The 112,774-nt window shown below is 71.0% G+C and carries 105 protein-coding genes and 1 riboswitch (1 of these 106 running past the window's edge); of the genes, 30 read left to right on the top strand and 75 right to left on the bottom strand.

Annotation, left to right across the window (positions count from 1 at the left end; translation table 11 throughout):
* Positions 1 to 29: 29 nt before the first annotated feature.
* Positions 30 to 434: an ATP-binding protein gene (locus ACFP2T_RS41450; protein ID WP_377432275.1), complete on the top strand. Its 405-nt coding sequence runs from the start codon at positions 30 to 32 to the stop codon at positions 432 to 434.
* Between the two features lie 147 nt (positions 435 to 581).
* A complete protein-coding gene (locus tag ACFP2T_RS41445; RefSeq protein ID WP_377432273.1) occupies positions 582 to 1,817 on the top strand; it encodes a phosphodiester glycosidase family protein in 1,236 nt (411 codons plus the stop codon).
* A 78-nt stretch (positions 1,818 to 1,895) separates the two neighbouring features.
* On the opposite strand, the gene fusA is transcribed toward ACFP2T_RS41445, so the two are convergent.
* From fusA to ACFP2T_RS41400, 9 genes are all read right to left on the bottom strand, one after another.
* Positions 1,896 to 4,013 carry an elongation factor G gene (gene fusA, locus ACFP2T_RS41440; RefSeq protein ID WP_377432272.1) on the bottom strand — a complete coding sequence of 706 codons (2,118 nt, stop codon included), beginning with the start codon at positions 4,011 to 4,013 and terminating at the stop codon, positions 1,896 to 1,898.
* Between the two features lie 386 nt (positions 4,014 to 4,399).
* Entirely contained in the window at positions 4,400 to 5,242 is an 843-nt protein-coding gene (locus tag ACFP2T_RS41435) for a carbohydrate ABC transporter permease (protein WP_377432270.1), read from the bottom strand.
* On the bottom strand, positions 5,232 to 6,185 hold the full coding sequence (locus tag ACFP2T_RS41430) for a carbohydrate ABC transporter permease (protein ID WP_377432269.1): 954 nt from the start codon (positions 6,183 to 6,185) through the stop codon (positions 5,232 to 5,234). Before ACFP2T_RS41430 ends, ACFP2T_RS41435 begins: the two co-directional genes overlap by 11 nt.
* The gene (locus tag ACFP2T_RS41425; protein ID WP_377432412.1) at positions 6,178 to 6,915 is read right to left on the bottom strand and encodes an extracellular solute-binding protein; all 738 of its coding nucleotides are present in this window, start codon (positions 6,913 to 6,915) and stop codon (positions 6,178 to 6,180) included. Before ACFP2T_RS41425 ends, ACFP2T_RS41430 begins: the two co-directional genes overlap by 8 nt.
* A 20-nt stretch (positions 6,916 to 6,935) precedes the next feature.
* Positions 6,936 to 7,343: a hypothetical protein gene (locus ACFP2T_RS41420; RefSeq protein ID WP_377432267.1), complete on the bottom strand. Its 408-nt coding sequence runs from the start codon at positions 7,341 to 7,343 to the stop codon at positions 6,936 to 6,938.
* A 109-nt stretch (positions 7,344 to 7,452) separates the two neighbouring features.
* Positions 7,453 to 8,154, bottom strand: coding sequence for a response regulator (locus tag ACFP2T_RS41415; RefSeq protein WP_377432265.1), 702 nt, complete (start codon positions 8,152 to 8,154; stop codon positions 7,453 to 7,455).
* The gene (locus tag ACFP2T_RS41410; protein WP_377432264.1) at positions 8,151 to 9,605 is read right to left on the bottom strand and encodes a sensor histidine kinase; all 1,455 of its coding nucleotides are present in this window, start codon (positions 9,603 to 9,605) and stop codon (positions 8,151 to 8,153) included. The genes ACFP2T_RS41415 and ACFP2T_RS41410 overlap by 4 nt, the downstream gene beginning before the upstream one ends.
* Positions 9,606 to 9,789: 184 nt before the next feature.
* A complete protein-coding gene (locus ACFP2T_RS41405; protein WP_377432263.1) occupies positions 9,790 to 10,488 on the bottom strand; it encodes a LuxR C-terminal-related transcriptional regulator in 699 nt (232 codons plus the stop codon).
* Complete coding sequence (locus ACFP2T_RS41400; RefSeq protein WP_377432260.1) at positions 10,485 to 11,729, bottom strand: sensor histidine kinase; 1,245 nt, start codon at positions 11,727 to 11,729, stop codon at positions 10,485 to 10,487. The genes ACFP2T_RS41405 and ACFP2T_RS41400 overlap by 4 nt, the downstream gene beginning before the upstream one ends.
* 144 nt (positions 11,730 to 11,873) lie before the next feature.
* Between ACFP2T_RS41400 and ACFP2T_RS41395 the strand changes: the two genes are divergently transcribed.
* Entirely contained in the window at positions 11,874 to 13,199 is a 1,326-nt protein-coding gene (locus tag ACFP2T_RS41395; RefSeq protein WP_377432258.1) for a S1 family peptidase, read from the top strand.
* A 143-nt stretch (positions 13,200 to 13,342) separates the two neighbouring features.
* Positions 13,343 to 14,044, top strand: coding sequence for a DUF998 domain-containing protein (locus tag ACFP2T_RS41390; protein WP_377432256.1), 702 nt, complete (start codon positions 13,343 to 13,345; stop codon positions 14,042 to 14,044).
* Positions 14,045 to 14,105: 61 nt separating this feature from the next.
* On the opposite strand, the gene ACFP2T_RS41385 is transcribed toward ACFP2T_RS41390, so the two are convergent.
* Positions 14,106 to 14,330, bottom strand: coding sequence for a helix-turn-helix transcriptional regulator (locus ACFP2T_RS41385; RefSeq protein WP_377432254.1), 225 nt, complete (start codon positions 14,328 to 14,330; stop codon positions 14,106 to 14,108).
* Between the two features lie 65 nt (positions 14,331 to 14,395).
* Between ACFP2T_RS41385 and ACFP2T_RS41380 the strand changes: the two genes are divergently transcribed.
* The gene (locus tag ACFP2T_RS41380) at positions 14,396 to 14,812 is read left to right on the top strand and encodes a hypothetical protein (RefSeq protein WP_377432252.1); all 417 of its coding nucleotides are present in this window, start codon (positions 14,396 to 14,398) and stop codon (positions 14,810 to 14,812) included.
* Between the two features lie 112 nt (positions 14,813 to 14,924).
* Here ACFP2T_RS41380 and ACFP2T_RS41375 read toward each other — a convergent pair whose 3' ends face one another.
* From ACFP2T_RS41375 to ACFP2T_RS41335, 9 genes are all read right to left on the bottom strand, one after another.
* The gene (locus ACFP2T_RS41375; RefSeq protein ID WP_377432250.1) at positions 14,925 to 15,914 is read right to left on the bottom strand and encodes a phosphotriesterase family protein; all 990 of its coding nucleotides are present in this window, start codon (positions 15,912 to 15,914) and stop codon (positions 14,925 to 14,927) included.
* Positions 15,911 to 16,879, bottom strand: coding sequence for a shikimate dehydrogenase family protein (locus ACFP2T_RS41370; RefSeq protein ID WP_377432248.1), 969 nt, complete (start codon positions 16,877 to 16,879; stop codon positions 15,911 to 15,913). Before ACFP2T_RS41370 ends, ACFP2T_RS41375 begins: the two co-directional genes overlap by 4 nt.
* Entirely contained in the window at positions 16,876 to 17,832 is a 957-nt protein-coding gene (locus tag ACFP2T_RS41365; RefSeq protein ID WP_377432247.1) for a phosphoglycerate dehydrogenase, read from the bottom strand. Before ACFP2T_RS41365 ends, ACFP2T_RS41370 begins: the two co-directional genes overlap by 4 nt.
* Positions 17,833 to 17,879: 47 nt before the next feature.
* Positions 17,880 to 19,388 (bottom strand): xylulokinase, encoded by a 1,509-nt coding sequence (gene xylB / locus ACFP2T_RS41360; protein WP_377432246.1) that lies wholly within the window; start codon positions 19,386 to 19,388, stop codon positions 17,880 to 17,882.
* A gap of 2 nt (positions 19,389 to 19,390) precedes the next feature.
* Entirely contained in the window at positions 19,391 to 20,473 is a 1,083-nt protein-coding gene (locus tag ACFP2T_RS41355; protein ID WP_377432245.1) for an ABC transporter permease, read from the bottom strand.
* Positions 20,470 to 22,026, bottom strand: coding sequence for a sugar ABC transporter ATP-binding protein (locus ACFP2T_RS41350; protein WP_377432244.1), 1,557 nt, complete (start codon positions 22,024 to 22,026; stop codon positions 20,470 to 20,472). Before ACFP2T_RS41350 ends, ACFP2T_RS41355 begins: the two co-directional genes overlap by 4 nt.
* A 31-nt stretch (positions 22,027 to 22,057) precedes the next feature.
* Positions 22,058 to 23,095 carry an ABC transporter substrate-binding protein gene (locus ACFP2T_RS41345; RefSeq protein ID WP_377432242.1) on the bottom strand — a complete coding sequence of 346 codons (1,038 nt, stop codon included), beginning with the start codon at positions 23,093 to 23,095 and terminating at the stop codon, positions 22,058 to 22,060.
* 32 nt (positions 23,096 to 23,127) lie between these two features.
* Positions 23,128 to 23,739, bottom strand: a complete 612-nt coding sequence (locus ACFP2T_RS41340) for a glucose-6-phosphate isomerase family protein (RefSeq protein ID WP_377432240.1) — start codon at positions 23,737 to 23,739, stop codon at positions 23,128 to 23,130.
* Positions 23,740 to 23,868: 129 nt separating this feature from the next.
* Positions 23,869 to 24,660: a GntR family transcriptional regulator gene (locus ACFP2T_RS41335; protein ID WP_377432239.1), complete on the bottom strand. Its 792-nt coding sequence runs from the start codon at positions 24,658 to 24,660 to the stop codon at positions 23,869 to 23,871.
* Between the two features lie 77 nt (positions 24,661 to 24,737).
* Between ACFP2T_RS41335 and ACFP2T_RS41330 the strand changes: the two genes are divergently transcribed.
* Positions 24,738 to 25,061: a nuclear transport factor 2 family protein gene (locus ACFP2T_RS41330; protein ID WP_377432237.1), complete on the top strand. Its 324-nt coding sequence runs from the start codon at positions 24,738 to 24,740 to the stop codon at positions 25,059 to 25,061.
* 103 nt (positions 25,062 to 25,164) lie between these two features.
* Here ACFP2T_RS41330 and ACFP2T_RS41325 read toward each other — a convergent pair whose 3' ends face one another.
* Positions 25,165 to 27,423, bottom strand: a complete 2,259-nt coding sequence (locus ACFP2T_RS41325; RefSeq protein WP_377432235.1) for a glycoside hydrolase family 127 protein — start codon at positions 27,421 to 27,423, stop codon at positions 25,165 to 25,167.
* Between the two features lie 495 nt (positions 27,424 to 27,918).
* Between ACFP2T_RS41325 and ACFP2T_RS41320 the strand changes: the two genes are divergently transcribed.
* Positions 27,919 to 28,905: a LysR family transcriptional regulator gene (locus ACFP2T_RS41320; protein WP_377432233.1), complete on the top strand. Its 987-nt coding sequence runs from the start codon at positions 27,919 to 27,921 to the stop codon at positions 28,903 to 28,905.
* Positions 28,906 to 28,946: 41 nt separating this feature from the next.
* Here ACFP2T_RS41320 and ACFP2T_RS41315 read toward each other — a convergent pair whose 3' ends face one another.
* The 16 genes from ACFP2T_RS41315 to ACFP2T_RS41240 form a co-directional block, all read right to left on the bottom strand.
* Positions 28,947 to 29,648, bottom strand: coding sequence for a mycothiol-dependent nitroreductase Rv2466c family protein (locus tag ACFP2T_RS41315; RefSeq protein ID WP_377432231.1), 702 nt, complete (start codon positions 29,646 to 29,648; stop codon positions 28,947 to 28,949).
* An 86-nt stretch (positions 29,649 to 29,734) separates the two neighbouring features.
* Positions 29,735 to 31,288 (bottom strand): ABC transporter substrate-binding protein, encoded by a 1,554-nt coding sequence (locus tag ACFP2T_RS41310; protein ID WP_377432229.1) that lies wholly within the window; start codon positions 31,286 to 31,288, stop codon positions 29,735 to 29,737.
* 9 nt (positions 31,289 to 31,297) lie between these two features.
* Complete coding sequence (locus tag ACFP2T_RS41305; RefSeq protein ID WP_377432227.1) at positions 31,298 to 32,242, bottom strand: enoyl-CoA hydratase/isomerase family protein; 945 nt, start codon at positions 32,240 to 32,242, stop codon at positions 31,298 to 31,300.
* Complete coding sequence (locus ACFP2T_RS41300) at positions 32,235 to 33,026, bottom strand: SDR family NAD(P)-dependent oxidoreductase (RefSeq protein ID WP_377432225.1); 792 nt, start codon at positions 33,024 to 33,026, stop codon at positions 32,235 to 32,237. The genes ACFP2T_RS41305 and ACFP2T_RS41300 overlap by 8 nt, the downstream gene beginning before the upstream one ends.
* A gap of 275 nt (positions 33,027 to 33,301) precedes the next feature.
* A complete protein-coding gene (locus ACFP2T_RS41295; protein WP_377432223.1) occupies positions 33,302 to 34,060 on the bottom strand; it encodes an SDR family NAD(P)-dependent oxidoreductase in 759 nt (252 codons plus the stop codon).
* On the bottom strand, positions 34,057 to 35,553 hold the full coding sequence (locus ACFP2T_RS41290) for an NAD-dependent succinate-semialdehyde dehydrogenase (protein WP_377432221.1): 1,497 nt from the start codon (positions 35,551 to 35,553) through the stop codon (positions 34,057 to 34,059). The genes ACFP2T_RS41295 and ACFP2T_RS41290 overlap by 4 nt, the downstream gene beginning before the upstream one ends.
* Positions 35,550 to 37,055: a CoA-binding protein gene (locus tag ACFP2T_RS41285; RefSeq protein ID WP_377432219.1), complete on the bottom strand. Its 1,506-nt coding sequence runs from the start codon at positions 37,053 to 37,055 to the stop codon at positions 35,550 to 35,552. The genes ACFP2T_RS41290 and ACFP2T_RS41285 overlap by 4 nt, the downstream gene beginning before the upstream one ends.
* A gap of 22 nt (positions 37,056 to 37,077) precedes the next feature.
* On the bottom strand, positions 37,078 to 37,965 hold the full coding sequence (locus ACFP2T_RS41280; RefSeq protein WP_377432217.1) for a fumarylacetoacetate hydrolase family protein: 888 nt from the start codon (positions 37,963 to 37,965) through the stop codon (positions 37,078 to 37,080).
* Positions 37,962 to 39,164 (bottom strand): cupin domain-containing protein, encoded by a 1,203-nt coding sequence (locus ACFP2T_RS41275; protein ID WP_377432215.1) that lies wholly within the window; start codon positions 39,162 to 39,164, stop codon positions 37,962 to 37,964. Before ACFP2T_RS41275 ends, ACFP2T_RS41280 begins: the two co-directional genes overlap by 4 nt.
* 66 nt (positions 39,165 to 39,230) lie before the next feature.
* Entirely contained in the window at positions 39,231 to 40,496 is a 1,266-nt protein-coding gene (locus tag ACFP2T_RS41270; protein ID WP_377432213.1) for an FAD-dependent oxidoreductase, read from the bottom strand.
* 374 nt (positions 40,497 to 40,870) lie between these two features.
* Positions 40,871 to 41,542, bottom strand: a complete 672-nt coding sequence (locus ACFP2T_RS41265) for an RraA family protein (RefSeq protein ID WP_377432211.1) — start codon at positions 41,540 to 41,542, stop codon at positions 40,871 to 40,873.
* Positions 41,542 to 42,204 (bottom strand): RraA family protein, encoded by a 663-nt coding sequence (locus tag ACFP2T_RS41260; protein ID WP_377432209.1) that lies wholly within the window; start codon positions 42,202 to 42,204, stop codon positions 41,542 to 41,544. Before ACFP2T_RS41260 ends, ACFP2T_RS41265 begins: the two co-directional genes overlap by 1 nt.
* Before the next feature lie 79 nt (positions 42,205 to 42,283).
* Positions 42,284 to 42,988, bottom strand: coding sequence for an RraA family protein (locus ACFP2T_RS41255; protein ID WP_377432208.1), 705 nt, complete (start codon positions 42,986 to 42,988; stop codon positions 42,284 to 42,286).
* Positions 42,985 to 44,016 (bottom strand): DODA-type extradiol aromatic ring-opening family dioxygenase, encoded by a 1,032-nt coding sequence (locus ACFP2T_RS41250; RefSeq protein ID WP_377432207.1) that lies wholly within the window; start codon positions 44,014 to 44,016, stop codon positions 42,985 to 42,987. Before ACFP2T_RS41250 ends, ACFP2T_RS41255 begins: the two co-directional genes overlap by 4 nt.
* A gap of 31 nt (positions 44,017 to 44,047) precedes the next feature.
* Positions 44,048 to 45,049, bottom strand: coding sequence for an amidohydrolase family protein (locus ACFP2T_RS41245; protein ID WP_377432205.1), 1,002 nt, complete (start codon positions 45,047 to 45,049; stop codon positions 44,048 to 44,050).
* A gap of 196 nt (positions 45,050 to 45,245) precedes the next feature.
* Entirely contained in the window at positions 45,246 to 46,019 is a 774-nt protein-coding gene (locus ACFP2T_RS41240; RefSeq protein WP_192764833.1) for an IclR family transcriptional regulator, read from the bottom strand.
* A gap of 185 nt (positions 46,020 to 46,204) precedes the next feature.
* Between ACFP2T_RS41240 and ACFP2T_RS41235 the strand changes: the two genes are divergently transcribed.
* The 3 genes from ACFP2T_RS41235 to ACFP2T_RS41225 are packed head-to-tail and all read left to right on the top strand — an operon-like array spanning position 46,205 to position 48,863.
* Entirely contained in the window at positions 46,205 to 47,413 is a 1,209-nt protein-coding gene (locus ACFP2T_RS41235) for a cytochrome P450 (protein WP_377432203.1), read from the top strand.
* Positions 47,413 to 47,610 (top strand): ferredoxin, encoded by a 198-nt coding sequence (locus ACFP2T_RS41230; RefSeq protein WP_377432201.1) that lies wholly within the window; start codon positions 47,413 to 47,415, stop codon positions 47,608 to 47,610. The genes ACFP2T_RS41235 and ACFP2T_RS41230 overlap by 1 nt, the downstream gene beginning before the upstream one ends.
* 26 nt (positions 47,611 to 47,636) lie before the next feature.
* Entirely contained in the window at positions 47,637 to 48,863 is a 1,227-nt protein-coding gene (locus tag ACFP2T_RS41225) for an NAD(P)/FAD-dependent oxidoreductase (protein ID WP_377432199.1), read from the top strand.
* 94 nt (positions 48,864 to 48,957) lie between these two features.
* On the opposite strand, the gene ACFP2T_RS41220 is transcribed toward ACFP2T_RS41225, so the two are convergent.
* Complete coding sequence (locus tag ACFP2T_RS41220) at positions 48,958 to 50,265, bottom strand: vWA domain-containing protein (RefSeq protein ID WP_377432197.1); 1,308 nt, start codon at positions 50,263 to 50,265, stop codon at positions 48,958 to 48,960.
* Positions 50,266 to 50,491: 226 nt separating this feature from the next.
* Between ACFP2T_RS41220 and ACFP2T_RS41215 the strand changes: the two genes are divergently transcribed.
* The 6 genes from ACFP2T_RS41215 to ACFP2T_RS41190 are packed head-to-tail and all read left to right on the top strand — an operon-like array spanning position 50,492 to position 56,039.
* Entirely contained in the window at positions 50,492 to 51,784 is a 1,293-nt protein-coding gene (locus tag ACFP2T_RS41215) for an MFS transporter (RefSeq protein ID WP_377432195.1), read from the top strand.
* Between the two features lie 34 nt (positions 51,785 to 51,818).
* Positions 51,819 to 52,781 (top strand): MerR family transcriptional regulator, encoded by a 963-nt coding sequence (locus ACFP2T_RS41210; protein ID WP_377432194.1) that lies wholly within the window; start codon positions 51,819 to 51,821, stop codon positions 52,779 to 52,781.
* Positions 52,778 to 53,467, top strand: coding sequence for an HAD family hydrolase (locus ACFP2T_RS41205; RefSeq protein WP_377432193.1), 690 nt, complete (start codon positions 52,778 to 52,780; stop codon positions 53,465 to 53,467). The genes ACFP2T_RS41210 and ACFP2T_RS41205 overlap by 4 nt, the downstream gene beginning before the upstream one ends.
* Positions 53,468 to 53,477: 10 nt before the next feature.
* Positions 53,478 to 53,969 carry a GNAT family N-acetyltransferase gene (locus ACFP2T_RS41200; RefSeq protein WP_377432192.1) on the top strand — a complete coding sequence of 164 codons (492 nt, stop codon included), beginning with the start codon at positions 53,478 to 53,480 and terminating at the stop codon, positions 53,967 to 53,969.
* Positions 53,970 to 53,990: 21 nt separating this feature from the next.
* A complete protein-coding gene (locus tag ACFP2T_RS41195) occupies positions 53,991 to 55,118 on the top strand; it encodes a hypothetical protein (protein ID WP_377432190.1) in 1,128 nt (375 codons plus the stop codon).
* A 48-nt stretch (positions 55,119 to 55,166) separates the two neighbouring features.
* Positions 55,167 to 56,039, top strand: coding sequence for a tetratricopeptide repeat protein (locus ACFP2T_RS41190; RefSeq protein WP_377432189.1), 873 nt, complete (start codon positions 55,167 to 55,169; stop codon positions 56,037 to 56,039).
* Between the two features lie 21 nt (positions 56,040 to 56,060).
* Here ACFP2T_RS41190 and ACFP2T_RS41185 read toward each other — a convergent pair whose 3' ends face one another.
* Positions 56,061 to 56,897, bottom strand: coding sequence for a hypothetical protein (locus ACFP2T_RS41185; RefSeq protein WP_377432187.1), 837 nt, complete (start codon positions 56,895 to 56,897; stop codon positions 56,061 to 56,063).
* A 73-nt stretch (positions 56,898 to 56,970) separates the two neighbouring features.
* The gene (locus tag ACFP2T_RS41180) at positions 56,971 to 58,251 is read right to left on the bottom strand and encodes a ferredoxin reductase family protein (protein ID WP_377432185.1); all 1,281 of its coding nucleotides are present in this window, start codon (positions 58,249 to 58,251) and stop codon (positions 56,971 to 56,973) included.
* Positions 58,252 to 58,415: 164 nt separating this feature from the next.
* On the opposite strand from ACFP2T_RS41180, the gene ACFP2T_RS41175 reads away from it, so the two are divergent.
* Positions 58,416 to 59,447: a M20/M25/M40 family metallo-hydrolase gene (locus ACFP2T_RS41175; RefSeq protein ID WP_377432183.1), complete on the top strand. Its 1,032-nt coding sequence runs from the start codon at positions 58,416 to 58,418 to the stop codon at positions 59,445 to 59,447.
* 90 nt (positions 59,448 to 59,537) lie between these two features.
* On the opposite strand, the gene ACFP2T_RS41170 is transcribed toward ACFP2T_RS41175, so the two are convergent.
* The gene (locus ACFP2T_RS41170) at positions 59,538 to 60,236 is read right to left on the bottom strand and encodes a TetR/AcrR family transcriptional regulator (protein ID WP_377432182.1); all 699 of its coding nucleotides are present in this window, start codon (positions 60,234 to 60,236) and stop codon (positions 59,538 to 59,540) included.
* Positions 60,237 to 60,328: 92 nt separating this feature from the next.
* On the opposite strand from ACFP2T_RS41170, the gene ACFP2T_RS41165 reads away from it, so the two are divergent.
* On the top strand, positions 60,329 to 60,802 hold the full coding sequence (locus ACFP2T_RS41165) for a nuclear transport factor 2 family protein (protein ID WP_377432180.1): 474 nt from the start codon (positions 60,329 to 60,331) through the stop codon (positions 60,800 to 60,802).
* Positions 60,803 to 60,847: 45 nt separating this feature from the next.
* Here ACFP2T_RS41165 and ACFP2T_RS41160 read toward each other — a convergent pair whose 3' ends face one another.
* The 17 genes from ACFP2T_RS41160 to ACFP2T_RS41080 all read right to left on the bottom strand — a co-directional run bounded on the left by ACFP2T_RS41160 (position 60,848) and on the right by ACFP2T_RS41080 (position 78,027).
* The gene (locus ACFP2T_RS41160; protein WP_377432178.1) at positions 60,848 to 61,612 is read right to left on the bottom strand and encodes a mycothiol-dependent nitroreductase Rv2466c family protein; all 765 of its coding nucleotides are present in this window, start codon (positions 61,610 to 61,612) and stop codon (positions 60,848 to 60,850) included.
* 17 nt (positions 61,613 to 61,629) lie between these two features.
* A complete protein-coding gene (locus ACFP2T_RS41155) occupies positions 61,630 to 62,685 on the bottom strand; it encodes an ABC transporter ATP-binding protein (RefSeq protein ID WP_377432176.1) in 1,056 nt (351 codons plus the stop codon).
* Entirely contained in the window at positions 62,682 to 63,704 is a 1,023-nt protein-coding gene (locus ACFP2T_RS41150; RefSeq protein WP_377432174.1) for an ABC transporter ATP-binding protein, read from the bottom strand. The genes ACFP2T_RS41155 and ACFP2T_RS41150 overlap by 4 nt, the downstream gene beginning before the upstream one ends.
* Positions 63,701 to 64,642, bottom strand: a complete 942-nt coding sequence (locus tag ACFP2T_RS41145) for an ABC transporter permease (RefSeq protein ID WP_377432172.1) — start codon at positions 64,640 to 64,642, stop codon at positions 63,701 to 63,703. The genes ACFP2T_RS41150 and ACFP2T_RS41145 overlap by 4 nt, the downstream gene beginning before the upstream one ends.
* Positions 64,623 to 65,672: an ABC transporter permease gene (locus tag ACFP2T_RS41140; RefSeq protein WP_377432170.1), complete on the bottom strand. Its 1,050-nt coding sequence runs from the start codon at positions 65,670 to 65,672 to the stop codon at positions 64,623 to 64,625. Before ACFP2T_RS41140 ends, ACFP2T_RS41145 begins: the two co-directional genes overlap by 20 nt.
* A 131-nt stretch (positions 65,673 to 65,803) precedes the next feature.
* A complete protein-coding gene (locus tag ACFP2T_RS41135; RefSeq protein WP_377432168.1) occupies positions 65,804 to 66,352 on the bottom strand; it encodes a TIGR03086 family metal-binding protein in 549 nt (182 codons plus the stop codon).
* Positions 66,353 to 66,363: 11 nt separating this feature from the next.
* Positions 66,364 to 67,938 (bottom strand): ABC transporter substrate-binding protein, encoded by a 1,575-nt coding sequence (locus tag ACFP2T_RS41130; protein WP_377432167.1) that lies wholly within the window; start codon positions 67,936 to 67,938, stop codon positions 66,364 to 66,366.
* The gene (locus ACFP2T_RS41125; protein ID WP_377432165.1) at positions 67,935 to 68,690 is read right to left on the bottom strand and encodes a mycothiol-dependent nitroreductase Rv2466c family protein; all 756 of its coding nucleotides are present in this window, start codon (positions 68,688 to 68,690) and stop codon (positions 67,935 to 67,937) included. The genes ACFP2T_RS41130 and ACFP2T_RS41125 overlap by 4 nt, the downstream gene beginning before the upstream one ends.
* Before the next feature lie 6 nt (positions 68,691 to 68,696).
* The gene (locus ACFP2T_RS41120) at positions 68,697 to 69,827 is read right to left on the bottom strand and encodes an oligopeptide/dipeptide ABC transporter ATP-binding protein (protein WP_377432163.1); all 1,131 of its coding nucleotides are present in this window, start codon (positions 69,825 to 69,827) and stop codon (positions 68,697 to 68,699) included.
* Positions 69,824 to 70,903: an ABC transporter ATP-binding protein gene (locus ACFP2T_RS41115; protein WP_377432162.1), complete on the bottom strand. Its 1,080-nt coding sequence runs from the start codon at positions 70,901 to 70,903 to the stop codon at positions 69,824 to 69,826. Before ACFP2T_RS41115 ends, ACFP2T_RS41120 begins: the two co-directional genes overlap by 4 nt.
* Positions 70,903 to 71,850, bottom strand: a complete 948-nt coding sequence (locus ACFP2T_RS41110) for an ABC transporter permease (protein ID WP_377432160.1) — start codon at positions 71,848 to 71,850, stop codon at positions 70,903 to 70,905. Before ACFP2T_RS41110 ends, ACFP2T_RS41115 begins: the two co-directional genes overlap by 1 nt.
* Positions 71,851 to 71,932: 82 nt before the next feature.
* The gene (locus tag ACFP2T_RS41105; protein ID WP_377432159.1) at positions 71,933 to 72,901 is read right to left on the bottom strand and encodes an ABC transporter permease; all 969 of its coding nucleotides are present in this window, start codon (positions 72,899 to 72,901) and stop codon (positions 71,933 to 71,935) included.
* Between the two features lie 406 nt (positions 72,902 to 73,307).
* The gene (locus ACFP2T_RS41100) at positions 73,308 to 73,874 is read right to left on the bottom strand and encodes a hypothetical protein (RefSeq protein WP_377432157.1); all 567 of its coding nucleotides are present in this window, start codon (positions 73,872 to 73,874) and stop codon (positions 73,308 to 73,310) included.
* On the bottom strand, positions 73,864 to 74,298 hold the full coding sequence (locus tag ACFP2T_RS41095) for a MarR family winged helix-turn-helix transcriptional regulator (protein ID WP_377432155.1): 435 nt from the start codon (positions 74,296 to 74,298) through the stop codon (positions 73,864 to 73,866). The genes ACFP2T_RS41100 and ACFP2T_RS41095 overlap by 11 nt, the downstream gene beginning before the upstream one ends.
* Before the next feature lie 117 nt (positions 74,299 to 74,415).
* On the bottom strand, positions 74,416 to 75,330 hold the full coding sequence (locus tag ACFP2T_RS41090) for a cation diffusion facilitator family transporter (protein ID WP_377432154.1): 915 nt from the start codon (positions 75,328 to 75,330) through the stop codon (positions 74,416 to 74,418).
* 167 nt (positions 75,331 to 75,497) lie between these two features.
* Positions 75,498 to 76,514, bottom strand: a complete 1,017-nt coding sequence (locus ACFP2T_RS41085; RefSeq protein ID WP_377432152.1) for a coiled-coil domain-containing protein — start codon at positions 76,512 to 76,514, stop codon at positions 75,498 to 75,500.
* A 3-nt stretch (positions 76,515 to 76,517) separates the two neighbouring features.
* A riboswitch (cyclic di-AMP (ydaO/yuaA leader) is annotated at positions 76,518 to 76,649 on the bottom strand.
* Positions 76,650 to 77,001: 352 nt separating this feature from the next.
* On the bottom strand, positions 77,002 to 78,027 hold the full coding sequence (locus ACFP2T_RS41080; RefSeq protein ID WP_377432150.1) for an SDR family oxidoreductase: 1,026 nt from the start codon (positions 78,025 to 78,027) through the stop codon (positions 77,002 to 77,004).
* Positions 78,028 to 78,243: 216 nt separating this feature from the next.
* On the opposite strand from ACFP2T_RS41080, the gene ACFP2T_RS41075 reads away from it, so the two are divergent.
* Positions 78,244 to 78,978, top strand: a complete 735-nt coding sequence (locus ACFP2T_RS41075) for a polysaccharide deacetylase family protein (protein WP_377432149.1) — start codon at positions 78,244 to 78,246, stop codon at positions 78,976 to 78,978.
* 18 nt (positions 78,979 to 78,996) lie between these two features.
* On the opposite strand, the gene ACFP2T_RS41070 is transcribed toward ACFP2T_RS41075, so the two are convergent.
* Both ACFP2T_RS41070 and ACFP2T_RS41065 read right to left on the bottom strand, forming a co-directional pair.
* Positions 78,997 to 80,148: a glycosyltransferase family 2 protein gene (locus ACFP2T_RS41070; RefSeq protein ID WP_377432148.1), complete on the bottom strand. Its 1,152-nt coding sequence runs from the start codon at positions 80,146 to 80,148 to the stop codon at positions 78,997 to 78,999.
* A 134-nt stretch (positions 80,149 to 80,282) separates the two neighbouring features.
* Positions 80,283 to 80,816, bottom strand: a complete 534-nt coding sequence (locus ACFP2T_RS41065) for a hypothetical protein (protein WP_377432147.1) — start codon at positions 80,814 to 80,816, stop codon at positions 80,283 to 80,285.
* A 104-nt stretch (positions 80,817 to 80,920) separates the two neighbouring features.
* Between ACFP2T_RS41065 and ACFP2T_RS41060 the strand changes: the two genes are divergently transcribed.
* Positions 80,921 to 82,174: a GNAT family N-acetyltransferase gene (locus tag ACFP2T_RS41060; RefSeq protein ID WP_377432145.1), complete on the top strand. Its 1,254-nt coding sequence runs from the start codon at positions 80,921 to 80,923 to the stop codon at positions 82,172 to 82,174.
* Between the two features lie 38 nt (positions 82,175 to 82,212).
* Positions 82,213 to 82,527: a hypothetical protein gene (locus ACFP2T_RS41055; RefSeq protein ID WP_377432144.1), complete on the top strand. Its 315-nt coding sequence runs from the start codon at positions 82,213 to 82,215 to the stop codon at positions 82,525 to 82,527.
* 41 nt (positions 82,528 to 82,568) lie between these two features.
* Here the strand turns inward: ACFP2T_RS41055 and ACFP2T_RS41050 are convergent, their stop codons facing one another.
* The 3 genes from ACFP2T_RS41050 to ACFP2T_RS41040 form a co-directional block, all read right to left on the bottom strand.
* The gene (locus ACFP2T_RS41050; protein ID WP_377432142.1) at positions 82,569 to 83,045 is read right to left on the bottom strand and encodes a ribose-5-phosphate isomerase; all 477 of its coding nucleotides are present in this window, start codon (positions 83,043 to 83,045) and stop codon (positions 82,569 to 82,571) included.
* 132 nt (positions 83,046 to 83,177) lie between these two features.
* On the bottom strand, positions 83,178 to 84,407 hold the full coding sequence (locus ACFP2T_RS41045; protein WP_377432141.1) for a DUF1015 family protein: 1,230 nt from the start codon (positions 84,405 to 84,407) through the stop codon (positions 83,178 to 83,180).
* Between the two features lie 146 nt (positions 84,408 to 84,553).
* Complete coding sequence (locus ACFP2T_RS41040; RefSeq protein ID WP_377432139.1) at positions 84,554 to 85,180, bottom strand: mycothiol-dependent nitroreductase Rv2466c family protein; 627 nt, start codon at positions 85,178 to 85,180, stop codon at positions 84,554 to 84,556.
* 215 nt (positions 85,181 to 85,395) lie between these two features.
* On the opposite strand from ACFP2T_RS41040, the gene pepN reads away from it, so the two are divergent.
* Positions 85,396 to 87,945, top strand: a complete 2,550-nt coding sequence (pepN, locus tag ACFP2T_RS41035; RefSeq protein WP_377432411.1) for an aminopeptidase N — start codon at positions 85,396 to 85,398, stop codon at positions 87,943 to 87,945.
* Positions 87,946 to 88,010: 65 nt separating this feature from the next.
* Here pepN and ACFP2T_RS41030 read toward each other — a convergent pair whose 3' ends face one another.
* From ACFP2T_RS41030 to ACFP2T_RS41010, 5 genes are all read right to left on the bottom strand, one after another.
* Positions 88,011 to 88,436: a DUF5130 family protein gene (locus ACFP2T_RS41030; protein WP_377432137.1), complete on the bottom strand. Its 426-nt coding sequence runs from the start codon at positions 88,434 to 88,436 to the stop codon at positions 88,011 to 88,013.
* A 4-nt stretch (positions 88,437 to 88,440) separates the two neighbouring features.
* On the bottom strand, positions 88,441 to 88,737 hold the full coding sequence (ctaJ, locus tag ACFP2T_RS41025; RefSeq protein WP_465264294.1) for an aa3-type cytochrome oxidase subunit CtaJ: 297 nt from the start codon (positions 88,735 to 88,737) through the stop codon (positions 88,441 to 88,443).
* A gap of 285 nt (positions 88,738 to 89,022) precedes the next feature.
* Positions 89,023 to 92,415, bottom strand: coding sequence for a S8 family peptidase (locus tag ACFP2T_RS41020; protein WP_377432135.1), 3,393 nt, complete (start codon positions 92,413 to 92,415; stop codon positions 89,023 to 89,025).
* Between the two features lie 122 nt (positions 92,416 to 92,537).
* Positions 92,538 to 93,833: a kynureninase gene (gene kynU / locus ACFP2T_RS41015; protein ID WP_377432133.1), complete on the bottom strand. Its 1,296-nt coding sequence runs from the start codon at positions 93,831 to 93,833 to the stop codon at positions 92,538 to 92,540.
* A gap of 72 nt (positions 93,834 to 93,905) precedes the next feature.
* Positions 93,906 to 94,799, bottom strand: a complete 894-nt coding sequence (locus ACFP2T_RS41010; RefSeq protein ID WP_377432409.1) for a tryptophan 2,3-dioxygenase — start codon at positions 94,797 to 94,799, stop codon at positions 93,906 to 93,908.
* A 189-nt stretch (positions 94,800 to 94,988) separates the two neighbouring features.
* Between ACFP2T_RS41010 and ACFP2T_RS41005 the strand changes: the two genes are divergently transcribed.
* From ACFP2T_RS41005 to ACFP2T_RS40995, 3 genes are all read left to right on the top strand, one after another.
* Positions 94,989 to 95,441 (top strand): Lrp/AsnC family transcriptional regulator, encoded by a 453-nt coding sequence (locus tag ACFP2T_RS41005; RefSeq protein ID WP_377432131.1) that lies wholly within the window; start codon positions 94,989 to 94,991, stop codon positions 95,439 to 95,441.
* A 176-nt stretch (positions 95,442 to 95,617) separates the two neighbouring features.
* Positions 95,618 to 96,139, top strand: coding sequence for a hypothetical protein (locus ACFP2T_RS41000; protein ID WP_377432130.1), 522 nt, complete (start codon positions 95,618 to 95,620; stop codon positions 96,137 to 96,139).
* 12 nt (positions 96,140 to 96,151) lie between these two features.
* Positions 96,152 to 96,982 (top strand): class F sortase, encoded by an 831-nt coding sequence (locus tag ACFP2T_RS40995; RefSeq protein WP_377432129.1) that lies wholly within the window; start codon positions 96,152 to 96,154, stop codon positions 96,980 to 96,982.
* Between the two features lie 14 nt (positions 96,983 to 96,996).
* On the opposite strand, the gene ACFP2T_RS40990 is transcribed toward ACFP2T_RS40995, so the two are convergent.
* Complete coding sequence (locus ACFP2T_RS40990; RefSeq protein ID WP_377432127.1) at positions 96,997 to 97,530, bottom strand: HNH endonuclease; 534 nt, start codon at positions 97,528 to 97,530, stop codon at positions 96,997 to 96,999.
* A gap of 382 nt (positions 97,531 to 97,912) precedes the next feature.
* Here ACFP2T_RS40990 and ACFP2T_RS40985 point away from each other — a divergent pair, with 382 nt between their 5' ends.
* The 3 genes from ACFP2T_RS40985 to ACFP2T_RS40975 all read left to right on the top strand — a co-directional run bounded on the left by ACFP2T_RS40985 (position 97,913) and on the right by ACFP2T_RS40975 (position 101,176).
* Positions 97,913 to 98,941, top strand: a complete 1,029-nt coding sequence (locus ACFP2T_RS40985) for a mechanosensitive ion channel family protein (protein ID WP_377432408.1) — start codon at positions 97,913 to 97,915, stop codon at positions 98,939 to 98,941.
* Positions 98,942 to 99,231: 290 nt separating this feature from the next.
* On the top strand, positions 99,232 to 100,641 hold the full coding sequence (locus tag ACFP2T_RS40980) for an MFS transporter (RefSeq protein ID WP_377432406.1): 1,410 nt from the start codon (positions 99,232 to 99,234) through the stop codon (positions 100,639 to 100,641).
* A gap of 103 nt (positions 100,642 to 100,744) precedes the next feature.
* Positions 100,745 to 101,176: a globin gene (locus ACFP2T_RS40975; RefSeq protein ID WP_377432125.1), complete on the top strand. Its 432-nt coding sequence runs from the start codon at positions 100,745 to 100,747 to the stop codon at positions 101,174 to 101,176.
* A gap of 33 nt (positions 101,177 to 101,209) precedes the next feature.
* Here the strand turns inward: ACFP2T_RS40975 and ACFP2T_RS40970 are convergent, their stop codons facing one another.
* The 4 genes from ACFP2T_RS40970 to ettA form a co-directional block, all read right to left on the bottom strand.
* Positions 101,210 to 101,794, bottom strand: coding sequence for a type III secretion system chaperone family protein (locus ACFP2T_RS40970; RefSeq protein WP_192764871.1), 585 nt, complete (start codon positions 101,792 to 101,794; stop codon positions 101,210 to 101,212).
* Between the two features lie 131 nt (positions 101,795 to 101,925).
* Complete coding sequence (locus tag ACFP2T_RS40965) at positions 101,926 to 102,693, bottom strand: DUF8185 domain-containing protein (RefSeq protein ID WP_377432123.1); 768 nt, start codon at positions 102,691 to 102,693, stop codon at positions 101,926 to 101,928.
* A gap of 21 nt (positions 102,694 to 102,714) precedes the next feature.
* Positions 102,715 to 103,212 carry an acyl-CoA thioesterase gene (locus ACFP2T_RS40960; protein ID WP_377432121.1) on the bottom strand — a complete coding sequence of 166 codons (498 nt, stop codon included), beginning with the start codon at positions 103,210 to 103,212 and terminating at the stop codon, positions 102,715 to 102,717.
* Positions 103,205 to 104,881: an energy-dependent translational throttle protein EttA gene (ettA, locus tag ACFP2T_RS40955; RefSeq protein WP_377432120.1), complete on the bottom strand. Its 1,677-nt coding sequence runs from the start codon at positions 104,879 to 104,881 to the stop codon at positions 103,205 to 103,207. Before ettA ends, ACFP2T_RS40960 begins: the two co-directional genes overlap by 8 nt.
* Before the next feature lie 321 nt (positions 104,882 to 105,202).
* Between ettA and ACFP2T_RS40950 the strand changes: the two genes are divergently transcribed.
* Both ACFP2T_RS40950 and otsB read left to right on the top strand, forming a co-directional pair.
* Positions 105,203 to 106,603, top strand: a complete 1,401-nt coding sequence (locus ACFP2T_RS40950) for an alpha,alpha-trehalose-phosphate synthase (UDP-forming) (protein ID WP_196199404.1) — start codon at positions 105,203 to 105,205, stop codon at positions 106,601 to 106,603.
* A gap of 11 nt (positions 106,604 to 106,614) precedes the next feature.
* Positions 106,615 to 109,209, top strand: a complete 2,595-nt coding sequence (otsB, locus tag ACFP2T_RS40945; protein WP_377432404.1) for a trehalose-phosphatase — start codon at positions 106,615 to 106,617, stop codon at positions 109,207 to 109,209.
* Between the two features lie 66 nt (positions 109,210 to 109,275).
* Here otsB and cobA read toward each other — a convergent pair whose 3' ends face one another.
* The 3 genes in view from cobA to cobC are tightly spaced (each overlapping or abutting the next) and all read right to left on the bottom strand, a layout consistent with a single transcriptional unit that may run on beyond the window.
* Positions 109,276 to 110,616, bottom strand: coding sequence for a uroporphyrinogen-III C-methyltransferase (gene cobA, locus ACFP2T_RS40940; RefSeq protein WP_377432119.1), 1,341 nt, complete (start codon positions 110,614 to 110,616; stop codon positions 109,276 to 109,278).
* On the bottom strand, positions 110,613 to 111,758 hold the full coding sequence (locus ACFP2T_RS40935) for a nicotinate-nucleotide--dimethylbenzimidazole phosphoribosyltransferase (RefSeq protein ID WP_377432402.1): 1,146 nt from the start codon (positions 111,756 to 111,758) through the stop codon (positions 110,613 to 110,615). The genes cobA and ACFP2T_RS40935 overlap by 4 nt, the downstream gene beginning before the upstream one ends.
* Positions 111,758 to 112,774 carry the 3' portion of an Rv2231c family pyridoxal phosphate-dependent protein CobC gene (gene cobC, locus ACFP2T_RS40930; protein WP_377432117.1) on the bottom strand. It continues 84 nt past the right edge of the window, so the window shows 1,017 of its 1,101 coding nt (coding positions 85–1,101); its start codon lies beyond the right edge, outside the window — the gene reads right to left on this strand; its stop codon occupies positions 111,758 to 111,760. The genes ACFP2T_RS40935 and cobC overlap by 1 nt, the downstream gene beginning before the upstream one ends.

Raw genomic sequence — 112,774 nt, 5'->3', positions numbered from 1 at the left:
AACGGACGGATACTCAGCATGGCGCTCTGTTGTTCCAGGACGACTTTGACGGCGTGCGGGTCGCCGACGTACGACGATCACTGACCGAGCGCCTCCTCAGGGCCGGGTTCGGCGGACCACGACTCGACGACTTCGTGACCGCGATCAACGAGGCGATGACCAACGCAGTACGGCACGGCGGCGGCTGGGGCGAGGTACGGCTGTGGCGGGCGGAGCACCTGGTGTGCGAGGTCCAGGACCGGGGGCCCGGCCTCGCCGATCCGCTGACCGTTCCGAAGGACCGTCCCCGGCCGTCCGCGAACGGCGGGATGGGACTCTGGTTGGCCCAGGAACTCGCCGACTCGATCGACATCAGGAGCGGATCCGACGGCGTCCGGATACGCCTCACCCTGACCCCCGCGCCCGACACCGACGCCGACGCCGAACTGGCGTGACCTGACCGGAACGGACTCGACCGGGGACGGGTGGAGCGGGGTAACCGGGCGGCCAGCCGATGTTCGTTTGACCTCGATCAGGTCCGCCGGAAGTCTGGCTGGTGTCCCGTTCCGTCCCGCCCGGAGGCGATGGCCTTGCTGTCACAGATGAATCGTTCGAACCGACCCCGTCGGGCCCTGACCTCGTCGGCGCTCGGCCTCGTACTGGCCGTCCTGGCGACAGCGAGTCCGGCGGTAGCGGCGGCTCCCGTTGCTGTCACGCCCGGTGCTGTCACGCCCGGTGCTCTCGCGCCCGGCGTGACGTACCGGGAGTTCACCCGGGACACTGCCGGCGGCACCGTGCCCGGTCATCTCGTCGAGGTCGACCTGCGCAACCCCCTGGTGGCCGTGGACCTGCTGACGGCGGGCGCGGTCGCGGCGCGGGCGCCGATATCCCAGCAGGCGAACGGCCGACGGGCGGTCGCGGCGGTCAACGGTGACTTCTTCAACATCAGCAACACCCAGGCCGGCGTCGAGGTGACCGGGTCCGCCGTCGGGCCGGCGATCGCCGGTCGCGACGACCTGAAGGCCGCCGTACCGAACGGGCAGCGGTTCGGGCCGGGGCTGCCGCCGGGTACGTCCACCTCCGACGTACTCGGGGTCGGGGTGGACCGGCGTGGTCGGCTCGCCCGGGTGGACCTGCGCGGCACCGTCTCCGCCGGCCGGGACAGATTCGCGGTCACCGGGTTCAACCAGTACGCGCTGCCGGTGAACGGGCTCGGGGTGTTCGACCGCGACTGGGGCACGGTGTCCCGTAAGCGCCCCACCTGCGGCACCGACACCGACCGGGCCGCCGCCTGTAGCACCGACACCTACGAGGTGAGCGTGCGACACGGCCGGGTCACCGCTGTCGGCACCGAACCGGGAACCGGCGCCATCGCCCGGGACACGGTGGTGCTGGTCGGCCGGGAGCAGGGTGCCGACACGCTGCGCCAGCTCGAGATCGGCGAGCGGGTACGCGTCGACTACGACCTCGTCCCCGACGCCCGGGTGCCGTTCACGTTCGCGGTCGGCGGGTTCCCGATCCTCCGCGACGGTGCGCCGCTGGCCGGACTGGACGCGAGGACGGCTGCCATCCGTACCGCGGCCGGGGTCAGCGCCGACGGTCGGCGACTGTATCTGGTGGCCGTCGACGGCGCCGGGCCCGGCCTCACCATCCTCGACCTCGCCCTGACGCTGCACGACCTGGGCGCGGCCAGCGCGGTGAACCTCGACGGCGGCGGATCGTCGACCCTGGTCACCCGGACCGTGGCGGATCCCGCCGTCGAGGTGCGCAACCACCCGTCCGGTGGCGCCGAGCGCCCGGTACCGAACGGCATCGGGGTGTTCTCCCGACTCGGCTGACCGACACCGCTGGCCCCGTCCAGGTACGGACGGGGCCAGCGGTCCCCCGTGCCGGCACTCCCCCTGCCGGCGGTGCCGCTACCGGGGCGGTATCCCGCTGGAGACCGCGCTCGGCACCGGGCTGTAGCCGGTGGCTCGGGTACTGAAGGTGCCCCGGCCCTGGGTCCGGCTACGCAACCGGGTCGCGTAGCCGAACAACTCGGCCAGCGGCACGGTCGCGGTGACCACGACGGTGCCGGCCCGGGTGGTCGAGCCCGAGACCCGGCCGCGTCGGGCCGCCAGGTCGCCCAGCACCCCGCCGACGGCGTCGTCGGGCACGGTCACCGTCACCTCGACCACCGGTTCCAGCAGGACCATCTCGCTGGCCCGGAGCGCCTCCCGCAGCGCGAGCCGGCCCGCCGTCCGGAACGCCAGCTCCGAGGAGTCCTTCGGATGCGTGGCACCGTCGGCCAGGTTGACCCGCAGGCCGATGACCGGATGGCCGCCGAGCGGACCCTCGGTGAGCGCGTCCCGGCAACCGGCCTCGACCGCCCGGACGTACTCCTTGGGCACCCGGCCGCCGACGACGGTCGAGCCGAACGCGAAGTCCGGCGCGTCGCCGTCACCGGCCCCGGAGCCGCCGGCCGGGTCCGGGTTGGTGGCCGCCAGCGGTTCCACGTCGAGTACGACGTGCGCGTACTGACCGGCGCCGCCGTCCTGCTTGACGTGCCGGTACAGCAGCCCGGACACCCCGCGTACGACGGTCTCCCGGTAGGCCACCTGCGGTCGGCCGACGTTCACCTCCAGCCCGTGGGCTCGACGGATCTTCTCCACCGCCACCTCCAGGTGCAGTTCCCCCATCCCGGACAGCACCGTCTGGCCGGTCTCGGAGTCGGTCCGGATGGCCAGCGAGGGGTCCTCCTCGACCAGCCGGGCCAACGCCGACGTCAGGCGCTCGCTGTCGGTGCCCCGTCGGGGCTCGACCGCCACCGAGACCACCGGATCCGCCACGCTCGGCGGTTCGAGGACCAGTGGCGCCTCGGGCACGCACAGGGTCGCCCCGGTACGGGCGGCCTTGAGCCCGACCACCGCGACGATGTCGCCGGCCACCGCCCGGTCCACCTCGGTGTGCCGGTCGGCCTGGACCCGCAGGATCCGCCCGATCCGTTCGGTACGACGCGCGCCGGTGTCCAGCACCACGCCTCCCTTCTGGATCGTTCCCGAGTACACCCGCAGGTAGGTCAGCCGCCCGGTCGCGGTGGAGTTCACCTTGAACACCAGCGCGGCGAACGGCGCCGCCGGGTCGGCGGCCCGCTCCTGCGGCACGCCGTCCCGTACGCCCCGCACCGCCGGCACGTCCAGCGGCGAGGGCAGGTAGGCCACCGCCGCGTCGAGCAGCGGCTCGACGCCCCGGTTGCGGTACGCCGATCCGCAGAGCACGACCAGACCGTCACCGGTACGGGTCAGGTCCCGCAGCGCGGCGGCCAGGGTCGTCGCGGACAGCGTCGAGTGGGCACAGAACTCCTCCAGCGCGGTCGGATGCAGTTCGGCCACCGCCTCCTCCAGTACCCGGCGCCGTCGCTCCGCCTCCGCCCGCAGGCCGTCCGGTACCGGCCCCTCCTCGAACGTGTCGCCGTCGGCCCAGACCAGCGACCGCATCCGGAGCAGGTCGACGACGCCGGTGAACCCGTCCTCCCGCCCGATCGGCAGTTGGACCACCAGCGGGGTCACCCGGAGCCGTTCGCGGATCGACCGGACCGCGTCGTCCAGGTCGGCGCCGGCCCGGTCCAGCTTGTTGACGAAGGCGATCCGGGGTACCTGGTGCCGATCGGCCTGTCGCCAGACCGACTCGCTCTGCGGTTCGACGCCCGCCACGCCGTCGAAGACCGCGATCGCGCCGTCGAGCACCCGCAGGGCCCGCTCGACCTCGTCGGCGAAGTCGACGTGGCCCGGGGTGTCGATCAGGTTGATCCGGTGACCGGCCCAGTCGCAGCTGACGGCGGCGGCGAAAATGGTGATGCCACGGTCCCGCTCCTGGGAGTCGAAGTCGGTGACGGTCGTCCCGTCGTGCACCTCGCCACGCTTGTAGGTGGCGCCGGTGACGTACAGGATCCGTTCGGTGGTGGTGGTCTTGCCGGCATCGACGTGGGCGAGGATGCCCAGGTTGCGGATGCGGGTCAGGGCGTCGGTGGGATGACGGTGCAGGTCGGTACGCACGGCCGATGGCCTTCCTGGGTGAACCGGACGAGGACGGCGCGATTGGCGTGACACGGCCGGCCCCGTCGATGACGGCGGCCGGGCAGGGAGGGACCCCACGGATCGTCCGGGCCGATCGGGGTTACGCCTCGGGGCATGCCTCGATCGGCTCGGATCAGGGGTGTGTCACGACATCCGGTGGGGCCGCGCGGGCCGCCGACCGGAGGTTACGAAGACGTCAGAATCACCCGGTGCCGGGACTGGGGAATGGTCACAGCGGTGCGGTACTGCACGGCCGGCTCCCCTCGTTCGTCCTCTCGCGCGCCGCCACTGCGTGGCAAGATCGCGCTCGGTTCGTGCTGAGTGTACTGAAACCCGGGCCCGCGCATAACCCGGTTTTCGACCGGCTACTTCACCGCTCCGGCGGTGAGACCCTGGACCAGGAACCGTTGCAGCATAAGGAATCCGGCCGCCACCGGCACGCTGACCACCAGCGAGGCGGCCATCACCTGGTTCCAGTAGACGCCGGCCTGGGTCGAGTAGAGCTGGAGCCCCACCGGCAGCGTACGGCTCTGCTCGGTGGTCATGATCGAGGCGAACAGCACCTCGCTCCAGGCGGTCACGAAGGCGTAGATGGCGACCGCGACGATGCCGGGCAGGGCGACCGGCACCACCACCCGGAGCAGCGCGCCGACCGGTCCGGCCCCGTCGACCAGCGCGGCCTCGTCCAGCTCCCGGGGGATCGAGTTGAAGTAGCCGACGAGCATCCAGATCGAGAACGGCAGCGAGAAGGTCAGGTAGGTGACGACCAGACCGAACCGGGAGCCGTACAGGGTGATGCCGGTGAGCTGGTCGATGTTGACGTAGATCAGGAACAGCGGCAGCAGGAACAGGATGCCCGGGAACATCTGGGTGGAGAGCACCGTGACCGAGAAGAGTCCGCGCCCGGGGAACCGGAACCGACTGATGGCGTACGCGGCGAAGACGGCGACCAGGACCGAGAAGAGCGCGGCGGCCGACGAGACGATGACGCTGTTCAGGAAGTACCGGCCGAGCGGGATCGTCCGCCAGATGTCGACGAACGGCTGCAACGTCAGCTCGCTCGGGAGCCAGCGGAAGTCGCTCTGCACGTCGCGCAGCGGCTTGGCGGCGGAGGTCGCCATCACGTACAGCGGCAGCAGCACGAGGCCGGCGAAGAAGGTCAGGCCCACCCAGCGGACCCAGCGGAACCAGCGGGGCTCAAACAGCACGACGGCGCCTCCTGGACGTCAGCAGCAGGTACCCGGCGGTGAGCAGGAGCAGGAAGAGCAGCAGCAGGACGGACATCGCGGAGCCGAGCCCGAAGTTCCAGGTCACGAACGAGCTCTGGTAGATGTGCACCGAGATCAGGTCGGCCTGCTCCGGTGTCGCCGCGCCGAAGAGCACGAACGGGGTGGTGAAGTCGTTGAACGTCCAGAGGAACAGCACCAGGACCAGCACCAGGGTGACCGGCCGCAGCATCGGCAGGGTCACCCGGCGGATCTGCTGACCGGGCCCGGCACCGTCGATCGCGGCGGCCTCGTAGAGCTCGGTCGGGATGTTCTGCATCCCCGCCATGATGATCAGGAAGGCGAACGGCCAGTGCCGCCACACCGACACGAGGACGACGGCGACGAAGCTGCGGTCGCCGAGCAGCCAGAACGCCCGGTCGTCGGTCAGGTGCAGGTTGTCCACCAGTAGGTGGTTGAGCATGCCGGTGTCCCGCTGGAGCAGGAAGTTCCAGGCGATCACCGCCGCGTAGGCCGGCAGCGCGTACGGGACGAGGAAGAGGGTACGGAGCAGTCCCCGGTTGCGCATCGGCCGCTGGAGCAGCAGGGCCGCGACGAAGCCGAGCAGCCAGGAGCCGACGACCACCAGCAACGCGTACGCCAGGGTGATCCAGAGCGAGCGGAGCAGCGCGGCGCCGATCGCCGAGTCGACGTCGACCGCCACCTTGTAGTTGCGGAGCCCGGCCCAGGGTGCCGCCGACCAGTTCCGGATGAAAAACTGGGTCAGCTCGCGGAAGCTCATCCAGACCCCGACGGCCATCGGCACCAGGTGGACGAGCAGTTCCAGGAGCAGCGCCGGCAGCAACAGCAGGTACGCCAGGCCGGGCCGGCGCCAACCGGCACCGGCCCGACGACGCGCCCCGGTCGACCCGGGGCGGTCAGCCACCGGTGCCCATCTCCTGCTGGGCCTTGGTGAGCGCCGCCGCGACCTCTGCCTCACCGACCGGTTGCCCGCTGGCGACCTTGGCGAAGAGGTCCCGCATCCCACTGCCCACCGTGGTCTCGAACTTGCTCTCCTCGGGCACCTGTGGCAACGGCCCGGCGGTGTTGGCGAGTACGTCCTGGAAAACCTTGATCACCGGAGTCTGGAACGCCGGATCGGAGTAGGCGTCCTTGACCACCGGCAGTGACCCGAACGCCTTGTTGAGGATCTGCTGCTCCCCGCTGCTGGTCAGGAACTTCACCAACTCCAGGGCGCCGTCCCGGTTCTCGGTGTTCTTGAAGACCGAGATGTTGATCCCGGCCACGTGGCTGTTCACCCGCTTGCCACCCGGCGGTAGCGGGTCGGCGATCGGGATCGGCGCGACGCCGTACTCGTCGGGTTTCATCCCGGCGGCGGCGAGCACGCTGACCGCGTTGCTCTGCCAGAGCAGCATCCCGGCCTTGCCCTTGGCGAAGTCGCCGATCGGCTGGTTCGGCGTGGTGTACTCGGCGTTGCTGGGGTTGGCGATCTTGTGGGTCGCCATGAAGTCGATGTACTGCTTGACCGCCATGACGTGGTGATGCCCGGTGAACTGCGGCTTGCCGGCGCTGTCGAAGAATTCCGCGCCGTGCTGCTGGCCGAAGATGAAGGCGTGGTGCGCGTTCTCGGTGTAGCTCGCCCCCTCGACCGCCAGGCCCCACTGGTCGCCCTTGGTCAGCTTCTTGCCGGCGGCGACGAACTAAGCAACGGCGCCACCCCGCCCATCGCGATCAGGAATCCCAGGATCCCGCACTCGGCAGCGGCTTCCCGGTAGGTGACCCGGGACGGCTCACGGCGACGCAGCCGTCGCAGCGTGCGTACCGACCGCCGCCGCCGGCGACGTTGCCGTTCGGCGAGTTTCCGGGCCCAACGCTCTCGGGCGGCCGGGTCACGGCGGTGCCGAACGCTCCGGATCGGGTAGCCAACCAACACCAGTGCGCCGATGCTGACCGGGATCCCGACCGCCGGGCCGAGCAGCGCGGACGGAACGGCGACGATCACGACGAGGAGGTTCGCGGCGAGCGGAATCGCGAGGAAGAGCAGGACGCCCCTGCCGAATCCGCGCCACCACTTCCGCGTCATGGCCCCGCCCGATGGTCGTGAGCAGCCCCGTCCGCGTCCACCGTAAAGGGCGCTGTCGATCTGCCGTACCGCGTCGAGGCGGTGCCCCGACCCGGTGGTCGTGGACGGCTCAGCCGTCGGACGCGGCGGAACCGTCACTGGCGTCGTGGGCGAGCAGCGCAAGCTGGATCCGGTTGGCCAGGTCGAGCTTGGCCAGGGCACTGGAGACGTGCGCCTTGACCGTACCGACCGACATGAACAACCGATCCGCGATCTCGGCGTTCGACAACCCCTCCGCCACCGCGACCGCCACCGACCGCTCCCGGTCGGAGAGTCGACCGAACCGTTCCCGGGCCTGCCGGTGCCGCTGGTCGGGGCGGCGGTGCGGGGCGACGCCCGCGACATGGTCGATCAGAGTACGGGCGACGGTCGGCGAGAGCACCGGTTCACCGGCGGCGGCCCGGCGTACGGCCTCGACGATCTGCTCGGGTGGAGTGTGCTTGACGAGGAAGCCGGCCGCCCCGTTGCGGAGCGCGTCGAGGATCGTCGCGTCGGCGTCGAAGGTGGTCAGCACGATGACCTGGGGAGAATCTCCGGAGCGTGCCGTGATCGCCCGAGTCGCCGCGATACCGTCCAGCAGCGGCATCCGTACGTCCATCAGCACGACGTCCGGGCGCAGCCGGGTCACCGCGTCGGCGACGTCCGCACCATCCGCCGCCTCACCGACGACCTCGATGTCGGGCGCCCCGCCGAGCATGAGCCGCAGACCGGTACGGACCAGCGCGTCATCGTCCACGAGCAGAACGCGGATCACGCCACCGCCCGAGGTCATGCGGGCCACGGTAGCCGAGTGGTGAGCCGGAACGTTCCGCCGATCACGCCGTGCTCGATTGTGCCGCCGTCGATGGCCAGGCGTTCGGCAAGCCCGGTCAGACCGGCCCCGGCACCCGGCATCTTGTCGACGGTACGTCGCTCCTGCGGCAGCGGATTGCTGACCGTCGCCACGATCCCGGTGGCCGGGGTCGCCTCCACCCGTACCGCCACCTCGGCCTGACCGGCGTGCTTCCGGGCGTTGGTCAGGCCCTCCTGCACGGTGCGGTAGACCGTACGGTGCACCGCCGGACGCAACTGCTCGGCCGCACCGGGTGCGCAGACCATCTCGAACGTCACCCGCTGACCGGCCGCCTGCGCCTCCCTGACGAGGCGGGCGATGTCGGCGAGCCGGGGCTGCGGGGCGGCCCGGTCGGCCGCCGTACCCGAGGTGGAGCTGCCGGCCCGGCCCCGGCTGCCGGCGTCGCTCCGGCCGTCGGCGTCGGCGTCGCGGGGATCGCCGTCGCCGTCGCCGTCGGTGTCGGTGTCGGTGCCGGTGTTGCGGGGATCGCCGTCGGCGTCGTCCGGTGCCGCGTCCGCGTCGGGATCGTCGTCGGCGGTGTCGGCCAGGCGAAGTACGGCGAGGACGTCGCCCAGCTCGACGAGCGCCTGTCGGGCGTTGTCCCGGATGACCTCGATCGCGCCGCCCACCTCCCCCGCGTCCAGCGGAGCGCTGGCACCCGCGTCGGCCTGCTTCGTGCGGTACGCCAACGCGCCGGCATGCACCGAGATCAGCGAAATCCGATGAGCCAGTACGTCGTGCATCTCCCGCGCGATGCGCTCACGCTCCGCTCGGCGGGCACCGGACAGCCGATGCCGGTGCTCACGGCGCTCCCGTTCGACCTCTCGGTGCAGGTTCTCGATGAGCTGTCGGCGGGCCCGCACCGCGATCCCCCAACCGAGCGGCACCAGGTACATCAGACAGATCAGCGTGAGGTACGCCCACCGGGTGACGCCGGGCGGCGGGTAGTCGTACCCGAATGGCAGTGACGGCAGCAGATGGAGCACCGTGACCAGCGTGGCCGGCTGCCAGTTGCGGTGTACCGCCACGGTGAGGACCGCGATCAACGCCGCGCCGAGTCCGCTCGCCGCCAGTCCCAGCACCAGGGCCATCACGACGCCGATGGCGATCGGGTACTGCCGCCGCCACCACAGGGCCAGGCAGGCCAGGCCGCCGACCCAGGGATCGATCGTCTGCATCCAGCCGGGGATCACGTCGACGTAGTGCAACGGGGCGCTCTGCCAGGCCCACGCCCAGAACAGCACCGCCAGGCCGAACAGCACGACATCGACGATCCAGTCCCGGAGCGTACGGCGGTGCCACCCCGTACCGCCGGAAACCGCCGGCCGTCGGGCCGGCATCGCGTCGCCCGCCCAGCGGCGGAACCAGCGGAGGTCCGGGGCCCAACCCATGCGGCGAGCCTACAAATGGTCAGGTTCCCGGCGGCCCGGTCGACCGGCCAATCAGGCTGGCCAGCCGACCAGAACCATGGCCGGGCGGCAGATCAACAGAGGTCCGCACCTGGTACGCCGCCAATCGCATGGAATGTGGTTCCAGCCGAAATGACGTGCGGCCGGGCCCAGCCCGTTGATCGACTCACCTGTCCGTGTCGACGCGCCACCAGTCCCGCACGTCAGCCGCTTCTCCGGACCAGAATTCCAGGAGGTCTCCCGGCGCGAGTCCGAGAGCCCGTTCGATCTCGCTGGGAGTGAGGCTTCGCAGCGAGTCGGACAGCGACCGGGTCAGGTCGAGCCAGTAGCCACGCAGCGTGGACTCGCTCACGAACAGTTGCTTGGCAATCTGGCCGTAGCTCAGTCCGCGGGCACGGCCGTGCAGAAGCTGGCGTTGGCGCTCGCTGAGCAGGGTGATGCAGTTGCGCCGGACCAGAACCTCGAGTATCCCGACGACCGACTGCGGCACGACGGTGCCACCGGAGGCGACCTCGAGGAGGAGTCGCTCGGCCCGGCCGGTCGGCAGCGCCTTGGAGACGATCCCGCTCGCACCCGCCGCGATGCACGCCGCCAGGACGAAGCGGCGTTCCTCCTGGCTGTAGATGCAGACCCGGTAGCCACGGCTTGTCAGAGCCCGGATCGCGGCCACGCCCTGCCGGACGTCAGGCTGCTGTTCGAAGTTCGTCAAGTGCAGGTCGAGCAGGACTGCGTCCACCACCGGGCGGCGGCGCACCAGTTCCTCCACCGTCGCGACCGCAGCGACGACGTCGAGACCCGGCATGAGCAGGCCGATCGACTCGCGGATCAGCGACGCGTCGTCGACGACCGCCACCGTGGGCCTCATGCCGCGTCCGTGGAGGCGTCCCGGTCCGCACGAACGGCTGCCGACCCGGGGCCGGACGAGATCGTCACCGTCGTCCCCTCGTCCACTGCGGACTCGACTTCGACGTCGAGCCCTCGCCGCCGCAGTTCGCCCACGACAACCTCGCGCAGGCCGACCCCGACGGTCACCGACGCCGGGTCGAACCCGACGCCGTCGTCGCGCACGGTCAACGTCCAGCCGCCGTCCGTACCCTGGTCGAGGTGGACCACGACGGCATCTGCCCGGGCGTGCACGCGTACGTTGAGCAGCAGGCTTTCGAGCGCGCGTTCGAGAGCGTCGGCCTGCGCGGCGGGAAGTTTCAGGTCGGCGCCGAGGTCGAGCAGGGCATCGATGTTCAGGTCGGCGAACCGGTCACACACCCGCTCGATCAGCGGAGCGAGCACTACGGTGGGGCCGGAGCCGGCCGCTGTGGCGGCGGCCCCACCCCCGTCCGGCGTCTGGCCACGCAAGTAGGTGCGCATTCGCCGCAGTTCCACCTCAGCCTGGTCGATGAGCCGGGAGCGTGAGGCGTCGGTCCCCGGCTCGGTGAGCAGGCGCATGAGGGCGACGCCGTTGTGCATCATCACCTGAGCACGTCGTTCCTCCTCGCGCCGTGCCAGCTCCGCGGCGCGGGCCCGCGAGGCGTCGGCGTCGTGCGCGATGCGCCGGGTGAATCCGAAGAACATGCGGGCGACCAGGGCGTACACCACATAGCTGATGACGTTGCCGATCGCGGTCGAGGTCATGTTTCCCCCGACCTCTCCGCCGAGGTAAACGGCATAGCAGACGACAACGCCGAGGAGCCCGCCCGCCCAGAGGGTGAGGCTGCGGACACCGCTGGCCGTGTAGAGGACCGACAGTGCGTAGCCCGGCTGGTAGGCGACCCAGGTGCCGAAGCGGTCTCCCGGCGTAAGCACCAGCGGCCCCAGCACGAGCAAGAGGCAGGCCAGCGCGAAGTCCACTGCGGAACCCGCCGCGCCCAGCGGTCGACGGCGCACCAGCGCCACCGCGCTGACCGTGACGGCCGCGCACGCCGCGGCAACCCAGCACGCGAGGTAGGCGATGCCATGCGGTGACGTCGTCACGCCGATGTATACCGCCGGGATCATCTGCGCGACCGTGCCTAAGCGGACGCCCGTGATGAAGTACGAGAACGCCCGCTCGACGCCGGCCTTGGTCGTCGGCAACTCCGCGACGCGCCACAGCCGGATCCGACCGCTCATGGTCCTCCCTCGGATGGCCGACGGTCCGGGCCGACAGAAGTTCGCGGATTCGTTGGGTCACAGCGAACCCGCGAAACGCAACGATCAGGCTACTTCAGCAAACGGAGCTGGATATCACCAGTTTTCTCCGAGAGGACACAATAGATGCGACGAGCACTGACCCTGCTCACCTCGCTGACGATCACCGCCAGCCTGACGCTGGTCGCGGCAGCTCCCGCCCCGGCAGCCCCCACCCCTTCCGACACCGACAACGCAGCGGTTTTCGGTACCGGGGCCGTGCCGGTGCGAGCCGTCCCGACGTCGGCGGGCACGTTCCGGGTGACCGGGACAGGCAAGTCCGCACAGGCTCTGGATGACGCGGCGATGCAGGACCTGACCACGTCTGCCGCGGAGAGCGGACGGGACCTGTCCGCCGTCGTCGCGGCACACCAGGGCATCCACGAGTTCAGTGCCTACACCACGCAGCTGGAGGAGACCAGCCCGGACGTGTTCGTACGGGCCGGTCTGGCTACCGAGGGTGGGGCGGCCAACCCCTGGATCCAGTTCACCGCCAAGCCCAGCGCGGATATCGTTGCCGCACTGGAGCGTCTGCCGGTGAACACCGAGGTGCAGTACGGTGCGCCGGCCAGCTCGACGGAGCTGGCCGACCTGGCGTACGCGCTCACCACGTCCTTGGCGGCGCGCTCCGACGTAATCCAGTCAGCGGGGACCCGCTACGACCCCGAGCGACGCGTGCTGCGTCTCCAGTACGCGCCCGTCGGGGGAATCCAGCGGAGCGCCCTCGACTCGGTCTTCCAGGGGGCGCTGACCTCGGGCACCATCGGGGGGCAGCTTCCCATCGAGGTTGTGTTCGAGCTCGACGCCGACCGGGCGGGGGTCAACGAGCGAACCATCGAAGGTGGAAGGGACCTCAACCTGACCAACGGCGACGCCCACTGTACTGCCGGGTTCACCGTGGTCCGCTACGGTAACCGGGGTGTGCTGACCGCGCGGCACTGCAACAACGCGCTCCGGTACGGCAATGCCGTGGGGCTCATCAGCACCAGTCCGGGCCAGGCCCCGAACGCCGCGATCGATCTCCAGTTCCACCGGACCCTGACCGAGAACGGCCACTCGACGAACATGCAGTTCCGGGCGACCAACCGGCAGGCCGCCGGAGACCGGACGGTGACGGCCGTCGGCAACGCACCTGTGAACTCGGCCGTATGCCATTGGGGCCGGACCAGCGGGTACCGCTGCACCTACATCGCCGACACCAACACCTGCCAGGTGTACCTCGGTGGCCATCGGTGGTGCGGTCTGGATGTCACCGATGCGGATGTCTCGGCGGGTGGTGACAGCGGCGGGCCGTGGTTCTTCGGGAACACTGCCCGGGGCATCCACTCCGGCGCCTGGGATGACAGGGAAAGCTACCTCACCCGGATCAGTCGGGTGAATCAACACCTCGATGCCACGGTATTGCGGAACTAGCTCGTCTTCGATGCCTGGTCTTTGCAAGTTGATCGGGTAATCCGTCGGTTCTGAGGATGTGTCACGCAGGCCGTCTCCCAACGGTTCGCCGTTGGGAGACGGCCTGGTTGGTGGACCGTAGGAGGATGGCCCCGGAGGGAAGCATGTCGACGCATCGCGTGACCCGGATACTGCTCGGCTGCGGGGCGGTCGCTCCGGGTCTGTTCATCCTGGTGTTCCTGGTCGACGGCGCCACCCGGGCCGGCTACGACCCGACCTACCACCCGGTGAGCGCGCTGAGCCTCGGTCCACGCGGCTGGATCCAGATCACCAACTTCGTCCTGACCGGACTGCTGCTGCTCGGCTTCGCCGTCGGGCTTCGCCGGGCCCTGTACCCCGGTCGCGCCAGTCTGTGGGGACCGCTCGTGATCGGCGGGTACGGGCTGAGCCTGCTGCTCTCCGGCACCTTCGTGATGGATCCGATGCGTGGCTACCCGCCCGGCGCTCCGGCTGACCGAAGCCCGGACCAGAGTTGGCACCATGTACTGCACGACAACCTCGGTGCCGTGGTGTTCCTCTCGGTGCCGATCGCCTGCTTCGTCCTCGCCCGCTGGTCCGTCACCCGGCCGTACGGTCGCGCCTGGGCCGGGTACGACATCCTGACCGGACTCGCCGGCCTGGCCCTGCTCGTCGCGTTCGGTGCGGCGTGGGAGACGGCTCATTCGTCGGCTGGCCTGATCCAACGAGTCATGATCGCCGTCGACTGGACCTGGATCACCGTGCTCGCACTCCGGCTGCTGGCGGAGATCCGTACTCGGGCCGACGAGCCGTCCACGGCAGTCCATCGGCTGCCCGAGGGTGTCTAACACCCGCCTAGCCGTCTCAGCGCTCCCGTGCCCGCGTAGACCGCCGTCGGGTCGTACTCCCTCAGCCTGGCTCGTCCTCGTCGTCGCCGACTGGTGGCCGAGGCTGGCGGTGCTTCTTGATCCATGCCTCGACCTCGGCACGGACCCAGACGGACCCGCCGATGAGTGTCTGGTACGGCTTCGGGAAGTTCCGCTGGTTGATGATCTGCCGTGTCCGCGACCGGCCCACACCCAGCATCGCCTGTATTTCCGCAGGTCCGACGAGCGGACCGGGCAACTTGGTCATGGGCGCGACCATACTCACCAGTGTGTCTCCGAGGCCGCTAGGCCTGCCCCAGACTACTCGCTTCCGTGACCGCGATGATCCGCACCGCCGCGATCACGGCAACCGGTGCCGCCGGCAAGAACTCCACCATGCGCAGAGTCCTGCGGGCGCTACTGATCGTTCCGCTGGTGGCCGGCGCCCTGGCCGTCGCCCAGCCCGCTCAGGCCGAGCCCGGCTACACCACGACCCCGCCCGAGGGCTGCTACGTCTACCCCTACGCGTACCAGGGCTTCACCTACGCCTCGGAGACCTACTGCACGAGATCAGGCGGTTGGCACCGCGCGGCGGCACGCTGTTCCGATGGTCGGGTCGTCTACGGCTATGCCGAGGAGATGGCCTACTTCCTGATGTCCAAGGCCGAGTGCCGTACCGGCGTCGGATGGGACGGCGGCCCCCCGATTCCGGCCGTCGAAATCTGGGGCGAGTTCTGGCTCGATTATTGAGCGGGTTCACCACGCTGACTCTGTCGACCGTCACCTCCGCTGCGAGTGACGGTCGACTGGTGTCTGAACTGGCCGTCGTCACACCGTGGCCCAGCCGGCTTGGACCCGACGGTCAGCCGCTGGTGTCCCACGCGAGCACCCGGGCCGGCGCGTCGACCAGGATCCGGCGTACGACCTCCGGGCCGAGGTGCGTACGCAGCCGGGGCAGGAACCGGTTCGGCAGGTACGCCATCCCCGGGATGCCGCCGTACGCGACGTACCGGCTGCGGCGGGCGACGTCACCGCCGAGCAGCAGATGGTCGGTCATCCCCTGCCCGCACACCGCCTCGATCAGCTCGATCAGCGCACTGTCCGGCCACTCCCGGTGCCGCGCCATCCCGTCGTAGCCCAGGTACGCGCCCCGCTGGAGGAGTTCCACGTGCAGCCCCGGGTCAGGATTACGGTCGGCATGAGCGAGCACGACCCGTCCCGGAGAAACCCCATCGGCGCCCAGCAAATCGAGAACCTCGTGCGCAGCGCTCCCATGTTCCAGGTGCACCATCACCGGAGCACCGGTCGAGCGGTGCGCGGAGGCCACCGCCCCCAGCACCCGCCGCTCGAACGGACCGATCGACCAGTACCCGATTCCCGCCTTCAACAGCCCGGCCCGCACCGGCCGCCCCTGCGGATCCAGCGCAACCGCCGTACCGCTGCCGCCGTCACCGTCGACCGGGCCGCCACCGACGTCACGCAGCGGACACCCGTCGACCAGATCGGCAAGGAACCGCGCCGCAAGCTGTGCCTCCGACCAGGAGACCAACGGATGGTCCGGCCCGTAGTGAGCCTCCCGGTGCGCCCCGGTCGTCGCCACCACCCGCATCCCGGTCGCCGCGCTGATCCGGGCAACCGCCGCCGGATCGCGGCCCAGCCCGACCGGAGTCGCCTCCACCATCGCACTGATACCGGCCTCGAACAGCGACGCCGTCTCGGCCTGGCTCGCCGGCTCGTCGTCCAGTTCGTCCCCCGGCAGCAGCGGAGTGACCTGGAACAGGTGCTCGTGATAGTCGGTCGGTCCGAGAACCGACGGCGACACGTCGCCGAGCACGGTCCGAACGAAGGTCACCGCACCGCCTCGGCCGCCGCCGACAGCCGCTGCACCGTCGCCGGATCCATCGGTACGTCGAAGATCTCGGCGATCGCCTGACTCCAACCGTGGATGAAGTACCGCCAGCCGTCGACCACGGTCAGGCCACGCTCGTCGGCCTGTCCTCGGGCCCGGTGCAGGAATTCCAGGCTGCCCCGGTAGTTGAACTCCCAGACGTAGCCCTGCCGGGGCAACCTGGCCCTGGGCGGCAGTGGCGAACCGGGGCGGTCCTTGCCGAGCCCGGTCGCGTTGACCACGAGACTGCCGTCCGGCGCCGCGTCGAGCAGATCGAGGACGGCCCACGGGTCGGTCGCCGGCACGTACTCGACGAGGTCGGCCGGTATGCCGCCCCGCTCGGCGACGGCACGGAGGTGGGCGAGCCGATCCGGATCGGTATCGGTGCAGACGATCCGCTTCGGCTGGTCCTCCCGCTGGCTCAGGTACCAGACCAGGGCGGTGCCGGCGCCACCCGCGCCCAGGCAGACCACCTCGGCACCGGTTGCCGTGAAGTGATCGTCGGGCAGGAACTCCTCGGCGGCGAGGCCGGCGGTCAGCGGGTCCTTGGCGTGTCCGAGCAGCTTGCCGTCCCGCTTCGCGATGCTGGAGATCTCGCCGCAGAGCTGGGCGAAGTCGTCCACCTCGTCGAACAGGTCGTGTGCCGCATCGTAGAGCCGGAGCTTGTGCGTCGTCACCAGCGCACCCAGGTGTGCCGGGTCGTCCCGGATCTGTCGTACGAGGTCGCGGTACTGCTCGTCGTCCGCGTCCAACGGCAGGTCGTGCCCGACCAGTCGCCGGGTCGGCAACCCGAGGATCTCGGCCCAGCTCGGAAAGACCTGGTTGATCGACGAGCTGCCGGTGGTGACCCCGACGAACCCCATGTAGCCGGCCCGGTCCACCGTCTCACCCGCCTCCGGCCCTCGGTCAACGCGGTGCCGGCCGCTCACCTGGAACCCCCTACCGAGACGGGATGAGCCGGACTACCGCCGTCGAGCACGGCGAGCAGGTCGGCCACGGCGAGCGAGCCCATCCGGTCGATCGCCTCCACAGTTTGCGCCCCGAGATGAGGCGTCACCACGACCCGGTCGGCCAGGTCCTCGGCGAGCAGCGGCGAGGTGCCGCCGGTCGACTCCGTGTCGAGCGTGTCGGCGGCGTACCCGGCGACCCGACCGGTGCGGAGTGCGGCGGCGAGGGCCGGCTCGTCGACCAGGTCGGCGCGGGCGCTGTTGACCAGGACCAGGCCGTCCCGGGCCCCCGCCAGCCAGTCGGCGTCGACCAGCGGCCGGCCACCCCCGGGTGCGTGCAGCGAGACCGCCGTACAGCGGGCCGGCAAATCGGCCAGTTCCACCGGCTCGGCGCCCGCCGCCCGGATCGCGTCGGGGTCCAGCATCGGGTCGTACGCCAGGACCGTGGCACCGAACCCGCACAGTCGGCGCCCGACCGCGCGACCGATCCGGCCGAAGCCGACGATCCCGATGGTGAGCGAGCCGAGTTCCCGCCCCCGCGCGACGGTCCAGCTACCGGACCGGACCCGCCGGTCCCCGGCCGGGATGCCGCGCAACGCGGCGAGCAGTAGCCCGATGGTGAGGTCGGCGACCGCCTCGGTGTTCGCCCCCGGTGTGTTGGTGACGACGACGCCGTGCGCCGCCGCCGCTTCCAGGTCCACCGCGTCGACGCCGACGCCGTACCGGGCCAGCACCGTCAGCCGGGGCGCGGCGGACAGGTGCGCCTCGGTCACCGGACCGGTGCCGGCGATCCAGCCGACCGTGCCGGCGAGCAGCGGGCGCAGCGCATCGAGCCGGTGGTCGGCGGGTCCGCGTACGACCGTCAGACCGGCCGCCTCCAGTTCACCGAGCAGGTCCCGGGAGCCGGAGGAGAACGACCGCGACGTGACGAGCACACTGCGCCCTCGCCCGCCCCGCGGACCGATTCGTCGTTCGCTCACGCTCATCGCGGACCACCGCCGCCCCGGCCGTCGAACCACGGCTCAAGCCGGCGGTACGCGTCGAGGAAGACCGCGTGCCGTTCCCGGTATGCGGCGTGCCGCTCCGGGTCGGGCGTGAACTCGGCGGTGACCTCGGACAGCTCGCGGGCGACGCCGAAGTCGTCCACCAGGCCGAGCCCGACGGCCGCGGTGACCGCCGCACCGAGGCTGTTCGCCTCCTCCACGATGGAGCGTCGGCGTACCGGGCAGCCCCAGACGTCGGCGAGGATCCGCAGCCAGACGTCGCTCGCCGCACCACCGCCGATCGCGTCCACCCGGTCCACCGGCGCGCCATGTTCCCGGAAGGCATCCACGCAGGTCAGCAGGTTGAACGCGACCCCTTCCAGCACGGCCCGGACCAGGTGCGGCCGGTCGTGGTGCCGGCGGATCCCGACGAACGCCCCGGCCGCGTCCGGATTCCAGTACGGCGACCGCTCGCCGAGCAGGTGCGGCAGGAAGTACAGGCCGTCGCTGGACGCGTCGGCGGTGTCGGCCGCCTCGACCAGTCTGCCGAACCGGTCCCCCGCCTCGCCCGGTTCCAACACGTCGGCGATCCATTCCAGGGAGGCGCCGCCGGCCTGCATCGTCGCGGTCGGCACGTAGTGCCCGGGTACCACGTGGTCGAAGGTCATCGTGCGCATCGCGGGGTCGTGCAGCGGGCGTGGCGCGGCCACCGAGACCCAGGACGACGAGCCGAGATAGCAGTACGCGCCGTCGGCCGGCGACACCACCCCGGCACCGACCGCCGCCAGTGGACCGTCCCCGCCGCCCATCACCACCGGGGTACCGGCACGCAGCCCGGTCGCCCCCGCCGCCGCCGAGGTCAGCGTGCCGACGACGGCGGTGGCGGGGACGATCTCCGGCAACAGCGCCGGATCCAGCCCGGCCGCGCCGAGCACCACGTCCGACCAGGTCCCCCGCTCCTGGTCGTACGCGTTCGTGGAGGAGGCGTCGGACGGATCGGTGGCGAGCCGGCCGGTGAGCCGGTACACCGCGTAGTCCTTCGCGAGGCAGACGTGTCGTACCTTCGCGAACACCTCCGGTTCGCGGTCCCGTACCCACATCACCTTCGTAATCGAGTACGTCGGGTTCAGTCGATGCCCCAGCAGCCGGTACGCCCGCTCCGCGCCGATCCGCCCCACCAGTTGGTCAGCCTGCTCGCCGCTGCGTGTGTCGGCCCAGATGATCGCCGGTCGGACCGGCCGGTGTGCCGCGTCGAGCAGCACCGCACCCATCATCTGGCCCGAGATCGCCAGCCCCCGGACCTCCCCGGCGTCGACGTCGTGGCGGGCCAGGAGTTCCCGGGTCGCCTCGGTCAGCGCCCGCCACCAGTCGTCCGGGTCCTGCTCGGCGATCCCGCCCGGGGCGAACCGGGTCGGATAGGTCACGGTGACCGAGCCGATCAGGGCACCGGTGTCGGAGTGCAGCGACGCCTTGTCGCCGGTGGTGCCGAGGTCGTGGGCGATCAGCATCGTCACGCCCCCCGGCGGACGTGTCGCCGCCCCTGCAACTGGTCGACGCCGACCGCGACCAGGATCAGCGCGCCGATCGCGACCTGCAACCAGAACGGGTCGATCCCCAGCAGGGTGCCGCCGTTGTTGAGCAGACCCACGATGAGCGCGCCGACCAGGGCACCGAGCGCCGATCCCCGGGCACCGAACAGGCTCGCCCCGCCGATCACACACGCGGCGATCGCCTGGAGTTCGTATCCGGTGCCGGCGGTCGGTACGCCGTTGCCGAGCCGGGACGCCAGCAGAATGCCGCCGAGCGCCGCGAGCATGCCGGAGAGGGCGTAGACGCTGAGCAGGACGGCGTTCACCGGTACCCCGGTGAGCCGGGCCGACTCCGGGTTGGACCCGACCGCGTAGATGTAGCGACCCCAGATCGTCCGGCGCAGCCCGAACCCGACGAGCAGGGCGATGAGTACGGTCAGCCAGATCAGGTTGGCGACGCCGAGGAACTCCCCGCCGGCTATCTGGGTGAACGAGCGCGGCAGCGGCTGGATGGTCCGGCCATCGGTGTAGAGCAGGGTCAGGCCCCGGGCCATCCCGAGGGTGCCGAGGGTGACGATGAACGGCGGCATCTTCAGGATCGCCACGAGTACGCCGTTCAGCAGCCCGACCGCCGCGCCGACCAGCAGCGCGAGCACGACGGCGAGCAGCACCGACCCGCCCCCGGCGGTGTCGAAGACCGCCTTCGCGGCGATCACCCCGGACAGGCCGACCACCGAACCGACCGAGAGGTCGATGCCGGCGGTGAGGATCACCAGGAGCTGGCCGATCGCGATGATCGCGTAGATCGAGACCTGCCGGCCGAGGTTGTCCAGGTTGGTTCCGGTCAGGAAGGTGTCGGTGGCCAGGCTCAACCCGAGGACCAGCAACACGAGTACGGGCAGCCCGCCGAAGCCGCGCCCGAGCAGGGCGCCCAGGCCGAGCACCTCCTTCTCCGGCTTCTCCGGCGCCGTACCCGGCTCCGCGCTGGCTGCCGGCTGTGCACTCGTCACCGGATCATCGGTGGACTGTCCGGTGGCCGGGGTCGCGTTCTTGTCGAGGGTCATCGGGACTCCAGAGGGGCTTGCGCGGGCATCGGGGCCGACAGGTCCGCAGCCGACGTCAGTGGACTGGTGAGGCGGAGGATCTTCTCCTCGGTGGCCTCCGCCGCCGGAAGCTCACCGACGACCTCCCGCTCCCGTACGACGACGATGCGGTCGCAGAGGCCGAGCAGCTCGGGCAGGTACGAGGAGACGACCAGTACGGCGAGCCCGTTGCGGGCCATCTCCGCGATCGCCTGGTAGATGTCGGCCTTGGCGCCGACGTCGACACCCTTGGTCGGCTCGTCCAGCAGCAGCACCTTCGCGCCGGTGGCGAGCCAGCGGGCGAGCAGGACCTTCTGCTGGTTGCCGCCGGAGAGCGAGGTCACCGGGTCGTCGAACGAGCCGTACTTGAGGCGTAGGCCCTCGACGGACTGCTGGACGTGCCGACGTTCGCGGCTACCGCGCAGCACCGACCCGCTGGAGACCTGGCCGAGGCTGGCGATGGAGACGTTCGCCTCGATCGAGAGTTGGAGCAGCAGCCCCGACTCCTTCCGGTCCTCGGTCACCAGGGCGACGCCGTGCCGGGCGGCGGCCCGGGGCGAGCCACGAGGGACTTCCACCCCGTCGACCCGGACCTGCCCGCCCTCGACCGGATCGGCGCCGAAGACCGCCCGGACGATCTCCGAACGGCCGGCGCCGAGCAGCCCGGCCAGGCCCACGATCTCGCCCCGGCCCACGCTCAGGTCGACCGGGGCGGCGAACCCGGCGATCCGCAGCCCGCGTACCTCCAGCCGGGGCGGGCCGATCTCGTGTCGTACGCCGGGATAGAGGTTCTGGACCGGGCGGCCGACCATCGCCTGGATCAGCGAGTCGTGGTCGTACTCGGCGACCGGCCGGGTGGCGACGACCCGGCCGTCGCGGAGCACGGTGACCCGGTCGCCGACCTCGAACATCTCCTCCAGCCGGTGGGTCACGTAGAGCACGGTGTGGCCGGCGTCCCGCAGCGCGCCGACCCGGTCCAGCAGTGCCGCCGCCTCCCGCTCCGACAGCGCGGTGGTCGGCTCGTCGAAGATGACCAGCTTGGCCTCGGTGCCGAGGACCCGGGCGATCTCGACGAGCTGGCGGGTCGCGGTCGGCAGGGCCAGGACCGGCTGGTCCAGGTCGAGGTCGCCCAGGCCGACCCGGTCCAGGTGGTCCCGCGCGGTCCGGCGCTGCGCGCCCCGGTCGATGATGCCGAACAGCCGGCGCGGGAACCGGCCCATGGTGAGGTTGTCCAGCACGCTGAGATCCGGCAGCAGGCTCAGTTCCTGGTAGACGACGCCGATCCCGGCGTCCCGGGTCTCGACCGGCGACGGGCGTGGCCCGAGAGCCTTCCCCGCTACCTGGTAGTCGCCCCGGTCCCGGGCCACCGCACCGGTCAACACCTTGATCAGGGTCGACTTGCCGGCCCCGTTCTCCCCGGCGAGGCAGTGCACCTCGCCGGGGAGCAGGTCCAGGTCGACGTCGTCCAGCGCCGTCACCGGCCCGTACGCCTTGGTGACCCCGCGCAGCCGTACCGCCGGATCGTCGCTGTTCATGACACCTCCCTGGAGTTCGCCCGCCTCAGCCTCAGCCCTTGGTCTTCGGCGGGTTGAGCAGCGCCTGAAGCTCCTCGGCGTCGACGTTGCTCTTGTCCACCAGTACCGCACCCGGGTCGAGCCGCTGCGGCGCGTTGCTGCCGGCGACCGCCATTGCCGCCTCGACCACTCCCTGGTACCCGAAGAAGAACGGATTCTGTACGACGATCGCGTCGATCCCGCCGGACCGTACCGCCTCGACCTCGGCCGGGTCGGAGTCGAAGGCCACCACGGCGACCCGGTCACCGACGCCCTTCTCCTGGACCGCCTTGGCGGTACCGACGCCGGAGGTGTTGTTGTCGGCGAAGATGCCGGCGAGGTCCGGTACCCGGGTCAGCGCGTCGTTGACCTGGCCGACGGCCTTGTTCAGGTCGTTGTCGTTGACCAGCGTCTGCACGATGGTCGCCTGCGGGCACTTCTCCGCCAGGCCCTGCTTGAAGCCCTCGAACCGATCGATCAGCACCTGTACGCCGGAGACCGCCGACTCGTGCAGCACCTTGCCGTTCGGCTTGCCGGCCTGGGTGATCAGCTCACAGAGCCGCTGGCCCGCCTGGGCACCGGCCTTGACGTTGTCGGTGCCGATGAAGCCGTCGCTCTTGGTCTGCACCGCGTTGTCGACGATCACCACCTTGATCCCGGTGGACCGGGCCCGGTCGATCACACCGTTCAGCGCGGTGGACGAGTTCGGCGCGAGGACGATGCCCTTGGCGCCCCGGGAGATGGCGTCCTCGACCAGCCGTACCTGCGGTTCGATGTCGGCTTCCGAGGTGGGCCCGAACAGGTCGAGTTCGACGCCGAGATCGGTGCCGGCCTTCTTCGCGCCGGCGAGCATGGACTGCCAGAACTCGGATTCGGTCGCCTTGACGATGACGTCGATCTTCGTACCGGCGATCGCCGCCGTCGCGGCGTCACCGCCACCGTCGTCCGATCCGGAACCGGAGCCGAAGGCCCGGCCGGCGACCACGCCGACGGCCAGGGTGACGACCGCGGCGAGCCCGGCCGCGGCGAGTGAGACGCTCTTCGTTGCCATGGGGTCTCCTGTCAGTGGAGGCGGGCGGTGGGTCAGTGGGGGCGGGCGGTGGGTCCGGTGGTCCCTGCCGGGGTGCCGAACGGGACGAGTTCGACCGTGCCCTCGGCTCGGCGGGCCCGCAGGCCCATGCCGTGGGTGAGCACCCACCCGTAGTCGTGCCCGGCGCTGCCGGGATAGACGGCGAGGAACCGGTACGGCTCGTCGCCGACGTTGACGCTGCGGTGCGCCCAGCCCGGCGGGATGTAGCCGATTACTCCGGGAGTGATGTCCAACCACTCGGCCCGCTCGCCGTCGAACAGCAGCAGGCCGCCCCGACCCTCCAGCCCCAGGTAGATCTCGCCCTGCGGGTCGGGGTGCTGGTGCCCCTTGGTCATCCAGAACTCGCCGCCGGTGTCACCCGGAAAGATCGTGGTGATCGACTGCGGGAGTTCCCGGCTGACCTCGGGCACCGGCGAGGAGACGACGGTGTAGACCACGGGGTCCCCGTCGGCGACGGCCTGTTCCCAGGCGCGACGGTCCGCGAACAACCCCTCGAGGTCGGACATCCGCCGCTGGAGAATCTGCCCCTGCGGTTCCAGGGTGGCGTTGTCGTCGCCGAACCGGATCGCGAAGGGCTGGAGCGGCGGGGTGGCGCTTGAAGTCACGTCAGCTCCCGTTTCGGTCGTGTTTCCGGACACTGTCGTCCTGTCATTACAGGATGTCAAGAGGTCCGCCGAGATTGCCGCAGGTCCGGACGCTGCCGAGCAGGAGATCGACTCCGGGCCGGAGCCCGGTCAGGACGTGACGAGTACGAGCGGAGTGCCGGCCCGGCCGCTGGCGGCGGCGCGGTTCAACTCGACCTGGAACCGGCTCCGGTCGCCCCGGTGCAACGCGAGGAAGCTCTCGACCGGGCGCCCCGACTCACCGATGCTCACGCTGCGCAGCACCAGCACCGGATCACCCCGCCGGATGCCGAGCAGCCTCGCCTGGGCCGCACTCGCCACCGCGGCCTCGACGGAGCGGACGCCCCGGACCAGGCGTACCCCGTACGACGCTTCGAGTACCTGGTAGAGCGAGCGGTCGGTGAGGTTCTCGTCGACCAGCCCGGGGGCGAGCACCGCCGGAATGTGGGTAACGGTCCAGACCCACGGCTCGTCGTCGACGAACCGCAGTCGCTCCAGATGGATCACCGGATCCCCGGGCGCCATCTCCAGGTCGGCGGCGACGGCGGCATCGGCCGGCAGCACCTCGGCCCGCCGGACCTCGCTGCGCAGGTGGCCGCCCCGGGCGGCGACGTCCTCGAACAGCCCCGTCAACGACTGGACCAGCCCCTCGGCGGTCTTCGGATGCGCGACGAAGGTGCCCCGGCCCTTCACACGCTCGATCAGGCCCTCGTTCTCCAGGTCGGTCAGCGCCTGTCGGACGACCGTACGGGAGACGTCGTACCGGGCGCACAGCTCGTGGTCGCCGAGGAGCCGGTCGCCCGGCTGGAGCCGCCGTCGCTCGATGTCCCGGACTATCAACTGCTTGAGCTGGTAGTACATCGGCAGCGGCGAGCCGCGGTCGATCCGGTCCCCTGCCTGCATGTCATGAGAGGATAACAGGACCGGTCCGGGCGAACGGGGCTGACTGACGACCACCGATGGGCGTAGATTCGCGTCCCATGACCGAAGCCATGGCGCGTGCCCACATCGATCGCTTCAACGCGGCCGTCGCCAGTGGCGACTGGTCCTGGCTGACCGCGAGCCTCCACCCGGACGCGGTCATGACCTTCGTCGGCCCGCCGGTCGGCCCGTTCGTCGGCCGGGACGCCATCGCGCAGGCGTACGCGACGAATCCTCCGGACGACACGATGCGGATCCTCGCCGTACGCACCGACGCGGAGGCCGAGGTGGTCTCCTTCGAGTGGTCCCGTGGCGGCACCGGCACGCTCACCATCCACCGCAACGCCGACCAGATCACCAGCCTCGCGATCGAGTTCGACTGATCGGCCCACCGGTCGCCACGTAAGGGGGGCGACCTCGGCGGGCCTGGTCTTCCGGCCCGTCGAGGTCGCCCCCGTCGCTGTGCTCAGCCCGTCCCGCTGCCGGTCAGGGGTTCAACTCCTCCTCGGCGTTGCCGGCGGCCAGCAGGATGTCCCAGCGGTCGTCCTTGGTGATCAGGCCCAGCCGTACCCACTCGGTCGACGTCTGGGAGACCTTCGTCATGAACCTGCTGTGGCTGGCGAAGGGCGCCGCCGACCAGACGGCATCGAGGAACGACGTACCGTCCTCGCGCCGGGCGTTGGCGACGCCGGAATCCTGCGAACCGAACACGATCGACGGCTCGTGGCGCCGGAAGTAGACGTGGTGCGCCTGGGTGTCGCCGACGTAGAGCGGCCGGAGCGTGTGCTCGTTCGTGGTGAAGGTGTTCGAGCCGGCCGGGAGCACCGCCCGGGAAAGATCGCCGTTGCGGGTGTAGTGCCGGTAGAACGAGAAGTCCCGCAACGTCGTCGCGGTGCTGAGCGCCGGCAGCAGGACCGGGCCGTTGAAGAGGGACTGGACCTCGGGGGCGTCCAGCGCCTTCTCCACCCGCACCGCGAACGGAATCGACACCTCGATGGTGTCGCCCGGCTTCCAGTTGCGCTGGATGCTCAGGTAGCTGCCCGGGGTCACCTTCCCCTTCCGGAGTACGCCGTTGACCTTCACCGAGAAGTCCTTCGCCCAGCCCGGCACCCGGAGCTTGATGTCGAGCCGGCCCCGCCCGTTCACGGTCAGCCTGCTCTGCTCCGACCTCGGGTAGTCGGTCTCCTGCCGGACGACGAACCCGTTCGCCTCCCAGGTGAGGACGGACGCCACGTACAGGTTGACGTAGAGCGCCGAATTGTCCGCGGCCCGGAAATAGATTGACTCCTGGTACTTCGTGTGGTTTTCCAGACCCGACCCGCCGCAGCAGGTGCCGGTGTTGCCGTAGCCCCGGGAGTTGCCCGGGGACAACGGGACGAAGTAGGTGACGTTCGGGCTGGTGGCGCTGTCCGCGTCCCGCCGGGAGCCGAGAATGTGGTTGAGCAGGGTGCGCTCGTAGTACTCCATGTACTTCGGATCCGGGTCGTGGAAGAACAGATTCCGCGCCACCTTCAACAGGTTGTACGACGTACAGGTCTCGGCACCGCTTCCGCCGATGGAACCGGCGATGTTCCCCCTCGGCTGGAACAGTTCGGCGTTCGTGTTCGCCGGCAGTCCCGGGCTCGCCGGCCAGGTGCCGCTCGTGCCGCCGTGGCTGTACATCCGGTGCGGGACCACCATGTTCCAGAAGTTCTCCGAGGCGGCGTGGTACGTCTCCTCGCCGCTGCGGTCGAAGACCCGCAGGTAGCCGACGAACTGCGGAACGTGGGTGTTGGCGTGCAGCCGGGTGATGATGTCCTGGTCGTTGACGCAGGCGTCGAAGAGCGACTGCCGGTTGTCGAAGCACTTCGCCGTGGTCAGGTACTTTTCGTCACCGGTGAGGGCGTGCAGGTCCGCCATCACCTCGTTCATCCCGCCGTACTCCCCGGCGATGTAGATGGCCCACATCCGGTTCAGGATCTCCCGGGGCAGCACGGACAGCCGGCTGTGCACCCAGTCGCCCATCTTCGTCACGACGTCGAGCGCCTGCTCGTTGCCGACCAGCAGGTACGCGTCCAGCAGGCCGCGCATGATCTTGTGACAGGTGTAGTACGGCGCCCAGATGGTGGGGTACGTCGCGAACGATTCGAGCCGGACGAACTGTTCCTCCGGATAGGCGGCCAGGAATCCGGGATGGCTGTAGAGCCCGCTCTCGGCCATCGCATCCTGGCACTTCGCCAGCTCGGCGACGATGTAGTCGACCTTGTCGGAGAAGACCGAGTCGCTCGTCGAGGCGTACGCCTGGCTGAAGGCCGTGATGAGGTGTCCGCTGTAGTGACCGCGCAGGTTGCCGGTGGCGTCGTCCCAGCCGCCCGGCGGGCTGGACCCGACCGGCGTGGGCAGGCCAGCGGTGACCCGGAAGTTGTGCAGGACCCGGTCGGCCGGGTACGCCGCCGCGAAGTCCAGCACCCGGTCCCGCTTCTCCGTGAACAGCGTTCCGTCGAGCAGTTCGACCTGGTCCAGGCCGAACGGCTTCACCACCCAGCGCGGGTTCTGGTCGTAGAAGTCGCCCTGTGACCTGATCGCGGCCTGCGCCGCCGCGCCGGAGCGGGCCGTGGTCCGGCCCACCGGTTCCGCCGCCGGAACGGGGGCGGCCGTGGCGGCCGTCGCCTCGATCTGGGTGGCGATGACGGTGCCGGCCGTGACGGCACCAACGGTCTTCAGGAAAAGTCGCCGGTCAACTGCCTGCTGCTGGTCTGAGGCCACTGCCTACCTACCTCTCGGGTGGTGGCCGGTGCCCGTCGCATCCGATCCGGGTGAATCGTGGCGGGGGCGGGCCACGGCGCGTTCTGGCTGGCTGTCGGTCCGTGGCGGCGCCTGCCACTCAGGGACGCGAGGGCAACACCAAGATCGACATCCATGTGATCGCTAACAATGGCCGGAATTTACTGAAGATTCCCGGCGGGCGCCTATGGACGTTTGTCGGAAACCTGGCCCGGCAAAGACCTGCTTCCGCCGCACACCCCGCTCAAGAGCCGGCACCCCCGCACCCGTCGACCCCGTCACGACCCCGATCCAGTGAATCTTGGCGATCTGCGGTCGCGGACGCGACAACAGATCGTCGAGGTCTACGCGACCTGCGGCTCGTTTGCACAACCGATGTTCGGATCCTTGGATCTCGTCAGGCGCATCGGAGCGGGAGCAAACAACTCGGCCTTCGGCGAGCCACAACGTTCAGTTGGGCGTGCATATGCTGGGCCGATGGATACCGAGGCAGTGCGATCGTTCGTCCGCGCGGCCGAGCTCGGCCAGCTGCAACACGCGGCCGACGAACTCGGCGTGACGCAACAGGCCGTGTCGAAACGGATCGCCACCCTCGAACGCCAACTCGACGTCCGCTTGTTCACCCGTACCGCCCGAGGGGTCGAGCTGACACTCGACGGCCAGGCGTTTCTTCCGCACGCCCGCAACATCGTCACGGGTGTCGACCGCGCCATCACCGCGATCAGGCCGGGCTCGCGGGCCCTGCGGATCGACGTCCTCGGCCTGCGGTCCGCGCAGGCCGTCGTCCTGCACGACTACTGGCGGTCACGTCCCGGCACCGACCTCGACGTGGTGACGCTCAGGGTCAACGACCCGCGCGTGGCGGTCGCCGCCGTCCAGGCGGGCGACATCGACGCCTCGTTCCGCACGGTCACGGACGCCGCCACGCTGCCGCGCGACGTGCAGATGATCCACGCGTTCGACTCCCCGCTGGAACTCCTCGTCGGCCCCAGGCATCCGCTCGCCTCCGCGCGCACACTGACGCCACCCCAGCTGCGCAGACACCGGATCTGGGTGCCGGGTATCGCGCCGCGAAGCGAATGGGCGGAGTTCTACGACCAGCTCACCACCGCCTTCGATCTCCGCATCGACGCCGCGGGCCCGAACTTCGGCAACGAGGTACTCCTCGACGCCCTCGCGGACTCCGCAGACGTGGCCACCCTCGTGGGCGCACGCGACCGGTACATCTGGCCGACGAACTACGACCTACGCCGCATCCCGATCGTGAACCCGACGCTCGCATACCCGCTCTCGCTCATCTTCCCCAGGGCGAATCCGCACCCAGGACTCCGGGCGATCATCAACCACTTCGGAAGCCTGACACCGCTCCCCGAGCCGGCCTGGCGCCCGTCCTGGGCAACGGCGACCCGGCGCAGCGACGGCGACGGCGACGGCTCGGGCTACGGGGATCCGGGCTCTACCTGATCACGGCGGGACGGGCGGGACGGGCGGGAGGGGTGGCCCGGCTATGGAGCCTTCACCACCGGACGATCCGGGACGGGCGGCATCCAGGGGCGTGAGCCGAAGGTGAGTTTGGACGGCTGGACCCGCCAGCCCGGAAGGTTCGGCTGCTCGGTACGGTGCCGCTTCAGCTCGAAGAAGTTGTCGTACCGGGCGAGCCAGGACAGGTGTCGCCAGATCCGTACCGCGTCCTCGTCGCCCGGCAGTTCGCTGAGGACGGGGCCGAAGATGGCCGGACCGGCGCCACCGTCGAGGATCAGCGTCGGCAGGCCGATCCCGCCCTTCTCGGCCACCAGGTGCCGGTGCTGGGCGAGTACGTCGAGCCAGGTGTCCGGGTCGGCCTGCGCCTCGTCGAAGAGCGACCGGTCGAAACCGGCCTCCTCGACCGACTCCGCCACCGCGAGGTCCCGGTCCTTCGCCGGCTCGCTGGTCTCCCAGACGCGGTCGCCGAGCGCCTGGTAGAACCGCCCGATCGCCTTCGAGTTCTCCTTGCGGCCGATCGCGGCGGCGGCCCGGAGCGCGGTCGCCGACCGGGCCGTCTCGCCCAGCGGTACCGGGTCGGCTCCGTCGGCGAGGTTGGCCACCTCCAGGCAGTAGAGCGCCCAGTCGAGTTCGATCTCGCCGAGTGCCTCCAGTCGACGGGCCCACCGACTGGCCTGATAACACCAGGGACAGCGTGGGTCGAAGTAGAACGTGACCTTCTCCATCTGACTTCTCCTTCGTCGCCGACCGTCGGCCGATCGGGTCGGCCGGTCGGAGTACCGGCCGACCGACCCGATCGCACGCCGCGCCGTCAGTTGCTCTGGGAGACCTTCTCCCAGGCCACCCAGGGCACGCCCTGGTCGATCCCCTGTACGGACTTCGCCGCGACGTTGAACGTCTGTCGGGTGAAGAGGATCTTGTTGTACGCCTTGTCGTTAATGATCTTGAAGACATCCTGGTACGCCGCCGCGCGGGCCGCGGTGTCCTTGCCCTGCCGCGCCTTCTCCAGTGCCGCGTCGAGGGCGGGATCCTTCACCCCGCTGTTCAGCCCCTTCGAGCCGAAGTACCGGTCGATGCTCAGCCCCAGTGCCGGGTCGTAGTTGCCCACCCAGGCGAAGTCCAGCGTCCAGTTGTTGGAGGCGAAGTTGTCGTTACGGGTCTGCAACGGCTCCTGGTTGATCGCCTTGACGGTGATCCCGGCCGCTCCCCACATCGTCTTGATCGCCTCGGCGACCTGCATCTCCTCCTGGGCGCCGCCGAGCATGATCTCGACCTCCAGGCCGCCCAACTGCTGGACCAGTTCCTTCGCCTTCGCCTGGTCATAGCCGCGGTAACCGTCGATCGTGGCCTGGTAGAAGAGGCCACCCGGCGCGGTCGGCGTCTGAGCCGCCTGGTTGAGACCGCCGAACAGCACCTTGTTGATCGTGTCGGCGTCGGTCGCGTACGAGAGCGCCTCCCGGGCCCGCTGGTCGTTCAGCGGCGCCTTCAGGGTGTTGTACTGCAACTGCCACACCGAGACCGAGGCCACCGGCGCGAGGTTGAACTGCTGCTTGGCCTGGGTCAGCAGCGGAACGGTGGTGATGCCCTCCAGCACGTCGGCGGAGCCGGACTGCAACGCGGCGAACGCCGTCTGGTCCGAACCGATGGTCTTGAAGGTCAGCTTGTCCAGGAACGGTGCTGCCTTGTCGAAGTAGTTCTCGTTGCGCTGCAGTACGAGTTCCTGGTTGGCGACGTTGCTGACCACCTTGAACGGTCCGGCGCCGACCGGCTTCTGCCCGAACGCGTCGGCGCCCATCGACGCCAGTGCGGTCGGCGAGGGAACCCAGTTCGGTGCCTCGTTCAGGAACGAGGCGATGACCAGCGGGAACGGCTCGGAGAACTTGAGTACGACCTTGTGGTCGCCGTCCGTCTCCACGGAGGTGACCGGCTCGAAGAGCTGCACGCAGCGGCAGGCGTTCTTCGGGTCGAGCGAGCGGTCGAGGTTCGCCTTCACGGCGGTGGCGTTGAACGGCGTACCGTCGGAGAAGTTGACGCCCTCGCGGAGGGCGATCGTCACGGAGAGCTGGTCGTCGGCGAAGGTGTAGCCGGTGGCCAGGACGGGCTCGATGGCGTTGTTCGGTCCCTGGGTGAAAAGCTGGCCGAAGATGGCGTTCCGGTATTCGTGGTTGGCCACGCCGGAGGCGACCGGGTCGAGGGTGGGCCACCGGGCGAATCCGCCCTCCGACACCAGCACGGTCAGATCGCCGCCCCGGACGGGTGCACCGGTGGCGGCGGCGCCGGGCGAGCCCGACGAGCCGCAGGCGGCCGAGGCCAGCGCCAACGTGGCGACCAGCGCGGCGACGACGCCTTTCCTTCGCCTATTCATTGTCGTTCCTCATTCTGTGGTGGGTGGTACTGGCGGTGGACGTGTCGAGCCCCCGGGGGCCCCGCCGGCAGCCGCTCCCCCTCTGCTGTCGAGCCCCCTCCTGTCGAGAGCCCTCCTGTCGAGGAATGAGCGCACAGAGTCGCGGTGGGCATCGGTCGTGTAGCAGATGGCCTGGGCCTGGCTGCCGAGGCTGGCGATCTGGTCGAGCGAGGATTCGAAGCTGCGGTTGATGATCGACTTGGCCAGCATCAGGGCCGCCCGGGACCGTTCGGTGAACCGGGCCGCGTACTCGGTGGCGTGCGCGACGACGGCACCGGGCTCGGCGAGGAGGTCGATCAGCCCGATCTCCAGCGCCTCCGTGGCGTCCACCCGGCGGCCGGACAGCAGCAGTTCCTTGGCGCGCTGCGGGCCGACCCGGCGCGGCAGGTGGTACATGCTGCCGCCGTCGGGGACCAGTCCGCGCAACACGAAGCTGGCGACGAACGACGCGGCCGGATCGGCCACGATGAAGTCGCAGGCCAGGGCCAGGTCCATGCCGAGGCCGGCGGCGGGTCCGTTGACCGCCGCGATGGTCACCTGGTCGAGGCGGTGCAGTCCGGCCGTCAGGGCGTACGTCCCGTGCTGGCGCTGCCAGCCCCGGATCGCCACCTCGCCCGGGGGCGCCGCGAGGCGCTGCTCCATCGCCTGGATGTCGCCACCGGCGCAGAACGCCGAACCGGCGCCGGTCAGGATGACCACCCTGACCTCGGCCGCCTGGCCGAGTTCGGCGAGCGCGTCACCGAGGGCCGCCCGGGTGGCGTCGTCGATCGCGTTCCGCACCGCCGGACGGTTGAGGGTCAGCACCGCGATCGGCCCGTCGACGTCGACCAGTACCGGAGCGGAAGCGGCGGCCGGAGCCGGGGTCGGGCGGTCCGGGGTCGGGGTGCCCGGGTTCGGGCTGTCCGGGCTAGCCATGGATGGTCCTGTCGACCCCGCCGGTGAGCGCGACCACCTCGCCGGTCATCGCCACCGAGAGAGGCGAGGCGAGGAACGCGACGAACGCGGCGATCTCCGGCGCGGTGACCAGCCGCCCCAGGGCCGTACGCCCGGCGACGTGCCCGAGGTGTTCCTCCAGGGTCACGCCGCGTCGCTTGGCCACCTCCGCCATCCGGGACTCGAGCGTCTCGGTGACAGTGGTGAACGGATGTACGGCGTTGACCGTGATGCCGTCGCGGCCCAGTTCCAGGGCCAGGGAGCGGGTCAGGTGCACGATCGCCGAGTTGCGGGCGCCGGCCGCGATGGCGCCGCCCTCCCGGGCCTTGTGGCCGGCGATGTTGATGATCCGGCCGAAGCCCTGGGCCCGCATCAGCGGGACCACCGCCCGGCAGCACCGCATGGTGCCGAGGAACTTCTCCTCGAACGAGGTCAGGATCAGCTCGTCGGTGATGTGGTCGAAGTCCTCGGCCTGGTTGCCGCTGACCACGGCGCCGTTGTTGACCAGGATGTCGACCCCGCCGAACTCCTCGGTCACCTGGCGGACCATCGCCTCGACGGACTCGGCGTCCCGCAGTTCGGCCTGCACCGGCAGGGCCCGCCCGGGGCCGGTCAGGTCGGCGGTGGCGGTCCGGGCGCGGTCGAGGCTCCGGCTGGACACGGCGCAGTGCACGCCCTCGGCGACCAACTGTCGGGCAATGGCCTTTCCGATGCCCGCACTGCCTCCGGTGACGATGGCTCTCTTGTTCGCCAGGCCCAGATCCATAAGTCGGTCTTCTTTCCTTTTTCCATCGGGTCACGACCGCCGCCACACAGCTCGGCGGGCCGCCTGCCCAAGCCGACTAGCTGCGGAAACGTTGCGTACGGTGCCGGGTCATAGGATGGGTTCCGGGGAGAGGATCTTTACCTCTCACCTGGTCGTACATTACGAACGGATTTCTCGTGGCGCTAGATCTTTACATCTAGTTCTGTATAACAGAACGGTTGCGAGTGCTACTGCTCCCGATAGCGCCCGTGAAGACGGGACGGGTCAGTCGAAGGTCAGTGGAAGAAGGCTCCGCCGTCGACCACGACGGTCTGGCCGGTGATGAAGCTCGACATCGGACCGGCGAGGAACCGTACGGCCCCGACCACGTCCTGCGGGCGCTGCTCGCGGGCCAGCACCCGCTTGCCGGGGGCCGCGCGCCGGATCCCGGCCAGCTCCGCACCCCCGTCGAGGATGCCGTCGCTCACCGTGAAGCCCGGCGCCACGGCGTTGACCAGGATGTTGTCGTCGCCCAACTCCCGGGCGCTGGCCCGGGTCATCGCGATCACCGCCCCCTTGCTGGCGACGTAGTGCAGCAGGTTCGCGACGCCCTTGAAGGCCGTCGTCGAGGCGATGTTCACGATCCGCCCGCCGCCCCGGTCCCGCATCGGTCCCACCACCGCCCGGATACACAGGTACGACCCGAGCACGTTGACGTCCATCACCCGCTGCCACTCGGCGACGTCGATCTCCTCCAGCGGCCCCGGGCGGAGCGTGGTGAAGATGCCGGCGTTGTTGACCAGGATGTCGATCCCGCCGAACTCGCGTACCACCTCGTCGGCCAGTCCCCGGGTCGCGACCTCCGACGAGACGTCGACCTCGATCCCGATCGCCGACGTCCCGTTGTCGCGCAGTTCGTCGGCCGCTTCCGCCGCGCCGGCCCGGTCGGCGACCACCACCCGGGCCCCCGCCCTGCCGAGGTCCTCGGCGATGGCCCGGCCGATTCCGATCGCCCCGCCGGTCACGATCGCCACCTGACCGGTCAACTCGGTCATCGGTCCAGCCCCGCCAGGTTCAGGTACTTGATCTCCAGCCATTCGTCCAGGCCGTACTTCGAGCCCTCCCGGCCGATACCGGACTGCTTGATGCCGCCGAACGGTGCCTGCTCGCCGGAGACCCGTCCCGTGTTGACCGCGATCATGCCCGTCTCGATCGCCTCCGCCGTCCGCCAGATCCGACCCAGGTGGTGGCTGTAGAGATAGGCGACCAGGCCGTACTCGGAATCGTTCGCCAGCGCGACCGCCTCGTCCTCGGTGGCGAAGCTCCGGATCGCCGCGACCGGGCCGAAGGTCTCCTCCCGCCAGGCCAGCGACTCCGCACTCAACCCGGTGATCACGGTCGGCTCGAAGAAGGTGCCGCCCAGCTCGTGGGGCCGGCCGCCGGTGAGCACCCGCCCGCCGTGCTCGACCAGGTCCGCGACGTGCCGCTGCACCTTGCGCAGCCCCTGGTCGTCGATGAGCGGACCCATCTCCACGCCGTCGGCGAAGCCGGTGCCGACCCGGACGGCCCTGGTCCGGCGCAGCAGCGCCTCGGTGAACCGTTCGAGGATGCCGTCCTGCACCAGGATCCGGTTGGCGGCCGTGCAGATCTGACCGGCGTTGCGGTACTTGGCCGAGAAGATCCCCTCGACCGCCAGATCCGGGTCGGCGTCGTCGAAGACGATGAACGCGGCGTTGCCGCCGAGTTCCAGCGACACCTTCTTGATCCCGTCGGCGCACTGCCGCATCAGCAGCCGGCCGACCTCGGTCGATCCGGTGAAGCTGAGCTTGCGGACCACCGGGTTGTCGGTCAACTCCCGGCCGATCTCCGGCGCGTCCTCGGCCGCCCCGGTGACGATGTTCAACACCCCGGGCGGCACCCCGGCCCGCAGGCCCAACTCGGCCAGGGCCAGCGCGGTCAACGGGGTCTGCTCGGCCGGCTTGAGCACCAGGGCGCAGCCGGCGGCCAGCGCCGGGGCCGCCTTTCGGGTGATCATCGCGGCCGGCAGGTTCCACGGAGTGATCCCGCCGACCACTCCGACCGACTGCTTCAACACGATGATCCGCTCGGCCGCCGAGTTCGACGGGATGACGTCGCCGTAGACCCGGCGCCCCTCCTCGGCGAACCAGTCGAGGAAGGCGGCGCTGTAGAGCACCTCGCCGCGCGCCTCCGCGAACGGCTTGCCCTGCTCAGCGGTGAGGATCGTCGCGATGTCGTCCGCGTTGGACCGGATCAGGTCGGCCCAGTGGCGCAGGATCCCCGACCGGTCCACGGCGGTACGGGCCCGCCAGCCCGGCAGGGCACGCCGGGCCGCCTCGATCGCCCGAGCCGTCTCCGCCCGACCGAACCGGGGCACCTCGGCGAGCAACTCGCCGGTGCCCGGATCGAGGACCGGGAACCGGGCGCCGCTGTCGGACCCGACCCACCCGCCGTCGACGAAGGCGTCGGTACGCAGCAGTGTCCGGTCCCGGACCCGGGAAGTGATCACATCACCGATTGCGGTGGTCAACTCAGTGTTCCTCCTGCCGGTCGTGCATCCGTGTCGTCCGCCGCCGGGCTGCCGGTGCCACCGGCCAGGGGTGGCGCGACGGCGGCAAGGCCCCCGGCCACCCCCGTCGAGCTGGTGTACCAGGCCAGGCCGAGCCCTTCGAGGATGCGTACGCAGGACTCGGCCGGATGGGTGTAGGTGTAGACGACCAGGGGCGGCAGATCCCGCTGGAGCAGCGCCGACAGGGCTTCCCGGTCGTCCTCCAACCGCCCCGCCGAGGCCAGCGAGGTGGCCAGGACGACCGCGTCGACCTCGCCGGAACTGGCCAGCGCCTCGATCGCGGGCGCGAACGAACCGCCGGCGATGAACTGGGCGGTGAGGTCGACCGGGTTCACCGGTGAGCCGTACTCCGGCATGAAGCCGGCGAGCGTGTGCTGCAACTCCGGCGACAGCTCCGGCACCGCGAGCCCGGCGTCCCGGCAGGCGTCGGCCAGCCACACCCCGGCCCCGCCGGACGTGGCGAGGATGCCGATCCGCCGCCCGGCCAGCGTCGGAACCTTGTCCAGCGCCTGGAGTACGTCGATCAGCTCGCGCTCGTCGCCGGCCTGCGCGATCCCCTGCTGGGCGTAGAGCGCGTCCAGGCCGCCCAGCGTCGTCGCGTCGTGCCGGGTGTGCGCCAGGCTGCCCCGGGCGCCCGCGTCGGTACGGCCCAACCGGGCGACCAGCAGCCGCTTGCCGAGTTCCCGGGCCTGCCCGGCGAGTGCGGCGAGCCGGCGCGGATCGTCGACCCCCTCCAGCACCAGGACGGCGAGTTCGGTGTCGGTCTCGACCAGCAGCGCCCCGGCCAGCTCCAGCACGTCGAGGTCGCCCTCGTTGCCCGTGCTGATCAGATAGTTGAAGCCGATCCCGACCCGGGACCCCCACTGTGCGACCGCGAACCCGAGTCCGCCGCTGTGCGACAGCACCGCGACCTTGCCGGGCAGTACCACCTGCCCGGTCCGGGCCGCGTCGAGCACCGGACTGAAGGTCAGTGGCGCCGACGCCGGCAGGCTGGCCAGGCCCTCGCAGTTCGGCCCGAGCACCCGCATGGTGGTACCGGCGACGATGTCGGCGATCTCGTCGCGGAGTTCGGCGCCCCGCCCGGTGCCCTCACCGAATCCGGAGCTGAGCACGATCGCCACCCGCACTCCGGCCGCGTCGCACTCGCGCAGCACGGCCGGCACCATCCGGGCCCGGACCATCACCATCGCCACCTCGACCGGCTCCGGCAGGTCCCGCACCGACGGGTACGCCGGTCGACCCTGCACGGTGCTTCGGGTCGGATTGACCGGGTAGACCCGACCGGCGTACCCGGCCGCGGCGAGCAGTCCGAGCGGGCGGCCGCCCAGGCTGACCGGGTTGTCCGAGGCGCCGATGATGGCCAGGCTCTCCGGGTGCAACAGGACGTCCAGCACGGACCGCCCCGCTCCGGCCCGGACGATCGGCCCGCCCTCCAGCCCGAGTACGTCGTCCACACTGGTCATTGCCGCTCCTCGCCGCGCTCGGTCATCTGGTGCCGTCCGATCCGGCCGTCACGCTGGTCCGGAGCACGCCCAGGCCACTGATGCTGGCGGCGAGCACGTCGCCGGGGTGGATCGGACCCACCCCCGGCGGTGCACCGGTGAAGATCAGGTCGCCGGGAGACAGCGTCATCACCCGGGACGCGTGTTCGACGATGGCCGGCACCGCGACGATCAGGTCGGCGGTGTTCACCCGCTGCCGCTCTTCGCCGTTGACCAGCAGCTCGATCTCGAAGTTGTCGTCCGGGCCGGCCTCGTCCGCGGTGGTCAGCCACGGACCCAGCGGACTGAACGTGTCGTAACTCTTGCGCCGTGACCGGTCCCCCGGGCTGCGTACGGTGATGTCGAGCCCGATGCTGTAGCCGAGGATGTGCTCCCGGGCCCGCTCGGCGGGAATGTCCCGCCCACCCTTGCCGATCACCACGACCAGTTCCGACTCGTGGTGCACCTCGTGTCCGGCGGCCAGTACGGCGGCCGGCAGCACGATCGGCTCCTCGGGGCCGGCGAGCGAGGAGGGCGCCTTGAGGAAGACGTCGAACGACATCATCCACTCTTCGACCTTGCCGAGGGTGCGCTCCTGCACCGCGTGCATCTCGTGCACGTGCTCGGCGTAGTTGCTGGCCGCCGCGATGATCTTGGACGGATTGAGCGCGGGCGCACGCAGGCGTACCCGGTCCAGCGGAACGACCGGTCCCTGGGCGACCGCGTCGGCCAACCGATCGGCCAGCTCGGCGTAGTCGCGGCAGAGCCGGCGCCACGAGCCGACGGTCTCCGGATCCGGATCGTGCGGCCAGGGCAGGCTGGCGGTCAGGTCGACGATCCCGCCGTCGACCACGGCTCCGGTGCGGTAGTCGTCGAAGAGGCAGAGCTTCACCGGACCTCCCCACCGGCGACGGAGAGCGGAGCCGGGGCCACGCCCGTGCCGGGAGTCGGGGCCACGCCTAGGCCGGGGGCCGGTGCGCCGTCGAGGGTACGGGCGGTGAAGGTCCCGGTGACCGGCTGTTGGGCGTCGAGGACGCGTTCCCGGTAGATGCCGAGCGCCCGCAGCACCGGGGCGTCGGTCAGCCGGAACAGATCGGCCGGCGCGCTCGCCCGGTGCTCGACCGGTACCCAGGACGGAACGACGAACATGTCACCGGGACCCCAGTCGAAGCGCTGGCCACCGATCACGCTGTAGCCCTCGCCCCGGAAGACCACCCAGATCGCGTTGCCGGTCTGCTGGCGGGGCCGCGTCACCCGGTCGACCGGCAGCCGGTGCACGCTGCAACTCAACGTCGGCAGCACGCTCGCGCCGGAGTCCGGATTGGTGAACTCGACGCTGGCGATCTCCTGTCCGTTCTCGGCGGCCAACCGGGTCAGCTCGGCGTCGGTCTCCGCCCAGCGGTAGACCAGCAGCCGCGACGGCTTCGGATCCAGCTCGTCGGTGACCGCGCCGGGCCGCAGCCGGCGCGGATTCGTGGCGTAGGCGGCCTCGCCGGCGTTGCGACGGACCGGCTCCGGCTGGGCGAACTCGGGGTACTCCTCGAAGAAGACCGCGTCGAGCGCCTCGATCATCGGCAGGTCGAGTCCGTCGAACCAGACCATCGACTCCGTGCCGCCGTTGGTGTGGTCGTGCCAGTGCATGCCCGGGGTCAGGATCAGGTCACCGGGATGCATGTCGCAGGCGTCGCCGTCGACCGTGGTCCACACTCCGCTGCCGGCCAGGACGAACCGGATCGCACCGGGCGAGTGCCGGTGCGCGGGGGCGGTCTCCCGGGGGCCGAGGCACTGGATCGCGCCCCAGAGCGTGCCGACGGCGTACGGCTGTCCGCCCAGGCCGGGGTTGCCAAGGCTCAGTACCCGACGCTCCCCGCCCCGGTCGACCGGCACCAGGTCGATCGCCCGCTCGGCCAGAGACCGGAGTACGGCTCCGTTCCAGAGCCACGGCACCGCCTTCGGCCGTGGCGTCTCGGTCAGCAACTGGGCGGTGATGTTCCACAGTGGATGCAGATCGAGCGCGTCGAGATCACGGTAGAGACCTGCCAACGCCTCGCCGGTGGCGTCGTCCACGCCAGCCGTCTTGTCAGAGATCATGATGGACCCTCGTCCTCTTCCCCAGGGATTTCCGGAACAGCGCCCGGTCGATGTGCACGATGTGCGTCATGCGGCGCTCGCCGGAGCGGACTCCCCGCCCGCCGTCGCGCCCGGGACGCGTGCGATGCCGAACCGCCGTACGCTCTCCAGCAGTGACGCCCGCCGGACCCAGGCGTGGTGCCGGACCGGATCGGCGGCGATGGCGCGCAGCTCGTCCTGGTTCGCCCGGCGCCGCTCCGGGTCGGTCTCCTTGAGCCGCTCGGTGTTGCGGTGCGTGTCCGCCTGCACGTAGTCCAGCGCGACCCTGCGACGCACCGCGTCGAAGGCGGCGAGTTCCGCCTCCGCGTCCGCGCCGGCCCGGATCCGCACCAGCCGGCGTACCACGTCCATCGCGTCGTGGATGCCACTGTTGAGGCCGACCCCGCCGACCGGGCTGTTGATGTGTGCCGCGTCCCCGACGATGACCACGTTGCCGAGTCGGAACGTCGACGCCACCCGCTGGTGCACGTTGTAGATCTGCCGGTCCACGATCGGGTAGTCCTCGGCGCGGGGCGCGATCCCCTGCAACTGCGCCTGCAGGGTGTCCGGATCGAGCGCCACCTCACGGGGCTGGTCCGGCGGCACCGGATAGACGGCCCGCCAGGATTCCCGGGTGTGCAGCAGGAACAGCCACTCCCGGGGGTCCGCCACGTAGTTGACGTCGGCCAGGCCGGGGATCATCTCCCGCAGGTCGACCGAGGTGCTCACGATGAGGAACCGCTCCGGGTAGGTGTGCCCCTCGAACCCGATGTCGAGGGTCTGCCGCACGGTGCTGTTCGCCCCGTCCGCCCCGATCAGGTGCGAGCCGTGGATCTCGGTCTCGCCCGAGTCCGTCCGTACCGTGACCGTGACCCCGCCGTCGACCTCGCGTACGCCGGTCACCCGGGCTCCGAAGACTGCCCTGGCGAGGTCGCTGCCGCGCAGCCGTTCGACCAGCATCCGGACCAGGTGCTGCTGGTTGAGCTGCAACCGGTACGGGTGGGCCGTCTCGTCGCGCAGCAGACCGAAGTCGAACTCGGCGACCACACCCGCGTTCCGGTCCCGATGCTGGAAGCGCGGTACGACCAGTCCTTCGGCGATCATCTGGTCGACGATTCCGAGTTCGCCGAGGAGTTCGAGGGTCGGCGGATGGAAGGTCGACGCCCGCCAGTCGGTCTTGGGCTCGGACTCGGCCTCGATCAGTACGACCGGCACACCGTGGCGGACCAGTTCCGCGGCGGCGGTCACCCCGACCGGGCCGGCCCCGACGACGAGCACCGGGACGGCGGCGGAGGTCGGAATCGTTCTGGACATGCTTGTCATCGTAGCCACGATTCCAATAACCGGAAGAGATGGATAAGTAATTCTGCAACCCGGAACACTCGCCTCCGCCAGCCCACCTCACTCCACTCCACTCGACAAGCGAAGGCCCCAACCACGCTGACTGGAACACCAGTGCTGTTATCCACCCCCCTTAACAACCCTGCTGTTCCAGTCACCGCACAGAAGATCGCCTGTGGTACGGCGGAAGATGCGCATGCCGCCGCCCCGCCCGACGGGGGAAGTCGAGCGGGGCGGCGGCGCACCAGCCGACACGTCCACCCGGCCACGCCGGGGAGCGTCGGGCTGATCGGTTAAGAAGGGGCCCTTCTTCTACAGAAAGCGATAACAAGGGGCCCTTCCTTGCATCAAAAGCTGTAGATGTCCACGGTGAGTTCGCCCTGGCGGATCCGGTTCAGGTAGCGGCGCTCGGCCTGCTGGCGTTGGCGGGCAGCGGTCAGGACTGTCCCGACCCGGTCGGCGGGGAGGACGACGACGCCGTCCTCGTCGGCTAGCACCAGGTCGTCGGTGTGGACGGTTACTCCGCCCAGGACGATCGGTTCGCCGACCGTGCCGGGGTCGTTCTTCAGGGTGGTACGAAGCGCGATCGAGCTGCTGAAGGTCGGAAAGGCGAGGGCGGCGAGGGCGGCGGTGTCCCGGACCCCGCCGTCGATCACCAGGCCCGCGATGCCGCGCTGCTGGGCGGCCACCGTGAGCACCTCTCCCCAGTAGCCGCACGGCTCGCCCTGTGCGGCCACCACCAGGACCTGGCCCGGCCGGGCGGCGGCGACCGCGAGGTGCAGCGGCAGGTTGTCGGCCGGCGCGGTGCGTACCGGCAGCGCCGGACCGGCCAGCCGGGCACCGACCCAGGCCGGGCGCAGGGTGTACGGCAGGAAGCACTCCTCCCGGGCCGCCTCGTAGACGGTGGCGGTGCCCAGGGCGAGCAGTTCCGCGGCCACCGTCAGGCCAGCGGGGCCGGCCGAGCCCGTCGAGTCCGTCGAGTCCGTCGAGTCCGGCGGAGAGGGCGGTAGGGCGGGCATCAGGCGTCCGCCCGGCGCTGCAACTGGTGGTACCCGTGCCGGCGGCGGGCCTCGGCCAGGGTGCCACCGGACAGCACCTCGGCCACGATCGCCTCCTCGCTGGCGTGGATCCGTCCGGCGAGGGCGAGTACCTCGTCCTCCACGTCCGCCGGCACCGCGACCACGCCGTCCGCGTCGCCGAGCAGCAGTTGCCCGGCGGCGACCTGCACCCCGCCGACGGTCACCGGTCGACCGACGTCGGAGACCTCGACCCGATCCTTGCCGGTACGCATGAAGCGCCCTCGGGAGTAGATCGGGTAGCCCACCCCGAGCGCCCGAGCGACGTCCCGGCAGACTCCGTCGATGACGGTGCCCGCCACGCCCCGGTCGTGCGCCATCGCGGTCAGGATGTCTCCCCAGACCGTGCAGTCGGTACGCCCGCCGTTGTCCAGCACCACCACGTCCCCGGCGGGTACGTCGTCGAGATAGTCGCCGACGCTGCCGGCCGGGTTACCCGCGGTCACGTAGCGCACCGTGAAGGCCCGCCCGCAGAGCCGGGCGCCGTCGGCCAGTGGTGCGATCCCGAGCAGGCTGCCGGGGCGGCCGAGCCGGTCGAGTGCGTCCGAGACCGTCGCGGTCGAGTACGCCGCCAGGGGGTGGCGGCTGCTGCCGGGCTCGCTCATGCCGTCACCTCGCTGCGCTCGGCGTCGTCATGAGTCTGGCTACTGAGCTGGCCGATTCGCTCGCTCCGCTCGCTCATGCTCACTCCTCCACCGAGGGGAATTTGCTGTCGTGCATGACCTGGTCGACCGGCTGTCCGGCCCGGACCGCCTCGGCCATGCCCTCCTCGCGGCGCACGATCCGCTCGGCCAGCGCGACGACCCGTTCCGCCTCGGCGGCTGGGACGAAGACCACGCCGTTGCGGTCGGCGACGACCCAGTCACCGCTGTCGACCGGGGTGCCGGCGACCTCGATCCGCTCGTCCATTCCGAGCTGCACGATCCGGCCCCGGGCACTGACCGGGACGACGGCCCGGCCGAAGACCGGAAAGCCCAGCGACTCGCTCTCCGCGATGTCCCGGCAGGCTCCGTCGATGACGACGCCGCCGATGCCGCGTCGGGTCGCGGCGAGCGCGAGGATGCCGCCCCAGCAGGAGACGTCGAGCCGGCCGTCGTTGGCGATCACCAGCACCTGCCCGGGGCCTGACGAATCGACCGCCGAAGCGGCGATGTGCGCGGCGGGCTGTCCGCTGCGCCGGGGACCGGCCCGGACGGTACGGACGGTGCCCACCACCGGTTCGGTCACCGACCACAGTGCCCGGATGCCGGTGGTGGCACCGGCCAGTCCGAGGGTGTCCAGCGCGTCGGAGAGTGCGCAGCTGTCGAGTACGGCGATCCGGGCCCGCAACGCGTCCGCACCGGTGCCGCCGTCGGTGGCATCCGCGACCCGGCTCTCGGCGGCGGTCATGCCGGCCCGGCCGAGGTGTCGGGCTCCCAGGCGACGAAGCCCATGGCGTTGCCGGTGCCCGCCGCCGAGCGGTAGCAGGGCTGGTAGTCGACCAGCCGGGGGGTCAGTCCACTGCCCCGGAGCGCACCGGCGACCACGATCCAGTTGCGCAGCTCGGAGGTGCCGGAGCGGAGCAGTGGTGCGGAGAGTCCGCTCAGGTGGTCGCCGTCGTCGGAGAGCAGCGCGTCGAGGAAGGCCCGGTCCAGTTCCTCGTCGATGACGAAGTGGCTCAGTCCGCCGGAGGCGGCCAGCCCGACCCGGAGGTCGCCCGGGAAGGAGGCGATCGCCCGGCCGAGCGCGAGGCCGAAGTCCCAGCAGCGGGCCGCGCTGGGCGGGTTCGGCTCCCAGAAGGTGTTGACGAACAGCGGCACGAACGGGATGTCGCCGGAGCCGCCGAGGATGTTCTGGTAGACGAATCCCCAGCCGTGCGGGATGCCATGGTCGCCGTACTTGCCGGCGGGGAGTTCCTTCGACGCGCTGGGGTCGAAGCCCTGCTCGCTGGTCGCCCGGATCAGGTGTACGGCCAGTTCGGGATGGCACCGCCGGATGGTGCTCTCGGCCGGCACGTTGGCCACCTCGGCGATCGCCAGTCCGGGCGGCATCGCCGCGAGGTCCTCCGGCTTGAACGGCTCGTGCCGCATCGTCGCGCCGTAGTAGAAGGCGAACTGCGGCAACAGCTCGTCGGTGAAGGTCTCCTTGTGGTCGCTGCTCACGACGACGAGTACGTCGGGTCGGGCGCTCCGGACCACGTCGCCGAGGGCGTCGATCGCCTCCCGACACCGCTGATGCCGCTCCCGCCGTACGTCTGGTTCGTTTTCGGCGGTGAAGTCCTCGCGCAGCTCGGTGAGCTGGTCGAAGGTGTAGTCCTCGCCCCGGTAGGCCAGCGCGGGGTTGCGCCGGTCGGCGGCGGCCCGCTGGCCCCACTGGTCCGGTGGGGTGTTGAGCAGTGGCCCGTGCGAGGTGCCGATACCCACCACGATCTCTGCCATCGGTGCTCCTTCTCCTGCGTCCCGCCGCCCGCTAGAGCCGGAACAGTTCGCGGGCGTTGGTCTCGAACAACTGCGTACGCTGCTTGTCGTCGAGCCACTCGATGTCGTTGATCAGCAGGTGGATGTCGTCGATCCAGCGACCGGTCTCCGGATCCCGCATCGAGCCGGTGCCGGGCTTCTCGGTGCCGAACAGGGCCCGGTCCACCCCGACCGCCTTGAGCAGGAGCTCGATGGAGTCGCGGGTGTAGAGGCAGGTGTCGTACCAGAGCTTGCGGAGGTTGTCCTCGAAGCGTTGGCCCTTGCGCAGTGCGCCCGGGGCGAACCGACCGCGCTGGTACGGGATGGCCCCGCCGCCGTGCGACACCACGATCTTGAGGTCGGGGAAGTCGGTGAAGACGGCCGACTGGAGCAGGCCGATGACGGCGAGCGTCTCCTCCTGGATGAAGTGCAGCGAGTAACTCTCCCGGGCCGGGGCGCGGCAGCCGGCGGAGTGGATCAGCACCGGTACGTCGAGTTCGCAGAGCGCCTCCCAGACCGGGTACCAGAACCGGTCGCCGAGGCCGGGCGGCTGCCGGGTGCCCTCGTACGGGTCGGGGTTGAGCATGGCGCCGACGAAGCCCAGTTCCTGGACGCAGCGACGCAGTTCGCGGGTCCACTCCGCCGGGTCGGTCTCCATGCTCTGTGGCAGCCCGGCGACGCCCCGGAACAGTCCCGGCTCCAGCTGGCAGACCCGGTGGATGACGTCGTTGGTCTCGGCGGTGAACCAGTCGACCAGGAAGGCCGGCGACTCGCTGTGCATCGCCTGGTAGGGCCGGGGCGAGATGAGCTGGAGGTCGATGCCGGCGGCGGCCAGGTGGGCGAGGTGCGACTCGCCGCCGAAGCTCGGGTTCGGCTCGTGCAGGGCTGCCCGGAGCCGGTCGTCGCTGATCCCCGCGCCGCCCCGGCCGTGCGCACCGCGGTGGGCCAACAGGCCGGCCTTGTAGGCGTACAACTCACTCGGAGCGCTGACGTGACCGTGGACGTCGATGAACATGGTGCCTCTCCCGGGACTGGTGGTGACCGCGGCGGAGCTGGCGGTCGCGGTCCGGGGCCGCTCCGCCGTGACCGGGTGCGGGCCCGGCCACGGCGACGTCGGCCACGAGTGCGACCACGCAGTGCTCACACGCTAGCCCCGTGCATCGCCCTAGGGAATAGGAGGCACAGTTATTCTGATGTACGGAATCGACTGCTCAGCGGTAGAGGCTCTCGCCGAGTTCCCTCGCCGCCTCGCGAAGCGCCTCCACGGCCCGGTTCACCCCTTCCGGGCCCATCCGGGCGGTCGGGCCGGCGATGGTGAGCGAGGCGACCGGCGTACCGGTGCGGTCCGGCAACGGTACGCCGACCGCCACCAGCCCCGGTTCGCTCTCACCGTGGTTGACCGAGTAGCCCTGGGCCCTGGCCTCGGCCAACTCCTCGAACAGGGTGGCCCGGTCGGTGTTGGTCGCGTCGGTCACCTGCTCCAGCCGCTCGGTCGGGTAGAGCCGCTGCACCGCTTCCAGCGACATCCCGGCCAGCAGCACCTTGCCGCCGGAGGAGGCGTGCGCCGGCAGGCTCACCCCGGCCCGGGAGGCCACCCGGACCGCGTTCGTCGACTCGACCGAGTCGACGAACCGGACGTGGTTGCCCTCCAGGATCTGGAGGCTCGCCGTCTCGCCCGTCGTGGCCACCAGACGCTCCAGGTACGGCCGGGCCTTGCGCCGGACGTCCAGCTTGGACAGCGCACCCATGCCGACCTCGATCAGCACCGGCCCGGGATGGTAGGCCCGGGTGGTCGCGTTCTGCGCCGCGAAACCGCGGTAGACGAGCATCGCCAGCAGGCGGTGTGCGGTCGACCGGGCGACGTTCAACTCGTCCGCCGCTTCCGCGACCCGGATGCTCGGCTTGGTCTTGAGGAGCAGCAGTAGCCGCAGGGCGTGGTCGACCGAAGCGATGTGATACGGCGGAACGGCCGGCTCATTCTTCATGGCGGAATGATAGCCAGGCTATTGCCACTGTGCAGATCCGCGCCGTAAGTTTCTGGCCGAGAGCACCGGCCACCCGCGCTACCCACGACCCGGCATCGACTCGTCGAGCGCCAGCACCGGGGGGTGCTCCGCTACTACGGCGCGCATGTCGAGCAGCGCGCCGTTGGTCGATGGGAGATTGTTCCATGTCACTGGCCGACCTGGTAGGACTCGCCCCGGACGCGCTGCGCGACCCGGGCCCCGTCTACGACGAACTACGGGCGAAAGGCGTGCATTTCGCCCCGGAAGTGAACGCGTACGTGGTGGCGAGCCACGACGACGTCGGGCGCGTACTGCGGGACGCCAAGCGGTTCTCCTCGACGATTACTGTCGGAAATCCGCCACCGTCGCCGACCGACGACCCCAACCGGCTCCGCCCGCTGCTGCTGCTCTCCGACGACCCGGTGCACGCCACCCGACGCTCCATCGTCAACCGCGCCTTCACCCCGTCCCAGGTCCGCAGTTGGGAACCGGTCGTCCGGCGGATCGCCGTGCAGCACGTCGAGGCGCTGCGCGACGCCGTCGACGTCGACCTGGTCGAACGGATCGCCGCACCGCTTCCGGTACGGGTGATCAGCGCCCTGCTCGGCGTACCCGCCGACGACGTGGACCAGTTCCGAAGCTGGTCCGAGGAGATCACCGGTTCGCTGGGCGGGCACGGCGGCGACCCCGAGAAGCGCGAGCGGGTGCAGCGCGAGTTCACCGGCTACATGGACGCGTTGATCAGCCGGCACAGCGGCGAAGCCGGCGACGACGTCCTGTCGACCATCGTGGCGGCCGACCGGGCCGGCGAGCTGACCCGACGCGAGGCGATCAGCTTCACCATCGAACTGCTGATCGCCGGCAACATCACCACCACCCACCACCTGGCCAGCAGCATCAAACTGCTGGCCGAGACGCCCGGCCTCGCCGACCGGCTCCGGGCCGAACCGGCACTGATCCCCCGGTTCATCGAGGAGTCGCTGCGGCTCGAATCGCCGATCCAGGGCTTCTACCGGCTCGCCCTCGAAGACTCGGTGGTCGGCGGCACCGAGATCCCGGCCGGTTCCCGGCTGCTGGTGCTCTACCAGGCGGCCAACCGCGACCCCGCCGCCTGGGAGCAGTGCCCACACCTCAAGCTCGACCGGAGCAACGCCGCCGCGCACCTCGCCTTCGGCAAGGGGCCGCACGCCTGCATCGGTTCCTCGCTGGCCCGGCTGGAGGGCATCGTGGTGATCGAGACGCTGCTCGACCGGCTGGCCGAGATCACCCTGCTCACCCCGTCGGACGAGGTGCCGTACCTGGCCAGCTTCATCAACCACGGCCCGACCTCGCTGCCCGCGAAACTGGTGTTCAAGCCGGAGGTGGCAGCCTGATGGCGCTGCGGGTACAGGTCGACCGGGATCACTGTGAGCTGCACGGCCAGTGCGTCGAACGGGTCCCGGCGGTGTTCCGGTTCACCGACGCGGGCGACCTCGACCATCTGACCGAGGCCGGTGACGACCTGGCCGACGACCTGGCGGACGCCCAGTTCCTCTGCCCGGCCCAGGCGATCGAGGTCGGCCCGGCGTGAAGCCGGGCGATCGAGGTCCGGCCGGCGTGAACCCCGGCCAGGCCGAGGGCGCTCCTGGCCGGGTGGTCGTCGTCGGCGCGTCGCTGGCCGGGGTCCGTACCGCGTTGGGGCTGCGCCGGGCCGGGTTCACCGGCACGGTCACCCTCCTCGGCGACGAGCCCTGGCTGCCGTACGACCGTCCGCCGCTGTCCAAGCAGGTGCTGCTCGGCGAGTGGCCGGCGGACCGGACCCGGCTCGCCAGCCCGGAACAGCTCGCCGGACAGGGCATCGAAGTCCGGCTCGGCGACCCGGCCGGGGCCCTCGACGAGCAGGGCCGGGCGGTGGTGCTCGGCTCCGGCACGCGGGTCGACTTCGACGCCCTGGTGGTGGCCACCGGAGCGGCACCCCGCCCCTGGCCGTTCCCGACCCCCGCCACCGGCGTGTACGACCTGCGCCGGCTCGACGACGCGGTCGCGATCCGAGACGCCTTCGCCGGTACGCCCCGGGTGGTGGTGGTCGGCGCCGGTTTCATCGGCACCGAACTCGCCTCGGCCGCCGCCCGGCGTGGTCTGGCGGTCGACGTGGTCGAGCCCCAGCCCGCCCCGCTCGCCGCCCAGCTCGGTACGGTCGCCAGCGCCGCCCTGCTCGACCTGCACCGCCGGCACGGGGTGCGGTTCCATCCCGGACGCGGCGTGGTCGCCGTACACGGGCGGGACCGCGTCGAGTCCGTCGAACTCGACGACGGCACCGTGCTCGATGCCGACCTGGTGGTGGTCGGCATCGGCGTACTGCCGAACACCGGCTGGCTGCGGGGCAGTTCCCTGGACCTGGCCGACGGGGTCCGTTGTGCCGCCACCGGTGTCAGCACGACGAATCCGGCGATCTGGGCGGTCGGCGACGTGGCCCGGTGGCCGGTCGTGGGAAGTGTCGAGCCGCGCCGGGTCGAGCACTGGACCAGCGCCGTCGAGCAGGCCGGCGTGGTCGCGTACAACCTCCTCCAGCCGCCGGCCGCCCGCCGGTCCGGCGTCGGAGTGCCGTACGTCTGGACCGACCACTACGGGCTCAAGGTGCAGCTCGTCGGGCTGGCCTCGGCCGCCGACGAGACCACCGTCGTACACCGGTCACCGGACGGTGAGCGGTTCGTCGCCGTCCGGCATGCCGAAGGCCGGCTCAGCGCCGCGCTGGCCTTCGGCATGCCGGAGACGCTGCCGAGGATCCGGGGTGCGGTCCGGTCCGGCGCCACGGTGGCGGAGGCCGCCGCCCTGTTCGGCTGAGCCCGCGTCGGGGTCAGGGCTGCGCGGCACGTACCCCCGCGCGGCGCGGCGCGGTACCGGCTCGGTGCGGCGGCGGGGCCTCGGCGGCGGGGCGTCAGTTCTGCTGGTCCGGCCGGCGCCGGTAGGACGGACGGGACTCGGCGCCGGACTGCCCGGTGTTCCCGGACTTTCCCGCGCTGTTGGCGGAGGAGTACTTGGCTGCCCGGCTGAGCTGCCCACGCTCGATCTCCCGCTCAAGGTGACCGAGCACCTTCTCCTCCTCGGCCAGGTCCTCGGCCAGCTCCGCCGGAGCGTTCGCCTGGGCCGCGCTGTTGAGTTGCTGGGCGCTCCGGATCTCCCGGAGCGCCGCGGCCGAGTCGCCCTGCGAGAGGTTGGTGGAGGCACGCCGTTTCGCCTGCTGGACCCGCAGATACACCACCTCCGTCCGCACCACGGGGTCGGGCACCCGCCCGGCCGCCTCGTCCCCCGGAACGACGTTGACGTGGATCGGGACGGTGACGGTGTACTGCTTGAGTTCGGGCAGTTGCACCCAGGTGAACTCCAACGTCGCCACCTCGGCCAGGCCGAGGGCGGAGATCGCCGGGATCTCGAAGAGCAGCAGCAGCTTGCGTCGCTCCTCGGCGTAGAACCCGCCCAACTCGGCCTGGACGCCGTGCGTTCCGGAGGACACCGGCAGGTCGTTGAGGACCCGTACGGCCCGAACCCGCGAGGACGGCTGGACGAGCACCGAGGCCGCCTGGGCGACCAGGGACAGCAGGCTCTCCACCTCTCCGGCGATGAGCTGGGCGGCGGTGTCCGGATCCTCGGCGAACAGTTCGTTGCCGGTGCCCTCCCGGGCCAACGCGGACAGGATCGTCTCGTCGTATCCGAGGCCGTAGCCGAGCGTCGACGTCGTGACCCGGTTCTCCCGCGCTTCGGCCGCGACCCCGCCGAGCACGACCGGATCGACGATCCCGTTGTTGGCATGGCCGTCGCTGATGAGCAGGACGGTCGCCCCGGCCGGACCCGCCGCTCGGCGCGCCTCCTGCAGGCCCCGTAGGTACCCGGCGGACAGATCCGTGCTGCCCCGCGCGCCGACATCGCCGATGGCCCGCTTCACCGCCGCCTTGTCGCCAAGCGGCCCGGCCGGCACCACCACCTCGACCTGGTTGTCGAAGGCCACCAGCCCGAAGTTGTCGGTGGGGTCGAGCCGATCGACCAGCAACTGTACGGCGGTCTTGGCCCCTTCCAGGGGGCCACCGCGCATCGACCCGCTCCGGTCGAGCACCACCACGAAGGTGTTCGTGGCCCGCGCCGGCTGTTCCCCGGCGGCGGACGGCGCATTGATCTCGATGAGCACCGACAGTTCGTCGTCGGTCTCGTGGGCCACCAGATCGATGTCGAGATGGGCCTCGATGTGCATGTGCTGCTCCCGCCTTCGACCATCAGTAGGAGGTTGTGGCGACCGGACTGTAGCCCAGGGCATCAACCCCGCTGAATCGTCATGTTCGTCGCTGCCGTCGTCGGTCGGCGACCCCGTCCTGAGTCCACGCGGCGTCGGCAGCGATATGCGTTGCCCCGGGTTCGCCGGCACGACTACCTTGCCCGCAGGTCCGGGTACGAGCACGAGCACGGGGAGCGGGGCTGGGGTGGCGGACTCGACGACCGACTCCTTCGGCGCGGACTCCGCGGAGGCGCCCGGGGGCGGCACAGCCGCCGGGGCTTCCCCGCGGCAACACCGATCACTGCGGCGCAACCATGCCTTCCGGGCGCTGTGGTCGGCTCGGGTCATCTCGTACGCGGGCGACTCGCTGAGCCTGGTCGCGCTGATGCTGCACGTGGCCGACAGCACCGGTCAGGCGTTCGCGATCGCGTTGCTGCTGCTCGTCGGCGACTTCGCGCCCGCGCTGCTCGGCCCGCTCACCGGCGCGCTCAGCGACCGCTTCGACCTGAAGCGCGTGATGATCGGCGCCGAACTCGTCCAGGGCGGGGTGCTGCTGCTCATCGCCGTACTGCTGCCGCCGCTTCCGGTGCTGCTGGCGTTGGTGGCGGTCCGGGCGATCGCCGGGCAGGTGTTCCAGCCCGCCTCCCGGGCCGCGGTGCCGGCCCTGGTTCCCGACCGGGACCTGGAGACCGCCAACGCCAGTATCGGCTTCGGCACCAACGGCGCAGAGGCGATCGGCCCGCTGCTCGCGGCGGCGCTGTTTCCGCTTGCCGGCGTACGCGGGGTGCTGCTGGTCGACGCCGTCTCGTTCCTGCTCTCGGCGCTCCTGCTGGCCTCGCTGCCCAGCCTGCCGGCGACCCCGGGCGCCGACACGGGACGCGGGGCACTGTTCCGGGACGCACGGGCGGGTCTGGGCTACCTCTGGTCGACCCCGACGGTCCGGGTGATCTTCCTGGGGTTCTGCACCGTCGTGGCGTTCAACGGTGTCGACGACGTCGCCCTGGTGCTCCTGGCCACCGACACCTTCCAGGCCGGGAACTCGGCGGTCGGGCTGCTGCTCGGCGCGGTCGGAATCGGACTGTTCCTCGGCTACCTGCTGCTGGCCCGGTACGGGATGCACGCGTCCACGGCCGGACTGTTGATCGCCGGATTCGCGATCAGCAGTGTCGGCAATCTGCTCACCGGGCTGGCCTGGGCGGTCGGCGCCGCCTTCGTGATGCAGGCAGTACGCGGACTCGGCATCGCCGCCATGGACGTCGCCACCAGCACACTGCTCCAGCGCGCCGTACCCGAACGGATGCTCGGCCGGGTCTTCGGCAACCTGTACGGCGCGGTCGGGGTGGCCGCGGCGCTGTCCTACCTCGGTGGCGCCCTGCTGCTCGACGCCACCTCGGCCCCGACCACCCTGCTCGTCGCCGGTGCGGGCGGCACGCTGGCCACCGTCGCCACCGCCTGGGCCCTGCACCGGAGCCTGGGGCGAATGAACCCGCGCGCTTGACCTGTACCCCCGGGTCCGGGTTTAGCGTCGAGGCGTGCGAGCAGGAGAGTTGGCACGTCAGGCCGAGGTGACGGTCCGGGCGTTGCGGTACTACGAGAAGGTCGGCCTGGTAGTCCCGGTCCGGCTGCCGAACGGTTACCGGGACTACGACCCGGTGGCGGTCCGCCAGGTACGGGAGATCCGGGAGTTGACCGGTCTGGGACTGTCGGTCGAGGAGACCCGGCCGTTCGTGGAGTGTCTGGCCAGCGGTCACGGCTCGGGTGACGAGTGCCCGGCGTCGCTGGCGGCGTACCGGCACGCCATCGACGAGCTGTCCGCGCGGATCGTCCGGTTGACGCGGCGCCGGGACGCGCTGGCCGAGCACCTGCGGGCCGCCGCCGAACGATCGATGCCGAGAGGTGTACAGCCGTTCTCGGCTGGTCACGGGCTCGACGGCCGCCCCGTCCGGTGCGACCCGCCGATCCCTTCCGACGACGGCACGGCGGACCGCCTGGTTGGGGTACGCCTGCCCGGCGTGACACTTCCGGCCACCGACGGCTCGACGGTCGGACTGGCGGCGCTGGGCGCCGGACGGACCGTGCTGTACGTCTACCCGCTGACCGGCCGCCCCGGCGTGGACCTGCCGGAGGGCTGGGACACCATTCCCGGGGCCCGGGGCTGCACCGCCGAGGCGTGCGGGTTTCGCGACCACCACGAGGAACTGGTCGGAGCGGGCGCGGCCCGGGTGTACGGCCTCTCCTCGCAACCCGGCCACTACCAGCGGGAAGTGGTCGGTCGACTGCGTCTGCCGTTCACCATGCTCGCCGATCCGGAGTTCGCGGTACGCGACTCGCTGCGGCTGCCGACCTTCTCCACGGGTGGGATGATGCTGTACCGGCGGCTGACGATGATCGTCAGTCGGGGCGTGATCGAACACGTCTTCTATCCGGTGTACCCGCCGGACCAGCACGCCGGCGAGGTCCTCGACTGGCTACGGACCCATCCGGACACGCGGTGAGTGCCGCTGCCGGGACCGGTCCGGGGGCGCTGGACGGCGGCCCGGCGCGCGGGATCCGGACCAGCACCGTCGTCTTCGACCTCGACGGCACCCTGGTCGACACGATGGCGACGGTCCCCGCCGTGTACGCCGACACGATCCGTACCCTCGGCGGCCCGGACGTTCCGCCGGCCGCCGTCGTCGCGGCCTGGCACATCGGCGCCACTCCCGCCGTACTGGCCCACTTTCTCGGCCGACCCGCCTCGACGGAGGACGTCGAGTGCTACCACCGCAATCTCGAATCGGCCACCGCACGGGTGCGACCGTTTCCCGGCGTACCGGAGTTGGTCGACGAACTGCGCCGGGCGGGTTGTCGGCTCGGCATCTTCACCGCCGCGACGAGACGTGCCACGAGTCGGATACTGGCCGGCACCGGACTCGACCGGCTGTTCCCGGTAGTGGTCTGTGGTGACGAGGTCGGCGAGCCCAAGCCAGCTCCGCACGGCCTGTGGCTCGCCTGTCGGCGGTTGGGCGTCGACGTCGCCGACACCGTGTACGTCGGTGACGCGGAGGTGGACCTGCGGTGTGCCGAGGCGGCGGGAGCGGTCGCCGTACACGCCCGTTGGGGCAGCACGACCGAGGCACCGGCAGACTTAACGTTGGTGGCCCACCGGCCCGCCGACGTCGTCGACCTACTTCCGCGCTAGGAGACCCCTGTTGATCAGCGTCACCCCTCTCGGTCAGGACGACCGCGCGACCTGGGAACGGCTCTTCGCCGGCTACAACGCCTTCTACGGGCGTACCTGGCCGGCGCCCCGTTATGACGGCGCCTGGCGGGAGTTCCAGCGGGACGACCGGGTGCACGCGCTCGGCGCCCGACTGGACGGTCGGTTGGTCGGCATCGCCCACTTCCTCGTGCACGCCAGCACGACCTCGCCCGACGTCTGTTACCTCCAGGACCTGTTCACGGACCCGGACGCGCGCGGCAAGGGCGTCGCCCGCGCGCTGATCCACAGCGTGCGGGAGTGGGCCGGCCGACAGGGCTGCGACCGGCTGTACTGGCACACCCGGCAGGACAACCACACCGCCCGCCGGCTCTACGACCAGATCACCGACAAGAACGACTTCGTCGTGTACGCGGTGCCGCTCCACGCCTTCGGCAACGCGGGTGACGCCGGTACCCGCGAACCCGACCCGCAACCCATCTGAACTGCGTAAAGTACGTCCCCGATGCCATCTGAGCCGGGCCCCGGGCCACACCTGCCGGCCCAGGCGTCGGCACGTCAACCGATGCTCGGGCTGGCCGGACTGGCGGTGGTCGTACCGTTCTTCTTCCTGCTCGCCTTCGCCCTCGGCGGCCCGGAGGAGTCGCTGCTGGTGCTGGGCCCGCTGGCCACCTTCGCCCTGCCGGTGATCGCGACCATCGCGTTCTGGTGGCAGGACTGGCCGGGCAGCCGACTCCGGCCCGGGTGGTCGGGCCTGACCGACACGCTGATCGTGATCGCCAGCGCGGTGGCCCTGACGATCCTCGGCCAGGCCGTGACCAGCCAGGTCGACCTGCGCGGCGTCTTCGCCGCCAACCCGGGGCCGGGGCATCCGCCGACGTTCCCGGTGACCCTCGCGCTCGGCGCGGGCGCGTTCACCTTTCTTCTGCACCTGACCCTCGTCGCCGAGGGTTGGCCGATGCGCCGCCTCGGCTGGTTCTGGGGTGGCACGGTGGCCCTGGTCGTGACGTTCGGGCTGGCCGTGGCGGCGTACCTGCTGCTGGTGAACCTGGACAACGTGCCGGCCGCGTTACGCCACGCCGAACGGCTGCGCAACCCGGGCGGGCCGGTTCCGGCGGCGCTGTACAGCGCCGCCCTGCTGATCCTGGGAGTGTGGCAGGTGGCGTTGTACGTCGCCCTGCGCGGCTGGCCGTTCACCCTGATCCGGCGGCGCGGCGCCCGGCTGGCCGCCGGCAACGCGACGGTCGTCGCCGCCGCCGCCGGAAGCTTCCTGCTGCTCTGGTCCGTCGCCGGCTGGCGCCCGGACCAGATCAACGCCGTGGGAGGCACGGTGATCGCGAGCGGGTTGCTGGTCTCGATGCTCTTCGACGGCTGGCCCGCGAGCCGGCTCGGTCCGACTGCGGCGCGGTTCTGCACGCTGCTGCTGGTCGCGCTCGTCGCGGCCCTGCTGTACGCGGCACTGTCGGCCTACGCCGGGCAACTCCACTGGCGGCGGGCGAATCCCGACGCCTGGGTCGCGCTCGCCGCGCTCAACTATCTCGCCCTCGGAATCGTCCTGCACGTCGCCGTCTGGCAGCGTTGGCCGGTGGTGCGCGCCACCCGTCCACGCCCTGCCCCCGGATCCGGTTCCTGATCGCGCGGGGGCACCCGGGTGACCTGGCCGTGGTCTACTCTGCCCTGCGTGACGCTCTTCCAGCATTCTCCCGACGGCGACGTCGTGAAGCGGGCGTACCAGGCGTGGGACGCCGGGGACTGGCAGCGCGCCGGTGAGTTGATGGAGGCCGCGGTCCGTCAGGCACCCGACGCGCCGGGCAGTGGGACGCTCTGGTTCGACGCGGCACTGGCGTACAAGTTTCTCCGCGACTGGCCCAAGGCCTACGAACTGGGCAGGGAGGCCGCCGCGCGGGCGTCACGTGGACAGCAGGACCCGGCGTTCTGGAACCTCGGGATCGCCGCCACCGTGCTGCGGGACTGGTCCACCGCCCGGGACTGCTGGACCGGGTACGGCGTCGACCTCCCACCCGGCGAGGGCGAGATCCTGGCCGACCTGGGGATCACCTGCGTACGCATCGACACCGCGACGGGGCAGGAGGTGGTCTGGGCCCACCGGCTCTGTCCGACCCGGGCCCGGGTCCTCACCGTGCCGTTCGATCCGAGCCGCCGGTTCGGCGAGGTCGTCCTGCACGATGGCGCTCCCAACGGCGAACGGATCGTCCAGGGCCGGCGCTACCCGGTCTTCGACGAGATCATGCTGTTCACCGCATCGGACCTGGCCACGCTCTCGGTGACCGTGACGGCGGCGACCGCCGACGACGTCGAGGCGCTGCTCGAGGCCTTTCCACGACACGACTTCGGCGCCGAGGTGTTGACCAGTGGCGAGGTGCTCTGCAAGTGCTGTAGCGAGGGCTCGCTGACCCAGGAACGGTCGGTCGAGGCCGGAGAGCAGGTCGTCCTGCTCGCGGCTCCCGAGGACCGGGCCACCGAGCTGCTGGACGAGTGGCGCTCCGCCCGGCCCGACGGCCGCCATTGGACCGGGCTGCATCTGGCGACCTGACGCGTCCTGCGTCCTCCCGGGCTACCGCTGCGGCGGGTCGGACCCCTGGACGGGCCGCGGGCGCTCGGCGCCGTTCTCCTCGATCCCGGCGCCGTACTCCGGTGGGAGGTCGGCACGGAGCTGGGCCAGTTCCGTCGGGGTGCCGATGCCGGCGCGGAACTGCGGCTGTTCGGCGTACCGGCGGATCGCCCCGGCGAGGAAGGCGGGCCGCACGTTCAGCAGCCCGACCGGCAGTTCGTCGGTGCGAGGTGGACCCGCGCCCGGTTGCCAGCCCCGGCGGTAGAGCGTGACCGATGGGCTGACCCTGGCCGGCGGTGGTGGCCCACCCGGCGCCAGCTCGTCCCACGGGATGACGGTACGGCGCCACCGATTCCGCTGGATGGTGATCCCGGTCGGTTCCAGTACGACGGCCGCCTGCTGGACGAAGGGGGCGGCCACCGCCACCACGACGATCACACCGAACAGGCCGACGGGGACAACCGCGGCCTGCCAGTCGCCGAAGTTCACCTCTCCATCGGGGGCGCGTGCGGCGCTCATGATGAAGTTGCCACCGATCCAGAACAGCAGTATCGCCTGGGTTCCGGCACTACGGGGAAAAGTCCCGGCCACGAACCGACGCGCGGTGGGGTCGACCTGGAACGCGGCGGGGCGCAGCCGCAGCGGGCAGACGAACCGCAGGAAGATGACGAGTGGTACGACCACACTCACCGTGTATGCCAGCAGATAGACCATGGAGCCCAGCCAGGAGGGTTCGATCCGGTCCCGGAGCGGCTGCGTCCAGAGGGTCAGCGTCATTCCGGTCAGCAGGGCGCCGAAGCCGATCACCACGGCACCGACCCGAACGCCCCTGAGTGACATGACGACAGCGTAGAGCTAACGGTCAATGGGGCCGGACCACCGGACCAGGGAAGAAAAACGATTCCGACGGCGGTCAGCGGAAAGAGAACTCCTCGAAATGGATGCGGGCGGAGGGGAGGCCCCGGCGCCGGAATCCACGTTCGAAGGCCTTGACCATCGGAACGGGTCCACACATGAAGACGTCGGCGTCGGCCAGGTCGGCGGCCTGGTCGGCGACGATCCGGTCCACGGTCAGCGAGCCCGTCTCGGCCGAGACGTTCAGGTGTACCCGCAGGCCGGGATTGCGGACGGCGGCCGCCCGCATCTCGTCCTGGAACAGCGCTTCCGCCGGCTGCCGAACGGTGTAGTACAGGTCGATACGCCGTTCGTCCGGTCGCTCCATCTCCCGCAGCCAACTCAGGAACGGGGTGATACCGATGCCTCCGGCGATCCAGATCTGCCGCCGTCCGGCACGCCGGTAGTCGAGCATCCCGTAGCTTCCCTCGACCGTGGCCCGGCATCCGGCCTCGGCGTGCGCGTGGAGCCGGGCGGTGTAGTCGCCGACCGCCTTGATGGTCAGCCGGAGCCGGTCCTCGGACGGCGAACTGCTGACGGTGAACGGATGTGGCTCACGCAGGCCCGACCGGCGGATCTTCACGAACACGAACTGGCCCGAGGTGAACACCAGGCGTCGCGCCTTGCGGGGGCGCAGCGAGACTTCCAGCGTCGTCGGGTTGAGTCGCCGGACGTCGTCGATGACGTACCGGTAGCGGGGCCGGACGAATCGCGCGAGGAGCACCGTGTAGAGGTAGGCGACGATGCCGACGACGTAGGCCGCCAGGAGCAGGGCGAACGGCACGACGGTGGTTTCGACGACCTGGTCGACGAGGAGCGCGTGCGCGAAACCGAAGGCAAAGAACAACCCGATCAGCTTGTGGGAATGTCGCCAGCTCCGGTAGCTGACCGTGATCAGGTTACGGAGTAACGGCAGCCGTGGACCGATGCTCAGCAACACGAGCACCACGATCCCGACGAAGGCTATGAGGCCCGACGGCGTACCGCCCGGCGAGTCGAGGAGCCAGGGCACGACCGTGACGTGGGCGACCAACAGCAGGAAGCCGGCGACCGCCGCTCGACGGTGGACCCGGTACATCCGGTCCAGGCCGCCGAAGAACGGTTCGATCCAGCGCGCCCGGGTGGCCAGCACCAGAGCGACGGCGAACAGCAGAACCGCGGCGGACGCGGCGAACTCGGCCAGGCACTGACGCAGAAAGTCGGGGCGACCGTCGTCGGCAGGCGGGAAGACCAGCCACGTGGCGGCGTTCACCGCCTCGAGCCCGACAACGACCAACACCCCGACGTGTCTTCGTCGCACACCGCCTCCGCTCGGCGCCGATCGCCACGGACGTGGAAAGCCTATCGACATCCGCCCTCCGAACACCCCGACCGGACCGGCCCAGGGCGGCAACCGTTCGGGGTTGCGTGGCCCAGTCATGATCACAGCGTGTCGTCCCGACATCGTCCGGACAGGAGACGCGGATGTTCCTGACCGCAGAGCCACGACTGCGGGATCTGCCACCGGCACTCGCCGCGCAACTGACCTCGCTGCGCGGCAGTGTCGACGAGGGACGGTTACGCCGACACGTGGAGCGGTTGGACGCGCCCCGTGGCCGGCACCACGCCGCGCCGGAGATGCACAGAGCCGAGTCGTACGTGGTCGGCGAGCTGGAGCGGGTCGGCTGGCGGGTCAGGCGGCGGGCGTTCACCGTGCCGGGCGACGCGATCGCCGGGGCCAACCTGTTCGCCACTCCCCCGATCGGCGACTCCGTCCGCTCGCCGGATCCCGCCGGCCGGACGTCGATGGGTGAAACCACCGTGCTGATCGGTGCGCACCTGGACACCGTGCCCGGCAGCCCCGGCGCGGACGACAACGCCTCCGGGGTGGCGTGCCTGCTGGAACTCGCCCGGCTCCTGCCGGCGTACGGCCTGGCCCGGGATGTCCGGTTGGCCGTCTTCGACGAGGAGGAGACCGGACTGCACGGGGCCCGGGCGCTGGCCGGCGAGTTGACCGGTCCCGACCGGCCGGGCGCGGTGATGGTTTTCGAGTGCATCGGGTATTACTCCGCGCACGCCGACACCCAGGTACTGCCGTCCGGCGCCGGGCTCGTCTATCCGGGTCAGCGTCGCCGGATCCGGCAGCGCGGCTGGCGCGGGGACTGGACGCTGGTGGCGTACCGGCAGTCGGCCGTGCGGTTGGCCCGGCTGTTCGGCGAGTGCCTGGCCCACCTGGCCGGGCCCGGCACCGCCGTACTGACCCGGGACGCGCTCGACCTTCCGCTCGCCGGTCCGCTGCTCCGCCGGTACGTGCCGGCGACCGAACACTTCGCGCGCAGCGACCACCAGCCCTTCTGGGACGTCGGCGTACCCGCGATCCAGATCACCGACACGGCCGACTTCCGCAACCCCCACTACCATCAGCCCAGCGACACCCCGGAGACCCTCGACTACACCCGGATCGCCGACATCGCCGCCGCCACCGCCGTGAACCTGGCAAACCGCGATCCCGACTGAGTGTGGGGTGCGGCCCGGCGGCCACCCCGCGGATCGGGATAGCCCGGCCGGGTCCACTGTCGAACCCAGCCCGGCCGGTCCATCGCCGGCTCACCCGGGCGGTTCGTGCCCGCCCTGCGGCGGATCCACCAGCACCCGGAGCACCGGCCGCAGCGCCGCCATGATCCGCTCGGGCGCGGCGTCCTGGAGCGCGTCGAGGTCGAGCAGTTGGCGTCCCACGGTCAGCCCGACCATGGTGGTGATGACCAGGGCGGCCCGCAGTCGCGGATCCGGGCCGGGGATGACGGCGCCGAGCTGCGCCACCTGGTCGTCGAGCGCGGTCCGGACCGTCGCGGCCGCCTCGGGGTGGGTGAGCATCGAACGGAGCATCGCCAGCGAACTCTCCGGCAGCCCGCCGATCTTGATGCCCAGGGTGGTGAGCAGGTGTTCGACCAGCTCCTCGGTTCCGCCCGCCCCGATCTCGGTCACCGACCGGCCGGCGCCGGCGGTCGGGCTCCGCCCGGCGGTCGCGGTGCCGTGGGCCGAGGGCGCCGCCTCGACCGGCGATGCCGGACCGTCGGCCGGCATCGGCGCCCCGACGAGCGGAGCCTGCACCGCGCGTACGAAGAGACCCTGCTTCGACCCGAAGTACTGCATCACGAGCGCCGGATCCACCTGTGCCGCAGCCGCGACCGACCGGATTGTCGTGCGCTCGAATCCCCGCTCGGCGAACAGCGTGCGGGCTGCGGCGAGGATGCGGCCCTCGGTCTGCCGGCGCCGCTCGGCACGGGTCAGTACTGGCTCGGCCACGCTCGCTGACTCTACCGGTGTTGACGGGGCACGAATTGGCTCTACACTCGTTGAGTGAGTCAGATCAACGGTTGTTGAGTGAAGGAGTCGAGATGGACCCGTCCCAGATTGAGAAGGTGCAGCTCAGCCCGTCCGAGGTGCTCGCCCGCTACCACCGCGCCATGCTCGACAAGTCGGCCGACGACCTGGCCGACCTCTACTCGGTCGACGCGATCCACGAGTTCCCGATGCTCTTTCCCGGCATGCCGGAGTCGTACCACGGTCGGGAGGAGATCCGGGCCGGCTATCGCGCCGCCTGGGCCGCGCTCCCCGCCCGGGTCGAGGAGATCGGCGACGTCGTACTGCACCAGACCGCCGACCCCGAGGTGATCATCGTCGAGCAGCGGGTCGGTTGCGTACTGACGGCGACCGGCCGGCCATTCGCCGCGAACAACCTGCTGGTGATCCGGGTCCACGACGGGCTGATCACACACGTCCGGGACTACCTGGACGCACTCACCCTGAACCAGGCACTGAACCGTCTCCCCGCGGTGCTGACTCTGCTCGCCGGAGATGACGCGCGTTAATAAGGGGCCCTTCCTATGCAAAAAGCGATAAGAAGGGGCCCTTCCTTACGCCCGGAGGGCGGACATCGCCCACTCCAGGCTGGCGTTTTCGTGGGGGGCGCCGGGGGCCTGGGCGGCGCGGGCGGCGCGCATTGCCTGGATGCGCAGGTCGGCGCGCCAGACGGCGGCGGGTAGGTCGGCGCGCAGGGTCAGTTCCTTGCGGCGCTTGACCTCGAAGAGGTAGTCGTAGCCGACCAGTCCGGAGAAGTGGGTCCAGAGTTCGAGGCAGGTCTCGTCGTCCGGGAGTTCCCGGATGACCGGGCCGAAGACGGCCGGGCCCGCGCCGCCGCCGAAGACCAGGGTGGGAACGCCGAACGCGCGTACCCGGTCCTGCCAGCCGCGATGTTCGTCGAGGACGGCGGTCCAGGTCGCCGGGTCGCCGATCGCCGCGTCGACCAGGGCGGGGTCGCGGCCGATCGCGGCCAGCGCGGCTCGGGAGCTCTCGGCGCTGGTCGGGGCGGGGACCGGTCCGCCGGCGGGGGCGGCGGGTGGCGGTTCCACCTCCCACATCAGGGCGCCGAGGACGCTGTAGAAGCGGCCCATCTCGGCCCGGTCGTACCGGTCGCGGAGCAGGATCGCGGTACGCAGCGCGGCGCCGTACTCGGCGTCGAGCGCCGCCGGGTCCTCGTCGGCGTGCAGGTTGACGACCTCAAGGGAGAGCAGGCCCCAGTCGAGTTCGATGGCGCCGAGCGCCTCCAGCCGGCGTGCCCAGCGGGAGGTCTGGTAGCACCACGGGCTGCGCGGATCAAACAGGAAGGTGATCTTTTCCATCTTCGGGACCTCGTTCTCTAGTCGACCGTGTCGTCGGAGTCGTCCGCCGGGGCGAGCGGGGAGACCGGGGACGCCGGGGAGAGCGGGAAGTGGCAGGCCACGGCGTGGTCCGGACGCACGGTCCGGATCGGGGGCGCCTCGGCGGCGCAGATCTCGGCCGCCCGGGGGCATCGGGTACGGAACCGGCAGCCGCTCGGCGGGTCGAGTGGCGACGGCGGCTCGGCGGCGAGTTCGGCGGGGACCCGGGGCCGGGGCATCTCCGGGTCCGGGCTCGGAATCGAGTCGAGCAGCGCTTTCGTGTACGGGTGCAGCGGGTTCCGGTACATCTCCTCGGCCGGACCGACCTCGCACAGCGCGCCCAGGTACATCACCGCGACCCGGTCGCTGACCTGCTTCACCAGCGCCAGATCGTGCGCGATGAAGAGGTACGACAGTCCCAGTTCGGCGCGGAGCCGTTCGAAGAGGTTGAGCACCTGGGCCTGGCTCAGCACGTCCAGCGAGGAGACGGCCTCGTCGCAGACGATCAGCGCCGGCGAGAGGGTCAGCGCCCGGGCGATCGCCACCCGCTGGCACTGGCCGCCGGAGAGCTGGCCCGGCTTGCGGGTGCCGAAGACGCCCGGGTCGAGCCCGACCAGGTCGAGCACCTCCCGCGCCCGGGTCCGGCGCTGCGTCCGGTCACCGACCCGGTACGCCGCCAACGGCTCCTCGACGATCGAGGAAACCGTCCACTTCGGATCGAGGGAGCCGTACGGGTCCTGGAAGACAGCCTGCATCTGGCGGCGCGCGGCGACCAGGTCCCGGCGTTTCCGGGCGGTCGTCAGGTCGACTCCCTGGAACCACACCTCGCCCGACTTCGGCGGTGGCGCCTGGAGCACCGAACGGACCATCGTCGACTTGCCGGAGCCGGTCTCCCCGACGACGCCCAGGGTCTCCCCCGACCGCACCTCGAACGAGACGTCGGAGACGGCGTGCACCACGCCGCCCCGCACCCCGCCGTGGGCCCGTACGACGAACTCCTGGACGAGGTTGCGGACCTCCAGGATCGGCTTGCTGGTCCCGTTTCCGGCCGTCATCTCTCGTCCTCACATGGGAAGAAGCAGGCCCACTCGTGCCCCGGCTCCTGCTCGTCCAGGTCGGGTCGCTCCGCTCGGCAGCGCTCCTGCACCCGGAAGCAGCGCGGCGCGAAGGCGCAGCCGTCGTGCAGCACCGTCAGGTCCGGCGGTCGACCGGAGATCACCGGCAGCGGGGCGTGCGGCGGGCGTTCCAACCGTGGCGTCGCGTCCAGCAGTGCCCGGGTGTACGGCATCCGGACGTGCGAGATCATCTGCCGGGTCGGGGCGCGCTCGACCACCCTGCCGGCGTACATCACGGCGATCTGGTCGGCGTACGAGGCGGCCAGCCCCATGTCGTGGCTGATCAGGACCAGTCCCATGTCGAAGCGCTGCTGGAGGTCGAGCAGCAGGTCCATGATCTGCGCCTGGGTGGTGACGTCCAGCGCGGTGGTCGCCTCGTCGGCGATCAGCAGTCGCGGCTGGCAGGCGAGCGCGATCGCGATCATGACCCGTTGCCGCATCCCGCCGGAGAGCTGGTGCGGGTACTCGTGGAACCGTCGCGCGGGTGCCGGCAGCCGGACCATCGCCAGCAGTTCGACCGCGCGTTCCCGGGCCTGACGCCGGCCGAGTGGCAGGTGCACCCGGATCGCCTCGGTGAGCTGGTTGCCGATCCGCATCGTCGGGTTCAGCGACCGGGCCGGGTCCTGGAAGATCATCCCGACCTCCCGGCCGAGACACTGCCGCAGTTCCTTCTCGCCGAGCCCGACCATCTGCCGGTCGCCGAGCCGGATCGAGCCACGGACGGTGGCGGTCCGGGGCAGCAGGCCCAGCACGGCCCGGGAGGTGACGGTCTTGCCGGAGCCGGACTCCCCGATCACCGCCAGCGTCTGGCCGGCGGTCACGGTGAGGTCGACGCCGCGGACCGCGTACACGGTCTGGTCACGGGTCCGGAAGGTCACCGACAGGTCCTCGATGGCCAGCAGTGGCGTGTCCGGGTCGGCGGCCCTGGTCGCGGTGCCCGGCTGGGTCTGGAGGGTCATGGCGCACCGGTCCGGGCTCGCAGGGCGTCGCCCAGGGTGTTGAGGCAGACGATGGTGAGGAAGAGACAGGCGCTCGGAATCAGCACCAGCTCGGGATTGCTGGAGATGTACGCCTGACCACGCGAGATCATCATTCCCCAGCTCGGCTCGGAGGCCGGTACGCCGAAGCCGAGGAAGCTGAGCGACGCCTCGATGGTGATCGCGGCGGCGACCCAGAGCAGGCTGTAGGTCAGCAGTTGCGGCAGCACGTTCGGGGCGATGTGCCGGACCAGGATCGTGCCGTCCCGCTGGCCGGCCAGCCGCGCCGCGACGACGTACACCTGCTCGCGCAGTCGCAGGGTGGCCGCCCGGGCCAACCTGGCGAAGGTGGGGATGGAGAAGAACGAGATCGCCCAGATCACGTTGAGCTTGCTCGGCGTCAGGTACGTCGAGACCACCAGCACCAGCACCAGGGACGGGAACGCGATCAGCATGTCCAGCAGGCGCATGGTGAGGGTCTCCAGCCACCCGCCCTTGAACGCCGCGAACATCCCGAGCGAGCCGCCGAGGACCAGCCCGATCAGGTTGGAGGTCAGCCCCACCTCCAGGGACACCCGGCCGCCGTAGAGCAGTCGGGAGACGATGTCGTTGCCGAGCGGGTCGGTGCCGAGCAGGTGCCCCGGCGAGAACGGGGGCAGGTTCGCGTGCAGCAGCGAGCCGGTGGTGGGGGACGGCAGGTCGCGGTAGACCAGCGGCCACAGGAAGCAGGCCAGCACGATCAACCCGAGGATCACCCCGGGAACCCAGATGTCCCTGCCGGTGCGTTCCCGCCGGCCGCGACTCCGGCTCCGGCCCCGGCCGGTCGGGGCGGTGGCGGTGGGTCCGGCGCCGGTCGGGTCCGCGCCGCCCGGATCGGCGGCGATCCGGTTCCCGGCGAGGTCAGGCGGTTGGACGGCCATGGCGAATCCTTGGATCGAGGACGGCGTAGAGCAGGTCGGTGACGAGGTTGGCGCCGACGACGAAGCACGCCATCACCACCACGTACGCCTGGACGACCGGGATGTCCCGGCTGTTGATCGCCTGGAGCAGGCCCTGGCCCATGCCGGGCAGGCCGAACATCTGCTCGATGATCACCGTGCTCCCGATCAGGGCGCCGAACTGGAGCCCGACGATGGTCAGCAGGCTGAACACCGAGTTGCGCAGGGCGTGCCGGATCAGCACCTGCCAACTTCCCACGCCCTTGGCCCGGGCGGTGGTGATGTAGTCCTCCCGGGCCATCTGGTCGACGATGTCGGCCCGCAGCACCCGGGTGTACTCGCAGAAAAGCGCGAACGCGATCGCGGTGGACGGCAGGATCATCGCCCGAAGGTTCTGCCCGAGGCCCTGCGCGACCGGCACGTAGCCGACCGCTGGCAGGACCCGCAGGCCGACCGCGAAGACGAGGACCAGGACGAGGGCGAAGACGAAGTTCGGCACCGAGAGCCCGAACATGCTGACCTGCATCCCGACCCGGTCGGCGAACCCACCGGGCCGCTTCGCCGCGACGACCGCGGTCGGCACCGCGACGAGCAGTGCCAGCGCGAACGCCAGGACGACCAGTTCCAGCGAGACCGGCAGGGCCCGACCCAGGATCGTGGTCACCGCCTCGTTGTTCTGCAACGAGTTGCCGAGGTCGCCGGTGAGCGCGTTGCCGAGCCACTGGAGGTACCGGAGCAGGAAGGGTTCGTCCAGGTTGAGCCGTGCGGAGAGGGCCGCGACCTGTTCCGGGGTGGCGTCGTCGCCGAGCAGCGCGACGGCGGCGTTGCCCGGCAGCAGGTTCATCAGACAGAACGTGATGAAGGTGGCGCCCCAGACCACCGGGATCGACTGGAGCACCCGTTTTCCGGCGACCCGTACCGCCGGCGACCGGTTCAGCAGGCCGAGCAGCCGGCCCGGACGGGACGGCGTCCGGGCCGGCTGACCGGCTGACCGGGTCAGCGTGTCAGACATCGATCACCGCGCATTCCGGGGTCCCACCCGGACATCGGCGCCGATGACTCCGGGCCGAGTTTTGGAGAGCAGAAACGAGACCTACCGGAGTGTCGTCCACGAGAATTCCTAACATATCCGGGGCGGTGGTGTCACGGGTTGCGTCCGCAGGCGAGCAGCAACCGGGTCTGCAGGTCGGCATCGGGTACGGCCTCCGGCAGCGGCGCCCCGAACCGGTCGGCCGGCAGGCTCCCCTCGGCCGCGGCCGGCGCGAAGAACCCGTACGCGACCCGGACCAACCCGTCGTCCATCGCCTCGTCGACCCCGATCGCCCGCGCCAGGTCCCAGCTGTGTACGACCAGCCCACTGATCCGCATGATCAGAAACTGCTCGCCGCTCACCGACCGCTTCGGCAGCCGTACCTCGGTGGTCATCGCCCCGGGCTCCCGGAACGCGGACCGGATCACCGGGACGCTGGCCCGCCAGGCGGCGGTCAGGTCCCCGGTGACCGGGGTCCGGTCCACCTCCTCGCCCCGCAGCAACTGGCCGCAGTGCGCGTTCCCCTCGATGACGTGCCGGACCAGCGCCGACACGTCCCACTCCGTGCACGGGGTGACCCCGGTCCACTGGTCCGGGCCGATCGCCACCAGCCGCTTCTCGAAGGTGTCCAGAGCCTTGTCCAGCTCTCCGAGCAGGTCCATTCCGCAAGCTCCTAACAGGTCAGTCGGGCACTCTTGAACTGGGCACCGACGGCCGCGAAGTCGACGTCGGCCAGGCACTTGGACTGGAAGGTGTAGTTCGGCCCGCTGATGATCGGGATGTCGACCGCGAGGTCGTTCATCGTCGACCACACCTTGCGCCAGGTGGTCTGCCGGGCCGCCGGGTCGAGGGTCTGGTTGGCCGACTGGATCAGCTCCGGCACCTCCGGGTGCTCCCGGGCGAACCCGTGCTTGCCCTGGGGCGTGGACGGGGACTGGAACGAGGTGTAGAACTGCGGGTCGTTGATGCCGCCGCTGAAGGCGTACGCCATCTGGTAGGTGCCGTCCGAGTACGCCTCGCTGAGCTGCGGCCCCTGCACCGCCTTGACCTGCGCCTTGATCCCGCACTGCTGCCACTGCTGGGCCAGCGCGTTCGAGATCACCTGCGAGTGGCCACCGATGTTGAGCAGGGTGAACTCCAGCCCGCCGAGCTGGTCGACCAGCGCCTTGCCCTTCACCGGATCGAACGGGTACGGGAACTGCGCCTTCGCCCCGTCCACCCCGCCGTCGGGGTAGTACAGGCTGTCCGCGCCGGCCAGTACGTACGCCGGGGTGACCCAGCCGCGCTGCACGTTCTTGGCGATCGACTCCCGGTCGGTGCAGTAGTTGATCGCCTGCCGCGCCTCGGGCCGGTTGAACGGCGGCTTGTACGTGTTGATCGGCAGGAAGGCGTAGAGGGTGTTCTCACCGGCGATGGTGGCGATCTCCTGGTTGGCCTTGGCGTCGTCCAGCACGTTCGGCGGGGTGGAGACGCCGCTGACCTGCACGCTGTCGATCGAGCCGGAGGCGACGTGCTGGTAGGAGACCTGCGCCTCGGGGCTGGTGTTGATGTACTTGATCTCGGCCAGGTGGACGTTGCTCCGGTCCCAGTACTTCTCGAACGGCTTGAGGATCAACTCCTCGCCCGGCTTGTGGCTGACGATCTCGAACGGCCCGGCGCCGACCGGCTTCAGCCCGAACTGCTGCTGGCCGACCTTCTTGTGCGCGGTCGGCGAGGCGATCAGCGTCGCCGGGGTGTACGTCAGGAAGGCGACCATGGTCGCCGTCGGCTCGCTGAACGTCATCGTGACCTGGTGCTCGCCGCTGGCCGTGACCGACGCCATCTGCTTGAAGTACTGGGCGTTGGGCGACTCCGCGCTCTTGTAGCGCTCGAAGTTGTAGACCACCGCCTCGGCGTTGAACGGCGTGCCGTCGGAGAAGGTCACGCCCTGCCGCAGGTCGATCGTGAGCGTCTTGAGGTCGTCGCTGTACTTGTAGCCGGTGGCCAGGTCCGGGACGAAGTCGCCGCCCTTTTCCTTCGGCGGGTCGAAGAGCGAGCCGTAGATGTCCAGCGAGATCGGCACCGCCTTGCTGATGTACCCGGTGCCGCCCGGGTCGAGGGTCTTGTTGTTGTAGCCGCCGATCGTGATCTTGCCGTCCGCACCACCGTTGCCGGCGGCGCCGTTCCCACCGGACCCACCGCAGGCGGTCAGGGCGAGACCGACGCTCGCGACCAGGGCCAGCCGGAGGAGTACGTTTCGCCGTCTCATCTCTGCACTCCGTTCTCGTCCGTCGAAGCCGCTACTGGTTGATCTGGAGCCGCCGTCGCCGGCTCGGGCTCGGGCTCGGGGGCGGCCCACGGCCGTTGACCCCAGGGCCACCACGGTGTACGGGCACCGTCGTCGTAGAAGATCGCCGGCAGCGTCGGGGCGCCGAGCCGGCCCCGCTTGAGTTCGGAGAAGCTGTCGTACCGAACCAGCCAGGAGACGTGCCGCCAGAGTTCGACCGCCTCGTCGTCGCTGGGCATCCGGTTGAGCACCGGCCCGAAGATCATCGGCCCGTCGCCGCCGTCGAGCGCGATGGTGGGTACGCCGATGCTCCGGGCCCGGCCGATCAGCCCCTGGTGGTCGGCGACGACCTCGGCCCAGGTCTCCGGATCGGCCATCGCGTCGTCGAAGAGTGCCTCGTCGAAGCCGGCCTCGACGACCGACTCCCGGACCGCCACCACCAGGTCCGGGGCGGGTGGCCGGGACTCCCAGGTACGTCGGGCCAACGCCCGGTAGAACGGTCCGATGGCCTTGGAACCCGCCTTACGCCGGATCGCCACCGCGCAGCGGAGCGCCGGCCCGGAGATCGCGTTCAGTTCCAGCGGGTCGGCGTCCTCCGGCAGGTTGAGGATCTCCAGGCAGAAGAGTCCCCAGTCGAGTTCGACCTCGCCGAGTTCCGCCAGTCGCCAGGCCCACTTGGTGGTGAGGTAGCACCACGGGCACCGGGGGTCGAAATAGATCTTGATGGCTTCCACAACGGATCACCCTTGTTCCACGGCAACGGTTCGGTCAGCGGCATCGGTTCGGTCAGCGGCATCGGTTCGGGAGGTGGGAACGGACGGATGGAGACGGGCGGAGACGGGCACGTCGACGGCCCGGGTGCCGCCGAGCGGAAAGTGGCAGGCGACCCGGTGTCCGGGCGCGATCTCCCGCAGCTCCGGCACCTGGTCGGCGCAGGTCTGCTGGGCGTAGACGCAGCGGGTACGGAACCGGCAGCCGGACGGCGGACGCAGCGGGGAGGGCTGTTCGCCGACCACTGGGATCCGTTCCCGGACCGTCTCGGTGTGCAGGTCCGGCGGAATCGCCGAGAGCAGCGCCGCGGTGTACGGGTGGGCCGGGTTGGCGAACAGCTCGTCCGTCGGGGCCGTTTCGCAGAGCCGCCCGAGGTACATGATCCCGGTCCGGTCCGCGAGGGTACGCACCACCGCGAGGTCGTGGGCGATCAGCAGGCAGGTCAGCGACAGCCGGTTCTTCAGGTCGAAGAGAAGCTTGAGCACCTGGGCCTGGATCGAGACGTCGAGCGCGGTCACCGGCTCGTCGAGGATGACCAGGTCCGGTCGGGACACCAGGGCGCGGGCGATGGCCACCCGCTGGGCCTGACCACCGGAGAGTTCCCGGGGCCGCCGGCCACCGAACCGGCTGGCGCTCAGGCCGACCAGGTGCAGGATCTCGGCTACCCGTCGGCGCCGGTCCACGCCCGACCGCACCCCGGCGGTGATCAGCGGCTCCGCCACGCTCCGCTCCACCGTCCACCGTGGATCGAGTGCGGAGAACGGATCCTGGAACACCATCTGCACGCCGCCACCGGTGCCCCGTCGGCCACCGCCGCGCATCCGCCGCCGGCCCACGGTACGGCCGCTCACCGTCACCCGCCCGCTGACCGGCCCCGGCGCCCCGATGACCGTACGGGCCAGCGTGGACTTGCCGGATCCGGTCTCGCCGACCAGGGCGAAGGTCTCGCCCCGGGCGATCGTGAAGCTGACCCCGGCGACCGCGGACACCGTCGACCGCTGGAACGGCCGCCGCCCCTTGACCCTGAACTCCTGGACCACGTCGACGCAGTCCAGCACCACCGGCGCGGGGACCGGATCCGGTCCGGACTCGATCGTCATGGCGTCACCTCCGGTTGCTGGGGCGCCGACCGGGGGTGCCAGCAGCGGACGAGATGCCGGTCGGTCACCTCGACCAGTGCCGGGCGGTCCTGCCCGCAGTCGTCCTGGGCGTGCTCGCACCGGGCCGCGAAGGCGCATCCGGGCGGCGGGTCGCGCGGGTCGGGTGGCGACCCCTCGATCGGCAGGGGTGGCCGGCCGGGCACACCGACGTCCGGCACCGCCCGGATCAGCGCCTGGGTGTACGGCATCCGGGAGGTCCGGGCGAGTCCTCGGGCCGGCAGTGCCTCGACCACCTGTCCGCCGTACATCACCAGCACCTGTTCGGCCCGGGAGGCGGCGAGCGCCAGATCGTGGGTGACCACGATGTTGCTGATCGAGTGGGCCTCGCGCAGCCCGTCCAGCAGGTCCATGATGGCCGCCTGGGTGGTCACGTCCAGCGACGACGTGGGCTCGTCACAGAAGATCACCTTCGGGCGGCAGGCCAGCGCTATCGCGATCACGATCCGCTGCCGCATCCCGCCGGAGAGTTCGTGTGGATAGGCGAAGTACCGCTCGTCCGGCGCGGCGATCCCGACGTCGCGGATCAGCTCGACGCTGCGCCGACGCGCCTCCGCCCGGCTCAGCGGTGCCTCGCCGGCAGCCTCGTCCGGCCGACCCGATCCGGCGAGCATCGCCTCGGCGATCTGCGGGCCGACCCGCATGGTCGGATTCAGCGACCGGGTCGGATCCTGGAACACCAGCGACGCGACACCGGTGACGAAGCCGCGCCGCTTCGCCTTCGGCAACTGCGCCACGTCGACCCCGTCGAACCGTACGGTGCCGGTGACCTCGAAGCGGCGCGGATCCAGCAGCCCGAGTACCGCCCGGATGCCGATCGACTTACCGGCGCCGGACTCGCCGACGATCGCCATCGCCCGCGCGGGTGCCAGCCGGTAGGACAGCCCCTCCACCAGGGTCAACATGGCCGAGCCCCGCCGCACCCGTACGGTGAGGTCCTCGACCTCCACCACCGGGGTGGCCCCGGGATCGGTGGATGCCGCGGGCCGGGCGGCCTGGGCGGGTCCGGAACGGGTCATCAGCGCTCCTCGGTCAGCCGACCGCGGAGTCCGTCCGCGACCAGGTTCAGGGACAGGACGGTGATGAACAGCGCCATGCTGGGCAGGACGACCAGTCGGGGATCGCTGCTGAGGTACGCGTCGCCGGAGGCGATCAGATTGCCCCAGGTCGGCTCGGGCTCCGGTACGCCGAGTCCGAGGTAACTCAATCCGGCCTCGATCATCATCGCGGTGCCGATGGTGAAGAGCGCGAAGCCCAGCAACGGCGGCAGCACGTTCGGCAGGATGTGCCCGAAGATCACCCGGTACGCGGCGGCGCCGTCGCTGCGCGGCGCGGTGACGAAGTCCCGGTGCCGGACGGTCAGGGTCTGCGACCACGCCAGCCGACCGAACCGGGAGACCCCGAAGAGGCTGATTGCCAGCGTGGTGTTGGTGAGGCTGGGCCCGAGGTAGTCGGCGATCACCAGCGCCAGGATCAGGCCCGGGAAGGCCAGCAGCGTGTCGAAGAGCCGCATCACGAACGTCTCGTAGAAGCCGCCGAAGAATCCGGCCGTCACCCCCAGCAGGGCGCCCGCGAGCAGGCTGATCGCGGTGGCACCGAGTCCGACGACGATCGACACCCGGCCGCCGTGCAGCAACCGGGACAGCACGTCGTTGCCGAGTTCGTTGGTGCCGAGGGGGTGACCGGGCGACCCCATCGGGGCCATCGCGTTCGCCAGGTCGCCGGTGACCGGGGACGGCAGCGACAGCAGGGCCGGACCGGCGAAGCAGGCCAGCACCACGACGACGAAGACCGCGGCCGGGATACCCACCGACGGCGCCCGCAGCGCCCGGCCGAGCTGGGTGAGCCGGGCGAGCTGCCGGTCCCGGCGGGGAGCGGAGATCCACGCCTCGTCGGCGTCGGAGACCGCGATCGAGGCGGCGGGCGCGGGGCCCGGCACGTCCTTCCGCGGTACGTCGGTACTCATCGCGATCGCCTCTCCCTCGTCTGTCCCGCCGTGCCGCTGACCCGTGCCGGTCCCGAACGCCTCGCCCCTGCCCGGGGCCGGTTCATCCGGCCCGGACCCGGCGGCGCGCACCGGGGCGTACCCGTGGGTCGAGCCGCATCTGGATCAGTTCGCCGACCAGGTTCGCGACCACCACGCCCACCGCGATCAGCACGATCGCGCCTTGCAGCAGCGTCGCGTCGCGGTTGTTGATGGCACCGAGCACCAGGCGGCCGATCCCCGGGATCGAGAAGACCTCTTCGACGATGACCACGCCGGAGAGCAGGAACCCGGTGGTGAGCGCGATCAGCGTGATCAGCCCGCCGACCGAGTTGCGGGCGACGTGCAGGACCAGGACCCGGGTGTTCGACAGGCCCTTCATCCGGGCGAGGGTGACGTACTCCTCGCTCTCCAACTGCTCGTGGATCTCGCTGCGCAGCACCCGCATGTACTCGGGAAAGACCGACACCCCGAGCGCGACCGACGGGATGATCATCGCCTTGATGTTGGCGCCCCAGCCCCCGGTGGCGGGATCCACCCAGCCGATCGAGGAGACCATCCGGAGGCCGGTCGCGAACACCACGATCAGCATCAGCGCCACCACGAACGCCGGCACCGAGTTGCCGATCAGCCCGAGGACGGTGACGAACCGGTCCGCCCAGCGGAACCGCAGCGAGAGCACGGTGGTCAGCAGGGCCAGTGTGATGCCGACGAGCTGCGCGCCGATCAGCAGTTCGATGGTCGGCGGCAGGGCCAGCCGGATCGCCTCGCTGACGCTCTGGTGGGTGATCACCGAGGTGCCGAAGTCGCCCCGTAGCGCGGCGCCGAGCCAGTCCAGGTACCGGACGTAGAGCGGATCGTCCAGTCGCAACTGGGCGGTCAGTTCGGCGGCCGCCTCGGGGGTGTAGAAGTCACCGAGGATGGCGTAGACGACGTTGCCCTGGAGGATGTTGACGAGCCCGAACCCGAGCGCCGTCACACAGATGACGACGACCAGCATCTGGAGCAGCCGGGCACCGATCACCCGGAGCATCGCGGTGTTCCTTCGTGGGATCGACGAGGCCGGCTGATCATCGGAGGACTCCCTTGGCTTCTGGGGTCGTCGCGTGCGTGCCCGACCCGTCCGGATCCGCTGGGACACCAGGTGGGGCCGGCTCGCCGCTTAGCCGGACGCTACAATTCGGTTCCGCTCATAGCAACGCCCCCCTCTGTTGGTTCTGCTAGGCGGAACATTTCGTGGCCGTTTCGTAACAACATCAAGTACGGACCGCTCGACGACACTCGGACATCCGGCTGGCACGGCCGACGAGACCGGGGTGGGTGCGGTGTCCTGACGCGGGCTCGACCCGCACGGCAGCCGGGAACGACGCGCTACACCCGTCGGCGCACCGCAGCACGAGCGGGGGCCCGCCGAGGTCAGGTATCCGCGTGCCCGGGACTCAACCGACCGGCGTCGTCGGCTCGCCGTGCTCGGCGTGCCGTCCGTGGTCGCTGACCTGGGCGTCGAACCAGGCGTGCAGGGCACTCAGCAGCGCGGGTTCCGCCGTCAGATAGTCCAGTTGGGCGCCGTCGGGCAGCTCGCGGTAGTCGATCCGGATCCGGGCGGCGCCGGCCCTCAACTCCGCCAGGCCGGGCATCTCCGCGCCGTGGATCCGGGCCGGGTCGGCGAAGTCGCCCCGCCGGAACCGTTCCGCCTCCGCCCGGAGGTGTTCCCGGACCAGCCCGACCTGCCGCTGGTCCACCGGTTCGTCGACGGTCACGGTCTGCCGTCCACCGGTGCCGGTCTTGCTGAACCGGTGCGTGCTGCGCTCGAGGTCGAACGGCATGACCTCGCGTCCCCGTTCGGCGACGTCGGCCTGGCGCCCGGCGTCGGCCGGGGGGGCTTCGCCGGCACGCCGGAAGTCGAGGAGGACGACCAGCGCGACGACGACCAGCGCGGCCGCGACCACCGCGAGGACGGTCCCGCGGCCGGGCGACGGGCGCCGCGACTGCGCGTCACTGGTCATCTGCGGCCTCCGCGAGTCGCTGCACGGCCGACAGGATCGCCGGCCGCTCGTCGGGTGGAATGCGGTCCAGCAGTGCGGCGAACCTGGCGTCCCGGGCCTGGGCGAGCCGTTCGGCCACCCGTACGCCCTGCTCGGTGAGGGTGAGCCAGATTCTCCGGCCGTCGTCGGCGGCGTCGGCGCGACCCACCCAGCCCCGGCCGACGAGCTGCCCGACGAGCCGGCTGACCGTGCTCTTCTCCAGCCGCAGTCGACGAGCCAGCTCGGCCTGGCGCAGCCCGCCATCGCGCTGGATCTCCGTCAGGGCGTGCGCCTCGGAGACGGTCATCTGCTGCCCGCAGGGGGTCTGCTCGGGCCGGTGCAGCCCGAATGCCCGGACGAAGGAACTGACGGCGTCCCGGATGGCCCGCGCGTCGTCGGTGGTCATGGTTGCACGATACAACCAAGTAGGTGCACGCTACAACCAGTTGACGGACCACGGGCGCCCAACTCGTCGGCGACGGCCGGACAACTCGATCAACCAGTCAGCCGCCGACGGCGCGGGTCACCACGAGCTTCCGTGACAGAGTCGTTCGGCGCTCGGCGGTTCGACCTGGAGGGTGGCGTGGTCGATGCCGAAGTCGTCGTGCAACTGTCGACGAGCCGCCGCCAGCACCGCCGCCACGTCGGCACCCTCGATCAGGTTCAGGTGTGCCGACGCCACGTCCATCCCGGACGTGAGCGTCCAGACGTGCAGGTCGTGCACCTCGGTCACCCCGTCGAGGCCGGCCAGCCGCTCCCGGACCAGGGCGACCTCGACGTGCGGCGGCGCGGCCTGCACCAGCACCCGGCCGGCGGCCAGCGCCAGCTTCCAGGTCCGGGGCAGGATGAGCAGGCCGACCACGACGGCGACGATCGGGTCCGCGTACCGCCATCCGGTCGTCGCGATGACCGATGCGGCGATGATGACGCCGACCGAACCGAGGAGGTCACCCAGCACCTCCAGGTAGGCACCGCGCAGGTTGAGGCTCTCCTTGGCCCCGCCGCGCAACAGCAGGAAGGCCACCACGTTCACGGCCAGGCCGCCGACGGCGACGACCAGCATCGGCCCGGCCGCCACCTCGGGCGGGTCGTCCAACCGGCGGACGGACTCCACCAGTACGAAAATCGCCATCCCGGAGAGCAGCACCGCGTTCGCCAGCGCGGCGAGCACCTCCAGGCGGTACAGCCCGAAGGTGCGCTGCGGATCGTCCGACGCCCGGCCGGCGGCGGTGATCGCCGCCAGCGCCATGCCGATGCCGAGGACGTCGGTGAACATGTGTCCGGCGTCCGAGAGCAGTGCGAGCGAGCCGGTCAGCCAGGCGGCGACGGCCTGCACCACCATGTAGAGGGCCAGCACTCCGAAGGCCAGCCAGAGCGGTCGACGGTGCCGCTCCCCCGCCCACGTCTGCGGACCTGCGTGCGCGTGTCCGGCACCCATCCCCTGATCCCCCGTTCCCCGGGGCCGGCCCCCGCCGTCCCGGAGACAACGTATGCGGACATCGCTATGTATGCAAGTTGAAAGTGGATGTCACAACGGAACCGCCCCGTCACCCGGAGTGGGTGGCGGGGCGGTTCCGTTCGTACGGGGTGTCGCGCGCGATTCCCTTACAGCATCGACATGTGCACGTGGTCGGTGTGGTCACTCGGACCGCTGTAGGACTTCCAGCCAGTGGCCGGGAACCAGATCTCCCTGTACCAGATCACGTACAGGATCCCCAGTCGATCGGCGTTGCGGACCAGGAAGGCGGTGAGGTCGTTGCCGTACTTCATCTGGTCGTCGTTCGCGGCCCGGCTGAAGCCGGAGCTCTTCAACGACCAGTCGCAGGCCCGACCCTTGGGATGCTCGAACGGACCACCGTCGCGGTGGCAACCGACGAACCTCTTGAAGCCCGCCCGCCGAACCTCGTTGTACGCGTGCAGGGTCCGGGGCGTGACGCATCCGTTGGTGGTCGGATCGTCCCTGGTGCACCCCTCCCCCGGGAAGCCGTCCGCCATGCCCGGCCCGGGCCGGGCGACCGGCGACTTGGCGTCCACGAGGCCCCGGTCGGGGCGCGACCTGCCGCCGACCAGCGCGAGCGCCTTCTCCGCCTCCTTCTGCTGCTTCTTGATGATCTGTTCCTGCGCGGCCTGCTTGGCAACCTCGGCGTCGACCGCCGCCTTGGTCTGGCTGACCTGCTCGCGCGCCTGGTTCAGGGCCCGGAGCTTCTGGTTGTTGAACAGGTTCAGCTCGTCCAGCGCGGCGGCCCGGTCGATGAACGAGTCGGACGAGGCGCTGTTCAGCAGCATCGACACGGCACTGAGCTTGCCGCTGCGGTACGACTCGGCGGCGATCTTGCTCGCCTCCGGAGCGAGCGCTTCCAACCTGTCCTCTGCCCGCTTGAGGTCTTCGGCGAGTTCCGCCTGCCGCTGCTTGGACTTCTTGACCGCGGCCTTGGCCTCCGCGTACCGCTTACCGGTGGTGGCGAGTACGTCACCGAGGATCGGCGAGTCGACGTCCTCCTTCGGACCCGCCGGCTTCGGTGCGGCCGGTGCCGCCGACGCCACCGACGGAACCACGATCAGTGCTCCGGCGGTGAGCAGTGCCAGGGCAGTCGCCAGCGATCGGCGTAGGGGTGCCCTCACATGTATCCCTTCCGTCGGCCGCCGACCGGGTTAGCTGACGGGTTCGGGATGGAAGTGGTCCCTACCGCTCGCGCGGATTCACCCCACGTGCATGGGTCCCCGGTTCGCCGGGTGGCGATTAGGCGGCGATCAGCGCCGGCACCACGTGGTGTCCGGCGGCTATGAACGGCAGACAGCATACCTGGTTTCACTTCCGGAATGGCAATACCCGATTGTCGGCAAATGTGTTGCCAGACAACGACTATCAGTAATCACGGCGCGTCGGATGCATCGAAGAACATCCTTTGGGTCGGGGTCATTAACAAGATGCTGTCGGCTATTTACCGGGCGCGTAGGCGAGGTGCCGCCGACCCACCTGGGAAATGTCCAGTTTGACTGGTCGACGATTGCCGGCCATCTGCGACAAACCCGCAGGTCAGAGTGGTTTCGAGGGACGGGTCGGGGCGGATACGGCGCCGCGGGTCGGCGACCGGGACGACGGAGTCGACTACCGTCGGCGGCGGACGGCGGTGCCGAGTACCACGCCGACGGTCGCGGCGGCGGCCAGCCCGGCGACGAGCAGACTCCGGTGCTGCGACAACCACAGTTGGGGACTGCGAGCCCGGGACCGTGGGTCGAACGAGCCGTGTGCTCCCGGGTCCGCCCCGCCGCCGTCGTCGACCGGGTGCCACAGGTTGCTCGGCCGGTGCGGATCGGCCGGCTGGTCGGTCTGCTGAGCCGAGTAACCCGAACGGGCCAGGTAGCGATCGAGCAGACCGGGTACGCACCGGTTGGCGAGGATGGTGCCCACGGTGGACGCCCCGACCCAGTACTCCCGGCGCCGTGGCCGGTCGGCCGCGTACACGATGGCCCGGGCGGCGACCTCCGGCTGATAGATCGGCGGCACCGGCCGGGCCCGGTTACGCAGCCGGGACAGCACCCAGTCGAACTGCGGAGTGTTCACCGCCGGCAGGTGCACCATGGTCACGCGTACCGGGCTGCGATCGTGCAGAAGTTCACAGCGCAGCGACTCGGTGAAGCCGACGATCGCGTGTTTCGCGCCACAATAAGCGGACTGTAGCGGAATCGATCGGTACGCCAGCGCGGATCCCACCTGCACGATGGTGCCGGACCCTCGGGGCACCATCCGACGAAGCGCGGCCCGGGTGCCGTACACGTAACCGAGATAGCAGACCTCCGTCACCCGGCGAAACTCCTCCGGGCCGATCTCCGGAAACGGCGCGAACACCGACGCGAAAGCGTCGTTCACCCAGAGGTCGATCGGTCCGAGTTCGCGCGTGACCCGGTCGGCCGCCTCCTCGACCTGGTGATAGTCCGCCACGTCGGTCTCGATCGGCAGCGCGACACCCCCGTTGGCTCGCACGTCCTCGGCGGCGGCACGCAGACCGATTCCTCCCCGGGCCAGCAGGGCCAGTCGCATTCCCCGTCGGGCCAGCAGACGTGCCGTGGCCCGGCCCACCCCCGCGCTCGCCCCGGTGATCACCGCCACCCCTGGCGCAGGTCGGGCACGCATCTGTCGTCTCCTCTGTCCATCCTGGCCACCCGGCCCCGGCCCGCACACCAGGCAGGCTCCGGGCCCGAGCCGGCCCGCCCGGCTACCCGGAATCCGGCGCGGCAAACGTCGGACGGTCCGGAGCGGGCCGCGCGGATCCGGAAACGAACTCCCAACCCTCCCACTCCACCCGTCCGGGTGAGGGTGAAGGCGGCTGTCGCGGGTACCCGGCCGGCGATGGTGAGGCGGGTGGAGGAACGGGTGCGGTCACGCGCGGTACCGGCGACAACGGTCGGTGCCGCGCTGGCCGCCCAGGTCGTGCCGGCCCTGACCGTGCTGCCCGGCGTACGGCTCCGGTTCTTTCCCCGGCTGAGCGGCCGGGGCGCCCCGGGCCACGTCGCGCTGACCTTCGACGACGGTCCCGACCCGACCTCGACCCCACTCTTCGTCGAAGCCCTGGCCGCACACCGGACCCGCGCGACGTTCTTCGTGCTCGGCTCCATGCTCGCTCGGGCACCGGAACTCGGCCTGGACCTGGCCGCCGCCGGCCACGAGGTGGCGGTACACGGCTGGGCACACCAGAACCTGCTCCTCCGCGGCCCACACGCGACCTACCGCGACCTGGCCCGGACCCGCGAGCTGATCGGGGCGGTGACCGGCCGGACGCCCCGGTTCTTCCGGCCACCGTACGGCGTGTTCAGCACCGCGTCGCTGATGGCCGCCCGCCGACTGGACCTGACGCCGGTGCTCTGGACCTGCTGGGGCCGGGACTGGACCCGTTCGGCGACCCGCTCGTCCGTGCTCGACACGCTGCGGACCGGTCTGGCCGGTGGCGGGACGGTGCTCCTGCACGACTCCGACTGCACCTCCGCGCCCGGAGCCTGGCGGGCCAGCCTCGCCGCCCTGCCGCACCTGCTGGAGGAGTGCCTGAGCCGGGGCTGGCGGGTCGGTCCGCTCGGCGAACACGGCTGACCGGTCCGGGGGGACCGGTCAGCCCACCCGGTCGGTCAACTCGCCGGGCGACGCCTCGGTCAACTCGCCGGGCGACGCCTCGGCACGGGTTCCGGGCACGGGTGCCGGGGACGGACCGGCACCGGCACCGGCACCGGCACGAACCGGCATGGTGGTCGGGTGTCGGATCCGGGCGACCATGCCGATGTGGGCCCGGCGGGCGACCCGGAGCGCGGCGAACAGTCCGTAGCCCCCGCGACCGACGAGCCGGTGCTTGAGCCCGAGCGCGCCGCCGGGCGGCCGGTATCCACCGGACGGCAGATGTGCGCGGTAGCGGGTGACGATCTCGGCGAAGAACTTCCGGCGCCGGCCCGGCGGCACCCGCCGGGGATGGCCGAGGACCTGTAGCAGGTGCCAGATCATCCGCTGGAAGATCAGGTGACGCAGTTCGGCCGGCACCGCCGGATCGGCCTCCAGCCGAGCCAGTACCCGGTCCCAGTGCCCGAACACCTCGAAGTGACGCTCGCTGACCGTCGAGGTGATCGCCCCGCCGGTCCGCTGCCGGTACGCGTAACAGCAGCGGTCCAGCAGGCTGATCCGCTCGGCGGCGAGCATCAACGGGAAGGTGAACGAGACGTCCTCGTACCAGCCGGAGCCGAAGGTCAGTCCCGACTCGGTCAGGAACTGTCGCCGGATCACCTTGTTGCAGGTGATGTGCAGCACCGACAGCAGCGCCGGGCGCTCCCGCAGCGTGAAGGTGTCCGGCACCGGCCGCCCGGCACCGACCTGGGACAACGAGTGGTGCCGGACCGCACCGTTCGGGTAGTGCCGGGTGTACGCGGTGACCAGCAGATCCGGCCCGGTCCGGGCCAGCCGGTCGGCCACCGCCGGCAGCGCCCCCTCGGGCAGCCAGTCGTCGCTGTCCACAAACCACACGTACCGTCCGGTCGCGTGGGCGAGCCCGGCGTTGCGGGCCGCACCCAGCCCCTGGTTGTGCTCCAGGGTCACCACCACGACCCGGGAGTCCCGCTCCGCGTACCGGGAGAGGATCCGGGCGGAGCCGTCGGTCGAGGCGTCGTCCACCGCGACCAGTTGGATGTCGTACATGGACTGGTTGAGGATCGAGTCCAGGCAGTCGGCCAGGTACTTCTCCACCTGGTAGACCGGAACTATCACGCTGAGCAGGGTCACCGTCGGCAACCTCCAGAGGAGGGGCGGAGACCGAATAGTAGCGTCGGGTAATCGAACGACAGGCGCGCAGTAACTATCGAGTGACCAAATTGTGATTTATCGCTTCGATCAACACCTGTCCCGGATCGTCGGACTCACAGCCCGGCGACCCAGTTCCACAGGTCCACGACCCACTCCGTCTGGCGCAGGTAGGCCACCCCGACACCGACCAGGAACACGGCGGTCACCAGGTGGGCACCCCGGGCCGTACGCCGGATCCGGCCGAGCTGCCGCTCCCAGAACACCCGCCCGACCAGCCGGGCCAGCGCGAAGAGACCGACCGCGACGAAGAGGGTCAGCACGAAGGTGACGACCGGACTGGTCAGGTCGCCACGTCCCGAGATGGCCCAGATCCCCCAGCAGACGAAGGCGAACAGGCCGCCGATCATGCTCCAGTGCATCCCGCGACGCAGCTGCCGCCAGTGGTAACCCGGGGGCAGCCGGTGCGGCTCCTCCTCCACCGCCGGCCACCCCGTGCCGGTCGGCTCGTGCGGCGTCACCGGCGGCGATCCGGCGCCCGGCCTGGGCGCGCCCACCGGTGCGACCCCACGCCGGAAGCCTTCCGGACGGAGACCCTCCGGCGGCATCTCGACGGTCCGCTCGGCCCACGGTTGCGTCTGGTCTGACATCTGGTCCTCCCCATCGGCTCGGGCGCGAACCCCGTCCCGCTTTCGAGGGTAGCCAGCCCGTAAACAGCTCGCGGAATCAGCACCCGGTGGACTAGACAGAGACGATGCTCGACACAGAGTCACCGATCGAGACCGCCACTCCCGCGGACCTGGACGCCATCGGCTCGCTGATGCGGACCCTCTTCCACAACGAACCGGACAGCACGCTGGCGGAGGTCCATGCCGGCATCGCCGAACCGGGACGGTCGCTGGTGGTCCGGTCCGGCGAGACCGTGGTGGCCCACGCGGGGGTGTACACGCGGGGACTGACCGTGCCCGGCGCCACGCTGCCGGCCGCGCACGTCACGGACGTGGGGGTGGCGCCCACCCATCGGCGCCGAGGGCTGCTGACCCGGCTGATGCGGCAGCAGTTGCGGGACGTCCGGGCCGCCGGGCGGGAGCCGATCGCGGTGCTCTGGGCCAGCGAGGGCCCGATCTACCCCCGGTTCGGCTACGGCCAGGCGACCCAGCAGTTGTCGCTGCACGTCGACACCGCCGCGCTGCGGCTGGTCGAGCCCGCCCCGGCGGACCCGTCCGACGGTGCGGGATCGGCCATCACGTTCCGGATGGGCGATCCACTCCACCTCCAGGCCGTGCTCGCCCCGCTCTACGAACGGGTCCGCGTCGGCCGCCCCGGCTGGTCCGACCGGACCGAGCCCTGGTGGCGGTACGTGCTGACCGACTACCCCTCCCGCCGGTTCGGACCCACGGGAGGGGTAGTGATCACCGACACGCCGGGCGGACCCACCGGGTACGCGCTCTGGCGCAGCCGCGCCGAGTGGGACGTCCGTGGGCCGCGCGGCCAGGTGATGGTCGACGAGGTGGTGACCGACGATCCCGCGGCGTACCAGGCGCTGTGGCGGTTCCTGCTCTCCATCGACCTGACCCGGAGCGTCAGCTTCCACCACGCCGCCATCGACGAGCCGTTGCAGTACCTGGTCGACGAGCCGCGTCAGCTCGGCGCCGGGTTGAACCACGGGCTCTGGGTCCGGATCGTCGACCTGCCGGCCGCCCTGGCCGCCCGGAGTTACGCCGCCGGGGTCGACGTGGTGCTCGACGTCACCGACCCGCTGCTGCCGGAGAACGCGGGCCGGTGGCGGCTGACCGCCGCGTCCGGCACCGCCCGGTGTACCCGCACCGACGCGCCGGCCGAGCTGGCGTGTGACGTACGCGATCTCGCCGCCGCCTACCTCGGCGGGCCCTCCCTCGGCACACTGGTCGCGGCCGGACGGGTCCGGGAGATCCGGCCCGGCGTGCTGCCCCGGGTCTCCGCCGCGTTCGGCTGGCACCGGGCGCCCAGCGGGCTGGGAGTGTTCTGAGCGGCGACCGCCGGGCCGCCGGGCGGTAGTGTCGGTTCATGGGTGATCCGGAGCGTCGACGGCGCCGACTGCGGCACGAACCCTCGAGCGGTGCCGGTGGACCGGCCGGCGAGGGACGCCGCGGTCCCGAGCCGGGTGCCGGCCCGGGACCGGTGAACGACGACCGGGACGCGGAACGCGGACTGCGCGGCCTGATCGGCTCGGGCGCCTCACAGGTGAACGTCTCCGCGGCGATGCGGGCCCGGGACGCGGCCCGGCCGACGGACGCCGACCTCGCCGAGGCGGCCGAGCGGCTGGTCCTGGTCCGCCGCAACTGGGTGCCCCGGGAGGACCTTCCGCGCAACGGGCGCTGACCGCCGCCCCGCCACCCGCGGCGGACGTCGGGTGTCCCCGGCTACGGGCTGGTCGGCAGCGCCGGCAGCACCCCTGCCCGCTCGTACTCGGCGACCTGGGCGATCCGGCGTGCGTGCCGCTCGTTGCCGGAGAACGGCGTGGTGAGGAACGCCTCCACGATCGCGGCCGCCTCGTCCAGGGTGTGCTGCCGGGCGCCCACCGCCACCACGTTCGCGTCGTTGTGCTGCCGGGCGAGCTGCGCGGTCTCCACGTTCCAGGCGAGCGCCGCCCGTACTCCGGTGACCTTGTTCGCGGCGATCTGCTCGCCGTTACCGGACCCGCCGATGACCACCCCGAGGCTGCCGGGGTCGGCCACCACGCGGGCGCCGCTGTGCAGGCAGAACACCGGGTAGTCATCGTCCGGGTCGAACAGGAAGGGCCCGACGTCCACCAGGTCGTAGCCCTGCTTGGCCAGGTGGTTGGCCAGATGCACCTTCAGTTCGTAACCGGCGTGGTCGGATCCCAGATAGACGCGCATACCGCGCAGTCTTCCAGCCCGCCGCGCCGCCCCGCCGGCAGGCGCGGCGGCAGCCGGACAGATCACAGCCCGGACCGCCGTGAAGCCAACCATCTGGGCCGCCCAGCGGCCGCTCGATCGCCCAGCGGCCGCTCAGCCGTCGCGGCCCAGCTCGGCCAGGACGAGGCCACCCCGGGCCTTCGGGGTGAACCAGGTGCTCTTCCGGGGCATCTTCTGCCGGGCCAGGTTGACCGCGACGAAGTCCCGCACCGTCACCGGGGCGATCAGGATCGCCAGCTCCGCCCGGCCCGCGTCGACCTCGCCGACCAGCCAGGCCGCCGGGTAATCGCCGCCGACGTAGGTGATCCGCTTGTCCCCGGGATCGAGACCGAGCGCCTCCCTGAGCAGGACCCGCTCGACGAGGGCGTGGTCCAGGTTGTCCACCCCGTCCCCGGTACCTGACGGCAGCGTGACCGCGTACGTCGTGCCGGCGGCGTACAGGACGATCGTTCCGCCGGAGTCGGGCACCGCCGCCGGGCCGGTCACCGGCTCGACCCGCGCGCCCGCGCCACGCAACCGGGCGATCAGCTCGTCCGGAGTGCTGGTCAGCTCGCTGACCAGCCGGTTGTACGGCTGGATCGCCACCGACGCGGGTGTGGTGATCACCGCGAGGAAACGGGGTAGCCCGCCGATCTGCGCGGCCAGGCTCCGATGGTTGCCGTCCGCGACGACCAGCTCTCCGGCGCCGGCCAACGCCAGCAGTTCGTCCTGGCGGCGGCCCGGCCCGACCAGCCAGATCGCGTGGGTCCGCCCCGCCTGGTCGGTGTCCGTCGCGGCGGGTGCCCCGGCCGCGTCGGTGGCCTCGGCGAGGGCCAGGTGCAGGGCCTCGGCCGGATCCCGGTCGCCGGCGGCCCGGTTGCCCGTCTGGAGCAGCAGCACGGGCGAGAGCAGGTGACCGGTCGCCTCGGCCAGCGCCACCCGCTCCCGCACCTTCGCGATGAAGACCTCTTCGTTCCGGATCACCAGGCCGGGCTCGTCGGCGCTGGTCGAGATCTGGTCGGTGTCGACCATGGCGAACAGGCCGTAGCCGGGCTCGTCGTCCGCCGCGGTTATCCGGTACAGCACCACCACCTGCTCGGCCGGGGTGTAGCTACCGTCGTCCCGGGCCTGTGCCAGCCGGGCGACGGCGTCGGTCAGCGACTCCGCGAAGGACCGCCCGACGCTCTCCGGCGCCCGGTGCGGCATCTCGATCGCGAGTGCGCTGTGCGGATTGGACCGGATGATCTCGGTGATCTCGGCGTCGTCGGCGAACTCGTCGTAGTTCTGCGCGCCGGTGCCGCCCGTGGTGATCCAGGCCCGGGTGATCGGATGCACGACCGTCATGTCCCGGAACGCTACCGGCGGCACCGGATCCCCTGTACGGACACCCCAACCCCGCCCACCTCGTGGGCATTCGCGGGAAGGGTTCGCGGTTAGGAAGGGGCCCTTCTTATACAGAAAGCGATAAGAAGGGGCCCTTCCTTACACCGTCACTCGAAGCTGGGCGCCTCGGTACGGCTGCGCTTCAGCTCGTAGAAGCCGGGGGTTCCGGCGACCAGGAGCACCCCGTCCCACAACCGACCCGCGGCCTCGCCCTTCGGTGCCGGAGTGATCACCGGGCCGAAGAACGCGACGGTCTCGCCCGGCACCGGACCCGGAGCGTGGATCACGGGCGTGCCCACGTCCTGACCGACCGGCTTCATCCCCGCGTTGTGGCTGGCCCGCAGCGCCTCGTCGTACTCGGTCGAGTCGGCGATCTCGGCCAGCGCCGGGTCCAGCCCGACGTCGGCCAGCGCCGCCCGGTAGAGCTCCTGGCCCCGTTCCTCCTTGCCGAGGTGGATCCGGGTACCGAGGGCGGTGTACAGGTCGCGTACCACCGCGGATCCGTGCTCCTGCTCCACCGCGATGCAGATCCGTACCGGCCCCCAGGCCTTCTTCAAACCCTCCCGGTACTGCTCCGGCATGTCCCGGCCCTCGTTGAGCACCGACAGACTCATCACCCGGAACCGGACGTCGACCGGTCGTACCTGCTCCACCTCAAGCAGCCAGCGAGAGGTGATCCAGGCCCACGGACAGGTCGGGTCGAAGAACATGTCAACGGCCGCGCGCTCGGACACGGCGACTCCCTTCGTCGTAGGGACGCCGGATTCGGCGACACCGTTACAGATCTTCACCCCAGTAGACCCGTATCGACAGCGGGATGAGACCGTGACCTGGAGCACCAGTACCACCGTCGCCGGCATGAAAGACTCGGCATGAGTCGTGGGGATGGCTCGATGCTGTCAATGGCGACAGCCAGCGGGAAGATCGGATGGAGATTCACGTGCCCGGAGTGCGCAACCTGACCCAGGTCGAAGCGACGGAGCGGGGGCGTCTGCTCGACGTCACCGGCTATGACATCCGCCTGGACCTGTCGTCCGCCGGACGAGCCGCGGACAACCGCACCTTCCGCTCGACGACCGAGGTCCGGTTCCGCTGCGCCGATCCCGGCGCCACCACCTTCATCGAACTGGCCGCCGACTCCGTCCGGGCCGCGACGCTGAACGGCGCCCCGGTCGACCTGTCGGACTGGTCCGCCGAGGCCGGGCTCACCCTCCCCGGCCTGGCCGCCGAGAACATCCTGGTCGTGGAGGCGGACTTCCTCTACTCGTCCAGCGGTCAGGGGCTGCACCGCAGCGTCGACCCGGTGGACGGCGAAACCTACCTCTACAGCCAGTTCGAGACCGCCGACGCCCAGCGCGTCTTCGCCTGCTTCGACCAGCCCGACCTGAAGAGCGCCTTCACCTGGCACGCGACCGTTCCGGCGCACTGGCGGGCGGTCTCCAACATGCCGGTACGCGACGAGGAGCCGGCCGGCGCCGACAGCAAGACAATCCACTTCGTCCCGTCGGCCGTGATGAGCACCTACGTCACGGCGATCTGCGCCGGGCCGTACCACGAGGTCCGCTACACCCACGACGGCATCGACCTCGGCTACTTCTGCCGGGCCAGCATGTCCCAGTACCTCGACTCGGCGGACCTGAACCTGGTCACCACCCAGGGCTTCGACTTCTTCCACGACCAGTTCGGCGTCCGCTACCCGCTGCCAAAGTACGACCAGGTGTGGGTGCCCGACTTCAACGCCGGCGCGATGGAGAACTTCGGCTGCGTCACGCACGCCGAGGCGCACTACCTGTTCCGCTCGCAGGAGACCGACTTCGAGTACGAGCAGCGGGCCAACACCATCCTGCACGAACTGGCGCACATGTGGTTCGGCGACCTGGTGACCATGCGCTGGTGGAACGACCTCTGGCTGAACGAGTCGTTCGCCGAGTGGGCCAGTCACTGGGCCAACACCAACGCCACCCGGTTCTCGGACGCCTGGACGACGTTCCTGTCGGTCCGGAAGAACTGGGGCTACCGCCAGGACCAGCTCTCCTCCACCCACCCGGTCTACTGCGAGATGCCCGATCTGGAGGCCGTCGAGGTCAACTTCGACGGCATCACGTACGCCAAGGGCGCCAGCGTGCTCAAGCAACTCGTCGCGTACGTCGGCGAGGGGCCGTTCCGCGAGGGCCTGCGCAGCTACTTCGGCAAGTACGCCTGGAGCAACGCCACCTTCGACGACCTGCTCACCGAGCTGGAGGCGGCCTCCGGCCGGGAACTGCGCAAGTTCGCCGCGGAGTGGCTGGAGACCGCCCAGGTCAACACGCTGCGGCCGGAGGTCTCGATCGGCCCCGACGGCACGTACCAGTCGGTCGTGGTGTTGCAGGAGGCGCCGAGCGAGCACCCGACGCTGCGTACCCACCGGATCGGGGTGGGCCTCTACGACCTGCGGGACGGCCGGCTGGTCCGGCGGGACCGGATCGAGGTCGACGTCGCCGGCGAGCGTACCGAACTGCCGCAGCTCACCGGCGTGACCGCACCGGACGTGCTGCTGCTCAACGACGACGACCTGACGTACGCCAAGCTCCGGCTGGACGACCGGTCGATGGCGGCGGTCGTCCAGCACATCGCCGCCTTCGAATCGTCGCTGCCCCGGGGCCTGTGCTGGGCCGCCGCCTGGGACATGGTCCGGGACGCCGAACTGTCGGCCCGGGACTACGTGGCGCTCGCGTTGACCGGCCTGCCCGCCGAGACCGACATCAACCTGGTCACCCAGACGCTCCGGCAGGCCGCCGCCACGCTCACCTCGTACGCGGCCCCGGACTGGGCGCCGACCGGCTGGGGCCAGCTCGCCGGCACCGCGTCGACCGCCCTGCGCGCGGCGGAGCCGGGCAGCGGGCTGCAACTGACCTGGGCGCGTACCTACGCCTCGGCGGCCCGCAGCGAGACGGAGCTGGCCGTACTCCGGGGCTGGCTGGACGGCGTCGAGGTGCCGGGCGGGCTGACCATCGACACCGAGCTGCGCTGGACGGTGCTCCGGGCCCTGGTCGCGAACGGGGCGGCCGGGCGGGCCGAGATCGACGCGGAGTTGTCGTCGGACCGGACGTCGAGTGGTGAGCGGGAGGCCGCCCTGGCGTACGCGCTGATCCCCACCGCCGAGAACAAGGCGCAGGTGTGGCGCACCCTGACCGGGGACGAGATCCTGCCGAACTGGCGACACCGGGCACTGTTGCAGGGCTTCCAGCACCCGGCGCAGGTCGAGCTGACCGCCCCGTACGTCGAGCCGTTCTTCGCCTCGGTCGGCCGGGTCTGGGCGAGCCGGGACAGTGAGCCGGCGCAGGAGTTCGTCATGCTGGCGTACCCGGCGTACCAGGTCGGCGAGGACACCGTCCGGGCCACCGACGGGTGGCTGGCCGAGTCGGGCCACCCGGCGTCGCTGCGCCGGCTGGTCGCCGAGGGTCGGGACGGGGTGCTCCGGGCGCTGCGGGCCCGGGCGAAGGATTCCGCCCCGGCCTGAGCACCGGCCCTGCCCGGGGCGCCGGCCGCGCCGCAGCCGATCGGCGGCCCGGCCCGGCCGGGCGGTTAGCCGGACCGGCCGGCGCGGGTCGCGAGCTGGTCCAGACCGCTGACGATTCCGCCGGTCAGGTCGCCACCGCCGAAGGCGGCCACCATCGAGAGCGCGGCCAGCTTGGCGTCCCGGTCGGGGATCCGCTTACGCGCCTCCGAGCCGGTCACCACCTCCAGCACCCGCTGGTTGGGCGAGAGCGCGATCATCACGGCGTGGGCGGGATCGGTCAGCTCGGCGTGCAGTCGCTGCGCGTGCTCCCGGACCGGTTCGGTCAGCGGCCCCACGTAGACCGTGAAGACCAGCCCGGTGGAGCCGTCGGCGATCCGCAGCGCCTCGTCGATGCGCAGCAGTTGACGGGTGGTGAAGGGACCGTCCAGCACGTTGGGCCGCCCGGCGGCGTCGGGTCCGGCCGAGGTCTCCGGCCGGTCGGTCGTCGCCATGCTCTTACCAGCGGTCACTTGCGCCCCCTGTCACGCCGGCGCGCGTCGGCGCGCTGATGGTCTCGATCTCGCCGCTGGTCAACGCGCGGGCCTCCGCGCCGGCCGGCAACGCGGTCCGCGCGGACTCGGTCAGGTGCTCGGGCGAGGAGAGGAACCAGACCGGCGTGAACTCGAACGGTCGCCCCGGCCGGTAACGCTTGGCGTTACGCCCACTCTTACCGGCCCGCGCCAGCACGCTGATCACCAGGATGGCGGCGACCGGGATGGCGACAAAGACCAGCAACGTCTCGGAAACAGACAACCTGAACGCCCCCAGACGAAAACGGGATCATCGTGCCCGGCCCGAGCGGCTGACGATCTTGTCAACCCGCCCGATCCAGTCGCCGTTCACGGTATCGGAAAGCGACGCCCGGCAGATCTCGGGGGGCCGATCCCAGCGGCGACGGGCAGCCGATCCGCTCCGCCGACGCCCGGTCCGGGCGCGGCAAGGCCGGTGTCGGGCCTCGCCGCGCCCGCCGGGACGCGACCAGCGTCGGCGCGCCCGGTGGGGCCGGCTCCCACGGCACCGGCCCCACCGGGCGCCGCGCTACGGCGTGATCGCGTACGCCCGGATCACGGTCTGCCGGACCGTGTTGCCGGCCCGGTCCGTGGCAGCCGCCCGCAGCGAGACGAAACCCGCCCGGTTCGGATGCTGGAGCAGCACCACTCCGGTGCCACCGACCGCCAGGACGTGGGCCTTACGCCAGGTCACACCGTCGTCGTACGACACGTCGACGGTCAGCGACCGGGTGCCGCCGCCCACCGAGCCCGGTTGGCGGTGCACCGACACCGGAACGCTGAACAGCCGGCCGGCCGGCGCCCTGTTCTCCTGGTCGAGCACCGGACTGAACCGCACCGTGGACAGTGGCAGGCGTACCGGTGTCTCACCCGTCGCCGGTCCGGACCGGAAGGTCCAGGTCGCGTCCACCCGGGTGGAGAGCGAGAACGGGGCACCACGGGCGGCGGTCGCCTCGATCCGGTAGTCCGCCGCCGCCGACGGCACCTCGAACGCCGCGTCGAGGACATCGGACTCGCCGACCTTGACGCCGTTCCGGTACATCGTCATCCGTTCGGCCTCGGTGACCGACCGCCCCGGTCGACCGGCGCCGTCGCCGAACATCGGCACCGACGCGACGATCTCGTCACCGGTCCGGGTGATCCACGCCCCCGGCCAGCTCGGGTCGTCGAGGCTCGGCCCGAAGACCCCGCCGTTCCACTGCCGCCGGGTCACCGTCCCGGCCCGGTACGCCGTCTGCCCGCCCCCGCTGAAGGCGAGCGACTCCGTCATGCCCTGATCGTCGACCTTGGATTCGTTGACGTGCTGTACCCACCGCACGCCGCCCTCGGTGTTGAAGTACTCGGTCCGTTCGAAGGGTGTGGCGAAGATCAGCCACGACGGTGTCGGCAGGTCGAAGACTCCCGGCAGGACCGCGAACTCCCATCCCATGACGACGACGTCGGGCCCGGACGCGTGTCTGGCGTAGCGCGCCTTGACGGTGGCCAGCTCGGCCGGCCGCACCACCCGGGTGAAGCCGTCGAACATCCCGCCCTTGCGGAACCAGGCCAGGTGGTAGACGAACGGGCTGTTGTCCGTGGAGCCGTCCGCGCCCACCTTCGCCCACTGGCCGGCGAGCCTGCCGGCCATGCCCTCCACCGGCCCGGAGTTGCCCAACTGTCCGACGTACAGGCGGTCGAATCCGTCGAAGGTGGTTGTCTCGAAGCCGGCCTGGAAGTCGCCCCGGATGAACTCCACGGCCATCGACGCGTGGCCGGCGGTCGCGTCGGCCCGGGGCACGGTGACCGACACCGGCTTGGCCAGCCGGGCGTCCAGGGTCAGGCTGACCGGCCCGGTCACCTCCAACCCGGGCCGGGTCAGGAGGCTCGTCCCGCGGTCGTCCGGGTTCTCGGGATCCGCCGGTTCCTCCCAGATCTGGTTCACCAGGTGGTACCGACCCCTGGGCACCCGGATCGTGACGGTGCCGTCCGGGTCGTACCCCTGGTGGACGACGCCCGCCTCCAGCCCGACGAGTGAGGTCGCGTACACGGCGGTCACCTCGCCGGTCCGATCGAGATGGGTCACGGTGACGTCGTAGCTCTCCACCTCGCGTTCCAACGCGAACGGGGTCCGGATCAGCGCTCCACCGGCGGCGCTGCCAACCAGCCGGCCGGTGTAGTAACCGTCCGCACCCTCGACCCGGGTGTCGGCGGCGACGCTCACCTGGGCGGTACCGGCGGCCGGCACGGTCACCGTCGACGCGCCCAGGGTGAACATCCCGGCCGGGGCGGGGCGGCCGTCCGGTCCGGTCGACTCCACCGTGAGGGCCAGCGTCACCGGGGCGGCACCACCGTTGGTGTAGGTGACCGTTGCCGTCTGCGGTACGTCGTCGTCGTGCGGCCACAACGGCCGGCCGAAGCTGAGACTCGGCGGGTCGGTACGGATCGTCTGGTTGATCGCCCGAGCCACGTCCACCCGACCCGCACCCTGCGCGTACGCCCCGAGCTCCGGATGCGGTACGGCGGAGGCCATCAGGGTCGACTTGAGGGTGCCGGCGCTCCACTGCGGATGCCGTTGCGCCAGGATCGCCGCCGCGCCGGCCACGTGCGGCGTCGACATGGACGTGCCGGAACTCGTCGCGTACGGCTCCCCGGGGCGGCCCATGGAGCCGTCCGGGCTGTTCGCCGCGACGATGTCCACCCCCGGTGCGGTGATGTCCGGCTTGATCGCGCCGTCGCCGCTGCGCGGCCCACGGCTGGAGAAGTCGGCGAGTTCGTCGGAGCGGTCCACCGCCCCCACCGTGAGCGCCTCGTCTGCGCTGCCGGGTGAGCCGACCGTGGCGTCGCGACCGCTGTTGCCGGCGGAGATCACGAAGAGCGTGCCGAACCGGCCGGTGAGCGTCCGCACCGCCTGCTCCATCGGATCCAGCCCCGGGCTGTCCTCGGTGCCCAGGCTCAGGTTGACCACCGTGGCACCCTGCTCGGCGGCCCACTGCATGCCGGCGATGACCCAGGAGTCGGGACAGCCGTACTCCATGCACACCTTGCCGTCCAGCAGCCGGGCGCCGGGTGCCACGCCCCGGTACCTCCCGGCGGAGGCGGCGCCGGTGCCGGCGATGGTGGAGGCGACGTGCGTACCGTGGCCCACCCGGTCCCGGTCGTCCTCCACGCCGCCCGTGAAGTTGGCCCGGCCGACCACCTGGCCCGCCACGTCCGGGTGGCTGGCGTCGATGCCGGTGTCCAGCACCGCGACCGTGATTCCGGTGCCGTCGAAACCGGCCTGCCAGGCGGTCGGCGCGCCGATCTGCGGCACGCTGTGCTCCAGCGTCGGCTTACGCAGTCCGTCGAGCCAGACCTTCGTTCCGGTGCTCCGCGCGGCCGCTCCGGTGGCGCCGTCGACGATGTTCCGCCACAACTCGGGCAACCGCTGCCGGTCGGCGCTGACCGCGACGCCGTCCGCAGCCGGCAGTTCGCGGACCACCCGGGCGCCCTCCGCCAACGCCCGGCTGCGGGCCGTACCGCCGGACCCGCTCGCGGAGATGATCAGCGGAAGGTCGGTCCGCCGGTCGTCGTAGCCGAATTCGAGCAGGGTGGTCACGTCGAAGAGCCGGGCGTCCAGCCGCCCCGCCCGGACCAGGGCCGCCGCGTCCGACGGCAGCACGGTCAGCCGGCCGTCCGCGCGACCGACCTGCACCGGTATCCCGGACCGCCCCAGCGCGGGCTGGATCAGGGCCAGCTCGCCCCGGCGGACGGTGACCCGGTCTCCGGTGATCAGGGTCACCGAACCGTCCGGTCCGACGGTCCCGGGGGTGGCCGCCCCGGGTCTGGCCGCCGGATCGGGGCCGGGTACTGGCGCTCCACTCGCCGGCCCGGCCCCGGGGATCGTCGAAACCACGAGGGCGGCGGTCAGCAGACCGCCGCCCCATCGGACAGATCTTGTCGACATAGGTCCTCCCGCGCCGGCTCGTGTGATTCCGGAACCGTTAGGTAGACCATCGACAAGGTTGAAAGGTTACGTCGGATGTCGTACCGGTCGATCCATCCTGGGTGCGAGGGCGTCCGAACCGGTCACGACCGGGGCTGACCTGTCTCGTCGACGAGCCGGGCCAGCGCCTCGGCCGCCCGCCAGCAGTCGTGGTACGTAGAGTAGAGCGGCACCGGGGCCAGCCGGATCACGTCCGGTTCGCGGTCGTCGACCAGCACCCCGTACTCGGTGGAGAGCCGTTTGGTCAGCGCGGCGGCGCCGCCCCGGCCGATCCGTACCGAGAGCTGGCAGCCGCGCCGGGCCGGGTCACGCGGGGTGATCACGGCGAGCGGCCGGGTCGGGGTGATCTGGTCCAGGAGTTGTTCCAGGTAGCCGGTCAGTCGTTCGCTCCGGGCCCGGAGGGCGGCCATCCCGACCTCTTCGAAGATCCCCAGGGCGGAGCGCATCGGCGCCATGGCCAGTACGGGCGGATTGGAGATCAGCCAGGCGTCCGCCGTCGCCGGTGGCCGCGACACCGGGGCCATCTCGAAGCGGGTCGCCTCGTCCGTGCCCCACCATCCCTCGAACCGGTTGACCGCCGGATCGCCGAGATGCCGCTGGTGGACGAAGATCCCGGCCAGCGCCCCGGGCCCGGAGTTGAGGTACTTGTACGTGCACCAGGCGGCGAAGTCGACGTTCCAGTCGTGCAGCGCCAGCGGCACGTTCCCGACCGCGTGCGCGAGGTCCCAGCCGACCAGGGCGCCCGCCCGGTGGCCCGCCTCGGTGATCGCGGGAATGTCCAGCACCTCGCCGGTCAGGTAGTTGACCCCGCCGAGCAGGACCAGTGCCACCCGGTCCCCCTCCCGGTCGAGATACGCGACCATGTCCTCGGTCCGCAGGGTCTCCTCGCCGGGGCGGGGACACAGCCGCACCACGGCCTCGTCCGGATCCAGCCCGTGGTGCCGGGCCTGACTGCGGACCGCGTAACTGTCCGACGGGAAGGCGGCGTCCTCGATGAGGATCCGGTTCCGGGCGCCCGCCGGCCGGTAGAACGACACCATCAGCAGGTGCAGGTTGACGGTCAGCGAGTTCATCACCACGGTCTCGGCCGGCAGCGCGCCGACCAGCGACGCACTCGGGCCGGTGAACGAGTGGTAGGACGGCACCCAGGGCCGGTCGCCGGAGAAGTGGCCGGACACGCCCCGGGTGGCCCAGGCGTCCAGCTCGGCCAGCAGATCGGACCGGGCGGCCCGGGGTTGCAGGCCGAGGGAGTTCCCGACCAGGTAGGCCGCCTCCAGGTACCGGCCACCCTCGGCCGGCGGTACGTGGAACAGGTGCCGGTGGCCGGGATCGGCTTCGTCGCGGCGCCGGGCGGTCGCCTCCGCATCCAAGGGGGTCATGCTGTCTTCTCGCTCCTTCGTGGATCACCCGCGTCACCACGGGACCCGGCCGTACGGCACGGCCGGGCTCCGCTACATCTGGGTCCGGGCGGCCCACAGCTCCGGGAAGACCTCCCGGGCCATGCTCCGGCGCAGCCATGCCGCGCCGGCCGATCCTCCGGTGCCCACCTTCGCGCCCATGGTCCGGCGTACGGCCTTGAGGTGCTGGTGCCGCCAGTCGTCGAACTGCTCGACGATCTCGCCCAGCGTCTCACCCAGGATCCGGAGGTGGTTGTCGGGCCCGGCGTCGGCGTAGACCTCGACCCAGGCGGCGGTGACCTCGGCGCTCGGCTCGGCCTCGACCGAGAAGTCCCGGTCCAGCAACCCCGCCGGTACGTCGAAGCCCCGCCGCGCCAGCACGGCGATCACCTCGTCCCAGAGGCTCGGCGCCCGCAGCGTCTCGACCAGGTCGGCGTACACCTGGGGTTGCCGGTGGAACGGCCGGGCCAGGGAGGCGGACTTGAGCCCGAGCAGGAACTCCAGGTTCCGGTACATCGCGGACTGGAACCCGGAACCCTCGCCGAGCAGGTTACGAAACCGGTTGAAGTCGGCCGGGGTCATCCAGCGCAGCCCGCGCCAGGCGGCGTTCAGCCCCTCCAGGTGCAGGGCGGCGCGGCGCAACGGGGCGAGGGCGGCCCAGACGTCGTCGTCGCGCAGCCGCTCCCGGGCCTGGCGCAACTCGAAGCAGGTCAGCCCGAAGTAGAGCTCCATGATCTGGCTGACCATCAGGAAGGACATCTCGCCGGGGTCCCGGCTCAGCGTCTGCTGGAGGCTGTGCAGGGTACTGGCGTGCACGTACGCCTCGTACGGGGTCCGCTCGGCGAGTTCCAGGGTGGGCTCGCCGCCGTTGGCCGCCGCCCGGGCCGCGCGCTGCTGGGCGTTCACCGGCCGTACGCGGGGCCGCTCGGGCAGCCGCTGCCGTTGAATGCTCTCCACCAGTTGCCTCCGTTCCGTAACCCGATACCGTCATGATCTCGCTGTTCGACCGGTCGACGGAATGCCGGAACGACGGCACTTGGCCGGTAGGTTCCGTGGTTGTGCGGTTGATCGCCGAGATGACTTAACGTTTGAAAGGTCCTTTCGGCGCTCGCAATGAATTACGGAGAGTCAGCAACTATGGATGACATGGACTGGGCGCTGTTGCGGGAACTCCAGGCCGACGCCCGGCTCTCGTTCAGCGAGCTGTCCCGACGGGTCCACCTCTCCCCGCCGGCCGTCGCCGAGCGGGTACGACGGCTGGAGGAATCCGGCGTCGTGACCGGTTACCACGCGCACGTGGACCTGGCCCGGGCCGGGCGGGCCGTGGTGGCGATGATCCGGATGTCCTGTTACGGGTCCCGGTGCATCCTCCGCGACCCCGAGGTGCCCGGATGGCCGGAAATCCTCCAGATCCATCGGATCACCGGGGACGCCTGCAGCATGCTCAAGGTGGCAACCGGGTCGATCGAGGCGTTCGAGCAGGTCATCGACAGACTCGCCCCGTACGGGCAGCCGTCGAGCACGATGGTGCTGTCCAGCCCGCTCGCCTGGCAGCCGGTCGTCCCGATCGCACCGGTACCGGCCGACTGACGAGCGCCCGCACCCGGCCGAGCGAGGCGTCCGGCCCCTGGTCGGGGCGGGTACCGGCCATCCCCGGTTGGCCCTGCCGGGCGCCGGGCGCGTGTGTGCTCCGAGTCGATGGGAACACCGATCCCGACGACGGTCGTGCACACGACCGGCCGGGAGAACCGGCGGGAGGGAAAGTCATGCTCACTGCGAAGATTGTCGGCCGCACGATCGCCGCCGGCATCACCGTCGCCGCCCTGGCCCCGGGGCCGGTGTTCGGGACCGTGTCGGCCGTACGGGCCGGGCCGAACACGTTCATCGAGGTCACCCCGAACACCGCACAGGGAGGCACCCGGGTCAACCTCCGGGCGAGCTGCGAGAACGGCAACAACCAGCAGGCGACCGTGCAGTCCGAGGCCTTCGGCAGGGTCATGCTCCGCCCCGACAACGGCTTTCTCACCGGTTCGGTGACGATTCCGGGCAACAAGGCACCCGGACCGTACGCCGTCAACCTGAGCTGCCAGAACGGCAACACCGCCACCACCACGCTCACCGTGGTGAACATGAGTCAGGGCAGCCAGGGACCGGCCACCGGTGGCGGCGGTACGGCGGGCGGACCGGGCGGTGCGCTGATCCTCGCCGGCGGTATCGGTGTGATCGCGCTCGGCCTCGGAGTCGGGCTGGCCGGGCGGAACCGGCGGCGCACCGAGCCGGGTAGCTGATCCGGACCGACAATGTTCCGCGCTCCCACGGCCGACGGCACGTGGCGGGGCCGGGCGGACCGGTGGCGCGGCCGGGCACATCGGTGGCGACGCCGCACGGCCCGGCTCGTCCGCCAGGCCACCGCGGCGAGCATCACCAGCCCGGACCCGACCGACGGCACTCCGCCCGGAACGCTGGGAACGGTGCCGCCGAAGCCGACCCGCCGGACGGTACGGCGGGGCCGGCGGACCCGGCGGCCAGGCCCGGTGGCCGTGATCACGTTGCTGCTCGGCCTGTTCATAACCCTCTTCGGGGTGCAGAACCTGACCGGCATCACCGTGCTGCCGACCGGGCTGACCTTCGGCGCACCGGCGCCGCCCCGGAAGTTCCCGGTCCTGGACTCGAGTCCTCCGGTGGGGATCGGCATCCGGGCGCTCGGCCTGACCGCGCCGGTGCATCCGGTGGGAGTGGCCGGGGACGGCACGATCGAGGTACCGGCGTCGGACCGGCGCGACGAGGCCGGCTGGTACAGCCAGAGTCCCACCCCCGGCCAGTACGGGCCGGCGGTGATCGTCGGTCACGTCGACACCCGCACCGGGCCAGCCGTCTTCCACGACCTCGCCGGGCTCCGGCCCGGCTCGAAGATCGAGGTCAACCGGGAGGACCGGTCGGTGGCGGTCTTCGAGGTCAACTCCGTCAAGCGGTTCAACAAGTCGCAGTTGCCGGTCGAGCGGGTCTACGGCGACTTCAGCCGGCCGTCGCTGCGGCTCATCACCTGCGGCGGGCGCTGGGTGGGCGGCTCCACCGGGTACGCCGACAACGTCGTCGTCTTCGCGTCCCTGGTCTCCGCCCGCCAGTCCTGACGGGCCGTGGCGGGTCAGGCCGCTTCGGTCTCCCGCAGGTCCAGCCAGTCCGCCCAGCGCGGGTCCGGTGCCCGGTGCCCGAGCACCCGCCAGGCGATCCCCTTCGGCGCCGCGGGCAGCGCGTGCAGCCGCCAGCCCAACTCCGCCGGAGTCTTGTCGCCCTTGGTGTGGTTGCACTTGGCGCAGGCCGCCACGACGTTCTCCCAGGCGTGCCGGCCGCCCCGGCTGCGCGGGAAGACGTGGTCGATGGTCTCGGCCGGGCCACGGCAGTAGACGCACCGCCAGTTGTCCCGAGCGAAGATGGCCCGCCGCGACAACCCGACGTGGGTCCGGTACGGTACCCGGACAAAACGGGTCAACCGCACAACCGACGGTACGGGGAGGGCGTTGCGGGCACTGTGCAGGATCCCTTCCCCGTCGGCCACGCAGACGGCCTTCGCCGACAGGACCAGGATCGCGGCTCGACGCACTGAAACGACACACAGCGGCTCATAGGTGGCATTGAGCACCAACGCTCCGGAGCCCACCGTGGGTCGTATGTCAGGCATCGCGTTCACCTCTCGGTCGTGTCTCGTCCGCTCCCTGTCGCCCGCCGGTGCCGACCCCGCTCCCGGTGGCCACAGTCGGCCCAGCACGCACCGACAGACCGCCACGACCGCGGCCGACGCCGGCAGATCACCGGCGTCCGTGCGCCAATAGTCCCCGATAGGTGCCGCGATTGCACGTACTAATCGGGGGTCCCGCAGAAAGCTTTCACGTCCCATGGCAAGATGACCGGTTCCGTCCCTCCGCCCAGCCGGGCCGGAGCGCCGGGCGAGGCCACGGCGGCGTCGGCCACGAGCCGGCGGGGCGGCCGACGACGACCGTGGGTCGTGCGGTACGAAGACAAGCGTGAACCCCGCGAACCTGTTGAGCGCCGTCGTCTTCGGGATGCCCTCGTCGCCCTCGCCGACGACCCCGGACCCCCAGCCGAGCTGCCTGGACAACCCGCTCTGCAAGCAGGTCTACCAGGTGACCGACTCCGTGTGGTTCGCCGAGGGCAGCAACTATCTGCTGATCAAGCCGGCGACCATCGCGCTGATCCTGCTGCTGGCGATCCTGCTCCGGTACCTGCTGAACCGGACCATCAACCGGCTGGTGCGCAGCACCTCGGAGAGCAGGATCCCGGCCGTGCTCCGGCCGCTGCGGGAACGGATCCCCACCGCCGCGCCCGACCCGCAGGCGGTCGTACCCGAACGGCGTCGCCAGCGGGCCGAGGCGATCGGCTCGGTGCTGCGCAGCCTGACCACGGCGGTCGTCTTCGCCATCGCCACCCTCCAGATCCTCAGCGAACTCAGTCTCGACCTGGCCCCTCTGCTGGCCAGCGCGGGTATCGCCGGCCTGGCCCTCGGCTTCGGCGCCCAGACCCTGGTCAAGGACCTCATCGCCGGTCTCTTCATGCTGTTGGAGGACCAGTACGGCGTCGGCGACACGGTGGACCTCGGCGAGGCCACCGGCGTGGTGGAGGCGGTGGGGCTGCGGATCACCACCGTCCGGGACGCCCGTGGGGTGGTCTGGTACATCCGCAACGGCGAGATCATCCGGGTCGGCAACAAGAGTCAGGGCTGGGCCATGGTCGTCGTGGACATGCCGATCGGCTTCGCCCGTACCGAGGAGGCCACGGCGGTGCTGCGGACCGCGGCGGCCTCGGTGGCGGTCGATCCGGAACTGGCCCCGGAGCTGGTGGAGCCGCCCGAGGTGGTCGGGGTCGAACAGATCACCGTGGACGGGTCGGTCATCCGCACCATCGCCAAGACCACGACCGAGGGACAGTTCGCGGTCTCCCGGGAGCTGCGTCGCCGGCTCGCCGAGGCGCTGGAGAACTCCGGCATCACCGCCGGTATCGCGGCGACCCGGATGTTCCCCCGACCGGCGACACCGCCGGTCGAGGGCGAGACCGGCCAGGGTGGAGCGACCTGACCGACCGACGGGCGGGCGTGGCGCGACCTGATCTGTCAGACGGGCGGAGCGCGGGCCGGACGGCCGCCTCCGCCGTGCCGGACGGCCCTCGACGGGCACCGCGTGGCAGGGGTCGCGTACCGCGCGGGCGGTCGGGTATCGTCCGTTCGACCAGTCGGAGATGCGACGATCTATCCGTTCGCCCTAGCCAGTTGTCATACGATCGGGCAGAATCCAGAACAAGCTCCCTCCCGGAGCGTAATTAAGACCTCGCTGATCCGAACGTCTAACGTTCCCGGCAGCCCCATCACATTTGGTCAGCGGTCGAGAACGATGGAGGCCCATCGGTGTCCGAAGAGACACACGCGCCCGAAAGGCCGGCAACCTTTCGGGAGGTGTTCGCCGAGCGTGAGTATCGGGCGATCTTCGCGGCTACCGTACTGACCTGGACCGGTGACTATCTCGCCAAGGCCGCCGTCACGCTTCTGGTCTACCAGCAGAGCCAGTCGGTCGCGCTCTCGGCCGCCGCGTTCGCGACCAGTTACCTGCCCTGGCTGATCGGCGGGCCACTACTCGCCACGCTGGCCGACCGGTATCCGTACCGGACGGTCATGGTCATCTGCGACATCATCCGGGTCCCGTTGTACGCGGTCATCGCGATCGAGGGCCTGAGCGCCGAGGTGATCCTCGTGCTGCTCTTCGCCGCCACCCTGGTGAGTCCGCCGAGCCAGGCTGCCCGGTCCGCGATGCTGCCGCTCATCCTCACCGGCGACCGACTCGTCGTCGCGCTCGGACTGCACGCCAGCACCGGCCAGGCGGCGCAGGTCGTCGGCTACCTCGTCGGCGCCGGCATCGCGCTGTACAGCCCGGCCCTCGCGCTGCTGATCAACGCCGCCGCCTTCGCGCTCTCCGCATTGATCATCTGGTTCGGTGTCCGGCACCGGTCCGCCGCGGTGGCCGACGGCGGCCGACGTCATCTGCTGCGGGAGACCGCCGCCGGCTTCCAACTGGTGTTCGGCACCCCGGTGCTGCGGGCAATCGCGATCATGGTCTTCTGCGCGATGCTGTTCGCCATCGTTCCCGAGGGGCTGGCCGCCGCCTGGGCCACCACCTTCGCCGGCGAGGGTGCCGACCGGAACGCCACACAGGCTCTGATCATGATTGCCGCGCCGGCCGGCTTCATCCTCGGCGGCCTGGTGGTCGGCCGGGGGGTCCGGCCGGACCGGCGCCGGGCCCTGGTCCGGGTGTTCGCGGTCCTCGCCCCGCTGGCGCTGGTACCCACCCTGTTGAATCCGCCGCCGCCACTGGTGGCGCTGCTGGCCGCGGTCGCCGGCTTCTCGGTCGCCGGCCTGCTGCCGGTGACCAACGGCCTGTTCGTGCAGGCACTGCCGCACGGCTACCGCGCCCGGGCGTTCGGGGTGATGAACACCGGCGTCCAGGTGATGCAGGGCGGCGCGGTCCTGGTCACCGGGGTACTGGCCGAACGGTTCGCGATCCCCCGGGTGGTGGGCCTCTGGAGCGTCGCCGGAGTGCTGCTGATGCTGCTCCTGGCCATCCGCTGGCCGCGTTCCGAACGGTTCGACGCGGCGATCGCCCAGGCCGGGGCACGGGCCGCCACCCCACCCCAGGTCGCGCCCAACCGGGCCGGTGGCCGCACCGGAGCCGGTTCGCCGCCCGGCCCCAGGCCCCCGTCATCCGAGGCCGGAATCGGCGCCGTCTGACCCCGGCCCGGCCCCGGTGAGCCGGGCCGGGCTGTGAGCCAGACCGCACCGGTACGCGGCTCCGGCAGCGGTCGATCACCGTGTCGGATGGCAGGATGGAGCGGTGAATCCCGCAGGTGAGCGAGAGCAGGCCCGCCCGTCGCCAACCTTCTTCGAGGAGATCGGCGGCGAGCCGACCTTCCGGAGGTTGGTGGACGAGTTCTACGCGGGCGTGGCCGCCGATCCGGTGCTCCGGCCGATGTACCCGGAAGCCGATCTCGGTCCGGCCGCCGACCGGCTCACGCTGTTCCTGATCCAGTACTGGGGCGGCCCCAACACCTACTCGGCGCAGCGCGGCCACCCCCGGCTCCGGATGCGGCACGCGCCGTTCCGGGTCGGGCCGGCCGAGCGCGACGCCTGGCTGCACCACATGCGTCGGGCCGTGGACAGCCTGGATCTGCCGGAGGAGTCGGCCACGACCCTGTGGCAGTACCTGGAACGGGCCGCGTATTTCATGGTCAACACCATGGACGAGACGCCGGGCCCGAACCACTGACGGTCGGCGGACGGACCCTACGTCCGGTGCGGGCTAGAGCAGGGCGCCCTCGTCGTGCAGCCAGTCGACGAACGTCGTGGCGACCGCCGCACCGCAGTCCAGCATCTCGACCAGCAACGCGTCGTGGGCGCCGGCACTGAGCGGCACCTGCAACTCGGCGTAGATGGGCAACTGCCCGCGCTCGGTGGGATCACCCACGTACGCCTTGCAGAACCGGCGGGTGTGGTTCCACTCGTTGACCACCCGGTACGCCCGGTCGGCCCAGTCCGGCGGCACCGTCGAGTGTGGACGGGCCCGCATGACGAGGATCTCGTCGTCGGGGCCTTCCAGGGCGAACAGCACGGCATGCCGTTCCCACATCGCCAGCAGGCTGCCGTCGCCGTCGGCGAGGTAGCGCACATCGAGCAGATCGAGGGCGTCGCCGACCCGGCGTAGCGTCACCGGCGCGATGACCGGAGGAACCTCTCTTATCGTTGCCCGGTCTCCCGGCCGGGAGTCGTGTTCCGGCTCCCGGGGCGCCGGCGGTCCGACCCGGACCGCGCCGTCCGTCTGGATCCTGCTTCGAGTTTCCGGCTCACCGCCACCGGCGTGGCCGGGGCGCCATGACCACCACGGCATCGCTTGCGCACCTCGCTCCCCAGCGGATCCACTCGCCTACGTTGCGTTGGATCCGAGGCCCGACGGTACCCGTACAGCCGGCTTGAAGCACCCCCCCAACGACAGCCCCAGGACAGATGGACCATGCCTCATCAGCCGTTCGGGTGATCACGAACCGGTGTTATTGCAAACTGACTAACTTTCTGTAACCACGCTGCTCCGAAAGGTGCGGCAAGTCCGACCCATCGACCCGCGATCCGCACCTGTACGGCGTCCCACTCGGTCGAGCCGGGGGAACCGAGAAAGCCCATCCGAACGATGGCCTGGACGAGTCGTTGAGAGATCTCGATCCGGCCGCCCCCGGCCGACGGACCGGGTACGCCCGCACCGGGCGACGCCGCCGGAGTCACCACCACCGCGACGTGGTCGAGCAGGGCGTCCCGCAGCGCCCGCTGACCGACCGCCCGACCGCCGACACCCTCGGCGGCGGCGCTCCGGAGGGTGCCCGCCGCCGCGACGGCGATCCGGCGCAGTTCGTCGCCCGCGATGGTCTCGACCACCGTGCCCGCCGTGCCCGGCACCGGCCACCGCCAGTCGGCATCGCGGCGGGGCGGCAGCGCGGTGCCGCCCCGGGCGAGTTCGCCGAGCAGTTCGGCGGCCGACACGGTCGCGTCGCCCGGACCGTTCCCGGCGACCACCCGGCTCACCAGCACGGACCAGGGCAACCGGGCCCAGAGCGCGGTTCGGGCGGTTCCACCGGCCGCTCCGGGGGTGGCTCCGGAACGCAGCCGGACCACCGATGCCGGATCGAGTCGGGTCAGGCGAGCCAGGAAGGCTCCCGCGTCCGCCGCACCGGACAACCCGTGCCCGTCGCCGGAAGCCACCGTCGCACCGCCCTCAGGCCGCTCCGCACCGGACATCGGTCCACTCCCTACGGTCGCTCATCGCCGCGCTGGCTCGCCCTTCGTGCCGGCCGGCGGGGCGAGGTACGGCCGGAGGAACTCGTGCTCCTGGTCCGTCAGCCGACGCGGGCGCTGCCGCTCCAGGTCGAACGGCACGAGCACCGAGCGGGCCCGGCTCGCCAGCACGTCGGCGTCGAAGAGCTCGTAGGCGATGGTGAACCGGGACTGGCGCAGGTCCTCGACCCACATCTCGATCCGTACCGTCGGCGCACGCTCCGCCGTCGCCCGGCCCAGGGCGTACTCGACCGGACGCAGGTAGTCGATCTCGTGCCGGTAGATCACCACACCGTCGGCGAACGAGCCGACGCCCCAGGCCCGCCCACCGGCAAACATCAGCGCCACCCGGGCCTCCTCGTACAGGGTGAGGAAGCGGGCGTTGTTGATGTGCCCGTACGCGTCCAGGTCGGACCAGCGCAGTACGCAGTCGTAGACGTACCGGGTGGCCTGGGGCTGGTCCGCCTCGACCGGACTAGTCACGGGTGAGCTTGCGGTACGTGACCCGGTGTGGCCGGGCCGCGTCCGCACCGAGCCGGTCGACCTTGTTCTTCTCGTACGCCTCGAAGTTGCCCTCGAACCAGAACCACTTCGACGGGTTCTCGTCGTCGCCCTCCCAGGCCAGGATGTGCGTCGCCACCCGGTCCAGGAACATCCGGTCGTGCGAGATGACCACGGCGCAGCCGGGGAACTCCAGCAGCGCGTTCTCCAGCGAGGAGAGGGTCTCGACGTCCAGGTCGTTGGTCGGCTCGTCGAGCAGGATGACGTTGCCGCCGATCTTGAGGGTCAGCGCCAGGTTCAGCCGGTTGCGCTCGCCACCGGAGAGCACCTTGGTCGGCTTCTGCTGGTCCGGGCCCTTGAACCCGAACGCGGCCACGTACGCCCGGGACGGCATCTCGACCTTGCCGACCATCAGGTGGTCCAGCCCGTCCGAGACCAGCTCCCAGACCGTCTTGTCGCCGTGCAGACCCTCCCGGTTCTGGTCGACGTAGGAGAGCTTGACCGTCTCGCCGACCCGGACCGAGCCGTCGGTCGGCTGCTCCAGCCCGACGATGGTCTTGAACAGGGTGGTCTTGCCGACGCCGTTCGGGCCGATGATGCCGACGATGCCGTTGCGGGGCAGCGAGAAGCTGAGGTTGTCGATCAGCACCCGGTCGCCGAACCCCTTGCGCAGCGACTGCGCCTCGATCACCACGTTGCCCAGGCGCGGGCCCGGCGGGATCTGGATCTCCTCGAAGTCGAGCTTGCGGGTCTTCTCGGCCTCGGTGGCCATCTCCTCGTAGCGGTCGAGCCGGGCCTTGGACTTGGTCTGCCGGGCCTTGGCGTTGGACCGGACCCACTCCAGTTCCTCGGTCAGCCGCTTCTTCATCTTCGCGTCCCGGCGGCCCTCGACGGCCAGCCGGGCGGCCTTCTTCTCCAGGTAGGTGGAGTAGTTGCCCTCGTAGCCGACGGCCCGGCCGCGGTCCAGTTCGAGGATCCAGCCCGCGACGTTGTCCAGGAAGTACCGGTCGTGGGTGATGGCCATGACGGTGCCGGCGTACTTGGCGAGGTGCTGCTCCAGCCACTGCACGCTCTCCGCGTCCAGGTGGTTGGTCGGCTCGTCCAGCAGCAGCAGGTCGGGTGCCTCCAGCAGCAGCTTGCAGAGCGCGACCCGGCGACGCTCACCACCGGAGAGCTGGGTGACGTCGGCGTCCGGCGGGGGGCAGCGCAGCGCGTCCATCGCCAGTTCGAGCTTGGAGTCGATGTCCCAGGCGTCCTCGTGGTCCAACTCCTCCTGGAGCTGGCCCATCTCGGTCATCAGTTCGTCGGAGTAGTCGGTGGCCATCTGCTCGGCGATCTTGTTGAACCGCTCCAGCTTGGCCTTCGTCTCCGCCACCGCCTCCTCGATGTTCCCGAGCACGGTCTTGGCATCGTTGAGCGGCGGCTCCTGGGCGAGGAGTCCGACGGTGTAGCCGGGCATCAGCCGGGCGTCGCCGTTGCTCGGCCGGTCCAGACCGGCCATGATCTTGAGAAGGCTGGACTTACCGGCGCCGTTCGGCCCGACCACACCGATCTTGGCCCCCGGCAGGAAGCTCAGCGTCACGTTGTCCAGCACGACCTTGTCGCCGTGCGCCTTGCGCGCCTTCTCCAGGACGTAGATGTACTGGGCCACGGTGCGGCCTACCTCCCACGGATAATGTTTCCCGAATGCCGTGACGCGTTTACGACCGATCACGACGTCGGGCTTCCTTTGGACCTCGGAGTCGGTTTCGTACCGGCTCCGAGGTTGGGCGAAACGCCGTCGTCAATCCTGACAGGTCCGCCACGCTGCGCCCACATCACCCTCCGCCGGGCCCGCAAGTGTCCATGATCACCTTCGCGTTTTCCCCGAACGTCCCGGAGGGCAGTAAGAGTGGCACTGGGGGCTAGGCGCCGCAGCTACGCTCAGTACGCTCAGCGGTGGACACCCGTCATCACCGGAGGTGCACTGATTGTGACCGTTCGTAGCTCGTTCGTGGTCGTAGCGAATCGTCTGCCGGTCGACGAGGTGAACACGCCCGAGGGACGACAGTGGCGGCGGAGCCCCGGAGGCCTGGTCACCGCCCTGCACCCGGTGCTCGCCCAACACCAGGGGACCTGGGTCGGCTGGGCCGGCGGGGTGGGCGCCGCACCGGAGCCGTTCGACCTGGAGGGGATCCGGCTGCACCCGGTGCCGCTGAGCGCCGAGGAACTCGAACGCTACTACGAGGGCCAGTCCAACGCCACGATCTGGCCGCTCTACCACGACGCGGTGGAGACCCCGGTGTACAAGCGCCGGTGGCGGGAGGCGTACCGCCTGGTGAACGCCAGGTTCGCGGAGGCCGCCGCCGAGGTGGCGGCCGAGGGCGCGACGGTCTGGGTGCAGGACTACCAGCTCCAGCTGGTACCGGCGATGCTCCGGGAACTCCGCCCGGACCTGCGGATCGGTTTCTTCCTGCACATCCCGTTCCCGCCGATCGAGCTGTTCATGCAGATGCCGCTCCGCGCCGAGGTGCTGCGCGGCCTGCTCGGCGCCGACCTGGTCGGGTTCCAGCAGCGGCTCGCGGCGCAGAACTTCGTCCGGCTGGCCCGGCACCTGCTCGGGCTCCGCTACGAGGGCCAGATGATCCAGGTCGACGGGCGCCAGGTGAAGGCGGGCGCGTTCCCGATCTCGATCGACGTCGCCGAGATGGAACGGATGGGTGCCGACCCGGCGGTCCAGGCCCGGGCCAAGCAGATCCGCACCGAACTGGGCGACCCGAAGACCGTGGTGCTGGGCGTGGACCGGCTCGACTACACGAAGGGCATCGAGCTTCGACTCAAGGCGTTCCGCGAGTTGCTCTCTGACGGAAAGTTGACAGTTCCCGATGCGGTTATGGTGCAGGTTGCTACGCCAAGTCGGGAACGTGTGGAGCACTACCAGGCACTCCGGGTCAAGGTGGAACGCGAGGTTGGCCGGATTAATGGTGAATTCGGCCGGGTCGGCGTACCGGCAGTCCATTACCTCCATCAGTCGTACAGTCGCAGTGAACTGGCCGCGCTCTACTGCGCGGCCGACGTGATGATGGTGACCCCGCTGCGAGACGGAATGAATCTGGTGGCCAAGGAGTACGTAGCAACGCGCGCCGACTCGGGCGGCGCACTCGTGCTCAGTGAGTTTGCCGGCGCCGCCACCGAGCTGCGCCAGGCATTCCTCTGTAACCCGCACGACCCGGACGGAGTCAAGGACGCGCTGCTGCGCGCGGTCCACGTCGACAAGGTCGAGGCCCGGCGCCGCATGCGCATCATGCAGCGCCACCTGCGTACCCACGACGTCGGACACTGGGCCCGTTCCTTCCTCAACGAGCTGGGCGTACCCGAAACGGAGGCGGAGTGAAGCCCTCCTCCGTGCTAGACGGCGGTCCACGGACCCTCGACGCGATCGACCCGGAACTACGGGCCGCGGTCGGGCGGATCGCCCGGGTGCCGCAACTGCTGGTCGCCTGCGACTACGACGGCACCCTCGCGCCAATCGTGGAGGACCCGACCAAGGCGGTGCCGCTGCCCGAGTCGGTCGCCGCGGTACGCGCCCTGGCCGCGCTGCCGCAGACCACGGTGGCCGTCGTCTCCGGTCGGGCGCTGCGCGACCTGGCGACGCTGTCCCGGCTGCCCAGCGAGGTGCACCTGGTCGGCAGCCACGGCTCCGAGTTCGACATCGGCTTCGTCGAGCGACTCTCGCCCGAGCTGATCGAGGTACGCACCCGGCTGCGCAACGAACTGCGGCAGATCGTCGCCGGCCGGACCCGGGTACGCCTGGAGACCAAGCCGGCCAGCATCGCGGTGCACACCCGGGGTGCCGAACCCGAGGTGGCGGCCGAGGTCGACGCGGCGGTCAGCGACGGCCCCGCCACCTGGCCGGACGTCACCGTGACCCGGGGCAAGGAGGTGATCGAGCTGTCGGTGATCCCGACCAACAAGGGCACCGCGCTCGACCAGCTCCGTACCCAGATGTCGGCCAGCGCGGCGCTGTTCCTCGGCGACGACGTCACCGACGAGAACGCCTTCGCCAAGTTGCACGGGCCGGACGTCGGTATCAAGATCGGCCCCGGCGAGACAGTGGCCGGCTTCCGGATCGACCAGCCGGTCGACGCCGCCCGGGTGCTCGGACTACTCCTGGAGGTACGCCGGAACTGGCTGTTCGGCGAACGGGCGGTGCCGATCGAGCGGCACTCGATGCTGGCCAACGGTCGTACCGTCGCGTTGCTGACCCCGGAGGCGAGCCTGAGCTGGCTCTGCCACCCCAAGCCCGACTCCCCGGCGATCTTCGCCGACCTGGTCGGCGGCAACCCGGCCGGCTACTTCAGCATCGCCCCCGAGCGCGGTGGCCTGCCCCTCGGGCAGCGCTACCGCTCCGGCACCATGACGGTGGAGACCCGCTGGTCCGGGCTGACCGTCACCGACTGGCTCGACCGCCCGTCCAGCGTCGGCGTGCCCAGCGGCCCGGCGGTGGTGACCGGCGACTCGACCCTGATCCGGGTGCTCAGCGGGGCCGGCCGGGTCCGGCTGGACTTCGCCCCCCGCCCGGAGTTCGGCCAGGTCGCCGTGCAGCTCCAGCCGCTCGGGGACGGACTGCTGGTGCTCGGCTCGAACGAACCGATCGCGCTCTACTCCCCCGGCGTCGAATGGGAGATCGTCAACGACGGCGGCTACGAGACCGCCCGCGCGGTGGTCGACCTGGCCGCGGCCGGCGGGTCGGTCACCTGTGAGCTGCGGTTCGGCTCGCACAGCCTGGCCCACCACCGGGTGCCGGTACACGAGCGGCAGGCCCTGGCCGAGCAGCCGTGGCGGGACTGGGTGGCCGGGCTACGGCTGCCGAACACCGCCCGTGACCTGGTCGGCCGGAGCGCGCTGACCCTGCGTGGCCTGGTCCACGAGGCCAGCGGTTCGATCCTCGCCGCCGCGACGACCTCGCTGCCCGAGGAACTGGGCGGGGTCCGCAACTGGGACTACCGCTACTGCTGGCTGCGGGACGCCGCGCTGACCGCCCGCTCGCTGGTCGACCTGGGCTCGCTCACCGAGGCCGAGGGCTTCCTGCGCTGGGTGGACGGCTGCATCGAACGCACCGGCGGGCATCCGGAACGGCTGCACCCGCTCTACACCGTCGACGGTTTCGAACTCGGCGCCGAGGCGGTCATCGACACCCTGCCCGGATACGCCGGATCCCGGCCGGTCCGGGTCGGCAACCTCGCCAACCACCAGCTCCAGCTCGACGTCTTCGGGCCGGTCGCGGACCTGCTGGCCGCGGTCGCCGACCTGCGCGGCTCGGTACACGACACCGAGTGGCGGGTGCTGGAGAACATGGTCGAGGCGGTGAGCCGCCGGTGGCACGAGCCCGACCACGGGCTCTGGGAGGCCCGGCTGCCACCCCGGCACCACGTCTACTCCAAGGTCATGTGCTGGATGACCGTGGACCGGGCGCTGCACGTCGTACGGCAGCACGGCGACGGGGACCGGCCGGAGTGGGTGGAACTGCGCGACCGGATCGGGCACAACGTGCTGGAGTACGGCTGGCACGAGCAGGCCGGCGCCTACACCGTGGCGTACGGCGACGAGGAGATGGACGCCTCCTCGCTCTGGATCGGCCTGTCCGGCCTGCTGCCAGACGACGACCCCCGGTTCCTGGCAACGGTGCTCAAGGTCGAGGCCGACCTGCGCAGCGGCCCGGTCGTCTACCGCTACCGCTGGGACGACGGCCTACCCGGCCGCGAGGGTGGCTTCCATATCTGCACCGCATGGCTGATCGAGGCATACCTGCGCACCGGCCGCCGCTCCGACGCCGAGGAACTCTTCACCCAGATGGTCGACACGGCCGGCCCCACCGGGCTGCTCCCGGAGCAGTACGACCCGATCTCCGAACGCGGCCTGGGTAACCACCCCCAGGCGTACAGCCACCTGGGCCTGATCCGCTGCGCCCTGCTGCTCGACAACATGGTCAAGGGCTGAAAGGAAGGGCCCCTTCTTATCGTTTTCCGTAGAAGAAGGGGCCCTTCCTAACACGTCTGTTCCGGCCTACGGCAAGCCGGCCAGCGTGGTCACCACGTCGCCGAAGACCACCACCGCAGGAGGCCGGAAACCGGCGGCGAGCGCGTCCGCCGCGACCGCCTCGAGCGTCGACCGGACGACCCGCTGACCGCCCGTCGTACCCTCCTGCACCACCGCCGCCGGCGTCTGTGGCGACCGGCCGTACGTTCGCAGGGCCGCCGTGATCGCCGGCAGGTTGTTCAGCCCCATCAGTACGACCAGGGTGCCCCGCAACCTGGCCAGCGCCGACCAGTCGACCAGCGAGTCCTCGTGGTCCGGCGGAAGGTGGCCGGAGACGACCGTGAACTCGTGCGCCACTCCCCGGTGGGTGACCGGAACGCCGGCCGCCGCCGGGGCGGCGATCGAACTGGTCACTCCCGGCACGACGGTCACCGGTATCCCCGCCGCCGCGCAGGCGAGCGCCTCCTCGCCGCCACGGCCGAAGACGTACGGGTCGCCGCCCTTGAGGCGTACGACCCGGGCCCCGGCCAGGGCCCGGTCCACCAGAACCCGGTTGATCTCCTCCTGGGCGGCGGCCGGGCCGTGTGGGATCTTCGTGGCGTCCACCAACTCGACCTCGGGACGCAATTCGTCGAGGAGCAACCCGGGTACCAACCGGTCGGCGACCACCACGTCCGCCTCGGCGAGCAACCGCCGACCACGGATCGTGATCAACTCGGGGTCGCCCGGTCCCGCACCGACCAGCGCGACCCAGCCGACCGGCCGAGCCGCCCCGTTGGCCGACGCCGACGCCACCCCGTCCGGGAAGGTCCCACCGGGCTCCGGCACCCCGTCCATCGCCCCGTCCGGCACCGGCACGCCGTCCACGGCCCCGTCCGGATCCGGCCCGATCTCCGGCGTCGGGCCGGATCCGGGCAGGGTGCCGTCGATCAGCCGCTCCCGGATCGCGTCCCGGACCGCCACCGCCCGGCGCGGATCACCGCCGCCGAGCACGGCGACGGTGACCGCCCCGTACCGGGTCACCGCCGGGGTCCAGGCGGTCGCGGCGGCGCGGTCGTCCGCGCGTACGCAGAAGACCTGGCGCGCGAGCGCGGCGTCGCTGACCGCCTCGGCGGCGTCCGGATCGTCGACCGCCACCTGGACCAGCCAGGCCCCGTCGACGTCGGCCGGCTCGAACCGGCGGGCGACCCACTCCAGCCGCCCGGCGTCGACGTGGGCCTGTAGGGCCGGGGTCAGCTCCGGGGCGACCACGACCACCCGGGCCTCCGCCTCCAGCAGCGCCGGCACCCGGCGGGTCGCCACGGCGCCACCGCCGACCACGAGCACGCGCCGACCGTCGAGCCGCAGCGCCAGCGGATACAGCGTCATTTCTCCGAGACTCCCGCCGCGTCGAACGTGGCCACCTCGTGCAGTACCCGGACCGCACCGGCGGCGACCGGAAGGGCCAGCAGGGCGCCGGTGCCCTCGCCGAGCCGCAGGCCGAGGTCGATCAGGGGTGGCAACCCCAGTCCGGCCAGCCCGACGGTGGCGCCGGGCTCGGCCGAGCGGTGGCCGGCGACCAGCGCACCGGCCGCGTCCGGGGCGAGCGCGACCGCGGCGAGCGCGGCGGCCACCGCGTTCACGCCGTCGAGCAGCACCGGGACCCGGGACGCCGCGCCGGCCAGGATGAACCCGACCAGGGCCGCGTGCTCCAACCCGCCGACCGCGGCGAGCACCCCGATCGGATCGGCCGGATCCGGCGCGTGCCGGGCCAGCGCCGCGCGGACCACCGCCACCTTCCGGGCGTACGTCGGATCGTCGACTCCGGTACCCCGCCCGGTCACCTCGGCCGGATCGGCACCGGTGAAGGCCGCGATCAGCGCCGCCGCCGCAGTGGTGTTGGCGATGCCCATGTCCCCGGTGATCAGGATTCCGGCGCCCTGACCGCAGAGGTCGTAGCCGGTTCGGAGCCCGATCTCGACCGCCCTGCGTGCCTCGTCCCGGGTCAGGGCGGGCTCCACCGTCATGTCCCGGCTGCCGTCCCGCACCCGCATCGACACCAGCCGGGGGCCACGATCGGGCGACGGGTGCCCGGCACCCGGCACGGCCGACGGCTCCGGCGCGCGCGGGGTGGGAACGGGTGTCACCGCCGGCTCCGGAGTCGTCGGCCCGGCGATCGGGGTGGCCACGCCGACGTCGACCACGGTCACCGTCGCGCCGACCTGTCGGGCGAACGCGTTCACCACCGCGCCACCGGCCAGGAAGTTGCTCACCATCTGCGCCGTGACCTCCTGCGGCCACGGCGACACACCCTGGGCGTGCACGCCGTGGTCCGCCGCGAAGATCGCCACGGCCGCGTCCTCCGGCAACGGCGGCGGGCAGGCACCGGCCAGGCCGGACAGCCGTACCGAGAGTTCCTCCAGGACGCCGAGTGAGCCGGCCGGCTTCGTCAACCGGCCGTGCAGTTCCCGGGCCTCGTCCATCGCCGCCCCGTCGAGCGGACGAATCTCCGCGATGGCTTCGTCCAGCATCATCCCGCCTCCAGAATCTTGGCCAACGCGTCCACGAACACATCGGTCGTCGCAGTGTCCCGTACCGCCACGCGCAGCCAATCCGGACCCAGCCCCGGAAAGGTGTCGCCACGCCGGACGGCGAGGCCACGCTCGCGCAGCGCCAGCCGTACCCGCGCCGCCCCCGGCAGGTGGATCAGGACGAACGCACTCGCCGGAGTGCCCGCGACGCGTACCGGTGGAAGTTCACCCAGCCGGCGGACCAGGTACGCCCGTTCGACCGCAAGCCGCGCGGCGATCCGACGCTCCGCGGCGACGGCCGTGGGGCCGGCGCATGCCTGCGCCGCCGCGAGCGCGGGGGTCGACACCGCCCAGAGCGGCTGTACGGCGGCCAGTCGCTCGATCAGCTCCGCCGGGCCGAGCAGGTAACCGATCCGCAGCCCCGCCAGCCCCCAGGTCTTGGTGAGGCTCCGCACGACCACCAGCCCCGGCAGGTCCCGGCGGCTGGCCAGCGATTCGGGCTCGACCGGGGAGGCCGTCGCTGTCCCGTTGGCCGGCTCGACCCCCTCGACGGTGGAGTCGGCGAACGCCTCGTCGACGACCAGCACCCGGCCCGGCCGGGTCAGTCGGGCCAGCACGGCGGCCGGATGGAGCACGGAGGTGGGATTGGTCGGGTTGCCGACGAAGACCAGATCGGCGTCGGCCGGTACCAGAGCGGGATCCAGCCGGAAGTCGGTCTCCGGCGGCAGCAGTACCCGCTCGACCCGGTGTCCCGCCGCCCACAGCGCCGCCTCCGGCTCGGTGAACTGCGGATGCACGACGACCGGCCGCCGGGCGTCGCGCAGGGCCTGGGCGAGCAGGACGAATCCCTCCGCCGCCCCGGCCGTCAGCAGCACCTCGTCGGCGGGCCGGCGGTGGCGGGCGGCGATAGCGGCCCGGGCCGGTGCCGGATCGGGATAGGCGGTCAACGTGTCCAGGGCCGCCACGATCGGTTCCCGCAACCAGGCCGGCATCGGATCTCGCCGGACGTTGACCGC

It is taken from the genome of Plantactinospora solaniradicis (assembly GCF_042658085.1).
In the GTDB taxonomy this organism is placed as follows: domain Bacteria; phylum Actinomycetota; class Actinomycetes; order Mycobacteriales; family Micromonosporaceae; genus Plantactinospora; species Plantactinospora solaniradicis.
The sequence above is the reverse complement of the archived record's forward strand: the minus strand, read 5'-3'. Positions and strand labels throughout refer to the sequence as shown.

Excerpts from the sequence above, each read along its gene's own strand:
- ACFP2T_RS41445 (WP_377432273.1), top strand. The coding sequence starts at position 582 with ATGAATCGTTCGAACCGACCCCGTCGGGCCCTGACCTCGTCGGCGCTC.
- ACFP2T_RS41420 (WP_377432267.1), bottom strand. The coding sequence starts at position 7,343 with ATGACGCGGAAGTGGTGGCGCGGATTCGGCAGGGGCGTCCTGCTCTTC.
- ACFP2T_RS41415 (WP_377432265.1), bottom strand. The coding sequence starts at position 8,154 with ATGACCTCGGGCGGTGGCGTGATCCGCGTTCTGCTCGTGGACGATGAC.
- ACFP2T_RS41410 (WP_377432264.1), bottom strand. The coding sequence starts at position 9,605 with ATGGGTTGGGCCCCGGACCTCCGCTGGTTCCGCCGCTGGGCGGGCGAC.
- ACFP2T_RS41405 (WP_377432263.1), bottom strand. The coding sequence starts at position 10,488 with ATGAGGCCCACGGTGGCGGTCGTCGACGACGCGTCGCTGATCCGCGAG.
- ACFP2T_RS41400 (WP_377432260.1), bottom strand. The coding sequence starts at position 11,729 with ATGAGCGGTCGGATCCGGCTGTGGCGCGTCGCGGAGTTGCCGACGACC.
- ACFP2T_RS41395 (WP_377432258.1), top strand. The coding sequence starts at position 11,874 with ATGCGACGAGCACTGACCCTGCTCACCTCGCTGACGATCACCGCCAGC.
- ACFP2T_RS41390 (WP_377432256.1), top strand. The coding sequence starts at position 13,343 with ATGTCGACGCATCGCGTGACCCGGATACTGCTCGGCTGCGGGGCGGTC.
- ACFP2T_RS41385 (WP_377432254.1), bottom strand. The coding sequence starts at position 14,330 with ATGACCAAGTTGCCCGGTCCGCTCGTCGGACCTGCGGAAATACAGGCG.
- xylB (WP_377432246.1), bottom strand. The coding sequence starts at position 19,388 with ATGCTGATCGCCCACGACCTCGGCACCACCGGCGACAAGGCGTCGCTG.
- ACFP2T_RS41355 (WP_377432245.1), bottom strand. The coding sequence starts at position 20,473 with ATGACCCTCGACAAGAACGCGACCCCGGCCACCGGACAGTCCACCGAT.
- ACFP2T_RS41350 (WP_377432244.1), bottom strand. The coding sequence starts at position 22,026 with ATGAACAGCGACGATCCGGCGGTACGGCTGCGCGGGGTCACCAAGGCG.
- ACFP2T_RS41345 (WP_377432242.1), bottom strand. The coding sequence starts at position 23,095 with ATGGCAACGAAGAGCGTCTCACTCGCCGCGGCCGGGCTCGCCGCGGTC.
- ACFP2T_RS41335 (WP_377432239.1), bottom strand. The coding sequence starts at position 24,660 with ATGCAGGCAGGGGACCGGATCGACCGCGGCTCGCCGCTGCCGATGTAC.
- ACFP2T_RS41330 (WP_377432237.1), top strand. The coding sequence starts at position 24,738 with ATGACCGAAGCCATGGCGCGTGCCCACATCGATCGCTTCAACGCGGCC.
- ACFP2T_RS41320 (WP_377432233.1), top strand. The coding sequence starts at position 27,919 with ATGGATACCGAGGCAGTGCGATCGTTCGTCCGCGCGGCCGAGCTCGGC.
- ACFP2T_RS41315 (WP_377432231.1), bottom strand. The coding sequence starts at position 29,648 with ATGGAGAAGGTCACGTTCTACTTCGACCCACGCTGTCCCTGGTGTTAT.
- ACFP2T_RS41310 (WP_377432229.1), bottom strand. The coding sequence starts at position 31,288 with ATGAATAGGCGAAGGAAAGGCGTCGTCGCCGCGCTGGTCGCCACGTTG.
- ACFP2T_RS41305 (WP_377432227.1), bottom strand. The coding sequence starts at position 32,242 with ATGGCTAGCCCGGACAGCCCGAACCCGGGCACCCCGACCCCGGACCGC.
- ACFP2T_RS41300 (WP_377432225.1), bottom strand. The coding sequence starts at position 33,026 with ATGGATCTGGGCCTGGCGAACAAGAGAGCCATCGTCACCGGAGGCAGT.
- ACFP2T_RS41295 (WP_377432223.1), bottom strand. The coding sequence starts at position 34,060 with ATGACCGAGTTGACCGGTCAGGTGGCGATCGTGACCGGCGGGGCGATC.
- ACFP2T_RS41285 (WP_377432219.1), bottom strand. The coding sequence starts at position 37,055 with ATGACCAGTGTGGACGACGTACTCGGGCTGGAGGGCGGGCCGATCGTC.
- ACFP2T_RS41275 (WP_377432215.1), bottom strand. The coding sequence starts at position 39,164 with ATGATCTCTGACAAGACGGCTGGCGTGGACGACGCCACCGGCGAGGCG.
- ACFP2T_RS41270 (WP_377432213.1), bottom strand. The coding sequence starts at position 40,496 with ATGTCCAGAACGATTCCGACCTCCGCCGCCGTCCCGGTGCTCGTCGTC.
- ACFP2T_RS41265 (WP_377432211.1), bottom strand. The coding sequence starts at position 41,542 with ATGCCCGCCCTACCGCCCTCTCCGCCGGACTCGACGGACTCGACGGAC.
- ACFP2T_RS41260 (WP_377432209.1), bottom strand. The coding sequence starts at position 42,204 with ATGAGCGAGCCCGGCAGCAGCCGCCACCCCCTGGCGGCGTACTCGACC.
- ACFP2T_RS41255 (WP_377432208.1), bottom strand. The coding sequence starts at position 42,988 with ATGACCGCCGCCGAGAGCCGGGTCGCGGATGCCACCGACGGCGGCACC.
- ACFP2T_RS41250 (WP_377432207.1), bottom strand. The coding sequence starts at position 44,016 with ATGGCAGAGATCGTGGTGGGTATCGGCACCTCGCACGGGCCACTGCTC.
- ACFP2T_RS41245 (WP_377432205.1), bottom strand. The coding sequence starts at position 45,049 with ATGTTCATCGACGTCCACGGTCACGTCAGCGCTCCGAGTGAGTTGTAC.
- ACFP2T_RS41240 (WP_192764833.1), bottom strand. The coding sequence starts at position 46,019 with ATGAAGAATGAGCCGGCCGTTCCGCCGTATCACATCGCTTCGGTCGAC.
- ACFP2T_RS41235 (WP_377432203.1), top strand. The coding sequence starts at position 46,205 with ATGTCACTGGCCGACCTGGTAGGACTCGCCCCGGACGCGCTGCGCGAC.
- ACFP2T_RS41230 (WP_377432201.1), top strand. The coding sequence starts at position 47,413 with ATGGCGCTGCGGGTACAGGTCGACCGGGATCACTGTGAGCTGCACGGC.
- ACFP2T_RS41220 (WP_377432197.1), bottom strand. The coding sequence starts at position 50,265 with ATGCACATCGAGGCCCATCTCGACATCGATCTGGTGGCCCACGAGACC.
- ACFP2T_RS41195 (WP_377432190.1), top strand. The coding sequence starts at position 53,991 with ATGCCATCTGAGCCGGGCCCCGGGCCACACCTGCCGGCCCAGGCGTCG.
- ACFP2T_RS41185 (WP_377432187.1), bottom strand. The coding sequence starts at position 56,897 with ATGTCACTCAGGGGCGTTCGGGTCGGTGCCGTGGTGATCGGCTTCGGC.
- ACFP2T_RS41175 (WP_377432183.1), top strand. The coding sequence starts at position 58,416 with ATGTTCCTGACCGCAGAGCCACGACTGCGGGATCTGCCACCGGCACTC.
- ACFP2T_RS41165 (WP_377432180.1), top strand. The coding sequence starts at position 60,329 with ATGGACCCGTCCCAGATTGAGAAGGTGCAGCTCAGCCCGTCCGAGGTG.
- ACFP2T_RS41160 (WP_377432178.1), bottom strand. The coding sequence starts at position 61,612 with ATGGAAAAGATCACCTTCCTGTTTGATCCGCGCAGCCCGTGGTGCTAC.
- ACFP2T_RS41155 (WP_377432176.1), bottom strand. The coding sequence starts at position 62,685 with ATGACGGCCGGAAACGGGACCAGCAAGCCGATCCTGGAGGTCCGCAAC.
- ACFP2T_RS41150 (WP_377432174.1), bottom strand. The coding sequence starts at position 63,704 with ATGACCCTCCAGACCCAGCCGGGCACCGCGACCAGGGCCGCCGACCCG.
- ACFP2T_RS41145 (WP_377432172.1), bottom strand. The coding sequence starts at position 64,642 with ATGGCCGTCCAACCGCCTGACCTCGCCGGGAACCGGATCGCCGCCGAT.
- ACFP2T_RS41140 (WP_377432170.1), bottom strand. The coding sequence starts at position 65,672 with ATGTCTGACACGCTGACCCGGTCAGCCGGTCAGCCGGCCCGGACGCCG.
- ACFP2T_RS41135 (WP_377432168.1), bottom strand. The coding sequence starts at position 66,352 with ATGGACCTGCTCGGAGAGCTGGACAAGGCTCTGGACACCTTCGAGAAG.
- ACFP2T_RS41130 (WP_377432167.1), bottom strand. The coding sequence starts at position 67,938 with ATGAGACGGCGAAACGTACTCCTCCGGCTGGCCCTGGTCGCGAGCGTC.
- ACFP2T_RS41120 (WP_377432163.1), bottom strand. The coding sequence starts at position 69,827 with ATGACGATCGAGTCCGGACCGGATCCGGTCCCCGCGCCGGTGGTGCTG.
- ACFP2T_RS41115 (WP_377432162.1), bottom strand. The coding sequence starts at position 70,903 with ATGACCCGTTCCGGACCCGCCCAGGCCGCCCGGCCCGCGGCATCCACC.
- ACFP2T_RS41110 (WP_377432160.1), bottom strand. The coding sequence starts at position 71,850 with ATGAGTACCGACGTACCGCGGAAGGACGTGCCGGGCCCCGCGCCCGCC.
- ACFP2T_RS41105 (WP_377432159.1), bottom strand. The coding sequence starts at position 72,901 with ATGCTCCGGGTGATCGGTGCCCGGCTGCTCCAGATGCTGGTCGTCGTC.
- ACFP2T_RS41100 (WP_377432157.1), bottom strand. The coding sequence starts at position 73,874 with ATGACCAGTGACGCGCAGTCGCGGCGCCCGTCGCCCGGCCGCGGGACC.
- ACFP2T_RS41095 (WP_377432155.1), bottom strand. The coding sequence starts at position 74,298 with ATGACCACCGACGACGCGCGGGCCATCCGGGACGCCGTCAGTTCCTTC.
- ACFP2T_RS41090 (WP_377432154.1), bottom strand. The coding sequence starts at position 75,330 with ATGGGTGCCGGACACGCGCACGCAGGTCCGCAGACGTGGGCGGGGGAG.
- ACFP2T_RS41080 (WP_377432150.1), bottom strand. The coding sequence starts at position 78,027 with ATGCGTGCCCGACCTGCGCCAGGGGTGGCGGTGATCACCGGGGCGAGC.
- ACFP2T_RS41075 (WP_377432149.1), top strand. The coding sequence starts at position 78,244 with ATGGTGAGGCGGGTGGAGGAACGGGTGCGGTCACGCGCGGTACCGGCG.
- ACFP2T_RS41065 (WP_377432147.1), bottom strand. The coding sequence starts at position 80,816 with ATGTCAGACCAGACGCAACCGTGGGCCGAGCGGACCGTCGAGATGCCG.
- ACFP2T_RS41060 (WP_377432145.1), top strand. The coding sequence starts at position 80,921 with ATGCTCGACACAGAGTCACCGATCGAGACCGCCACTCCCGCGGACCTG.
- ACFP2T_RS41055 (WP_377432144.1), top strand. The coding sequence starts at position 82,213 with ATGGGTGATCCGGAGCGTCGACGGCGCCGACTGCGGCACGAACCCTCG.
- ACFP2T_RS41050 (WP_377432142.1), bottom strand. The coding sequence starts at position 83,045 with ATGCGCGTCTATCTGGGATCCGACCACGCCGGTTACGAACTGAAGGTG.
- ACFP2T_RS41045 (WP_377432141.1), bottom strand. The coding sequence starts at position 84,407 with ATGACGGTCGTGCATCCGATCACCCGGGCCTGGATCACCACGGGCGGC.
- ACFP2T_RS41030 (WP_377432137.1), bottom strand. The coding sequence starts at position 88,436 with ATGGCGACGACCGACCGGCCGGAGACCTCGGCCGGACCCGACGCCGCC.
- ACFP2T_RS41020 (WP_377432135.1), bottom strand. The coding sequence starts at position 92,415 with ATGTCGACAAGATCTGTCCGATGGGGCGGCGGTCTGCTGACCGCCGCC.
- kynU (WP_377432133.1), bottom strand. The coding sequence starts at position 93,833 with ATGACCCCCTTGGATGCGGAGGCGACCGCCCGGCGCCGCGACGAAGCC.
- ACFP2T_RS41005 (WP_377432131.1), top strand. The coding sequence starts at position 94,989 with ATGGATGACATGGACTGGGCGCTGTTGCGGGAACTCCAGGCCGACGCC.
- ACFP2T_RS41000 (WP_377432130.1), top strand. The coding sequence starts at position 95,618 with ATGCTCACTGCGAAGATTGTCGGCCGCACGATCGCCGCCGGCATCACC.
- ACFP2T_RS40995 (WP_377432129.1), top strand. The coding sequence starts at position 96,152 with ATGTTCCGCGCTCCCACGGCCGACGGCACGTGGCGGGGCCGGGCGGAC.
- ACFP2T_RS40990 (WP_377432127.1), bottom strand. The coding sequence starts at position 97,530 with ATGCCTGACATACGACCCACGGTGGGCTCCGGAGCGTTGGTGCTCAAT.
- ACFP2T_RS40985 (WP_377432408.1), top strand. The coding sequence starts at position 97,913 with ATGCCCTCGTCGCCCTCGCCGACGACCCCGGACCCCCAGCCGAGCTGC.
- ACFP2T_RS40970 (WP_192764871.1), bottom strand. The coding sequence starts at position 101,794 with ATGCCGTGGTGGTCATGGCGCCCCGGCCACGCCGGTGGCGGTGAGCCG.
- ACFP2T_RS40965 (WP_377432123.1), bottom strand. The coding sequence starts at position 102,693 with ATGTCCGGTGCGGAGCGGCCTGAGGGCGGTGCGACGGTGGCTTCCGGC.
- cobA (WP_377432119.1), bottom strand. The coding sequence starts at position 110,616 with ATGACGCTGTATCCGCTGGCGCTGCGGCTCGACGGTCGGCGCGTGCTC.
- ACFP2T_RS40935 (WP_377432402.1), bottom strand. The coding sequence starts at position 111,758 with ATGCTGGACGAAGCCATCGCGGAGATTCGTCCGCTCGACGGGGCGGCG.